This window comes from Acinetobacter endophylla, from assembly GCF_053543775.1.
Genome location: NZ_JBLVOM010000245.1, coordinates 57672 through 153597 on the forward strand (window position 1 = coordinate 57672; position 95926 = coordinate 153597).

At 43.3% G+C, this 95926-nt stretch carries 86 protein-coding genes, 3 tRNA genes, 1 other RNA gene and 1 pseudogene (1 of these 91 running past the window's edge); 56 read left to right on the forward strand and 35 right to left on the reverse strand.

Features of this window, described 5'->3' with window-relative positions; translation table 11 throughout:
- Together ACNPNW_RS11740 and ACNPNW_RS11745 are read left to right on the forward strand one after the other, a co-directional pair.
- Window positions 1–1481: the 3' portion of a cation:proton antiporter gene (locus tag ACNPNW_RS11740; protein WP_004279423.1), read on the forward strand. The gene continues 19 nt to the left of window position 1, outside the view; 1481 of the gene's 1500 nt are visible here — the last part of the coding sequence; its start codon lies beyond the left edge, outside the window; its stop codon occupies window positions 1479–1481.
- A gap of 159 nt (window positions 1482–1640) precedes the next feature.
- On the forward strand, window positions 1641–1982 hold the full coding sequence (locus tag ACNPNW_RS11745) for an MGMT family protein (protein ID WP_180086571.1): 342 nt from the start codon (window positions 1641–1643) through the stop codon (window positions 1980–1982).
- A gap of 40 nt (window positions 1983–2022) precedes the next feature.
- On the opposite strand, the gene ACNPNW_RS11750 is transcribed toward ACNPNW_RS11745, so the two are convergent.
- Together ACNPNW_RS11750 and ACNPNW_RS11755 are read right to left on the reverse strand one after the other, a co-directional pair.
- Window positions 2023–2463, reverse strand: coding sequence for a universal stress protein (locus ACNPNW_RS11750; RefSeq protein ID WP_004279425.1), 441 nt, complete (start codon window positions 2461–2463; stop codon window positions 2023–2025).
- Window positions 2464–2703: 240 nt separating this feature from the next.
- On the reverse strand, window positions 2704–3108 hold the full coding sequence (locus ACNPNW_RS11755) for a hypothetical protein (protein ID WP_420937219.1): 405 nt from the start codon (window positions 3106–3108) through the stop codon (window positions 2704–2706).
- A 175-nt stretch (window positions 3109–3283) separates the two neighbouring features.
- Here ACNPNW_RS11755 and ACNPNW_RS11760 point away from each other — a divergent pair.
- Window positions 3284–3360 (forward strand) — tRNA-Met (locus ACNPNW_RS11760).
- A 219-nt stretch (window positions 3361–3579) separates the two neighbouring features.
- Here the strand turns inward: ACNPNW_RS11760 and ACNPNW_RS11765 are convergent.
- The 3 genes from ACNPNW_RS11765 to gltA all read right to left on the reverse strand — a co-directional run bounded on the left by ACNPNW_RS11765 (window position 3580) and on the right by gltA (window position 7512).
- On the reverse strand, window positions 3580–5205 hold the full coding sequence (locus ACNPNW_RS11765) for an NAD+ synthase (protein WP_420937218.1): 1626 nt from the start codon (window positions 5203–5205) through the stop codon (window positions 3580–3582).
- Window positions 5206–5577: 372 nt separating this feature from the next.
- The gene (locus ACNPNW_RS11770) at window positions 5578–6081 is read right to left on the reverse strand and encodes a hypothetical protein (RefSeq protein WP_420937217.1); all 504 of its coding nucleotides are present in this window, start codon (window positions 6079–6081) and stop codon (window positions 5578–5580) included.
- A gap of 156 nt (window positions 6082–6237) precedes the next feature.
- A complete protein-coding gene (gene gltA, locus ACNPNW_RS11775) occupies window positions 6238–7512 on the reverse strand; it encodes a citrate synthase (RefSeq protein ID WP_004279429.1) in 1275 nt (424 codons plus the stop codon).
- 1005 nt (window positions 7513–8517) lie between these two features.
- Between gltA and sdhC the strand changes: the two genes are divergently transcribed.
- The 9 genes from sdhC (at window position 8518) to sucD (ending at window position 20564) form a co-directional block, all read left to right on the forward strand.
- A complete protein-coding gene (gene sdhC / locus ACNPNW_RS11780; RefSeq protein ID WP_085064488.1) occupies window positions 8518–8916 on the forward strand; it encodes a succinate dehydrogenase, cytochrome b556 subunit in 399 nt (132 codons plus the stop codon).
- Complete coding sequence (gene sdhD, locus ACNPNW_RS11785) at window positions 8916–9281, forward strand: succinate dehydrogenase, hydrophobic membrane anchor protein (protein ID WP_004279431.1); 366 nt, start codon at window positions 8916–8918, stop codon at window positions 9279–9281. Before sdhC ends, sdhD begins: the two co-directional genes overlap by 1 nt.
- Before the next feature lie 12 nt (window positions 9282–9293).
- On the forward strand, window positions 9294–11192 hold the full coding sequence (locus ACNPNW_RS11790; RefSeq protein ID WP_278357727.1) for an FAD-binding protein: 1899 nt from the start codon (window positions 9294–9296) through the stop codon (window positions 11190–11192).
- A 14-nt stretch (window positions 11193–11206) separates the two neighbouring features.
- A complete protein-coding gene (locus ACNPNW_RS11795; RefSeq protein WP_004279433.1) occupies window positions 11207–11917 on the forward strand; it encodes a succinate dehydrogenase iron-sulfur subunit in 711 nt (236 codons plus the stop codon).
- 822 nt (window positions 11918–12739) lie between these two features.
- Window positions 12740–15562, forward strand: coding sequence for a 2-oxoglutarate dehydrogenase E1 component (locus ACNPNW_RS11800; RefSeq protein ID WP_448766986.1), 2823 nt, complete (start codon window positions 12740–12742; stop codon window positions 15560–15562).
- An 18-nt stretch (window positions 15563–15580) separates the two neighbouring features.
- Entirely contained in the window at window positions 15581–16795 is a 1215-nt protein-coding gene (gene odhB / locus ACNPNW_RS11805) for a 2-oxoglutarate dehydrogenase complex dihydrolipoyllysine-residue succinyltransferase (RefSeq protein ID WP_004279435.1), read from the forward strand.
- Window positions 16796–16892: 97 nt separating this feature from the next.
- Entirely contained in the window at window positions 16893–18323 is a 1431-nt protein-coding gene (lpdA, locus tag ACNPNW_RS11810) for a dihydrolipoyl dehydrogenase (RefSeq protein ID WP_121980221.1), read from the forward strand.
- Window positions 18324–18493: 170 nt separating this feature from the next.
- A complete protein-coding gene (sucC, locus tag ACNPNW_RS11815) occupies window positions 18494–19660 on the forward strand; it encodes an ADP-forming succinate--CoA ligase subunit beta (RefSeq protein WP_253159194.1) in 1167 nt (388 codons plus the stop codon).
- A 13-nt stretch (window positions 19661–19673) separates the two neighbouring features.
- On the forward strand, window positions 19674–20564 hold the full coding sequence (gene sucD / locus ACNPNW_RS11820) for a succinate--CoA ligase subunit alpha (protein ID WP_278357723.1): 891 nt from the start codon (window positions 19674–19676) through the stop codon (window positions 20562–20564).
- Window positions 20565–20629: 65 nt separating this feature from the next.
- On the opposite strand, the gene ACNPNW_RS11825 is transcribed toward sucD, so the two are convergent.
- The 3 genes from ACNPNW_RS11825 to ACNPNW_RS11835 all read right to left on the reverse strand — a co-directional run bounded on the left by ACNPNW_RS11825 (window position 20630) and on the right by ACNPNW_RS11835 (window position 23853).
- Window positions 20630–22336, reverse strand: a complete 1707-nt coding sequence (locus tag ACNPNW_RS11825) for a flotillin family protein (protein WP_278357722.1) — start codon at window positions 22334–22336, stop codon at window positions 20630–20632.
- 37 nt (window positions 22337–22373) lie between these two features.
- Entirely contained in the window at window positions 22374–23006 is a 633-nt protein-coding gene (locus ACNPNW_RS11830; RefSeq protein WP_420937216.1) for a YqiJ family protein, read from the reverse strand.
- 304 nt (window positions 23007–23310) lie between these two features.
- The gene (locus ACNPNW_RS11835; protein ID WP_086044008.1) at window positions 23311–23853 is read right to left on the reverse strand and encodes a hypothetical protein; all 543 of its coding nucleotides are present in this window, start codon (window positions 23851–23853) and stop codon (window positions 23311–23313) included.
- A 323-nt stretch (window positions 23854–24176) separates the two neighbouring features.
- Between ACNPNW_RS11835 and cysD the strand changes: the two genes are divergently transcribed.
- The 3 genes from cysD to ACNPNW_RS11850 all read left to right on the forward strand — a co-directional run bounded on the left by cysD (window position 24177) and on the right by ACNPNW_RS11850 (window position 27292).
- Window positions 24177–25091 carry a sulfate adenylyltransferase subunit CysD gene (gene cysD / locus ACNPNW_RS11840; RefSeq protein ID WP_004730252.1) on the forward strand — a complete coding sequence of 305 codons (915 nt, stop codon included), beginning with the start codon at window positions 24177–24179 and terminating at the stop codon, window positions 25089–25091.
- 166 nt (window positions 25092–25257) lie between these two features.
- Window positions 25258–26874, forward strand: coding sequence for a sulfate adenylyltransferase subunit CysN (gene cysN, locus ACNPNW_RS11845; protein WP_004279461.1), 1617 nt, complete (start codon window positions 25258–25260; stop codon window positions 26872–26874).
- Between the two features lie 145 nt (window positions 26875–27019).
- The gene (locus tag ACNPNW_RS11850; RefSeq protein WP_004279462.1) at window positions 27020–27292 is read left to right on the forward strand and encodes a hypothetical protein; all 273 of its coding nucleotides are present in this window, start codon (window positions 27020–27022) and stop codon (window positions 27290–27292) included.
- A 69-nt stretch (window positions 27293–27361) separates the two neighbouring features.
- On the opposite strand, the gene ACNPNW_RS11855 is transcribed toward ACNPNW_RS11850, so the two are convergent.
- Window positions 27362–27706, reverse strand: coding sequence for a thioredoxin family protein (locus ACNPNW_RS11855; RefSeq protein WP_005107508.1), 345 nt, complete (start codon window positions 27704–27706; stop codon window positions 27362–27364).
- Window positions 27707–27836: 130 nt separating this feature from the next.
- Here ACNPNW_RS11855 and ACNPNW_RS11860 point away from each other — a divergent pair, with 130 nt between their 5' ends.
- The 3 genes from ACNPNW_RS11860 (at window position 27837) to ACNPNW_RS11870 (ending at window position 30305) form a co-directional block, all read left to right on the forward strand.
- Window positions 27837–28829, forward strand: a complete 993-nt coding sequence (locus ACNPNW_RS11860; protein WP_420937215.1) for an NAD(P)H-quinone oxidoreductase — start codon at window positions 27837–27839, stop codon at window positions 28827–28829.
- A gap of 215 nt (window positions 28830–29044) precedes the next feature.
- A complete protein-coding gene (locus ACNPNW_RS11865; protein ID WP_004646307.1) occupies window positions 29045–29248 on the forward strand; it encodes a hypothetical protein in 204 nt (67 codons plus the stop codon).
- A 154-nt stretch (window positions 29249–29402) separates the two neighbouring features.
- Window positions 29403–30305: a helix-turn-helix transcriptional regulator gene (locus ACNPNW_RS11870; RefSeq protein WP_420937214.1), complete on the forward strand. Its 903-nt coding sequence runs from the start codon at window positions 29403–29405 to the stop codon at window positions 30303–30305.
- Between the two features lie 151 nt (window positions 30306–30456).
- On the opposite strand, the gene ACNPNW_RS11875 is transcribed toward ACNPNW_RS11870, so the two are convergent.
- Together ACNPNW_RS11875 and ACNPNW_RS11880 are read right to left on the reverse strand one after the other, a co-directional pair.
- Window positions 30457–30542 (reverse strand) — tRNA-Leu (locus tag ACNPNW_RS11875).
- A 10-nt stretch (window positions 30543–30552) separates the two neighbouring features.
- Window positions 30553–30626, reverse strand: a tRNA-Cys gene (locus ACNPNW_RS11880).
- 153 nt (window positions 30627–30779) lie between these two features.
- Here ACNPNW_RS11880 and folD point away from each other — a divergent pair.
- Both folD and ACNPNW_RS11890 read left to right on the forward strand, forming a co-directional pair.
- Window positions 30780–31628 carry a bifunctional methylenetetrahydrofolate dehydrogenase/methenyltetrahydrofolate cyclohydrolase FolD gene (gene folD / locus ACNPNW_RS11885; RefSeq protein ID WP_420937213.1) on the forward strand — a complete coding sequence of 283 codons (849 nt, stop codon included), beginning with the start codon at window positions 30780–30782 and terminating at the stop codon, window positions 31626–31628.
- Window positions 31629–31782: 154 nt separating this feature from the next.
- Window positions 31783–32451, forward strand: coding sequence for a class I SAM-dependent methyltransferase (locus ACNPNW_RS11890; protein ID WP_278356797.1), 669 nt, complete (start codon window positions 31783–31785; stop codon window positions 32449–32451).
- 73 nt (window positions 32452–32524) lie between these two features.
- Here ACNPNW_RS11890 and ACNPNW_RS11895 read toward each other — a convergent pair whose 3' ends face one another.
- Both ACNPNW_RS11895 and ACNPNW_RS11900 read right to left on the reverse strand, forming a co-directional pair.
- On the reverse strand, window positions 32525–32947 hold the full coding sequence (locus ACNPNW_RS11895) for a hypothetical protein (protein WP_420937212.1): 423 nt from the start codon (window positions 32945–32947) through the stop codon (window positions 32525–32527).
- 135 nt (window positions 32948–33082) lie between these two features.
- Window positions 33083–34912 carry a phosphoenolpyruvate carboxykinase (GTP) gene (locus tag ACNPNW_RS11900; protein WP_004279470.1) on the reverse strand — a complete coding sequence of 610 codons (1830 nt, stop codon included), beginning with the start codon at window positions 34910–34912 and terminating at the stop codon, window positions 33083–33085.
- Between the two features lie 417 nt (window positions 34913–35329).
- On the opposite strand from ACNPNW_RS11900, the gene ACNPNW_RS11905 reads away from it, so the two are divergent.
- From ACNPNW_RS11905 to groL, 4 genes are all read left to right on the forward strand, one after another.
- Window positions 35330–36268 carry a diacylglycerol/lipid kinase family protein gene (locus tag ACNPNW_RS11905; protein ID WP_420937211.1) on the forward strand — a complete coding sequence of 313 codons (939 nt, stop codon included), beginning with the start codon at window positions 35330–35332 and terminating at the stop codon, window positions 36266–36268.
- On the forward strand, window positions 36249–37025 hold the full coding sequence (locus tag ACNPNW_RS11910) for a metallophosphoesterase family protein (protein ID WP_420937210.1): 777 nt from the start codon (window positions 36249–36251) through the stop codon (window positions 37023–37025). Before ACNPNW_RS11905 ends, ACNPNW_RS11910 begins: the two co-directional genes overlap by 20 nt.
- 168 nt (window positions 37026–37193) lie before the next feature.
- A complete protein-coding gene (locus ACNPNW_RS11915; protein ID WP_004646315.1) occupies window positions 37194–37484 on the forward strand; it encodes a co-chaperone GroES in 291 nt (96 codons plus the stop codon).
- Between the two features lie 70 nt (window positions 37485–37554).
- Window positions 37555–39189: a chaperonin GroEL gene (gene groL, locus ACNPNW_RS11920; protein WP_004279474.1), complete on the forward strand. Its 1635-nt coding sequence runs from the start codon at window positions 37555–37557 to the stop codon at window positions 39187–39189.
- 66 nt (window positions 39190–39255) lie between these two features.
- Here groL and ACNPNW_RS11925 read toward each other — a convergent pair whose 3' ends face one another.
- A complete protein-coding gene (locus tag ACNPNW_RS11925) occupies window positions 39256–39750 on the reverse strand; it encodes a copper resistance protein NlpE (RefSeq protein ID WP_004279475.1) in 495 nt (164 codons plus the stop codon).
- A 227-nt stretch (window positions 39751–39977) separates the two neighbouring features.
- Here ACNPNW_RS11925 and ACNPNW_RS11930 point away from each other — a divergent pair, with 227 nt between their 5' ends.
- A complete protein-coding gene (locus ACNPNW_RS11930) occupies window positions 39978–41132 on the forward strand; it encodes a LuxR C-terminal-related transcriptional regulator (protein ID WP_420937209.1) in 1155 nt (384 codons plus the stop codon).
- A 427-nt stretch (window positions 41133–41559) separates the two neighbouring features.
- Window positions 41560–42108 (forward strand): 1-acyl-sn-glycerol-3-phosphate acyltransferase, encoded by a 549-nt coding sequence (locus ACNPNW_RS11935; RefSeq protein WP_004730226.1) that lies wholly within the window; start codon window positions 41560–41562, stop codon window positions 42106–42108.
- A 71-nt stretch (window positions 42109–42179) separates the two neighbouring features.
- Here ACNPNW_RS11935 and ACNPNW_RS11940 read toward each other — a convergent pair whose 3' ends face one another.
- The 3 genes from ACNPNW_RS11940 to ACNPNW_RS11950 form a co-directional block, all read right to left on the reverse strand.
- Window positions 42180–42506, reverse strand: a complete 327-nt coding sequence (locus ACNPNW_RS11940; protein WP_420937208.1) for a hypothetical protein — start codon at window positions 42504–42506, stop codon at window positions 42180–42182.
- A 134-nt stretch (window positions 42507–42640) separates the two neighbouring features.
- Complete coding sequence (locus ACNPNW_RS11945) at window positions 42641–43402, reverse strand: 3-oxoacyl-ACP reductase (protein ID WP_278357768.1); 762 nt, start codon at window positions 43400–43402, stop codon at window positions 42641–42643.
- Between the two features lie 98 nt (window positions 43403–43500).
- Complete coding sequence (locus ACNPNW_RS11950) at window positions 43501–44235, reverse strand: sulfite exporter TauE/SafE family protein (protein WP_004730222.1); 735 nt, start codon at window positions 44233–44235, stop codon at window positions 43501–43503.
- A 246-nt stretch (window positions 44236–44481) separates the two neighbouring features.
- On the opposite strand from ACNPNW_RS11950, the gene ACNPNW_RS11955 reads away from it, so the two are divergent.
- A complete protein-coding gene (locus ACNPNW_RS11955) occupies window positions 44482–44694 on the forward strand; it encodes a hypothetical protein (RefSeq protein WP_004646324.1) in 213 nt (70 codons plus the stop codon).
- An 87-nt stretch (window positions 44695–44781) separates the two neighbouring features.
- Here the strand turns inward: ACNPNW_RS11955 and rsmD are convergent, their stop codons facing one another.
- Window positions 44782–45339 (reverse strand): 16S rRNA (guanine(966)-N(2))-methyltransferase RsmD, encoded by a 558-nt coding sequence (rsmD, locus tag ACNPNW_RS11960; protein WP_004279484.1) that lies wholly within the window; start codon window positions 45337–45339, stop codon window positions 44782–44784.
- A gap of 2 nt (window positions 45340–45341) precedes the next feature.
- Window positions 45342–47393: a penicillin-binding protein 2 gene (mrdA, locus tag ACNPNW_RS11965; protein WP_420937207.1), complete on the reverse strand. Its 2052-nt coding sequence runs from the start codon at window positions 47391–47393 to the stop codon at window positions 45342–45344.
- A 238-nt stretch (window positions 47394–47631) separates the two neighbouring features.
- Between mrdA and ACNPNW_RS11970 the strand changes: the two genes are divergently transcribed.
- The 4 genes from ACNPNW_RS11970 to ACNPNW_RS11985 all read left to right on the forward strand — a co-directional run bounded on the left by ACNPNW_RS11970 (window position 47632) and on the right by ACNPNW_RS11985 (window position 50568).
- Window positions 47632–48150, forward strand: a complete 519-nt coding sequence (locus ACNPNW_RS11970; protein WP_420937206.1) for a hypothetical protein — start codon at window positions 47632–47634, stop codon at window positions 48148–48150.
- Between the two features lie 65 nt (window positions 48151–48215).
- The gene (locus tag ACNPNW_RS11975; protein ID WP_420937205.1) at window positions 48216–49532 is read left to right on the forward strand and encodes a DUF445 domain-containing protein; all 1317 of its coding nucleotides are present in this window, start codon (window positions 48216–48218) and stop codon (window positions 49530–49532) included.
- Between the two features lie 75 nt (window positions 49533–49607).
- Window positions 49608–50267 carry an adenylate kinase gene (gene adk / locus ACNPNW_RS11980; RefSeq protein WP_005262314.1) on the forward strand — a complete coding sequence of 220 codons (660 nt, stop codon included), beginning with the start codon at window positions 49608–49610 and terminating at the stop codon, window positions 50265–50267.
- Window positions 50268–50355: 88 nt separating this feature from the next.
- Window positions 50356–50568: a hypothetical protein gene (locus ACNPNW_RS11985; RefSeq protein ID WP_138742672.1), complete on the forward strand. Its 213-nt coding sequence runs from the start codon at window positions 50356–50358 to the stop codon at window positions 50566–50568.
- Between the two features lie 117 nt (window positions 50569–50685).
- On the opposite strand, the gene nth is transcribed toward ACNPNW_RS11985, so the two are convergent.
- Together nth and ACNPNW_RS11995 are read right to left on the reverse strand one after the other, a co-directional pair.
- Window positions 50686–51399: an endonuclease III gene (nth, locus tag ACNPNW_RS11990; RefSeq protein WP_222110442.1), complete on the reverse strand. Its 714-nt coding sequence runs from the start codon at window positions 51397–51399 to the stop codon at window positions 50686–50688.
- Between the two features lie 3 nt (window positions 51400–51402).
- A complete protein-coding gene (locus ACNPNW_RS11995) occupies window positions 51403–52194 on the reverse strand; it encodes an RnfABCDGE type electron transport complex subunit B (protein ID WP_155861867.1) in 792 nt (263 codons plus the stop codon).
- Between the two features lie 349 nt (window positions 52195–52543).
- On the opposite strand from ACNPNW_RS11995, the gene gdhA reads away from it, so the two are divergent.
- Window positions 52544–53887, forward strand: a complete 1344-nt coding sequence (gdhA, locus tag ACNPNW_RS12000; RefSeq protein ID WP_224216588.1) for an NADP-specific glutamate dehydrogenase — start codon at window positions 52544–52546, stop codon at window positions 53885–53887.
- Window positions 53888–53958: 71 nt separating this feature from the next.
- Here the strand turns inward: gdhA and ACNPNW_RS12005 are convergent, their stop codons facing one another.
- The 3 genes from ACNPNW_RS12005 to rlmH form a co-directional block, all read right to left on the reverse strand.
- A complete protein-coding gene (locus ACNPNW_RS12005) occupies window positions 53959–54732 on the reverse strand; it encodes a DUF4377 domain-containing protein (RefSeq protein WP_448766987.1) in 774 nt (257 codons plus the stop codon).
- Window positions 54733–54859: 127 nt separating this feature from the next.
- Complete coding sequence (locus ACNPNW_RS12010; RefSeq protein WP_448766988.1) at window positions 54860–55636, reverse strand: DODA-type extradiol aromatic ring-opening family dioxygenase; 777 nt, start codon at window positions 55634–55636, stop codon at window positions 54860–54862.
- A gap of 110 nt (window positions 55637–55746) precedes the next feature.
- Entirely contained in the window at window positions 55747–56229 is a 483-nt protein-coding gene (gene rlmH / locus ACNPNW_RS12015) for a 23S rRNA (pseudouridine(1915)-N(3))-methyltransferase RlmH (RefSeq protein WP_004646335.1), read from the reverse strand.
- A 167-nt stretch (window positions 56230–56396) separates the two neighbouring features.
- On the opposite strand from rlmH, the gene ACNPNW_RS12020 reads away from it, so the two are divergent.
- Window positions 56397–57329, forward strand: a complete 933-nt coding sequence (locus tag ACNPNW_RS12020; protein ID WP_448766989.1) for a M28 family peptidase — start codon at window positions 56397–56399, stop codon at window positions 57327–57329.
- Between the two features lie 72 nt (window positions 57330–57401).
- Here the strand turns inward: ACNPNW_RS12020 and lon are convergent, their stop codons facing one another.
- Both lon and ACNPNW_RS12030 read right to left on the reverse strand, forming a co-directional pair.
- Window positions 57402–59828, reverse strand: coding sequence for an endopeptidase La (gene lon, locus ACNPNW_RS12025; protein WP_448766990.1), 2427 nt, complete (start codon window positions 59826–59828; stop codon window positions 57402–57404).
- A gap of 147 nt (window positions 59829–59975) precedes the next feature.
- A complete protein-coding gene (locus ACNPNW_RS12030; protein WP_448766991.1) occupies window positions 59976–60557 on the reverse strand; it encodes a 5-formyltetrahydrofolate cyclo-ligase in 582 nt (193 codons plus the stop codon).
- Window positions 60558–60998: 441 nt separating this feature from the next.
- Here ACNPNW_RS12030 and ACNPNW_RS12035 point away from each other — a divergent pair, with 441 nt between their 5' ends.
- From ACNPNW_RS12035 to ACNPNW_RS12055, 5 genes and pseudogenes are all read left to right on the forward strand, one after another.
- Window positions 60999–61481, forward strand: a complete 483-nt coding sequence (locus tag ACNPNW_RS12035) for a VOC family protein (RefSeq protein WP_448766998.1) — start codon at window positions 60999–61001, stop codon at window positions 61479–61481.
- A gap of 480 nt (window positions 61482–61961) precedes the next feature.
- A pseudogene (uca, locus tag ACNPNW_RS12040) lies at window positions 61962–65561 on the forward strand (urea carboxylase).
- A 12-nt stretch (window positions 65562–65573) separates the two neighbouring features.
- Window positions 65574–66281 carry a GntR family transcriptional regulator gene (locus ACNPNW_RS12045; protein WP_448766992.1) on the forward strand — a complete coding sequence of 236 codons (708 nt, stop codon included), beginning with the start codon at window positions 65574–65576 and terminating at the stop codon, window positions 66279–66281.
- Window positions 66282–66496: 215 nt separating this feature from the next.
- Window positions 66497–67783 (forward strand): PQQ-dependent sugar dehydrogenase, encoded by a 1287-nt coding sequence (locus tag ACNPNW_RS12050; protein ID WP_448766999.1) that lies wholly within the window; start codon window positions 66497–66499, stop codon window positions 67781–67783.
- A 304-nt stretch (window positions 67784–68087) separates the two neighbouring features.
- Entirely contained in the window at window positions 68088–68249 is a 162-nt protein-coding gene (locus tag ACNPNW_RS12055; RefSeq protein WP_448766993.1) for a YqaE/Pmp3 family membrane protein, read from the forward strand.
- A gap of 208 nt (window positions 68250–68457) precedes the next feature.
- Here ACNPNW_RS12055 and ssrS read toward each other — a convergent pair.
- The 3 genes from ssrS to ACNPNW_RS12070 form a co-directional block, all read right to left on the reverse strand.
- Window positions 68458–68641, reverse strand: a non-coding RNA gene (ssrS, locus tag ACNPNW_RS12060) — 6S RNA.
- Between the two features lie 97 nt (window positions 68642–68738).
- Window positions 68739–69026 carry a cell division protein ZapA gene (locus ACNPNW_RS12065; RefSeq protein WP_004279505.1) on the reverse strand — a complete coding sequence of 96 codons (288 nt, stop codon included), beginning with the start codon at window positions 69024–69026 and terminating at the stop codon, window positions 68739–68741.
- Window positions 69023–69580: a hypothetical protein gene (locus ACNPNW_RS12070; protein WP_184412545.1), complete on the reverse strand. Its 558-nt coding sequence runs from the start codon at window positions 69578–69580 to the stop codon at window positions 69023–69025. Before ACNPNW_RS12070 ends, ACNPNW_RS12065 begins: the two co-directional genes overlap by 4 nt.
- Window positions 69581–69644: 64 nt before the next feature.
- On the opposite strand from ACNPNW_RS12070, the gene ACNPNW_RS12075 reads away from it, so the two are divergent.
- From ACNPNW_RS12075 to ACNPNW_RS12090, 4 genes are all read left to right on the forward strand, one after another.
- Window positions 69645–70277 (forward strand): UPF0149 family protein, encoded by a 633-nt coding sequence (locus tag ACNPNW_RS12075; protein WP_448766994.1) that lies wholly within the window; start codon window positions 69645–69647, stop codon window positions 70275–70277.
- A gap of 129 nt (window positions 70278–70406) precedes the next feature.
- Window positions 70407–71741, forward strand: a complete 1335-nt coding sequence (gene pepP, locus ACNPNW_RS12080; protein WP_423089791.1) for a Xaa-Pro aminopeptidase — start codon at window positions 70407–70409, stop codon at window positions 71739–71741.
- Window positions 71742–72033: 292 nt separating this feature from the next.
- Window positions 72034–72273: a DUF378 domain-containing protein gene (locus tag ACNPNW_RS12085; protein WP_005107468.1), complete on the forward strand. Its 240-nt coding sequence runs from the start codon at window positions 72034–72036 to the stop codon at window positions 72271–72273.
- Window positions 72274–72930: 657 nt separating this feature from the next.
- Window positions 72931–73368 (forward strand): GNAT family N-acetyltransferase, encoded by a 438-nt coding sequence (locus ACNPNW_RS12090; RefSeq protein ID WP_423089790.1) that lies wholly within the window; start codon window positions 72931–72933, stop codon window positions 73366–73368.
- A 303-nt stretch (window positions 73369–73671) separates the two neighbouring features.
- Here ACNPNW_RS12090 and ACNPNW_RS12095 read toward each other — a convergent pair.
- Together ACNPNW_RS12095 and ACNPNW_RS12100 are read right to left on the reverse strand one after the other, a co-directional pair.
- Window positions 73672–74494 (reverse strand): IS5 family transposase gene (locus ACNPNW_RS12095; RefSeq protein WP_085064288.1). Its coding sequence is split into 2 segments (ribosomal slippage): window positions 73672–74112 and window positions 74114–74494, totalling 822 coding nucleotides; the frame shifts between segments, so codons are not numbered across the junction.
- Window positions 74495–74584: 90 nt separating this feature from the next.
- The gene (locus tag ACNPNW_RS12100) at window positions 74585–74749 is read right to left on the reverse strand and encodes a hypothetical protein (protein ID WP_448766995.1); all 165 of its coding nucleotides are present in this window, start codon (window positions 74747–74749) and stop codon (window positions 74585–74587) included.
- Between the two features lie 115 nt (window positions 74750–74864).
- Here ACNPNW_RS12100 and ACNPNW_RS12105 point away from each other — a divergent pair, with 115 nt between their 5' ends.
- The 4 genes from ACNPNW_RS12105 to ACNPNW_RS12120 all read left to right on the forward strand — a co-directional run bounded on the left by ACNPNW_RS12105 (window position 74865) and on the right by ACNPNW_RS12120 (window position 78671).
- Window positions 74865–75476 (forward strand): glycosyltransferase, encoded by a 612-nt coding sequence (locus tag ACNPNW_RS12105; RefSeq protein WP_423090302.1) that lies wholly within the window; start codon window positions 74865–74867, stop codon window positions 75474–75476.
- 313 nt (window positions 75477–75789) lie between these two features.
- On the forward strand, window positions 75790–76998 hold the full coding sequence (gene ubiH / locus ACNPNW_RS12110) for a 2-octaprenyl-6-methoxyphenyl hydroxylase (protein WP_423089788.1): 1209 nt from the start codon (window positions 75790–75792) through the stop codon (window positions 76996–76998).
- The gene (locus ACNPNW_RS12115) at window positions 76995–78242 is read left to right on the forward strand and encodes an FAD-dependent monooxygenase (RefSeq protein WP_423089787.1); all 1248 of its coding nucleotides are present in this window, start codon (window positions 76995–76997) and stop codon (window positions 78240–78242) included. Before ubiH ends, ACNPNW_RS12115 begins: the two co-directional genes overlap by 4 nt.
- A 174-nt stretch (window positions 78243–78416) precedes the next feature.
- On the forward strand, window positions 78417–78671 hold the full coding sequence (locus ACNPNW_RS12120; RefSeq protein WP_005246889.1) for a hypothetical protein: 255 nt from the start codon (window positions 78417–78419) through the stop codon (window positions 78669–78671).
- Window positions 78672–78763: 92 nt separating this feature from the next.
- Here the strand turns inward: ACNPNW_RS12120 and rsmI are convergent, their stop codons facing one another.
- Window positions 78764–79606, reverse strand: coding sequence for a 16S rRNA (cytidine(1402)-2'-O)-methyltransferase (gene rsmI / locus ACNPNW_RS12125; protein WP_423089786.1), 843 nt, complete (start codon window positions 79604–79606; stop codon window positions 78764–78766).
- A 10-nt stretch (window positions 79607–79616) separates the two neighbouring features.
- On the opposite strand from rsmI, the gene ACNPNW_RS12130 reads away from it, so the two are divergent.
- From ACNPNW_RS12130 to ACNPNW_RS12145, 4 genes are all read left to right on the forward strand, one after another.
- Entirely contained in the window at window positions 79617–80576 is a 960-nt protein-coding gene (locus ACNPNW_RS12130; protein ID WP_448766996.1) for a penicillin-binding protein activator, read from the forward strand.
- Window positions 80577–80590: 14 nt separating this feature from the next.
- Window positions 80591–81004 (forward strand): YraN family protein, encoded by a 414-nt coding sequence (locus ACNPNW_RS12135; protein WP_423089784.1) that lies wholly within the window; start codon window positions 80591–80593, stop codon window positions 81002–81004.
- Between the two features lie 133 nt (window positions 81005–81137).
- A complete protein-coding gene (locus tag ACNPNW_RS12140; protein WP_423089783.1) occupies window positions 81138–81824 on the forward strand; it encodes a BON domain-containing protein in 687 nt (228 codons plus the stop codon).
- Window positions 81814–82695, forward strand: a complete 882-nt coding sequence (locus ACNPNW_RS12145; protein WP_423089782.1) for an alpha/beta hydrolase — start codon at window positions 81814–81816, stop codon at window positions 82693–82695. Before ACNPNW_RS12140 ends, ACNPNW_RS12145 begins: the two co-directional genes overlap by 11 nt.
- 104 nt (window positions 82696–82799) lie before the next feature.
- On the opposite strand, the gene nudC is transcribed toward ACNPNW_RS12145, so the two are convergent.
- The 3 genes from nudC to dnaQ form a co-directional block, all read right to left on the reverse strand.
- Window positions 82800–83576: an NAD(+) diphosphatase gene (gene nudC / locus ACNPNW_RS12150; RefSeq protein ID WP_423089781.1), complete on the reverse strand. Its 777-nt coding sequence runs from the start codon at window positions 83574–83576 to the stop codon at window positions 82800–82802.
- Complete coding sequence (locus ACNPNW_RS12155; protein ID WP_262458150.1) at window positions 83576–85219, reverse strand: chemotaxis protein; 1644 nt, start codon at window positions 85217–85219, stop codon at window positions 83576–83578. Before ACNPNW_RS12155 ends, nudC begins: the two co-directional genes overlap by 1 nt.
- A 126-nt stretch (window positions 85220–85345) precedes the next feature.
- Entirely contained in the window at window positions 85346–86722 is a 1377-nt protein-coding gene (gene dnaQ / locus ACNPNW_RS12160) for a DNA polymerase III subunit epsilon (RefSeq protein WP_423089780.1), read from the reverse strand.
- A 207-nt stretch (window positions 86723–86929) separates the two neighbouring features.
- Here dnaQ and ACNPNW_RS12165 point away from each other — a divergent pair, with 207 nt between their 5' ends.
- From ACNPNW_RS12165 to ACNPNW_RS12190, 6 genes are all read left to right on the forward strand, one after another.
- On the forward strand, window positions 86930–90223 hold the full coding sequence (locus ACNPNW_RS12165) for a LysM peptidoglycan-binding domain-containing protein (RefSeq protein WP_423089779.1): 3294 nt from the start codon (window positions 86930–86932) through the stop codon (window positions 90221–90223).
- A gap of 10 nt (window positions 90224–90233) precedes the next feature.
- Window positions 90234–92075, forward strand: coding sequence for an extracellular solute-binding protein (locus tag ACNPNW_RS12170; RefSeq protein WP_448766997.1), 1842 nt, complete (start codon window positions 90234–90236; stop codon window positions 92073–92075).
- A 24-nt stretch (window positions 92076–92099) separates the two neighbouring features.
- Entirely contained in the window at window positions 92100–93146 is a 1047-nt protein-coding gene (gene yejB / locus ACNPNW_RS12175; protein WP_423089777.1) for a microcin C ABC transporter permease YejB, read from the forward strand.
- Window positions 93146–94156: an ABC transporter permease gene (locus ACNPNW_RS12180; RefSeq protein WP_423089776.1), complete on the forward strand. Its 1011-nt coding sequence runs from the start codon at window positions 93146–93148 to the stop codon at window positions 94154–94156. The genes yejB and ACNPNW_RS12180 overlap by 1 nt, the downstream gene beginning before the upstream one ends.
- Window positions 94157–94286: 130 nt before the next feature.
- Window positions 94287–95531 (forward strand): NADH:flavin oxidoreductase/NADH oxidase family protein, encoded by a 1245-nt coding sequence (locus ACNPNW_RS12185; RefSeq protein ID WP_144724467.1) that lies wholly within the window; start codon window positions 94287–94289, stop codon window positions 95529–95531.
- A 111-nt stretch (window positions 95532–95642) separates the two neighbouring features.
- The coding region (locus tag ACNPNW_RS12190; protein WP_448766646.1) for a helix-turn-helix domain-containing protein at window positions 95643–95926 on the forward strand (284 nt) is incomplete at its 3' end.

The window sequence follows — 95926 nt, forward strand, 5'->3', positions numbered from 1 at the left end:
TTCAGCTACTCACGGTGGTCTTTGCTCTGTCTATTGCCACGACCATGTTTAATAAGCGCGTTTTAGGCTTTCCGCAAGCGATCGGTGTCCCTATTGTCTCTGCAATCTTTGTTTTTATTTTGCAGTGGGGCGCCAGTTTACTGCATGGTAATCCATTCTTTAGCATCAATATTGACAATATCGAGCAGGCTGTTCGTCACGTCGATTTCTATGATTTTCTGATCAATGGTGTGATCTGTTTTATCCTGACTTCATCTGCGCTGAAGTTTAAGGTCTCAGATTTGCGTAACCACTGGCGGCCGATCAGTATTCTGGCCGGTCTGGCTTTAGTATTCTGTGCCGTGTTCTTTGGCGTGGTGTTATATGGTTATCAGTTCCTGATTGGTAAGCATGTTGACTTGCTGGTTTTGCTGTTACTTGGGGCGGCCTTGGGCGCCACAGATCCGATCGGCATCAAAGGTGTATTGAGTTCGGTTCGCGCACCGCATCATTTGATCGTCAAGCTTGAAGGCGAATCACTGTTTAATGATGCAATGTGTATTGCCTTATTTATGACCTTGCTCAATGTCCTGCAAGGTGAAAACTTTACGGTACTGGCAGTGCTGCAAACCTTGCTTTATGAAATTGTCGTGGCGGTGCTGATTGGTCTCGGATTCGGTTTTGCGATCTTGCGGATTTTGCGCGGCAAACATGAAATGGAATCTCTGATTCTGACCACGGCCTTGCTGGCTTGTGGTTCCTATCTGGTGGCTTTGCTGGCACATGCTTCCGCGCCAATTGCCTGTGTGATTGGTGGCTTGATTGTTGGCAATAAATGGAAAGAAATTCTGGCAGATGCCGAAATTGGTGACGTTAATCATTTCTGGCATACGGTTGAGGGAATTATCAATTCATTCCTGTTTACCCTGATCGGTCTGGAGTTGTTTATTCTAGACTTGAGCACCAGTCTGGTTCTGGGCGGGATGGTGGCCTTTGTGATTCTGCATTTGGCTCGTTTTGCAGCCAACTATCTGGCCTTTGCCATGTTCCCAAAAGTCAGCAAGAAAAGCTATAACGGTAGTTTGACCATCCTGTCTTGGGGCGGAGTACGTGGCGGGATTTCTTTGGCCTTAATTCTGGCGGTCGCCAATATTCCTCAGCTGGAAGCCTATAGCAGTATTCTGGTGGGCTATACCTTTATTGTGGTGCTATTATCCGGTGTGGTATGTGGCTTGGGTCTGCCTGCGGTGATGAATGCATTTTATTATAATCCCAATGAAGAAACGCAGGGCTTTAAAGGCTGGTATCAACGTATGTGCCACAAGTTGAACCGTAAGGGCTTTCGCTATATTGTCGGGGAAGATGCCAAAGGAAATGAGACCATCACTATCTTTCAGCCAGAGATTCTGATTGATCAGAAAGATGCAGATGGCGTCGCCACGGTGCATCATCCAGATAAGGTTCAGGAAGTAAAACGCTTAGAAAATCCGGATAATTTCTAAAGTTAAAACTTAGAATCTCAATATGCTATGGATTTGTTGTTAGTGAGCTGAGATCGCTTGGGTTAGCGTATTTCATCAGGCTTGATTATTTTCATCTAGCTTTTTGTGGATAGGTTGAGGTGTGATCTTTTATTTAAATGAGCTATTAATGAGATGAAAATGACCCAGACAAGTTCAGCCAATCAGGAAATGACAGAAATGATTTTGGTTGTGGTCAATCAGATTCCATATGCCAAAGTCGCCACCTACGGACAGATTGCCAGACTGGCAGGTTTACCCAAACATGCGCGATTGGTCGGGCGAGTATTAAGTCATCTAGATTCGGACACTAATATTCCCTGGTATCGGGTGATCAATGCCCAAGCGAAAATCAGTCTGAAGCAACTGGACGAACATGGCCAGAATATTCAGCAGCAAAAACTCATGCAGGAAGGAATTTGTTTTAGAGGTGATCGAGTGGATTTAAAACGCTATCAATGGGATGGTCGAGTAGAGATATAAAAATCCCCACTTGGTGAAAAGTGGGGATTTTAAAGATGATTTAGTTGCGAATCACCATTACTGGAATATCCGCTTGGCCGAGAATGCTTTGCGCTACGCTGCCAAGGAACAGTTTTTTGAAGCCAGTACGGCCATGAGAACCAATCACGATCAGGTCAGAATTTAAATCTTTAGCTGCTTTGACAATCTCGCTATAAATTACCTGACCCTCAAGGAGCTGTGTATCCACTTCAACACCGGCACCGGAGAATTTTGCTTTGGCTTCATCCAGCGTTTTCAGGATAGAAGTGCGGGCACGTTCAATCAGGTCATTGGTTTGTGCCGCAGAGATATATTCCGCAGCGATATAAGGGTCCAGCGCCAGCACCTGAACCACTGTGACTTTACTGTTAAATGCTTTGGCAATTTCTACAGCTTTATCCACTGCAGCATACGATGTTTCTGAACCGTCAACAGGTACTAAAATATGTTCAAAAGGCATTAGAATTCTCCTAAGGGGAATTTAGAGTTATAAAATTATGACGCGTTAAACCGGGTACGAATAGTTGTTTATACTTTGATCATAGCCTGTATTGTATAAAAATAAAACCAAGTAAATACATAGGTATAATATCTAATAGATTAAAGAATCAAGCACCTGTTTAGAGCTATTGAACCGAGTTGTTTATTTAGACTAAGTTAATCATTTATATGTAATTAATAAGTTTATTCAAAATGCCAGTTAATCACATCGAATAGAGGTGGAGTCTAATTTTATTTGCGGTGACGGCTGTTCATAGCGATTTAAAATTGTTTGAGTTTCACCTGCATAAATTTTTTGCTGTAGCTGCTGGATTTTATGTTCTGTCACATGCAAGCGCGCACAATGTAATGCAATCTGATTTTCCCAGGTTACCGCCAGTCGTTGAGGCTGCTCATATTCCGGATAGCGCTCGATTTTCTGCTGTGCTCTGCTGAGTTGTGCCAAAGACCTTTTCTGCTGCATGCTCATCAGTTGCTGCTGATTAATCCACTGTGCCACATCACGTCTGACGCCATTATAATCTACGAAAATAGGCGAGATGGTCTGGCAGGCACTCAGACTTGAAAGGCCAATGAGTAAAATAAATATTTTGATTTTATACATCTAATGATTCCTCGAAGAATTAAATGGTGCTATGAATGCGTGAATTACATACTAAAAAAATCTTTTTTGTTTAAAATTTAAAAGTTTATTCGGTATTTGCATAAAGACTGAACATTTGTGTTTTAAAATGCTTGACGATAGAAGCTGAAATTACGATAATGCGCACACAGTTTACGGCTATGTAGCTCAGTTGGTTAGAGCACCGCACTCATAATGCGGGGGTCACAAGTTCAAGTCTCGTCATAGCCACCATTTTAAAAGACCAAGCTCTCAGCTTGGTCTCTTTTTTTGTCTTTTAAAAAGCACTGCAAACCACAAAAAAATATTTGAAGCATCCACTAATTTTTAGTTTCCACAAAACATTATTTTTCCTTCTTGATGTTGGGGCTATTCTTTATTTTACTGCCGCATAAAAAAAATCGTCCAAGCATTCACTTGGACGATTCGAATCTAAATGGTAAAGAAGAAGTCTTAGCTACCTGCTTTCCAGCCATTCACGATTGGATAACGACGCTCACGGCCATAAGAACGTGAACTGATTCGTGGCCCAATGGCACCTTGACGGCGCTTGTACTCATTGATATCGACCAGACGAATCACTTTTTTCACGACTTCAGCATCAAAGCCTTTGGCAATGATATCGTCTTGACTCATATCTTCTTCAATATAAGAGTACAAGATCGCATCTAGAATGTCATAGGCAGGTAAAGAGTCTTGATCGACCTGATCTGGACGCAGTTCTGCTGAAGGTGGACGGGTAATCACACGTTCCGGAATCACTGGAGTTTCTGAAATGCTGTTACGATATTTCGCCAGTTCAAACACAATGGTTTTATACACATCTTTCAGAACTGCATAACCACCGACCATATCGCCATACAGGGTGCAATAACCGACAGCTAGTTCAGATTTATTACCGGTTGCCAGCACCAGATTACCGAATTTGTTAGACAGAGCCATCAACAAGGTGCCACGTGAACGTGCTTGCAGGTTTTCCTCGGTGGCATCGACTGGAGCATTACCAAAGAATGGGAATAGCACCTGCATAAAGCCGCTTACCACAGGGTTAATTTCAGCAATACCGAAAGTCACGCCCATATTTTTGGCTTGAGCTGCTGCATCTTCTACACTGATTTGTGCAGTATAGGTATAAGGCATCATCACAGCCTGAACTTTGTCTGCGCCAAGCGCATCTACAGCAATCGCTAGGGTCAGGGCAGAGTCAATGCCGCCAGACAGTCCCAGAATCACACCTGGGAAGCCAGAACGCTGTACATAATCACGTGTAGCCATGACCAGGCTTTGATAAATCTCAGCCATGGTGTCTAAAGCAGGTGCAATTGCACCTTTACTGAATTGCAGTTGTTCAGCATTAAATTCTGCAATTGCCAGATTTTCCTGGAAAGTTGGTGCCTGTAAAGCCACCTCGCCAGATTTGTTGAGCACAAAACTGGTACCGTCAAAGATCAGATCATCCTGGCCACCGACCTGGTTGCAGTACACCAGATTGATATTTAGCTGTTTGACCAAGGCCGCCATGGTTTCAATGCGATGTTGTGGTTTACCCACTTCATATGGCGATGCATTCAGCACCAAAGCTGTGTCGATATTCAATTTTGCCAGTTGCTGAACAGTGGCTAAAGACCAGACATCTTCACAGATCAGTACGCCAAATTTATGTCCAAGATACTCAAATACCAAGTGCTGATGACCTTCGCCAAAATAACGCTTTTCATCAAATACGCCATAGTTTGGCAATACTTGCTTGTTATAAACACCCAGTACTTCGCCATCTTTCATGACAGCAGCCGAGTTATAACGCTGACCATCTTCAGTCTGATTAACAAAACCAAAGACCATGACAATATCTTTTACTTCAGTCAGTTTTTCAAAAGTAGCTTTGGTGCGTTTCACCAGACTTGGGCGAATTAATAAGTCTTCTGCAGGATAGCCCAATGTTGAAAGTTCAGGAAAGATAATCAGATCTGCTTTATCTTTTTTAGCCTGATTGGCCAGATCAATCATTTTTTGCGTATTTGCATCCAGATTGCCCACATGTGGAGAGAATTGAGCAATCGCAATTTTAAAACTTTTCATTCCAAGTAAATCCTATTCCTATAGGTTGATACACTAAATTACTGATTTTTATAATTATAATTATTCAGTTGAGTGCACTTCGATATTCATAAAATGCCAAATGGCTTAAATAAAAAACTTTTTATCGCATGATCATTGAATCTTAATCTGCGATGCAAAATAATCATACCGGCTTATTTTATCGAAATTTTATCGATAAGCTAGAGCTGATTTAGCAGAACAGGCATTGAGTGAAAAAAGTTATTATATAAACTTAGAAAATATGCTGATTTTTTATGCATCTAGGCGTATATAAATTTAAAGGCTGAAGTCGAAATTTGGGCTTTTAAAATATGCCTTAGCTATATTGCTTAGAATTAAACTGATTAAATATCATCTGTTTATTTGGGGATTTAAAATAATATTCGGGATTTTTTTTAGAAAAATATCCCGGGCAATATCGCCTTGTTGTTCAATATTATAGGTTGAAAATGATTTGTTGGGATTAAATTGATATTTGTACGGATTATATTTTCCCAAGCTGAGAAAATAGGCACTTTGTAAAAATGCCCCTTTTAAAAGCACATTGATCCGGCATTGATGTTGATAAATATGCGCCATCTCATGAATAAATAGCGCCTGATAAGATAAACTCTCGCGCGAATAATCTTCCCGATAATTTAAATTGCGCACATGTATGTAGCCACTGGGCGCCATAATGACATGTTTGGATTGCCAGGGCAGGTAGGGATGATTCATGATTTTAACGCGGGAATAATCGATCAGGTTGCCAAATACTTGTTGGGAAATTTTGATTTCACCAAGCGTTAAACTGCGGCACTTAAACTGTTCAAAATGAACCAATCTCAAAATAAAGGGCAGAAAATACAACAGCATTCAATATACGTCCTGTTTTTAGGTGACTTAATCCGTGAATATGATTTTGATATATTCATTTTAAAACGTTTCAGGTCAATTTTTTGTAGGCTTTTGTCAGCACTAAAAAAACCACCCAAGAGGGTGGTTTTTTTAAGTCTTTCGACGCGGTTCGAATTAACGAACGATATCGCGTTGAACTTCGCCAGTGTAAAGCTGACGAGGACGACCGATCTTGTAAGGACCGCTGTGCATTTCTAACCAGTGGCTGATCCAGCCAACAGTACGTGCAAGCGCGAAGATTACAGTAAACATTTCAGTCGGGATACCAATCGCTTTAAGGATGATACCTGAGTAGAAGTCTACGTTCGGGTAAAGGTTACGCTTGATGAAGTATTCGTCAGAAAGGGCGATACGTTCAAGTTCCATAGCCAATGCAAGCTGTGGATCATTGATGCCAAGTGCACCAAGAACTTCGTCACAAGTTTCTTTCATTACTTTCGCACGTGGATCGAAGTTTTTATAAACTCGGTGACCGAAGCCCATCAGTTTAACTTCTTTAGTTTTCACTTTTTCCATGAAGCCAGCAACGTTTTCTACAGTGCCGATTTCGTCAAGCATCTTAAGAACAGCTTCGTTCGCGCCGCCGTGAGCAGGGCCCCAAAGTGCAGAGATACCAGCAGCGATACATGCATACGGATTCGCACCGGTAGAACCAGCTAAACGTACTGTAGAAGTAGACGCGTTTTGTTCGTGGTCAGCATGAAGCGTGAAGATACGGTCCATTGCTTTTGCAAGGATTGGATCAACTTTGTAATCACGGTCTGCAGGCGTAGCAAACATCATGTGCAGGAAGTTTTCTGCATAACCAAGGTCGTTACGTGGGTAAACGAATGGTTGACCGATGGTGTACTTGTAGCTCCAAGCTGCCAGCGTAGGAATCTTCGCGATTAAACGAATCGCAGTGATTTCACGGTGGTTCACATCTTCGATGTCAAGGTTGTTGTGATAGAACGCAGACAACGCACCAACCACACCTACCATGATCGCCATAGGATGCGCATCACGACGGAAACCATTGTAGAAACGGCTAACTTGATCGTGAACCATTGTATGGTTACGTACTTTAGCGTCAAATTCTTCTTTTTGCTCAGCAGTTGGAAGTTCGCCATTTAACAATAAATAGCAAGTTTCCAGGTAATCAGCTTTAGTCGCCAATTGATCGATTGGGTAGCCACGGTGTAAAAGTACACCTTTGTTACCATCGATGAACGTGATTTTAGACTCGCACGCAGCTGTCGCCATAAAACCAGGATCAAAAGTAAAGTGACCTGCAGCCAACACATCTTTAACGTCGATTACATCTGGGCCCAATGTGCCGCTGTAAATTGGTAGTTCAATTTCTTTGCCATCAAGCTGTAAAACGGCTTTCTTGCCAGTTGCTTCAGACATTCAATAGATCTCCTGTCCTGGTGAATGTATATCCGCTTTGTCTATCAATCTTTTAATGCACAAAACGGACGGATCAAAAATTTGCTATAAGATTAGTGAGTACTGAAATTTTGTCAATTATACTTATGGATGAAAAAATGAAGGCCGCACAGCGGTTAGTCACATTCGCTCAGTATAAAAAGTTCAGTAAAATCACAGCATCAAACCTCTATAATAAGTCAAATTGATGCAGAGGTGCAGAAAAAAATAGACTGCCTGGGGCATTTGTAAGCGTTTTTTCGTAGTAAGAAATGCGGGCGGAAATGGTGAGAGATTAAGGTGAATATGCTTAAAACTATATAAATCTCATAACTTACATCGTTTTTACCAAGCTGAATTTCACAGGTGGAATTATAAATAAAAGCAATTAATTGAATTTTGAATCCGGTTTAATTGATTAAAAAATAGCTTAATAAATGCCCAACTTTGCAGCAAAGGTAGTCAGTATAAAAATAAATGAATGATTTTTTGAATCTAAATGCTTCAAATCGATTGAAAAACCCATCGTCTGATGCACTAAGTCACTATTTAACATCAGGTTATTTGAATCACTGTGCTGCTGATGAATTGGGGTGATTGGTCTGTTAAATATAGGCGCTTGATTTAAATCTGAATTAAAAAGAGATTTAAATAATATTTGTGATGGAACTGTGCGTCTTTAGTCTAAAACTCAAACATGAACTTGCAGGCTGAAAACCGAGTGAATTGATCATCTTAATTATTTAAAAACAATCATATAGATAGGAATTGAAAGGGCGGAATAATATATTAAGCCTGACTTATTTTTGTTAATGATTCTTATTTAATGGTTTTTTCTCCAAAAAGCCAAATTCAGCCGTTTGTATTTTAATAGTTCACGTTTTATAATTCAGTGTCGTTTTGATTTTAGGCATGTATTTGCCTGAGAATGCCAGCTTTCCTTCGAATTAATTCCAACAAACTCCGGATGGAGTTTTTACTTACAGGATGCCCGCTGTGAAAAGCAACAGACCTGTCAATTTGTCCATGGGTCAAGTTTTAGAAGTAAACTTAAAATCACCCGTGGCTATTGCATCAATTCTACACCGTCTTTCAGGTGTTATCGTATTCTTACTCGTACCGGTCCTTCTATGGATTTTAGACAAGTCATTGTCTTCGCCTGAAGGTTTTGCGCAAGTTCAAGAAATCTTTAACGGTTTCATTGTTCGTTTCATTGTATGGGTATTTGTCGCCGGCTTGATTTTTCACTTTATTGCGGGTGTTAAGCATTTACTTGCTGACATTGGCGTTGCTGAAGAACTAGAAAGTGGCCGTGTTGCATCTACTATCGCATTAATCTTGTCTGCAATCGGTATTGTTGCAGCATTTGTATGGATCGTACTCTAATGAAAAGCGCTACTGGTTTAACAGGTTCAGGTTCTCGCGATTGGTTTCTCCAACGTGTCAGTGCTGTAGTTCTAGCTGTTTATACCGTTGTTGTATTGGGTTGGATTCTACTGAATGGTGGTTTCAACTTTGAACAGTGGTACGGCTTTATGATGACAGTTCCAATGAAGATCATGTCTTTGTTGGCGGTCTTATCTCTTGTTGCACACGCATGGATCGGCATGTGGCAGGTATTCACGGATTATGTGACTACTCGTCAAATGGGTCCTTCAGCTTCAGGTTTACGCCTTGTACTGACTTCAGCAGTGATCATTGCTGTACTTGCATATGCAATCTGGGCGATCCAGATTTTTTGGGCGAATTGATAGGAAACAATCATGGGCGCTATAAACCCTAAAGAAGATTACACAAATATTCCGCATGAAACTTTCGATGCTGTCATCGTTGGTGGTGGTGGTTCAGGTATGCGTGCATCTTACCAACTTGCTCAAGCTGGTTTGAAAGTTGCGGTTCTGACTAAAGTATTCCCAACTCGTTCGCACACTGTTGCAGCGCAGGGTGGTATTGGTGCATCTCTTGGTAACATGCAAGAAGATAACTGGCACTACCACTTCTACGACACAGTAAAAGGTTCGGACTGGTTAGGTGACCAAGACGCAATCGAGTTCATGACTCGTGAAGCGCCTCAAGTGGTTTATGAGCTTGAACACCTAGGTATGCCATTCGACCGTAACGCTGATGGTACAATTTACCAACGTCCATTCGGTGGTCACTCAGCAAACTACGGTGAAAAAGCTGTGCCACGTGCATGTGCTGCTGCCGACCGTACCGGTCACGCACTTCTTCACACGCTTTATCAAAGCAACGTGAAAATGGGTACTCAGTTCTTCGTTGAATGGATTGCGCTTGACCTGATCCGTAACGAAAAAGGCGACGTTTTAGGTGTTACAGCAATTGACCAGGAAACTGGTAAAATTGCGGTATTCCAAGCAAAAGCTACATTGTTTGCTACTGGTGGTGCTGGTCGTGTTTACCGTGCATCTACAAACGCTTATATCAACACTGGTGACGGTCTTGGTATGGCAGCTCGTGCAGGTATTCCATTACAAGATATGGAATTCTGGCAATTCCACCCAACGGGTGTTGCGGGCGCAGGCGTATTGTTGACTGAAGGTTGTCGTGGTGAAGGTGCAATCCTTCGTAACAAAGACGGCGAACCGTTCATGGAACGTTATGCTCCAACTTTGAAAGACTTGGCACCACGTGACTTCGTATCACGTTCTATGGACCAAGAGATCAAAGAAGGTCGTGGTTGTGGGCCTAAGGGCGATTACATCCTGCTTGATATGACGCACCTGGGTGCTGACACAATCATGAAACGTCTTCCATCTGTATTCGAGATTGGTAAGAAATTCGCGAACGTTGACATCACTAAAGAGCCAATTCCTGTAGTACCAACAATCCATTACCAAATGGGTGGTATTCCAACGAATATTCATGGTCAGGTGGTTGTTCCTGAGTCTCCTGAAACTGAAACGCTGGTTACTCACTACGACAAAGAAAATGATGTTTATTCAACCAATCAAGAAGGTCGTGACTTCACTAAACCAGTGAAAGGCTTCTATGCAATCGGTGAGTGTTCATGTGTATCTGTACACGGTGCAAACCGTCTAGGTACCAACTCACTGCTTGACTTGGTGGTATTTGGTAAGGCTGCTGGTCAGCACATCATCGATTATGTGACTAAACATCACGGTGATGAATACGAACCGCTTCCAACAACCGTGCTTCAAGAAACTGTTGAACGTATTCGTAAACTTGACGAATCAACTACAGGTGAGAATGCGCAAGACGTTGCTGATGCAATCCGTGACATCGTTCAAGACCACGCTGGTGTATTCCGTACATCTGCGCTTCTAGACGAAGGTGTGAAACAGATTCTTGCAATTGAACCGCGCGTACGCAATATTCACTTGAAAGACAAATCTAAAGTATTCAACACTGCACGTATTGAAGCACTTGAAGTTGAAAACTTGTATGAAGTTGCGAAAGCAACGCTTATTTCAGCTGCTGCTCGTAAAGAATGCCGTGGTGCACATACGGTTGTAGACTTTGAGGAGTCTCCAGACCATGCTGAATACCCATATGGTCGTCGTGATGATGAGTGGATGAAGCACACTTTATGGTTCTCTGCGGACAACCGTTTAGAGTACAAGCCAGTTCGTTACCGTCCATTGTCGGTTGACGCGATTCCACCTAAACCACGTACATTCTAATCAGGAGAATTCAGATGAGTAGAGGTACTCGTACATTTCATATCTACCGCTACGATCCTGACAAGGATAAAGCACCGTACATGCAAACTTTCAAACTTGAACTGACTGATAAGCACCGTATGTTGCTTGATGCACTTCTTGCATTGAAAGTACAGGACGAAACTTTAACGTTCCGTCGTTCATGTCGTGAAGGTATTTGTGGTTCTGATGGCGTGAACATCAATGGTAAAAATGGTTTGGCGTGTCTTTGGAACCTGAACGATTTACCAAATGAAATTACTGTTCGTCCATTGCCTGGTCTTCCTGTAGTGAAAGATCTGGTGGTTGATATGAACCAGTTCTATGATCAGTACAACAAGATCCATCCATTCTTGATCAACAACCAGCCTGCGCCTCCTAAGGAACGTTTACAGTCTCCTGAAGAGCGTGAGCATCTTGATGGTCTATATGAATGTATTCTATGTGCATGCTGTTCAACTTCATGCCCGTCATTCTGGTGGAACCCGGACAAGTTCTTGGGTCCTTCAGCATTGTTGAATGCTTACCGCTTCATCATTGACTCGCGTGATACTGGAACACAAGAGCGTTTGGCTCGTCTAGACGACCCGTTCTCGCTCTTCCGTTGTAAAGGCATCATGAACTGTGTATCTGTATGTCCTAAAGGCTTGAACCCAACGAAAGCAATCGGTCACATCCGTAATATGCTTTTAGATATGGCAGGCTAATAGGCTGCTCTTGGCAGTTTAGAAAAAAGCACACCTTCAGGTGTGCTTTTTTTATGCAAGCTATTGGAAAAATTAAAAAATCATAAGATAAAAATAAAGATACTATACTTAAAATGTATAAAGTTGAGTGAAATAGTGGGGAAGTGGATATTGGCTTTGAGCGCCATATAAGAAGAACATGTGATTATTTTGGGTATTTATGATTTTTAGATGTAAAACTGACCTGAAAAATAGCAAGAACGATGTTATTATATAACGGAAATTTAGGGAGGGAGTGGATTGAAAGGTTTGCTCTCTTTTTATTTATCGGAAATGCTTAGGACTTAAGTCTACATTGAATCTATTTTTGAGATAAAGCACCATATATTAGAGTAAAATATCAGAACTGTATTTAGCCAATTTATGGAAGGTATGTGTCAAAAAAATCAATTGAAAAGTTGAGATCATGTTAGCATTTAGCCCATGACTATGTTTAAAAAATGCCACGTCAGGTACATTTTTTAAACACTGCATAATCAGGGACTGGTATATAAAGGTAGACCCGAGTCGCTTTAGAAAAAATCTTTGTTAATGCTTGCTTTTTTCTAAGTCGATTTGCAAAAAAATTGCCCGGTTTCGATCGGGTATTCAATGAGTGATGATGCCGCTGAGGGGCGTTATTGTTCATTAAACATATCAAGATTTTCTTGGTGTGGTGATAACGCCTCATGGCTTATGCCTTATGGGGGACTAGTATCATATTACCAATTTGATGCTAATAATCCTGGGTTTTGCTTAAAAAGCATCCTGAAAATGTTTTTGCAATAGGAAATGGGTCCACAAATGCAAGAAGTTGCTGACGCTCTGCGTCTTGACACTGAACTTTCCGCTGATAGTGCAGCGTATATTGAAGAACTTTATGAGCAGTATCTGACTGCTCCAGACTCAGTGGGTGCTGACTGGAGAGCGTACTTCGATAAATTCCCAAAAGGTGATCAACCACACAGTAATGTACGTGAGCAATTCCTACTTTTAGGTCGCAATTCAAGCCGTATTCAGCCTATTGTTCAGTCGACAGTCAGCTCAGAGCATGAACGTCGTCAAATTGGCGTGCTACAGCTGATTGCTGCGTACCGTAACCGTGGCCACCAGAAAGCAAAACTGGATCCATTAGGTTTGGCGAAGCGTGAAGTTGTGCCTGATCTAGATCTTGCTGCGCATGGTTTGACTCAGTCTGACCTGGATACAGTATTCAATACTGGCAACCTGGCGATCGGTAAAGAAGAGGCGACTTTGGCTGAAATGGTTCAGTCAATGGAAGCCACTTACTGTGGTTCAATCGGTGCTGAATACATGCACATCGTGGACACCAAAGAAAAACGTTGGATTCAACAACGTCTAGAAAGTGCACGCGGTCAATATGGCTTCAATGCTGATCAAAAGAAACATGTCCTTGAGCGTTTAACTGCAGCTGAAGGCCTAGAAAAATATCTTGGTAATAAATTCGTTGGTGCCAAACGTTTCGGCGTTGAAGGTGGTGAAGCATTCATCCCAATGGTCAACGAAATTATTCAGCGTGCAGGTTCTGTAGGCTGTAAAGAAGTTGTGATCGGTATGCCTCACCGCGGCCGTGTAAACCTTGTTGTTAACATCATGGGTAAAAACCCGGCTGACCTGTTTGGTGAGTTCGAAGGTAAATCTATTCACAAGAAAGGTTCCGGTGACGTTAAGTATCACCAAGGCTTCTCTTCAAACGTCATGACTCCGGGTGGCGAAGTTCACTTGGCATTGGCGTTTAACCCGTCACACCTGGAAATCGTTGGCCCTGTGGTTGAAGGTTCGGTACGTGCACGTCAAGTACGTCGTAAAGACATTGGCGGCGATGACGTATTGCCACTAATCGTACACGGTGATGCTGCATTTGCAGGTCAGGGCGTCAATCAGGAAACTTTCCAGATGTCACAAACTCGCGGTTATACCGTGGGTGGTACAGTGCACATTGTGATTAACAACCAGGTTGGTTTCACGACGTCTGATCCACGTGACGCGCGTTCTACAGAATACTGTACTGACATCGCTAAAATGATTCAGGCCCCGATCTTCCATGTCAATGGTGATGATCCTGAAGCTGTGGTGTTCATTTCACAACTGGCACATGACTTCCGTCATACATTCCGTAAAGACGTTGTGATTGACATGTTCTGCTACCGTCGTCGTGGTCATAACGAAGCAGATGAGCCGGCTGCAACTCAACCAATGATGTATCAAGTGATTAACAAGAAAGCGACCACGCGTACGCTTTATGCGGATCAGCTGGTACAACAGGGTGTTCTTGATCGTGCAAGTGCAGATCAGATGGTTGAAAACTACCGTGCAGACCTGGAAGCGGGTAATCATGTTGCCAATGCACTGGTACTTGAACCAAACAAAAAAATGTTTGTGGACTGGACGCCTTACTTAGGTCATGAGTACACAGATGAGTGGGATACAACTTTCCCAATCGAACGTCTAAAAGAGCTTGGCACGAAAATGCGTGAGCTTCCTGAAGGCTTCGTGATGCAGCGTCAAGTTGCGAAAGTGATCGATGATCGTCTGAAAATGCAAACGGGTGAAATGCCACTGAACTGGGGTGCTGCTGAAACTCTGGCGTATGCAACTGTACTAGATGATGGTTACTTGCTTCGTTTAACGGGTGAAGACGTAGGTCGTGGTACTTTCTCACACCGTCATGCAAAACTGCATAACCAAGTAGATGGTTCAACTTATCTTCCCCTATGTAACCTGAAAGAAAACCAGCCGCGTACTGCAATCTATGACTCTTTATTGTCAGAGATGGCTGTATTGGCATTTGAATATGGTTATGCGACGACTCTTCCTAAGAGTTTGATCATCTGGGAAGCGCAATTCGGTGACTTCGCAAACTGTGCACAGGTTGTAATTGATCAGTTTATCTCATCTGGTGAAACCAAATGGGAACGTGTATGTGGCTTAACCATGCTTCTTCCACACGGTTTTGAAGGTCAAGGTCCAGAGCATTCATCTGCACGTTTGGAACGTTTCTTGCAGCTATGTGCTGAAGACAACATGCAAGTCATCACACCGACCACGCCTGCACAGATTTATCATGCACTTCGTCGTCAAGCACTTCGTCCAATCCGTAAACCATTGATCGTGACTTCACCGAAGTCGCTTCTTCGTCATAAACTTGCAACGTCTACACTTGAAGAACTTGCAACTGGTTCATTCCAAACTGTGATTGATGAAGTCGATAACATCAACAAGTCAGACGTGACTCGTCTTGTACTTTGTGGTGGTAAGGTCTACTACGATTTAGTTGAAAAACGTCGTGAAAAAGAATTGAACAACACTGCAATTGTACGTATTGAACAACTATATCCATACCCAGAAAAACGCCTGGCAGAAGTGCTTGCGCAATATCCAAACGTTAAAGAACTTGTTTGGGCGCAAGAAGAACCGAAGAACCAAGGCGCTTGGTTGTTCATCGCACCGCGTCTATATGACGACGTGATGAAAGCGGGTAAACAAGTACGTATTAGCTATGCAGGCCGTGAAGCTTCTGCTGCACCGGCATGTGGTTCACCATATTTGCATGCAAAACAACAAGCTCAGCTCATCAACGACGCGCTTGCGATCGACGCTGAATAATCCAGGAGATTCTAAGTAATGGCAACCGAAATTAAAGCACCGGTATTCCCAGAGTCAGTTGCGGACGGTACGATCGCAACTTGGCACAAACAACCAGGTGAAGCAGTGTCACGTGATGAAGTGATCTGCGATATTGAGACTGATAAAGTTGTTTTAGAAGTTGTTGCTCCTGCAGACGGTACACTTGCATCTATTATTAAAGGTGAAGGCGATACTGTTCTTTCAGCTGAAGTCATTGCACAGTTTGAAGAAGGTGCTGTTTCTGGCGCTACGCAAACTCAAGCAGTTCAGTCTGAAGAGAAAGTTGAACAAGCTGCTGCGCAAACTGAAGCAGGTAATGCACCGATCGTTGAACGTCAACAAGTACAGGACCAGGCTCCAGCAGTGCGTAAAGCATTGACTGAATCTGGTGTTGCAGCTGCTGATGTTGCAGGTACTGGCCGTGGCGGTCGCATCACGAAAGAAGATGTGGCAAATCATCAAGCGAAACCAGCAGCACCTGCAGCGCAACCATTAAGCGTTGCAGTGGGCGAGCGTATCGAAAAACGTGTTCCTATGACTCGTCTTCGTAAGCGTGTTGCTGAACGTTTACTTGCAGCGACTCAAGAAACTGCAATGTTGACCACGTTCAACGAAGTGAACATGAAACCAATCATGGAAATGCGTGCTCAATACAAAGATGCATTCGAGAAGCGTCATGGTGCGCGTCTTGGCTTCATGTCATTCTTCGTTAAAGCAGCGACTGAAGCACTTAAACGTTACCCAGCGGTAAATGCTTCAATTGATGGTGATGACATTGTTTATCACGGTTACTATGACATCGGTGTTGCAGTTTCATCTGAGCGTGGTTTAGTGGTTCCTGTACTTCGTGATACAGACCGCATGAACTATGCTGAAGTTGAAAACGGCATCCGTGCATATGCTGGCAAGGCACGTGACGGTAAACTGGGTATTGAAGATATGACTGGCGGTACATTCACTATTACTAATGGTGGTACTTTCGGTTCATTGCTTTCTACACCAATTCTAAATACGCCACAAACTGCGATTCTGGGTATGCACAAAATCCAGGAACGTCCGATGGCGGTGAATGGTCAAGTAGAAATCTTGCCAATGATGTACCTTGCACTGTCTTATGACCACCGTTTAATCGATGGTAAAGAAGCAGTCGGTTTCCTTGTAACAATCAAAGAATTGTTAGAAGAGCCAGCGCGTCTTATCCTTGATCTGTAATTTATTCATTAAAAATCTCCCCTAACCCCTCTTTAAAAAGAGGGGAAGGTCCCTCTTTGGAAAAGGGGGATTAAAGGGGGATTAATTGGAGATAAACATGTCTCAATTCGATTTAGTCGTAATTGGTGGTGGCCCGGGCGGCTACGAAGCAGCAATTCGTGCAGCTCAACTTGGTTACAAAGTTGCGTGTATTGAAAAACGTATTCATAAAGGTAAACCATCTTTAGGCGGTACTTGTTTAAACGTGGGTTGTATCCCGTCTAAAGCTTTACTTGATTCTTCACATCGTTATGAAGATACCGTTCAGCATCTAGATGACCATGGTATTACGACCGGTGAAGTGAAGTTTGATCTTGCTAAAATGCTGGCTCGTAAAGACAAAGTTGTAGATCAATTGACTGGCGGTATCGATCAATTACTTAAAGGTAATGGCATCGAGTGGTTAAAAGGTACGGGTAAACTGCTTGCAGGTAAAAAAGTAGAATTTGTTTCTCACGAAGGTGAAACTCAAGTTTTAGAGCCTAAATACGTGATTCTTGCGACGGGTTCTGTGCCTGTAAATATTCCAGTGGCTCCTGTAGATCAAGACTTAATCGTTGATTCTACTGGCGCACTTGAATTCCCAGAAGTACCTAAGCGTTTAGGTGTGATTGGTGCTGGTGTAATCGGCCTTGAGCTTGGTTCAGTATGGCGTCGTTTAGGTGCAGAAGTTGTTGTATTTGAAGCAATGGATGCATTCTTGCCAATGGCTGATAAAGCTTTGGCAAAAGACTTCCAAAAACTATTAACTAAGCAAGGTATGGATATCCGTATCGGTGCGAAAGTTGCAGGTACTGAAATCAATGGTCGTGAAGTAACGGTTAAATATAACCAAGCTGGCGAAGACAAAACTGAAACTTTCGATAAATTAATCGTTTGTGTTGGTCGCCGCGCATATGCTGAAGGTTTATTGGCTGAAGATTCAGGCATTAAGTTGACTGAACGTGGTTTGGTTGAAGTAAATGATTGGTGTGCAACTTCTGTTGAAGGTGTATACGCGATTGGTGACTTGGTACGTGGTCCAATGCTTGCGCATAAAGCAATGGAAGAAGGCGTAATGGCAGTGGAGCGTATTCACGGTCATGCTGCACAAGTGAACTATGACACGATTATTTCTGTAATTTACACACACCCGGAAGCGGCGTGGGTAGGTTTAACAGAACAGCAAGCGGCTGAAAAAGGTCATGAAGTTAAAACCGGCCAATTCGGTTTTGCTGTGAACGGTCGTGCTTTAGCTGCGGGTGAAGGTGCTGGTTTCGTAAAGTTTGTTGCTGATGCGAAAACAGATCGTTTACTTGGTATGCACGTGATTGGACCTGCTGCGTCTGATATCGTACACCAAGGTATGATTGCACTTGAGTTCGTATCTTCAGTAGAAGATCTTCAGTTGATGACTTTCGGTCACCCGACATTCTCTGAAGTGGTACATGAAGCTGCACTTGCGGTTGATGGTCGTGCGATTCACGCGATCCAACGTAAGCGTAAGTAATTCGAAAAAAGAGCGACTTAGGTCGCTCTTTTTACATTTCATGGTTGTTTTTATTGGAACAATCATCTAAAAATAAAGATAACGATTTTAAGAAATGCTGGTACTGCTTTGACGGACGTCTGGGTGCTGGTGGGTTATAACAAGGCAAAGAAGTAATAAAAGGTTATTCAATGAATTTACATGAGTATCAAGCAAAAGCGCTATTAAAAAAATATGGTATGCCTGTACAGGAAGGGATACTTGCCACCAATGCCGATGAAACGGTGCATGCTTTTGAGCAGCTTGGTGGAAAGTTCGCAGTATTGAAAGCACAGGTGCATGCGGGCGGCCGGGGTAAGGCTGGTGGGGTAAAAGTGGTAAAATCGGCTGCCGAGGCTGCTGAATATGCCAACCAGATTATTGGTTCACGCTTGGTGACTTATCAGACTGATGCCAATGGTCAGCCGGTAAATAGCATTTTAGTCTCTGAGGACGTTTATCCGGTTGAGCGCGAGCTGTACTTGGGCGCTGTCGTAGATCGCTCGACTCGCCGCATCACTTTTATGGCGTCGACTGAGGGAGGTGTTGAAATTGAGAAAGTGGCCGAAGAAACCCCTGAAAAAATTATTAAAGTTGAAGTTGATCCTTTAGTCGGTCTAATGCCATTTCAGGCGCGTGAAGTTGCTTTTGCACTTAAACTCAAAGATGGACAAATCAATCAGTTTGTTAAAGTCATGACGGCTGCCTATCAGGCATTTGTAGACAATGATTTTGCACTTTTCGAAATCAATCCGCTGTCTGTGCGTGAAAATGGCGACATTCTGTGTGTTGATGCCAAAATCGGAATTGATTCAAATGCGCTGTACCGCTTGCCTGAAGTGGCGGCACTACGTGATAAGTCTCAAGAAAATGAACGTGAGTTAAAAGCGTCTGAGTTCGATCTGAACTATGTCGCGCTGGAAGGTAACATTGGTTGTATGGTCAATGGTGCTGGTCTTGCCATGGCAACCATGGATATTATCAAACTTTATGGCGGTCAACCAGCCAACTTCCTGGATGTGGGTGGTGGTGCAACCAAAGAGCGTGTAATTGAAGCTTTTAAAATTATCCTTGCCGATACTTCTGTGCAGGGTGTATTGATTAATATTTTTGGTGGAATTGTACGTTGTGACATGATTGCTGAAGCAATTATTGCAGCGGTTCAGGAAGTAAATGTGACCGTTCCTGTGGTTGTTCGCCTCGAAGGCAACAATGCGGAACTGGGTGCAAAATTACTAGATGAATCAGGTTTGAAATTGATTTCTGCACACGGTCTTGCTGATGCTGCAGAAAAAATCGTTGCTGCTGTAAAAGCTTAAAGGGGTATTGATCATGAGCGTATTAGTTAATAAAGACACTAAAGTATTGGTACAGGGCTTTACAGGCAAAAACGGTACATTCCATTCTGAACAGGCTCTGGCCTACGGTACTAAAGTCGTGGGTGGTGTAACCCCGGGTAAAGGTGGTCAAACTCATCTGGAACTGCCTGTATTTAATACCATGCGTGAAGCGGTAAAAGAAACAGGTGCAGATGCTTCGGTGATTTATGTTCCGGCACCCTTTGTACTGGATTCTATTGTTGAAGCGGTTGATTCTGGCATTGAGTTAATTGTGGTGATCACTGAAGGTGTACCGACCATCGACATGCTCAAAGCCAAACGTTATCTGGAAACCAATGGTAATGGCACACGTCTGATCGGGCCGAACTGTCCGGGTATTATTACGCCAGGTGAATGTAAGATCGGGATTATGCCGGGTCATATCCATCAACTAGGTAAAATCGGGATTATCTCGCGTTCAGGCACACTGACTTATGAGGCTGTGGCACAAACCACGAAACTGGGTCTGGGTCAGTCGACCTGTATTGGTATTGGTGGGGATCCAATTCCAGGTATGAACCAGATTGACTGCTTGAAACTGTTCCAGGAAGATCCGAAAACTGAAGCCATCATCATGATTGGTGAGATTGGTGGTACGGCGGAAGAAGAAGCAGCTGAATATATTCAATCGAATGTGACTAAGCCAGTTGTTGGTTATATTGCGGGTGTAACTGCACCTAAAGGCAAACGTATGGGTCACGCAGGTGCGATTATTTCAGGCGGTAAGGGTACAGCAGAAGAAAAGTTTGCTGCCTTTGAGCGTGCGGGTATGGCCTATACGCGTAGTCCTGCCGAACTTGGTTCAACCATGCTGCAAGTACTAAAAGATAAAGGTTTGGTTTGATATCCACATTAGACCTTCAATAAAAAAGCTCCCATCTGGGAGCTTTTTTATATCTCATTCTATTTTCAGGTTTTAGCTTTAAGGCTCTGAGTCATACCGTTGATGTCACCACCCTGAATACCAAGCTCACTCATCAGACTGTCAATAAGCGGTGCCTGGCTACGATAACGCAGGGCACTATTGACTACCTGATCTGACAGGGCAACATTGCTACCTTCATGATGGGCATCCGCCTGACAGGCACCGGGATGACCGCCATGTAGTCCATTAACCTGGAGAATCTTGATATCATCAATATTTTCCATTGGCTTGACACTTTCCCGGATAATTTCAGGCAAGTATTTCAGCATAGCCAGACGAATCTGCATTTCGACCTGTTCAGGTGACAGGACGTTATTGGCTTCATTGACCGCACGGGTACCTTCAGCATCGACTTGATACTGTTTCTCCATTGCCTGAGCCAGTAGAATTTTCGCATCCGCTTCGCCCTTGGCCTTCAGGCGGACTTTTTCTGCTTCGGCCTCAGCCGCAATTCGCACTGCTTCTGCGTCATCTGCTGCCGCCTGTTTGCCAGCTTCAGCGGCAACTGTAATGGCAATCGCATCTTTTTCAGCATGTTCTTTGGCTGCGACTAGTTCAACTGCCTTTTGACGCTCTGCTTGCTGGATTTGACGTACGGTGATGACTTCTTCTTCTGCTTTTACCGCTTGTGCACGTGCCTGATCGGCTTGGGCTTTGGCTTCAGATTCAGCACGTGATTTTTCCGCAATGGCAATGGCGCGATCCTGTTCAGCCAGTTCAATGGTTTTCTTTTGCTCGACCTGTGCTTTTTGAATCAGCTGGGCCTTTTGAATATTTTCATTTTCGACATCACGGGCGGCCAAAATACGCTTGAGTTCGACTTCTCGTTCAGCGGCAATTTGTGCTTCTTCTGCTTCACGTTTTTTGCCGGCTTCCTGAGCGGCAATTTCAGCCAGTTGTTCAGCTCGGCGAATGGCAATTTCACGTTCTTGCTGCAGTTTGGCATATTCTTCTTCACGAATAATTTGCAGGCGCGCCTGTTCAGCTTCCAGATTTTTAGTTTTGATCGCCAGATCGGTATCCTGTTCGATGTGGTTACGCTTGCGACGGCGGTCTTCAATGGTTTCAGTGAGCTTGGTCAGACCTTCGGCATCAAACGCATTTTGTGGATTAAAGTATTTAAATCCGGTCTGATCCAGTCCGGTTAGGGAAACCGTTTCAAGCTCCAGACCGTTTTTGTGCAAATCTTCTGAAACCACTTGTTGGACTTTTTGTACAAAATCGACCCGTTTTTCATGCAATTCTTCCATGGCCATTTCTGCAGCCACTGCGCGCAGTGAATCAACAAATTTACCTTCCACCAGATTTTTTAATTCATTGGGTGACATGGTTTTTTGACCAAGGGTTTGTGCTGCGGTGGCAATTGAATCTGCTGTAGGTTTGACTCGGACATAGAATTCGGCCATGACATCGACCCGCATCCGGTCACGGGTAATCAGTGCCTGATCATCAGCACGGCGGACTTCAAGGCGTAGGGTGTTCATATTTACTGGAATAATTTCATGTAACACCGGAAGCACGATTGCGCCTCCACCTAAAATCACTTTTTCTCCACCCCAACCGGTACGCACAAAGGAAATTTCTTTGCTTGAACGACGGTATAAGCGTGCAATGATGAGACCGAAAGTCACCAGTGCCACAAAAATAATTCCCGCAATAATTAAAATATTATATAAATCAAATGTTAACATTGTTATAAAGTCTCAATTGAGTGCTAGCTAAATAAAATTAAAGTGCAATGGCTTGAAAGCCGTTCTTGGTTTTGTGGGTTAGAACTACATTCTGACCTTGATTTAAAATTTGATTGTTTTCTGGTTCAACTAGAACATAATGAGTCTGGCCATGTTGATCCCGGACTTTGGCTTGTGCGGGAGAATTCACTTTGGCATCTCCGAGAATAATGGTCGCGGTACGTCCGATGAGTTCATCACTATGAATCGCAGAGGTTTCATCTTGAGGCAGGAGCTTGCTGGCGGCCATGGCAAGAAAGCGCACCACAGGCATACACAGAAATAGGCAGGCTGGAGAAATCAGCCAGACGTTAAATAGTTGGCTGGTCAGGCGCTCAAATATTCCCTGAATCAATAAACCGCTTAACCCATAACTGGTCAGGAAAATAATCAGCCAGATAAATAAAGGCAGACGCCCCAGATATAACCAGTCAAATACTTTGCTAAAAACACCGGGAGACTGATCCGGGCTTATTTCCGGTTGCAGGGGATCTTCAGGTAAAAACTGTTCGAAGATATGCTGAGAGCCGCCGAGCAGCAATAGAATACATTCTAGAGCAGCAAACATCAGCATTAGGCTAAGGCTAATACTAAATACGATATTTGATGGATGCGTAAACAGTTCCCACATTTTTTTTATCTCTATAATTATGTTTTTAGGAAAAGTGTCTGAAAGTTTTTATTGATATAACGATAACAGTAATTGTTGATTTTGTATGCAAAAAAATAACAAAAAACCTTATAAACAAGGATTGAATATATTGATTATTTAATAATTATTGAACTATTAAAATTAATAATAAACTATAAGTTAACTGGATGTTTGAGCAAGTAATGTCATAACGGCAATAGGAATTTGGCATTCTGTCTAAGCTTGTCTGAGAGTTTGATAGAGATACATCGAACTGAGTATCTCTAAATTTTTTTGTTCAAGCCTAAAGCAGGGCAGTCTGAATCCGGACTTTCATATCTAAAGTCTGTTGCAGAATATAGTGTTGCATCCATTTAACCTGTTCACCCATAGGATTGACCTTGACTGCAGTATTCAGGAAATCGAGATCAGGCTGCTTAAAAAGCTGCTGTTGCAAGGTTTGCTCCAAAATCTGGCTGTTGGTCGTCAAAGGTAATGCCACCAGATAGAACGCTTTAGGATAATTATAAAAGGCATATAATAAGTTAAAGGCTTTTTGATCACCTTTGAGGTTGCCAGCACCGATTTCGTAAGCTGCGTTCTGGTTGCTATAAGTAACGCCGACTAGAAATTCCCAATGACCTTCTTGCAAACGCAGACCAAACTGTAATCCGATTTGATCCGCGGTCAGCTCGTGTTGCAGATAAATATTTAGAGGCTTGCCATCATCACTGAAGGGTTCTTGCAAGACTAAAATATGTTGCTGATGCTGATAAATATAACCGGCAAGCTGAGCCTGTTCCAGACGGGTTTTTACAGTGATGAGATCAAAAGCGCTATAGGGCATAAACGAAGTATATATAAAGGGGAGAATTGAACTTACTCTAGTAATTTTTCAACTATTTGAGAACCACTACTTTAGATTATTTTTCTAGGATTTTATTGGCTTAGCGACAGGTTAATATATACCTCTACCATACAATATCCTCGCTTGAATTGTGCAAATCATTGATTCATAAAAACTGATATTCATTATTGATGAATTTTTATATGAGCTTTTGATATATCAATATCATAAAACAAGCAATGGATAGGATAAGTAAATCATTATAATGAATATAAATTTTCAAAAGTGTCATAAGTACACGTTTTTCTAAGCTGGTGTTGTCCATGTCGTTAAATGAGGAAAGACTTACTCATCTCAAACAGCTTGAAGCTGAGAGTATTCATATCATCCGCGAAGTTGCTGCCGAGTTTGAAAATCCGGTCATGCTGTATTCGATTGGTAAAGATTCAGCGGTCATGCTGCATCTTGCGCTAAAAGCGTTTTACCCAGCAAAACTTCCATTTCCATTATTACATGTCGATACAGGCTGGAAGTTTAAAGACATGATCACTTTCCGGGACAATATGGCGAAAACCCATGGTTTCGATTTGATCGTGCATCAGAATAAAGAAGGGGTTGAGGCAGGTATTAACCCGTTCGACCACGGTAGTTCTAAATATACCGACATCATGAAAACTCAGGGCTTAAAACAGGCCCTGGATAAATACGGTTTTGATGCTGCTTTTGGTGGCGCGCGCCGTGATGAAGAAAAATCACGTGCCAAGGAACGTGTTTATTCATTCCGTGATTCGAAACATCGTTGGGATCCGAAAAACCAACGTCCAGAACTTTGGAATCTTTATAACGGTAAAGTGAACAAGGGCGAAAGTATTCGTGTATTCCCATTATCTAACTGGACTGAGCTGGATATCTGGCAATACATCTATTTAGAAAGTATTCCATTAGTACCACTTTATTTGGCTGCAGAACGTCCTGTGGTTGAACGTAGTGGCACACTTATTATGGTTGATGATGAACGTATGCCTTTAAAAGAAGGTGAAGTTCCACAAATGAAATCGGTACGTTTCCGTACGTTGGGTTGTTATCCATTAACAGGTGCTGTGGAATCTACAGCCAATACCTTGCCGGAAATTATTCAGGAAATGTTGCTGGCAACCAGTTCTGAGCGTCAAGGTCGTATGATTGACCATGATGAAGCAGGCTCGATGGAGAAGAAGAAGCAGGAAGGCTACTTCTAATTTAATCTCCCCCCCTTGCGCAGCAATGCTGCTCACCTCTTTAAAAAGAGGGGGAACTCCTAAATCAGAACGGAGATAAAGTCCCTCTTTATTAAAGAGGGATTTAGGGAGATTAAAAAAAGATTCAAAACAACCGATTTCTAAAGAATATGTGGAGCTTTGAGCGATGTCTCATCAATCTGATTTAATCAGCCAAGATATCTTGGGCTATCTGAAACAACATGAAAATAAAGACCTGTTGCGTTTCCTGACTTGCGGTAACGTGGACGATGGTAAATCGACGTTAATCGGTCGTCTGCTGTACGATTCAAAATTGATTTATGAAGATCAATTACAGGCTGTGACCCGTGACTCGAAAAAAGTCGGTACGACAGGTGATGCACCTGACTTGGCACTTCTGGTTGATGGTTTACAAGCGGAGCGTGAGCAAGGCATTACCATTGATGTGGCATATCGTTATTTCTCGACAGAAAAACGTAAATTCATCATCGCGGACACGCCGGGACACGAACAGTACACCCGTAACATGGCAACCGGTGCGTCGACGTGTGACCTTGCGATCATTTTGATTGATGCGCGTTATGGCGTGCAAACCCAGACGCGTCGTCATACCTTTATTGCGAGTTTGCTCGGGATCAAGAACATCATTGTTGCAATCAATAAGATGGACTTGGTGGAATTCTCTGAAACGCGTTTCAATGAAATCCAGGCTGAATATGCGGCATTCGTTGCACAATTGGGCGACCGTAAACCAAGCAATATCATCTTTACGCCTATTTCTGCATTGAATGGCGATAACGTGGTGAACAAGTCAGCCAATACGCCATGGTACACTGGTGAAACGCTGATGGGTACACTTGAATCGGTGGAAATTAACCGTAGTTCAGCGAAGCAGGATTTCCGTTTCCCTGTGCAATACGTGAACCGTCCAAACCTCGACTTCCGTGGTTTCTGCGGTACGATCGCACTTGGCGATATCAATGTTGGCGATACCGTAACAGCATTACCTTCTGGTAAATCATCGACTGTCAAAGAAATTGTCACTTTTGATGGCAATCTTGAGCATGCAGTTGCAGGTCAGGCAGTGACTTTAACGCTTAACGATGAAATTGATATTTCACGTGGTAACGTGTTAATTCGTGCGGATCAAGCTGTTCCAAATATTTCCCGTTCAGTTCAAGCGACTGTTGTGTGGATGGCAGATCAACCACTTGTACTGGGTAAGCTGTACAACATCAAGATTGGTACGCAAACCGTTCCGGCAAAAGTAACGGCAATTCATTACCGTACCAACGTTAACACATTGGAAAAAGTTCAGGTGGATAAACTTGAGCTAAATGCAATCGCCAATGTGACTGTTGAATTTGATGCACCAGTGGTCTTTGACCGTTATCAAGACAGCCGTTTCACCGGTTCGTTTATCTTCATCGATCGTTTGAATAACGTGACGATTGGTGCTGGTATGGTGGAAGAATCAGTTGAATGGTCTGCACACGATGAGCCTGTCACTGCAGAAGCACGTGCGGCACGTTTGGGTCAAAAACCTGCTGCGGTGACTGTATCTGGTAAAGCTTTGGAAAATGCTCAGGCGCTAGAAAGCTTGCTGATTCAGCAAGGGATCGTTGCTATTGCTAAAGCAGGTTTGAATGCGGAGCAGGTTGCACTGGTTCGTGAAACTGGTGTGGTTGTGATTACTGATGCTGCTGAAGGTACAGACACGACTTTAACCGTAGATACAGTTGAAGAACTTGCTGAGAAGATTGTGGAATTGGTTCGTCTATAAGACTGGACTGATTTGAAGAAACCCGCTGAAAAGCGGGTTTTTTATTGCCTAAATTTTGATTGCATGAAAATCATTCGATTAGTCAAAATGTGATCTTTCAATTTACTAGTCAATTAATACAATACTCCCTAGATTTGGGGAATATATGAAAAAATTAATATTGCTGGCTGGCTTGTGTGTGGCTTTTGGAGCTGAAGCCAAACAGAGCAGCCAAAGCGTTGAAGCAATCAAGCAAAAAATAATCCAGCAGTCGATTGAGAATTATCCGGGAAATTGTCCGTGTCCTTACAATACTGCAAGTAATGGTAGTCGTTGTGGTAAGCGTAGTGCTTATAATCGTGCAGGCGGATATGCGCCGCTGTGTTATCCGGAAGATGTGAGTGATCGAATGGTAAAGGAATATAAAGGGCGTAGTTAATTAAAGGCTCCGTATTTAGATAGTGAACTAAAAGAAATATTTTTGTTAGATTTGGCTTCACATGGGTAATTATTCATAAGAATCATTGAGGACTAAGGCCAGAATTGCTTTCATTTCGGTTAAACTTTTCACGCCTGCAATCCTTTTAATAATTTCTCCATTTCTAAAAATAAGCGTAGAAGGCAAACCATAGGCATTATAGCGCAAGGTTAAAATCGGAGACTGATCCACATTGATCTTGCCAAATTTAACTTCAGGATTTACCTCAGCATAGTATGTCGCCAGTTCGGCAAAGATCGGAAAATTCTGAACACAGGGCTTGCACCAGTCTGCATAAAAGCGAATCACGGCAAAACCTTCAAACCACTCAAAATCACTGTAATTGTTTTCGTTATATTCGATCACTTGGGTCATGGTTGGCCTATTATCAATTTCCTGAATAGTCCCCCGATTATACATAAGTCCGATGTAGCTTCATTCCTCATGCTAACTATGTTCAAATAAGTCCAAGATATATAAAATGCATAGATTAGGGAAAGAAATCATGTCGCAACAAACCATGCAGCAAGTCATTATTACAGAACCAGGTGGTGTCGATAAACTCGCTTATGAAACGGTGACTGTACCTGAACCTAAAGCAGATGAAGTTCTGGTGAAAGTTCATGCCTTTGGTATTAACCGTCCAGATATCCTGCAGCGTCAAGGCTTATATCCGATGCCGAAAGGGGTAACGCCAGTTCCTGGCCTGGAAGTGGCAGGTGAGGTGGTTGCGGTTGGTAGCGATGTGAGTCAGTTTAAAATCGGTGACAAGGTTTGTGGCCTGACCAATGGTGGCGGTTATGCTGAATATTGCGTCGTACCTGAAAGCCAGACCTTGAATATTCCTGAAGGTGTAAGTTTTGTACAGGCAGCGGCCATTCCTGAAACTTTCTTTACTGTATGGGCGAACGTGTTCCAGATGGGTAAGGCCAAAGCAGGAGAAACTGTACTGGTACATGGTGGAACGAGCGGGATTGGTACGACTGCTTTAATGTTGTGTAAACCACTCGGAATCAAAACTTTTGCAACTGTCGGTTCAGATGAAAAAGTTGCGGCTATTTCTGATTTAACCACGGCTATTAATTATAAAACTCAGGACTTTGAGCAAGTTATTAATGAAGCCACTGACAATGGTGGTGTCGATGTCATTTTAGATATGGTCGGTGCACCATATTTAGAGCGTAATTTGAATTTGTTGCGCCGTGATGGACGTCTGGTCTATATCGCTTTCTTGGGTGGTGCCAAGGCCAAAGAAGTCAAACTGGGTCAAATCATGATGAAACGTCTGACCATTACCGGTTCGACCATGCGTGCACGCAGCACGGCTGAAAAAGCGGAAATTGCACAAGGCCTGAAAGAGCAGATTGCACCATTGTGGGCAAAAGGCGAATGTCTCCCGATGATCTATAAAACGTTTAAGTTCGATCAGATTCAGGATGCTCATGCCACAATGGATACTGGAGAGCATGTGGGTAAAGTTGTAGTTGAAATTATTTAATACGAGATAAGTGATTCAAAAAAAGCCAGTAATTTTACTGGCTTTTTTTAATTTTAAGTAAAATATTATTACAAATAAATATATAAAATCTTGAATAAAAATTAAAAAATGTTAACCGTTCGACACAACCTGTCAATTATGACACGTAAATTGCATGTATAGATAATTCCGACCAAATGGTTAAACATTCACATGAATGTGAGAGGGAAAATAAGATGAAAATTATTTCAACAGCATATAGTTCAAAACATAGTTTAAGAGCATTACGACGTATTCATAAAATGATTATTCGCGGAACCATCAGTTGGGTAGAGTTACATAAAATGTATCGGGCGATGCTGCATCTGGAGCGTTATATAGAAAGATTAACAATACAAAATCGTCATTCAAGCAAGAAAGCATCCAGAAAATCCAAATAAGATCTTGTATTTTTAGGGTGAATAAAGGATCAAGATCTGATGCAAAAAAAATATCTTAGACTTTGTCCTAATATTATTCATTGATCGGCATTCAGTATAATCATTCAACATCTAGCGATAAATAAGTACATGAGAATGTATTAAGTGGGGATTTATGAAGCGCCCAGCTTCAACACATGAGCGTCTTGCAGAGCGTTTAGCCAGAATTTTGACCAAATTAAACGTCGGATATCAACTCCGGGCTGCAGAGCTAGCTGCAGAATTTCAGGTCAGCACCCGCACCATTGAGCGCGATTTTGATCGTCTAGGCTCTTACTTACCCTTACTTCAAGATGAACAGAAACGATATTATCTGGAACCCTCTTATTTAGGGCGGTTTAAATTGCAGGATATCCAGACTTTTGCCCAGCTTTCGGGGATCAGTGAGTTGTATCCGGCGTTGGATATGTCTTTTATGCGTGAACTGCTGGATGAGCGGGCAAATCAGGTATTTTCGGCAAAAGGCTATTATTTTGAAGATGCCAAACAGTTTGCCGAGCATTTCAAGCTGCTTGCAGGTGCAATCTATAAACGTCAGCAGGTTGAGTTGCAATATTCAGATCAATTGCGAATCATTAAGCCTTATCGCTTGATTCACCATCATGGTATCTGGTATCTGGTGGGCGTAGATCAGGACAAGTTGCGCACTTATCGCTTAAGTCAGGTGCAACAGCTCAAGCTGGTTTCTAAGGCGGAGAGCTTTGCGCATGATCCTGAAATACTGAAAATGCTGGCAGATGAAGACAGCATCTGGTTTGGGCAGCAAAAGCAGCAAGTCTTAATCAGGGTACAACCTGAAGTCACGGTCTTTTTTAAAGAGCGCCGTTTATTTCCAGAACAGCAGATCGAGCAGGAAGCCGAGACTGGAGAGTTAGTGATCAGTTGCCAGATTCGTCACGAAATGCAGTTGTTGCCTTTGGTGCGTTACTGGTTGCCCTATGTGAAAATTATTGAGCCGATTCATTTTCAGCAGAAACTGGAACAGGATTTGCAAGGATATTTACGTTCTGCTGGATGATATTGAGAAAGCAGAGCAGGAGGGCCTGATTAATGATGACACTTTAAATGGGAATTTAATTTACTTATTTTTTGACTAACTAAATTACAGACATAAAAAAACCAGCTTTCGCTGGGTTCTTTATTTGCACCATCTTTCTATAGTAGAAGAATGGTGCCCGAGGCCAGACTCGAACTGGCACGCTTTGTGGGCGGGGGATTTTAAATCCCCTGTGTCTACCGATTTCACCACTCGGGCTTTAACAAGATGGAGGCGGAGGTCGGAATCGAACCGGCGTCCACGGAGTTGCAGTCCGCTGCATGACCACTCTGCCACCCCGCCGCGTCTTGTTGATGCGTATATTAGCAAGCTCAGAAAAAAAAACAATAGTGTATTCATCTGTATGCGCATAAAAACATCATCTGGCGGAAAATATTTAAATTATTCATGTAGAATGTGCAAAATTGATTCATATCAACACTTGGGAGAAGTGCCGTGGCATTAGTTCTAGACGGTCGTGCATTGGCGAAGCAAATTGAAGCTGACTTGTTTACTCGCGTAGAAGCGCTGAAAGCAAAATCAGGTCGTACTCCAATTCTTGCGACGATTTTGGTAGGTGACGATGGTGCATCTGCAACTTATGTTCGCATGAAAGGCAATGCCTGCCGCCGTGTTGGTATGGATTCATTCAAAGTGGAACTTCCTAAAGAAACCACAACTGAAGAATTATTGGCTGAAATTGAAAAATTAAATGCAAATCCTGATGTGCACGGTATTCTGCTTCAGCACCCGGTTCCTGCGCAAATTGATGAGCGTGCCTGTTTCGATGCAATCTCGCTTGAAAAAGACGTAGATGGTGTCACTTGCCTGGGCTATGGTCGTATGGCAATGGGTGAGGCAGCCTATGGTTCAGCGACGCCTGCGGGTATTATGACTATCCTGAAAGAGAACAACATTGAAATCGCTGGTAAACATGCGGTAGTTGTAGGTCGTTCTGCAATTTTGGGTAAACCAATGGCTGCGATGCTGCTAGAAGCGAATGCAACCGTAACCATTTGCCATTCACGTACTCAAGATCTTGCAAGCTTTGTTAAGCAAGCAGATATCATTGTCGGTGCGGTAGGTAAAGCAGAATTAATTCAAAAAGACTGGATCAAACAAGGTGCAGTGGTTGTTGATGCTGGTTTCCATCCACGTGATGGCGGTGGTGTTGGTGATATCCAACTTGTTGGCATTGAAGAAATTGCTTCTGCTTACACACCAGTTCCGGGTGGTGTAGGTCCAATGACGATTACCACTTTAATCCGTCAAACGGTTGAAGCTGCTGAGAAAGCGCTAGGTTAATAAACAGACCTCTCCCTGACCCTCTCCTGAAAGGAGAGGGGGAAGTTCATTGTGAAAATAATGGATGCTCCTTCTCCCTGTGGGAGAAGGTTGGGATGAGGGTAATATCTAAAATATAAGAGTTCTTCTGACACATATAACGAATAAAAATCCAATGAGCTGTACTTTCCAATTCTCCAAAGCCCCAGAACATCTACTAGAAGCCTTGCATGATGTGATTCCATGCTGTGAGCTGCATGCACAGCAATTGCCGGATACACCAATTTCCCTGTGGCTGATTCCGCCAGTATTCCCAACAGATAAGCTGGATGATGAAGTCATCCGTCGCATCTGGAACGATACACCGTATTGGATCTTTTGCTGGGCCTCAGGCTTGGCGATGGCTCAATGGCTATTGGCAGAGCCGCATCATGTCAAAGATAAAGTTGTACTGGATTTTGGCGCAGGTTCAGGTGTAGTGGCGATTGCAGCGAAAATGGCAGGTGCAAAACGCGTTATTTGCTGTGACATCGATCAAGTGAGCTTAGATGCTTGTCGTGCCAATGCAGAGCTAAATGATGTCGAGCTTGAATATCTGGATGATCTGTATAAGGCAGAGCAGGTGGATATTCTGTTAGCCGCAGATGTGCTTTATGATCAGTGCAACCGTTTCTTCCTGGATGAGTTTTTAAAATTTGCACCTGAAGTCTGGGTTGCAGATAGTCGAGTAAAAAACTTTAGTCATCCTCAATATGAAAAACTGGATGAGCGTAGTGCTACGACCTGGCCGGATCTGGATGAATCACCAGAATTTCGTAATGTCAGTTTCTATAAAACACGTTAAAGTTGAAAAATCAAAAAGGGTGGTTAGCCCTTTTTGATTGTCTTGCTCTGATTAAGTAACTAAGTATCAGATATTAAGAACAAGTATAACGAATAACGCGCATGGTCGTTGGGCGGGCTTCTAAGGCTTCGCGTGCACCCGGGTTCTCGCTATTATGTAAATCAGGCGTATTGCTCAAGCTGATTTGCGTGCGGCTATTACCCAGTTGACGGCCATAGTTTTCCTGTTCCACAGTTGGATTAAAAATTTCATTGGTGCTTAAAATCTGGATATTGTAAGTTTTGGAATTTCCTAATACGTGTCTGCAGGCAGCTTGCAAGCGGTTTTCATCCTGGCTTGGTCGTCCTGAAAGGGTGTAGCTCAGGGTTGCTGTATTGCCTGAACGTTCCAGAATTTCATAGCCACTTTGTCCATTGAATTGATGGGGTGTGGTCTGACATGCACTCAGTACAAAACTGCTTGCAACCACAGCCAAAATTACTGTTGTTCTTTTCATATTTATAGTTCCTGAAGTCTTGGTTTAAGTATGCCATATTTTGCTTAAGCAGCTGCTCTAGTCAATTGTGATCAATTGTTTAAACAGTCAATAAAAAAGGCCGCTTACGCGACCTTTTTTAAATTAAATCAGCAATTAAGCAGATTTAACCGCAGCAATAAGTTCTGCTTGACGAGTTTTTAACGCTTCTGGTAAACGCTCACCTAGCTTGTCGAACAATTCAGTATGGCTTTCAAGCTCTTTGATCCATTGATCTTTGTCTTGAGAAGTTACTAGGTCAAACTGTTCTTTAGTGAAGTCAGAACCAGTCCAGTTCAGCTGTTCGTAAGTAGGAACTAGGCCGATTGGTGTTTCAACAGCATCAGCACGACCTTCACAACGGTCAATGATCCACTCAAGAACACGCATATTTTGACCGAAACCAGGCCATACGAAGTTGCCTTCAGCATCACGACGGAACCAGTTCACGTTGTAGATACCTGGAAGTTTGTTGCCAGCAGCAGCAGCTTTCGCACCCACTTGCTCACCCATTTCTAACCAGTGCGTGAAGTAATCTGCCATGTTGTAGCCCGCGAATGGAAGCATCGCGAACGGGTCACGACGAACAACACCTTGTTGACCAACAGCAGCAGCAGTTGTTTCAGAGCCCATCGTTGCAGCTTTGTAAACACCGTCAACCCAGTCAAATGCTTCTGAAATTAGAGGCACAGTGTCTGCACGGCGACCACCGAAGATGAACGCAGAAATTGGCACGCCAGCTGGATTTTCCCAGTCAGCGTCAATAGAAGGGCATTGACCAGCTGCAACTGTGAAACGAGCATTTGGATGCGCTGCTTTTTCTTCGCCAGTGTGTGGTTGACCTTTCCAGTTAGTCAGGTTGGCAGGCGCTTCTTTAGTCAGACCTTCCCACCATACTTCACCGTTGTCAGTCACAGCGACGTTTGTATAAATCACGTCTTTGTGCATGGTTGCCATACAGTTCGGGTTGGTCTTGGTGTTGGTACCAGGCGCTACACCGAAGAAGCCAGCTTCAGGGTTGATTGCATATAAGCGACCGTCTTCACCTGGTTTGATCCAGGCAATATCATCACCTACAGTTTCAATCTTCCAGCCTTCATAGCCTGCTGGTGGAATCAACATAGCGAAGTTTGTTTTACCACATGCAGATGGGAATGCAGCTGCGATGTAGTGTTTTTCGCCTTGTGGATTGGTCACGCCAAGGATCAGCATGTGTTCAGCTAACCAGCCTTGTTGACGACCCATAAATGATGCAATACGTAATGCCAGGCATTTTTTACCCAACAATGCGTTACCGCCATAACCAGAACCATAAGACCAGATCTCACGAGTTTCTGGGTAATGCACGATGTATTTTTCTTTGTTGCAAGGCCATGCAACATCTTTTTCGCCGTTCGCAAGCGGAGCACCTACAGTGTGTACGCAAGGAACGTATTCACCGTCAGTACCAAGAACGTCATAAACAGCTTTACCCATACGAGCCATTTTAGACATGCTTACTGCAACGTAAGGAGAGTCAGTTAACTCGATACCGATATGAGCGATATGAGAACCCAATGGACCCATTGAGAATGGAACCACATAAAGTGTACGACCTGCCATTGAACCGTCAAATAAACCGTTCAATTTTTCGCGCATGACAGCAGGTGCTTCCCAGTTGTTGGTCGCGCCAGCATCGTCTTTGTTTTCAGAACAGATGTAAGTACGATCTTCAACACGTGCTACGTCAGAAGGATCAGAATTTGCAAGATAAGAACCAGGATGAGTTTCTTGATTCAGCGCTTGCATTGTGCCGTTAGCGATCATCAAGTCGATATAACGTTGATATTCTTCTGCGCTACCGTCACACCATTCAATTTTTGCTGGTTTTGTTAATTTAGCAATCTCTTCCACCCAAGCAATAAGCTTAGGGTGACGAACGAATTCTGGTGCGTTCACTTGGGTCATGGTGAGGCCTATCTCAAATGTGTACAAATTAGATGTACAAAGTACAATCCGAGCAATAAAAAATATCGCCCAGATGAAATATGAAAAAAAGTGGCTGTATTAAAGCATAAAATGATAAAAAAAATAAGACCAAAGAAGTGCTAGATTTCTTTTGGAATATAATGCTATTTTATTTATAAATACAAGTAAAACAACAAGATAAAATTAAATATTTGAATTATTGATTCTATTTATTTAAATGATGAATGGTATTTATTTTAAAAATTAATATTAAAATCATTATCTTAATTTTATAAGATCTCTAATATTCATTATTGATTAAATAAATGGTTGCCATTTGAATTTTACATAAAGCCACTGTTAATTGTCTATGAATTGGACAAAATGCCAATAGGCTTCAATGAAATTGCGCGAAAAATGTCTAATCAATCTAAACCCTTATCGCTGATTTTTAATCACAAAGCTGGTTTTCGCATACAGGGGCCAGAAGGCATTTATGAACAGCTGATCGATATATTTTCAGCGCAGGGTTATCAAACTAAAGCTTATGAAATCAATGATTCACAGCAATTTGATAAAATTATGGTTGAGGTGCTTGAACAGCATTTGGCATCTAGCGAGTCAGGAATCATCGTTGCGGCAGGCGGAGATGGCACTTTAAATACAGTCGCCAAACATGTGTTGAATACGCAAATTCCTGTCGGTATTTTGCCTTTAGGGACTTTTAACTATGTGGCCAGATTATTGGGGATTCCGCTGGATTTGCTTGAAGCGGCAAAAGTGATTGCGACAGGACAGCCACAACGTATGAATGTTGCTCGTATCAATCAGGAAATTTATCTGAATAATGCCAGTTTAGGTCTATATCCTTTATTTATTAAAAAACGTGAAGACTATAATCGTATTTTTGGTCGCTTACCGCTACATGCCTATACTTCTGCACTGGATGTTTTAATTCGCGACCGTAAAGAATTAAAACTAAAAATCTGGGTGGATCAAAAGAAATATCCGGTAAAAACACCACTGATTTTTTTTGGCAATAATCCCTTGCAACTGGCGGATATGAAAATGCGCATTGCAGAAGCGGCTGAAAAAGGCAAAGTGGCGGGAGTTGTAGTTTCTAAAAGTGATAAGCTTACTTTATTTAAGCTAGTGTATCAGCTGATTCGTGGCAAGATTGACCAGGCATCGGATGTTTATAGTTTTGCAGCCGATCAAGTTCGAATCGAATCCCGAGCCAAGAAACTGATGGTAGCGATTGATGGGGAAATTGTGGAAATGGCCCCGCCACTCAATATTTCTGTATTAAAAGATAGCCTAAACGTAATGGTGCCACATGATCCTGCATCTATCTGATCTGCATTTTGGAACAGAGAAGCCGGAGTGTTTAGAAGCGATTCGGCATTTCTGTCAGACCCATCCACTTGAAGCCGTCGTCATCAGTGGTGACCTGACTCAGCGCGCACGTTTGGGTCAATTCTTTGCCTGCAAAAAATTTTTAGATCAGCTCAATACGCCTTATATGGTGATCCCGGGGAATCATGATATTCCGCTCTATCATTTGTGGAATCGGCTTTTCAATCCATTTACCCGTTACCAGATTTTTTTTGGTGAATTGGAGCCAATATTTGAAACTGAAAATTTTTATCTGATTGGGGTGAATTCGATCCGACGTCGATATCATACCAAAGGGCATTTATCCCTTGAGCAGATTCAGCGTATTGACCTGACGCTGGCGCAGGCGCCTGCTTCCAAATTAAAAATCATTGTCAGCCATCAGCCTTTTTATGTGCCTTTTCAAAATAAGCGCGGTTTCAAGGACAGCCCATTGATGGCCAAAATTGCTTTAGAGGCCTGGGCAGAGCATGGTCTGTTTGGGGTGTTGCATGGGCATCTGCATCAACCGGCGATTTATGATTTGAATCAGATGTTCGGATTGGGGATGGATCATCCTGTATATGATGTACATGCAGGGACTTCTGCGTCAAATCGTCTACATAAAGATGAACCGAACAGCTTTAATCTGATTGATGCCACAGGAAAAATTTCTCAATATTTATTCGATGAAGTGGCACAAGCCTTTATGTTGAAGGCTGATCTGCCGAATAAATAGACGAAAACCTATGATTCGTTAAAAAAAACCAATTTTTTTTCATTTTTGCCCTTGAAGCGTTTTATTCCATCTCCATAAAAGTGACATCAAAAATTTTTGATGATGACCCATGGAATAATTAAGTCGTCATCAGTGACCTAAAAAAGACTTAGTCTGATGGAGTTATTTATGAGCAACATTCGTCCATTACATGACCGCGTTGTTATTCGTCGTGTTGAAGAAGAAACTAAAACAGCTGGGGGCATTTTACTTCCAGGTTCGGCTGCTGAAAAACCTGCTCAAGGTGAAATCATTGCAGTTGGTAATGGTCAAATCACTGACAATGGCGTACGCGCGTTAGACGTAAAAGTTGGCGACAAAGTATTGTTCGGTACTTATGCAGGCACTACTGTAAAAGTAAACGGCGAAGAGCTTTTAATCATGAAAGAATCTGACATTTTAGCGGTATTAGAAGCTTAATCTGCGCTAAAAAAGTTTTATTCATTCCAAATCAGATTTTGTAAAGATACAACAATATTCGGAGTCAAATATGTCAGCTAAAGACGTAAAATTTGGTGATTCAGCTCGTTCAAAAATGATTGCTGGTGTAAACACCCTTGCAGATGCAGTAAAGGTTACTTTGGGTCCTAAGGGCCGTAACGTTGTTATCGACCGTTCTTTTGGTGCACCGCACATCACTAAAGATGGTGTCACTGTTGCCAAAGAAATTACGCTGAAAGACAAGTTCGAGAACATGGGTGCTCAACTGGTTCGTGAAGTTTCTTCAAAAACCAATGACATCGCAGGTGATGGTACAACGACTGCAACTGTATTGGCACAAGCAATTTTGAATGAAGGCATCAAGTCAGTAACAGCGGGTATGAACCCAATGGACTTGAAACGCGGTATCGATATTGCGGTACGTTCTGTTGTTGAGAATATCAAGGCAACTGCAAAACCAGCATCAGACTCTAAAGCGATTGAGCAAGTAGGTTCGATTTCTGCTAACTCTGACACGACTGTAGGTCAGCTGATTGCGCAAGCAATGGAAAAAGTGGGCAAAGAAGGCGTAATCACGGTTGAAGAAGGTTCAGGCTTCGAAGATTCGCTTGACGTAGTTGAAGGTATGCAGTTTGACCGCGGTTATATTTCTCCGTACTTCGCGAACAAGCAAGATACTTTAACAGCTGAACTTGAAAATCCATTCATTCTTCTTGTTGATAAAAAAATCAGCAATATTCGTGAGTTGATTACAGTACTTGAAGCTGTTGCTAAAACTGGCAAACCGCTTTTAATCATTTCTGAAGATGTTGAAGGCGAAGCGCTTGCGACACTTGTTGTCAACAACATGCGCGGTATTATCAAAGTATGTGCGGTGAAAGCACCTGGTTTTGGTGATCGTCGTAAAGCTATGCTTCAAGACATCGCGATCTTGACTGGCGGTACTGTGATTTCTGAAGAAATCGGCATGCAGCTGGATCAAACGACGCTTGATCACTTGGGTACAGCACATAAAGTAACTGTATCTAAAGAAAATACTGTAATTGTAGATGGTGCTGGTAATGCTGGCCAAATCGCTGACCGTGTACAGCAAATCCGTGCACAGATCGAAGAATCTACTTCAGAATATGACAAAGAAAAACTTCAAGAGCGTGTAGCGAAACTTGCTGGCGGTGTTGCTGTCATCAAAATCGGTGCTGCAACTGAAGTTGCAATGAAAGAGAAAAAAGACCGTGTAGATGACGCGCTTCATGCGACTCGCGCTGCGGTTGAAGAAGGTGTCGTTGCGGGTGGTGGTGTTGCACTAGTACGTGCTGCATCTGCACTTGAAGGCGTAACAGGCGCGAATGATGACCAAAACGTAGGTATCAACATTCTTCGTCGTGCGATTGAAGCACCGCTTCGTCAAATCGTATCTAACGCAGGTGATGAGCCTTCTGTAGTGATCAACGCTGTGAAGAATGGCGAAGGTAACTTCGGTTATAACGCTGCAACTGGCGAATATGGCGATATGCTGGAAATGGGTATTCTTGACCCTGCTAAAGTAACGCGTTCTGCACTTGAGCACGCCGCTTCTGTTGCTGGCTTGATGCTGACCACTGAATGCATGATCACTGAAATCCCAGAAGACAAACCTGCAATGCCTGATATGGGTGGCATGGGTGGTATGGGCGGCATGATGTAATTCATCATCCGAGCATTTCATAAAAAATCCCCGCAATAGCGGGGATTTTTTTATGCGTTTACAAAATTATGATGCGGACTTTTTAACTAATTTATAATTTAAATTACTGTCGATTTTTTTACCTGATTTCATCTCGCGTGCTTCAACAAAATTTTCACCAACAAAGAATTTACGGTTTTCAGCTTTGTTATCTAATGTGATGATTGAAGGATCTTGAGGGTCAAAACTGAAACTACCTTTAGTTTCCGTCTCATTATTTCCAGCTTTACCTAAATATTCCTCATTTAGCTCATAGGTTTTATCCGGATTGAGATCTAACTCGACCTTAATCCCTTCACAGTCAGCACAAGGAAAAACACCTTCGTATTCACCTGCCCAATCTAGCGAAGTTTCTGCGCTATCAGCACGGTTCACACTAGTATCCGCGTTATTTTGCTCCATCATGGCTGGGCTGGGTTGAGCATTATTACTCATCGGCTCATTATCATTGGGCTTTGAACAGGCGGTTAAAGCTCCTGCAAGAACGACTGCTATCGCAGCAGTAAGCGTTAATTTTTTCATTGTTTTAACCCTATTAAATTATTTGTTATGAATTACATTAAAAGTAGTCAGTACAGATAAATAGGGCAATCTTGTTAAAGTTTGATTCATTAGGTGAATGAGGCCAGAGTTATTGATAAGTGAGCAGGATTTAAGAATTTTTAGCCAAGTTTAAAGTCACTTTATGCTGTTTCGTTAACCAATTCTGAACGCTATGATTAGAAAATAATGATAATGCGGAGGGGATAATGAAATTAGAACAAGAAAATAATCTGATTGCAAAAATTTATGATGCTGCTGTATTGCCATCTTTGTGGCTGGACGTGATCAAAGATATCGTGAGCTATACTAAAAGTAAGAGTGCAATTTTTACCGGTCTGGATCAGCTTAATCCAGGCTATGATTTTGTCTATACGCACAATATCCCGAATGAAAGTTTGGCCGCTTATCAAGATGAGCGTATCAGAGTGATTGATATGAAACTGCATATGCCATTATGGAATGCGATCGAGATGGGCGATGCATTGAGTCATAACTGTCAGCACTATGCAGAACAGCCGGGTACGGATCATTATGTTTTCTATGAGAAGTGTTTAAAGCCTGGTGGTGTATCTTATCTGGCGGGCGTATTGCTGGATCGGGGAAATTATCGTTGGGCAGTACTGGGTATTCATCGTGCACCTGAAGTACAGCCTTTTGAACAGCCTGAGCTGGATTTTCTAAGACGTATCAGTATCCATTTACGCCGGGCTTTGCAAATTCACCGGCAAATCAACTTGATTCAACAAGATAATTTAAGCTTGTATACCGTATTGGATAGTTTAAAAACCGGGATTGTACTGCTCGATCAAAACCTGTGTTTAAGTTATTCCAATCCTGTTGCGCAAAAGATGCTTGATCAAAGTTCATGTCTGGATCTGGATATACATAACCGTCTAAAAACCAATTATAGTCAGCAGATACGTTTTGATCAGCTTCTGGAAAGTGCTTTGCTGGAAGATACGACCATTCAAACTGAAGTGGGTGGAGTCCTGGCGTTGAGTGATGGGGCAGGCTCGCAATTCATGCTGACGGTAGTGCCCTTTAAGAAATTAAGAAATATGCAACATTTACAGTCTGCTCAGCATCAGATTGCATTATTTATGACGGATAAAAACCAGCATTATTCCCTGTCAAGAACTTACCTACAACAGTGTTACCAACTTTCCAAACGAGAGTTTGATTTATGTGAGTTGTTAATTAATGGTTATAAAATAGAAGATATTGCAGAACAGTGTGGCATTACGCTGAGTTCGGTACGGACGTATTTTAAAAATATTTATGAAAAAACCCAATGTTGTTCGCAAATCGAACTGATGCATTTATTGATGGGCTGTACCATTCAATTTGAACATATTGATTAAAATGATCCGGTTTAAAGTGAAAATTTAAGATAGTTTCTCCAAATCAATTGACCCGTTCTCAGTTAGACGGGGTTTTGGAGTTTAAGCTAAAGGCAAGAAGGTTATGAGAATATTAATGTCCGTAATCAATTTTCGGCAAGTCTATATTGGGCACATTTAGAGTCCGAATATTCTCATCTTTTGCTTCACCTCAAATAATTAAGACAATAAAGCCATTTGATGGTTTATTTATCAGTGTAATTAAAATATGGGAACTGAAAATTAACTTTTCATTTGAAAAATATAATTATACAAATATAGATTAATTGTTTATTTATTGATCGCTGGCCACTATCTATATTTGTCGAGGTTGCTAAAATTCGCGCAATTTTGAATAGAATTGGTGCGTGACGTGTTTGAGAAGTTGGCAGAACAAAGCCTGAACCTGATGGGTTGGGAAATTGATAACCATTGGCCCCTAGATTTAGACCAATGTGTCATGATTGCTGCTCCTCATACCAGTAATTGGGATGCACTGTATGCGCGATTGGCCTTAAAAGCATTAGGCGTGAATGTTCGCTTAACCATTAAAGACAGTTACATGAAATTGCCATTTGGGCCTTTTGTGCGTGCTATGGGCGGTATCGGGATTGATCGCCGTCCTAAACAGCCGGGTGAGCCTCGTCCGAGTATGGTTCAGGTGATGACGGAATTATTCAAGACCCATCCTAAACTGGTCATGCTAGTCACGCCAGAAGCGACTCGTGCCAAACAGGAACAGTGGAAGACAGGTTTTTACCATGTGGCGATCAATGCAGGTGTGCCGATTGCATTGGCTTATATGGACTATGAAAAGAAGAAAACTGGCGTAGGTAAAATTGTTTATCCGACAGGGGATTATGAAAAAGACATGGCAGAAATCATGGCATTTTATGCAGAGATTCAGCCAAAATTCCCTGAATGCTTCAGCGTAGATCAGCGCTATTATCAGAATTAAAATTGAGTTGAAAAAAAGCAGGAAAATTCTCCTGCTTTTTTATTGCCTAATCATCATGAAGATTGACAGACTTAAGATGCATTTTCAGAAGCGGGTAAAATTCCACCCAGATTTTGGCAGGCATCTTTATAAAGATCATATTGTTGCTCCACCACTTCATGCAGTGGCAGGTCAAACAGCTCTTCACTTTGATGATACTGTTTGATATAAGACTCGACTTTGGATTTGCTGCTATACAACATCTGCTGATAATAGTCGGTCATACTGCTATGTGGCATTTGGGCGGTATCTACCTTGGCACAATGGAAATTTTGCAGTAATTGTTCTGATTTTTTCAAATCGCTGGACATACAACCTGCCAGTAGCAAGGTACTGAGCAATGTCGTGATAAATTTCATGGAAAGTAGACTAAAGGCTTTATGGGAGCGCACTATTGTAGAAGTAAAACCCGGTCACAAAACCTTTTTAATCTACCAAATGGTTAAAAAATAGAACAACAGAATTTGAAAATTCAAGTCCATTCTCTAAACATTTAACCTTTGACCAAGCCACCATCTACAATCAGGTTTTGTCCTGTGACGGCACGTGAATAAGGTGACAAAAACATCAGGATTGCAGCAGCAAATTCTTCTGGTGTAATTACGCGGCGTAAAGGCGTCGATTGAGCAATCAGGTCAAAGACAATGTCAGGTGTGGCCTTACTGGCATCCGTGGTTTGTAACAGGCCACCAGAGAGCATATTCACATTGATGCCATATTGTCCCAAGTCCTGCGCCGTGGTGCGGGTAAAGGCCAATAATGCAGCTTTGGCGGTGGTATAGTCATGATAAGGAACCACCGGATTTTGCACCAGGTTTGTACCAATATTCACGATCCGGCCAAACCCTGCCTGTTTCATATCATCCAGTGCGGCTTGTGTAGTATTTAAGGCAGCCTGTACTGCACCGCTAAATTGCCGTTGCAACATATCCCAAGTCAGCGTTTCTACTTTAGGGCGTGCATCACCATTAAATTCAAATTGAATCAGTGCGTTATTGATTACAGCATGAATCGCTTCCCCGAAATGGGTTTTAGCTGCGGCAAATAAAGCGCGGACCTGATCAGTTTGAGTGACATCTGCCTGATAAATAAATACCTGTTCAGGATACTGCTGGGCCAGCTGTTCAGCTTGCTGCTGACTGCTATGATAATTGACGACCGCGCGCGCGCCCTCAGCCAGTAAAGCCTGAGTAATGGCTAAACCCAAACCACGTGCACCACCAGTAACAAGAACAATCTGATCACGAATCTGCATAATGATGATCTATATTTACAAAGATTGGCCTTAACATAGCAGTTATTTCACCGGATTCAAGCTTTAGCGGGGAAGACAGACTCGGCTTGATCTTGTGTTTAAATGAATTGGGACGCTAATAGAAAACAGCCTGCACTAAAGAGTAAACTTAAGATCATGCGTTTGAACAGTAATTCCGAAATTTTATAAAATAGTTTTGCGCCTAAAATTGCCGGAATACTCACAAAAACAATCAGCAAGGCCATATAGGGTAAATGGCTTTGATTGATCAGGCCTTGCCATACATAAGTACCCAGCGTGAAAAGCTGAATTGCAAAATTAAAGTGCCGTAAAATATAGCGCTGCTGGGTTTTGGGTAATTGTTTTAACATCACCCAGGCCGAAGGAATGGCACCGCAAAAACCGCCCAGTCCTCCTAAAATTCCGCCAATAAAACCGATGCAGCTATCAGTCAATTTTCCTGAATGCTGAATTGTTTTGAATTGCGGATTGAATAGCATCACCGGACACCACAGTACCAGAAAAAATCCCAAGATCATCTTAAAGGTATCTGCTTGAATGATCTGCAACAGATAAGTACCCAGCGGCACGCCAATCAGACCAGCAATCAGATAAGGCAGCACCAACTGCCTGGATAAAACTAGCTGCTTTTTTTCCTGACTGAGTGAAATCACATGACTCCAGATCGAGGCAAATACCAGCAAGGGCGCGGCCAGTTGCGGAGGCAGCACCCAGACCCAGAAAGACATGGCGATCAGGGCAAAGGCAAAGCCGGTCAGCCCCTGGACAAAACCTGCGACCATTGCACCAAGAATAAATAACAGCCAAGTCATAAGGATCAGGTCATAAGCAAAGGCAGCAGTATTCTCAAGATTTAAACAAAAGCCAAGCTTCCATTTAGCTGGATTTATGCAAATGAAAGTTCAAATTCTCATAAAAGCATGAATGCTAAGTAAGAAAAAAGAGGTTTACGGCCATGCATAAAACATGCATAAATCTCTACAAGAGTGCAACAATGGCTCCGTTCACTCTCCATGAACTCGCCTGATACTGACAGAGTGCAGTAAGAGGTGATGGACATGATGAAAAAAGTGATATTACTTTCTGTATTGGCTGTGTCATTGACCGGTTGTGTGGTTGATCCTTGGGATGATGATTATCGTGGCAACAGAGATCGTAATGGACATTATGATCGAGACCACAGAAATCATGACTGGAAAAATAAGGACCATAAAGATCATCGGGATTGGAAACGTGACCGAGATAACCGCGACTGGCGCCGTGATCGTTAATCACAGTCTTTAAATTTGACTGACTACAATGACAAAAAGGATTCCACTGAGGAATCCTTTTTTAATGGCTCTTCAAAACAATTTAAATCAAGAAATACTTTTTTGATAAAGCCCCGCACGAACTGTACCGGCTTTGGTATTTTTAATTAAACGCCATGAGGACGGTAATTTAAGTAATTGTAAATCACGATCTGCTTCTACATAAATATAGGCATTGTCCTTGATCAGAGGATCTGCCTTTAGCGCTAGTTCTTCCCATAAATCCAGGCTATATGGCGGATCTAGAAAAACCAGATCAAACTGTGCCTGAAGGGTAGACAAAGCTTGCTGCGCCGTAGCCACTTTTAATTGTGCACGTGCTTTGGTGACTTTTAAAAGTTCCAGATTTTGGGTCAGAAATTGTGCCTGAGTACGATCCGGCTCAATCATCACCACTGATGCAGCACCACGCGATAATGCCTCAAACGCCAATGCCCCAGAACCGGCACAAATATCCAACACCTGGGCATTTTGTACATCCCACATCAGCCAATTAAACAGTGTTTCCCGAACACGGTCAGGCGTCGGGCGCAAACCCTCAATGCTGGCAAAAGGCAGTTGGCGGCGTTTCCAGTCACCACCAATAATTCGAAGCTGGTTTTTCATCTTTAATCTCGCTCTACCGGTGTCGGAGCAGGTGTTGCTGCGGGAGATGCAGCCGTATTTGCAGAAGTCGGAGCAGCATTGTCGGGCTGGTCACTGGCTGGAACGGCACTAGATGCTGCATCCTGACTCAACATGCCTGCACCACTTGGTAATTCAGCTGGCTTGATTCCGGCCGTCATCAGACCACCACTTAATTGGTGACCTTGTGGGCGGATCGGATTTTTATCTTTATGCAGTAGCCAATAATCAAAAATTGGACGGGCCAAAGCTGTTGCAGCACTACCACCGCGACCATTTTCCAGAATAACTGCAATCGCGATTTCAGGATGTTCAGCAGGTGCAAAACCGACAAACAGACCATGATCCAGCTGACGATCGGTCAATAAGGATTCATTATAGCGCTTGCCCTGAGCAATACTTTTCACCTGTGCCGTACCGGTTTTTCCGGCAATAGAATATTGTAAGCCGCTTTTGATGCTTCGACCTGTACCGGATTGAATCACGTCCACCATCGCATCACGCATCTTGATCCAGTCTTCTTCCTGACCGTTAAAATCGATCTTGCCATGCGTGCCATTATGCACCTTGAACGGTTTGGCACCGCGACTTTCACGCAAAACATGAGGAATGACTTTATTGCCATGATTGGCAGTAATTGCAGTGGCCATAGCCAGCTGTAATGGGGTTGAAGTAAAAGCACCCTGACCAATACTGACGGAAATGGTTTCACCGCGTGACCATTTGGCCTTACGGGTACGCATCTTCCATTCGGGGTTTGGATACAGTCCTGAGCTTTCACTTGGTAAATCCACCCCGGTTTTTTCACCAAAGCCGAACTGACGCATCCAGGTGTTCATTTTTTCAATGCCCATCCGGTAAGACATCACATAGAAATAGGTGTCACAGGAGACGACTTGGGCCTTATGCATATTCACTGCACCATGCCCGGATTTTTTATGGTCACGGAAACGGTGACTGTCTCCCGGCAGGCTAAAATAACCCGGATCGGAAATCGTGGTATCCCAGTCGACCAAACCATGATGCAGACCACCAAGCGCAAACATTGGTTTAATAGTAGAGCCAGGTGGATAAACCCCTTGCACGGCACGATTATATAAAGGTTGATCCAGATTATCACGCAGGAATGAATAATCTTTGGTGCTGATCCCGGTCACAAACAGGTTCGGGTTAAAACTTGGACTGGAGACCAGCGCCAGAATTTCCCCAGTTTTGGGATTCATCGCCACAATCGCGCCACGACGCCCGGCCAGTTGCTCCGAAGCGACTACCTGTAAACCGTAATCCAGTGACAGGAATAGGTCATTACCACGCACCGGGTCTTTACGGCCCAAATGACGCAGCACATTACCAAAGGCATCTGCTTCTACCGATTCATTACCCGGCACACCATGTAAAAGTTCTTCATAGGATTTTTCCACCCCGATTTTTCCGATCAGGTTGGTTCCAGCATAGAGATCCTTATCAATGGCTTTCAGTTCTTTGTCATTAATCCGACCGACATAACCAATCACATGTGCGAACAGGTCACCATGCGGGTAATAGCGGGTCATCTGGGTTTCAATATTCACGCCCGGAAATTGATATTTCACTTCACTGAAACGGGCAATATCATTTTCATTCAGGTTGAGCTTGATTGAAACCCGTTCGGTTTTACGCGCTGTTTTAATCCGGGTTTGAAAGCGTTCTAGGTCTTCTTCGGTCAGTTCCAGAATCGGTTTCAGACGTTCGAGCGTTTGATCGATATCCTGTACGTCGGCACGACTTAAAGTGGCAGTAAATACTGGGTAATTATCGGCCAGTAAGACGCCGTTACGGTCATAAATATAACCGCGCGCTGGCGGTAGGGGTTGCAGACGAATCCGGTTCTCATCAGAAGCTGTAGTAAAGCTTTCAAAGTTGAACAGTTGCAAATAGGCATAGCGGCTGACCAGCAGCAGCATAAAGAAAATGACAATACCCATGGAAATCAAGACTCGACTGCGATAGATGCGCTTTTCTTGTTGTGCATTTTTTAAAGGAAAGTGCTGCTTCATACGCGATCGACTTAAGACCTGAGAGTGGTAGAAAAGAATCAAAGTGGAGTATTCTAACGCAACTACACTTGATTTGATAATGAAAAACTGACCTTGCAATCAGTTCCTTTAAGCTTTGACTTTGCAGACATTAAAATTGTAAAGTGCTGTATATAAGAGTTGTGATAATTTTGCTAGAGTAAAATCTAATAAAAATAGGACTATACCAAAAACTATAATTAAGGAAGATGGTGAAGGAATGAACAAGGTTTACCCTTTGTTAGCGTTTGCATTGTGGGCGAACGGGGCTTATGCACATGATCAAATGAGTACTACTACAACTAAAATAGAGCCTGATCAGGCAAAAGCCTTTAATGTGGGTGTTGGTTTTACCCAGAAATTACTGCATTTAAATACCGAATGGGTGAACCCTTATGGGATTGCTTATGTGAAAGGTGGCGTTTTTCTCGATGATGATCGTACGATTGGCGGTCAGGCGGGCTTTCGTTATCCTGCACATCTCACCGGTAAAGATAAAAATGGTTATTATGTCGGGGTTTATGCCGGTCATATCGATAGCAAACAGGTTGATGGCGAGTATGAAGGCCGTTTAGGTGCTGGCGTTGATTTGGCCTATGTTTTGCTTAGTTCAGAACGGATCAGCAGTTTTAGTATCGGGATCGGTGCCGGAGAGAAACTCGAAGACCAAAATGGTCGTGCTGTGGCTGAAACAGAACCTCGGCTACAATTTTCCTATACTTTAAGTATCGGTTTATAGACAAAATATTCGACCTTATTAATATGTGTATTCTGTGAACAAAAAATTAAATATGGAAGTTATGCATGCTTGAGTACGTCAACGAGTTGTGGCAAACCTTTGTAAACCGCCCGGATTTTTGGGCTGTGCTCAGCATTATTCCAGTGACTGCATTTGTAACCTGGGCTCACGTCTGGATGGCGCTGAAAATGGTCTTTTATCCGATCAATTTTTGGGGTTTTCATCTCGGGCCTTTACCTGTGGGCTGGCAGGGGATTGTGCCACGCAAAGCTGGACGTATTTCAGGCATTATTACCGATAACACGCTGTCAAAATTAGGCTCTATCCGCGAATTTTTACAGGCGATGGATCCGGATGATATGGCACGGATCATTGGCGAGCAGGTCGGTTTCGAGCTGGAACATCTGATTGATGAAGTCATGATGGATCGCAATGCGGTGCTTTGGGAAAACCTACCTTTTGCCATCAAACGCAGGATTTATGCACAAGCGCAAAAACAAATGCCGGCAATTTTGCGTGAATTAGTGACTGAACTGACCATGAACGTCGAGTCACTTGTAGATATGCGTGAAATGGTGGTCAGTCAGATGGAAGGTGACCGCCGGTTAATGGTGCGGATGTTCCTGAAAGTGGGTCAAAAAGAGATCAACTTTATCTGGCATATCAGTGCACTCATCGGGATGTTCTTTGGTATTTTTCAGATGATTGTCTGGTTTGTGGTGCCGTGGCACTGGACTGTACCGTTTTGGGCTGCGATCTGGGGCTTTTTGACCAACTGGATCGCGATCTGGATGGTATTCAACCCGCTCTATCCACATCCGGTGAAGTACCCGCAATTCTTTGCCCGTACCACAAATCGCAAGTTTCCATGGATCAAACCGGTCATTCCGCGTATTGGCACCTATAACATACAAGGTGCATTTATGAAACGTCAGGATGAAGTCTCTGACGTCTTCGCAAGTGTAGTCACAGAAGATCTGATTACGTTAAAATCGATCATGACCGAGATGATGTATGGTGGTAAAAAAGACAAAACCCGCCGCATTGTCAAACGTCATATTAATGAAATTATGGAAACACCCCTGGTTCGGACCTCTTTACAGCTGTCTTTAGGACCAAAAGAGTATGCAAAACTCAAGACGGACTTGATCGATCGCTCGATTGAAATTACGATGGTACCTGTATGCGACCCAGCATTTAATGCGAGCCGTGCACAGAAAATCTATCAAATGTTTAGAGACCGCATACGTGAGTTGACTCCGAAGGAGTTTCAGAATCTTTTACGTCCTGCATTTCAGGAAGATGAATGGATTCTGATTTTATTGGGTGGGGTAACCGGTTTTGTCGCGGGTTTAATCCATTTGTTTGTGGCTTTCTTATAATGAGATGTCGGGGGACACAATCGGGTGATTGTGGTCGTGGCGTCATACATATTGTTTAAATGAGGATGTTTATATATGCGCATTATCTTACTCGGACCACCTGGAGCAGGTAAAGGTACACAAGCTCAGTTGATCTGTAAGCGCTACAATATCCCACAAATTTCAACCGGTGATATGCTCCGTGCTGCAATTCGTGAAGGAACTGAATTAGGTCTACAAGCTAAAAGTGTCATGGACAATGGCGGTTTGGTTTCTGATGAGTTGATCATTGGTCTGGTAAAAGAGCGTATTGCGCAACCTGACTGTGTAAATGGCTGCATTTTTGATGGTTTCCCGCGTACTATTCCTCAAGCAGAAGCTTTGGAAAATGAAGGCATCACTATTGATCACGTGATTGAAATTGATGTACCGGATGAAGAGATCGTACAACGTCTTTCTGGCCGTCGTCAGCACCCGGCATCTGGCCGTGTGTATCACATCGTTTACAATCCGCCAAAAGTGGAAGGTAAGGATGACGAAACGGGTGAAGATCTGGTTCAGCGTCCTGATGACCAGGAAGCAACCATTCGTAAGCGTCTAGGTTCTTACCATACTGAAACCGAGCAACTGGTTGGTTTCTACCAAGGCCGTGCAGCGTCTGGTGAAAATGCACCAACTTATGACAAGCTAAATGGTTTACGTCCAATCGATGAAGTTCAAACTGATCTTTTCGCGATTCTGGATCAGGCAAAATAATCGGCTGACGATGATTTTGACAATCGGAGAGCCCTAAGTCATATTAGGGCTCTTTTTTATTGCGTATTTGAACAGGGTACTTGTTGCTATGAAATTTGGCGTATTGGTGTTGATGGTAGTCTTTCTGGCAGTATTGGTAGGTCTGTTCTATTTCAGTTTTAAAATGCTCAACAAAGTACGTCAGGAAGAACGTGCGGAAAATGCAGCAAAGCGACCTGAGCGCCAGCTCCATCCAAAATTACAAGCTGAACTTGAACAGCGCAAGCAGCAGGAACAGGCTGAACAAGATCAAGATAAATAATCCATAATGCTTCAGCTCAACTAAGAATTTGGTTTAAACGAAAAGCAGAATTCTCAAAGTCGATAAAAAGGTGACACATTGGTCACCTATTTTTTATTCCAGCTTGATCGCGCCGTTCTATTCCGCAAGCTCAATATTTTTCACTGCAATCGGGCGGGCTGCGCCAAACTCGAATCGGTCCGGCCAGTTACACACATCGGATACCACACATTCATGACATTTTGGTTTACGCGCAATACAGGTATAACGACCGTGTAAAATCAGCCAGTGATGTGAATCAATGATAAATTCCTTGGGAATGACTTTGACCAGACGGTGTTCAACTTCCAGCACATTTTTACCTACCGCTAGTCCGGTACGGTTACCGACCCGGAAAATATGCGTATCAACTGCCATGGTCGGCTGACCAAAGGCCGTATTTAGCACCACATTCGCCGTTTTACGACCTACACCCGGCAGGGCTTCTAAGTCTGCACGATTGTCCGGTACCACGCTGTTGTGCTTCTGAATCAGTATCTCGCAGGCTTTAATCACGTTGACCGCTTTCGAGTTATATAAACCAATGGTCTTGATATATTCCTTCAAACCGTCCACACCTAGCGCATAAATTGATTCCGGCGTATTGGCGACTGGAAAGAGTCTGTCCGTGGCTTTGTTAACGCTGACATCGGTGGCTTGAGCAGAGAGCGTGACCGCGACCAGCAATTCAAAAGGACTAGAATAATTTAGTTCGGTTTTCGGATTGGGACGCTGTTCACGCAGGCGTTCAAAAAAGGTCTGAATCTGCTTTTTGGTCATGTTTTTAACAGGCTTGGCCTTTGCTGTGGTCATGTTCTATCCCTGTAAAGCCTGTAATTGCTGTGTCAGTTCTTCCAGTTGGGTACGCTTTCGGACATCTTCACGAACCGAAAGCTGTTTTTCCAGTTTTTTAATTTGGGTACGTAGTTTTGCCAGTTCAATCGTGGTTTTGGAGTCGAGGGCTACAGGTACATGCTCTGGCTTGCTCGCGACTTCAATCACGGGAAGTTGCTCATTTAAAGCTGAGAAACGGGCAAACAGGGCAGTATCGATTTCTGCACGGACCACAGGTCCCTTACGATCGGTACGCCGTTTTTCTTCACGCTGGATGTGTGCATAGTAGCGTTGACGTAAATCCTCCTGTTCCGCAATGCGCTGTGCTTCAGTTGGTAAAGGCTGATCATCTTCAACCAGATCAATGCAGTCTACCGGACAAGGGGGAATACACAGCTCACAGCCAGTACAGAGGTCGGTCAGAATGGTATGCATTAGTTTACCAGAACCAATAATCGCATCGACTGGGCAGGCGCTAATACATTTGGTACAGCCAATACATTCATCTTCACGAATTACGGCTTTGATGCGCTGAGGTCGACCATCGGCTTGAACTGGCCAGACACTTTCTTCAGCCATAAGTTTAGGGCGATTTAATAATGCAGCCAAAGCATCGGCAACAGGCTGTCCGCCCGGCACACATTTATTGGCATTTTCCCCCTCAGCAATCGACTGGGCATAAGGTAAACATCCGTCACGATGACCGCAGAGTCCACATTGGGTTTGAGGGAGTAAAGCATCAATTGATTGGACCAGAGAAATGGGCGAATTCATGTATAACCAGCGTTACTCATGGCAAGCATGAGAGAGTAAGTGAAACAAAATATGTCGATATATCAATTTTAACATATTTTTAAACTCCTAAGTCGTGCGCAATTAAGGGTCAACTTGTGCCTTATTATTAGGCATAAATCTGAATCTAAGCCTTGATTCGATTGGCATTTCCTGACATAGAAAAAAATTTCATAATCAATATAAATATTTGTTATCAAATTAATTTTAAAGTATTTTCAAAAAAAGTATTGTAGATTAGTTACAAAAGATATTTAATATTTTGCGCCAAAATTTAACATTGATTGTAAATTTGACCAATTTTGATCCATTTTCTGCTGAGGATTAAGCGTTGAAATACAACACACTTAATGAGTTCCTAGATTACGTAAAATCACGTGATGCACATCAACCAGAATTTCTTCAAGCTGTAGAAGAAGTGATGACCAGTTTGTGGCCGTTCATTGAAAAGAATCCACAATACGCAGCACATGGTTTACTAGAACGTCTAGTTGAGCCAGAACGTGCGATCCAGTTCCGAGTTTCTTGGGTAGATGACCAAGGTCAGACTCAAGTAAACCGTGCGTTCCGCGTACAGTACAACTCAGCGATCGGTCCATTTAAAGGTGGTATGCGTTTCCACCCTTCAGTGAATCTTTCAATCCTAAAATTCTTAGGCTTTGAGCAAACATTTAAAAATGCTTTAACCACACTTCCTATGGGGGGTGGTAAAGGCGGTTCTGATTTTGACCCTAAAGGCAAATCAGAAGGCGAAATCATGCGTTTCTGTCAGGCTTTAATGATCGAGCTGTATCGTCACCTGGGTGCGAACACAGATATCCCTGCAGGTGATATTGGTGTAGGCGGTCGTGAAGTGGGCTACATGGCCGGCATGATGAAAAAATTAAGTAACGACACGGCATGTGTATTCACTGGTAAAGGTTTAACTTTCGGTGGTTCATTGGCACGTCCGGAAGCAACGGGTTACGGTACTGTGTATTTCGCTGAGGAAATGCTCAAGTCTCGTGGCGAAAGCTTCAAAGATAAGGTCGTTGCGATTTCAGGTTCTGGTAACGTTGCGCAATATGCTGCTGAAAAAGCAATGTACCTCGGTGCGAAAGTGGTTTCACTTTCTGACTCTGCCGGTACAGTTCACGTTAAAGACGGTTTCACTGAGGCGCTTCTCGCTGAAGTCATGGAACTTAAAAATGTAAAACGTGGCCGTATTTCAGAATTCGCATCTAAACATGGTTTCGAATATCTTGAAGGACAACGTCCTTGGGGTATCCAGTGCGATATCGCATTGCCATGTGCGACTCAAAACGAACTGGATGCAGACGACGCTGCTCAGCTTCTTGCAAACGGTGTAATCTGTGTGGCTGAAGGTGCGAACATGCCTTCTACACTTGAAGCGGTTGAGAAATTCGTTGAAGCGAAAATTCTTTATGCACCAGGTAAAGCATCAAATGCAGGTGGTGTGGCAACTTCTGGTCTGGAAATGTCGCAAAATGCATTGCGTTTAGGCTGGACTTTCGAAGAAGTTGATGAGCGCTTACACGCAATCATGAAAGAAATTCACCGCAACTGCGTAAAATTCGGTACTAAGGAAGACGGTACTGTGAACTATGTTGACGGTGCAAACATTGCTGGCTTCGTAAAAGTTGCTGATGCAATGCTTGCTCAAGGCGTATTCTAAGTTTGACTTAGTTTAAGCTGAAAAAAACCGGGGCTGCTGTCCCGGTTTTTTTATATCTGGTATTTTTAGTTTTAGAGAGCACCCTTAACTATTTCACGCTCAACCGCCATATCAAAAATATAGGCATATTTCGATTGATCGGCTGCCGGATGCTTAATTTCAAAACGTTTGACCCGAATAATCTGCCGTTCATTCGGTGAATGCTGAAAACCTTCAATCTGATCATAGAATAAAGTCCAGTCCTTATCCACCTGAGTTTTCAGGCCATTCTGATCATATTTCACTTCTTTGACTTGCAAGCAGCTTTGTTGGGTTACGCCGGTACATTGTTTGGTATCAGGGGAAATTTCCAGAAAAATTGTTTCAGCCTGTCCTTGGTATTTGGTTTCCGGAGTCATTTTCCCGATAAATTCATAGGTTTGACCATTTGCGGCCATCAACGTCAGGGTCGGCTTGTCAGGATCTGTGGTATTGAGCGTAAAAGGAATGTCACGCTTCTGTAAAAGTTGGCTGACAAAACGTTCCTGCTCCATCAATGCTGCATCACAGGCCATTTCAGTGCCTATAACTTCGCTGGTGGTGATGATATTGTTTTTGACTGACCAGGTCGTCCCGAGTCCATTACAGCCCGTCACGGCGCTCAGCCGGCCTTGAGCGTTGAAACTCAATACAACGGGTCGTTCTAGTCCACGATTCAGTTCCCAGTAATAGGCTGGAAGAATCTGATCTGCATTTTTTTGTTGGATGGTGGCCACCGCAAGATCTCCAGCTCGTTGAATATCACTGGACTGACAGCCTGCAAAAGTTAAAGGCAATAATGCCAGCACAATAAATTTTAATTTCATGGACTTATAATGAAGTATATAAAGTTCAAACAATAATAATGGATGTATTGCAAAAAAATATGGATACATTTCGCAGCTTTGAGTTGCAAAATGTATCCATCATTAAGATTTTAGCGCTGAAGCAAGATTAATCGAAGCGGTAAATATCCATACCGAGTGAACCCATGGTGAAACTGCTATGTACCAGACTAAAACGCTGACCTGTGCCCATCGCAAAGAAAATCGGAGCAAAATGTTCCAGCGTTGGATGATTCCGTGCCATATGCGGAATATTGGACCAGTCCAGTACAGCATCATAATCATTGTGCGTCAGTTTATGCACCACAAAATTACGGAAGTCTGAGGCCCATTCGGGTACATCAGCAGCCGATCCATCCCAAGACAGTTCACGTAAATTATGGGTAATACTGCCCGAACCAATCAGCAGGATTTGCTGTTCACGTAAAGGTGCGAGACTTTGACCAATCTGATAAATCTCATCCGCACTCATCGACATGGGTAAGGAAATTTCTACCACGGGAATGTTGGCATCTGGATACATATGTAGCAGCGGCATCCATACACCATGATCACGCGGACGAGTACTGTTGGCATGTGCAGAAAAGCCGGCATTGGCCAGCAAGCCTAAGACTTTCTCGGCCAATTCAGGATTTCCCGGTGCAGGGTAGCGTAATTGATAAAGTTCAGGCGGGAAACCACGAAAATCATGCCAAGTTTCTGGGCGAATTGCGCTACTGACTTCCAACGCATCACTTTCCCAATGCGCAGACATCACAATAATCGCTTCCGGGCGTGGCAGATTTTCACTCAAACGATGCAAGGCAGGACCCACTTGCTCAGGATTCAGCGCCAGCATAGGAGAGCCATGAGAAATAAATAAGCCGGGCAACGTTTGTAAGTTCATAAGTCAAACCACATCTGGAAGATGCCTCAATAATGCATGAAAAATAGAAATAAGAGCAGAAGAGATTATTCAACAAAACGTTGCATATAAAGAACGCTTCAGCAAAATCATTAGCCTGCTCGGTGATAAGGATGGTTGTTATTGATGCTCATGGCACGATAAAGCTGCTCGATCAGCATCACACGTACCAGAGGATGCGGCAGAGTTAACTTGGAAAGTGACCAGTGCCATGCAGCAGCTTTACGCACGGCTTCTGAGTGACCATCCGGTCCACCAATTGCAAGTGCTACATCATTGCCTTCCAGCATCCAGCCTTTCATGGTTTCAGCCAGTTTCTCGGTACTGAATTCGCGTCCGCCCACTTCTAGTGCAATCAGGGTTTCATTCTGCTTGAGCGCATTTAAAATGCTGTCGCCCTCAATATTGCGGTATTTCAGAATATCGGCTTCAGAATCGTTTTTGCCCCGTTTCGCCATCGGCAGCTCAATAATCTGGGTCTGTACAAAAGGTTGAATACGCTTGAAATAATCTTCAAAACCAGTCAGCACCCACGCTGGCATTTTTTGACCAATGGTCAGGATACGGATTTTCATACAGACAGATCAATAATTGGATACCTCATTATAACGATCAAACAACACGAAGTTGAGCTGGGAAACAAATTGAAATTGAAATGAGAGATTTAGTGTTGCTTTAATGTCCGTAGTTCAAGTATCCGCTTGATAAAGGAATGGAATAATAATAAATGCGGAACAGTGTCATGATAAAAGGATGTTGTACTGTGCTGCTGTTACTGATAGGCCTCATGGGGCCTAGTCTCTGTGCAGCCAATTCGAGCAAAAATGCTCAGGTCTCTCATCTGGAATTATTTTTTAGCCAGATCATGAGTGTCGATGAATACCGAAATTATAAAAATCTGAAAGAGCTGAATCAGGTATCTGCCTGGATTAAAGGGCAGATGCAGCGCTTTGGTATTCCATGCCAGTTTCAGGTTTATGTGGTCAATAACCTGAGTTACCGAAATGTCATCTGTAATTTGGATACTCAAGCAAAGACCAAAATGGTGATGGGAGCGCATTATGATGTCTTTAGTACCCAAAAAGGTGCCGATAATAATGCCTCAGGGGTAGCGGGTTTACTGGAAACGGCAAGACTACTCGCTTTGCAAAAATCCAAGCTCCAACATGATGTCGAATTTGCTTTCTATACGCTAGAAGAGCCACCTTTTTTCAAGACAGAACATATGGGCAGTTATATGCATGCCAAGTCTTTAAAAAAGCAGAAGCAGAAAATTAAGGGCGTGGTGATTCTGGATTCGATTGGTTATTTTGATGAACATCAGGTGCAGAGCTATCCGGTGGGATTAAAGTGGATTTATCCACGACATGGTAACTTTATTGCCGCGATTGGGCATTTAGCCTCAACTGGCCTGACTGGAGATTATTGTGATGCCATGCAGCGTTTTAACCGTCTGGAGTGTCAACGCTTTGTTAGCCCAAGTTTTGCTCAGGATATGAATTTCTCTGGCTATCTGAATTATGCCAAATTCAACTATTCGACCATGTTGATTACCGATACTGCGAATTATCGTAATCCTTATTACAATACCGAATTGGATACTTTAGACAAGCTTGATCTGAACAAGATGACCCATGTGGTGGATGGGCTAGTTGCTATGGCACTACAGCCATAACTCAATTGCTTTATTTAATAACTCAATAAAAAACCCTGCCGAAGCAGGGTTTTTTATACGAAGCATCAGGTCTTAATGACGCGCTGCTTTAGCTTCTTCTTTGGTTTTTACAATGGGTGCTTTAACCAGAGCTTTTGGCAGAGAGGTCAGTGCCAGCGGTAAAATCTCGTCAATCGATTTTACGGCTTTAATTTCTAGACCTTCTTTGACATTTTCTGGAATTTCCGCCAGGTCACGTACGTTTTCCTGTGGAATGAATACCAGCTTGATGCCACCACGATGGGCTGCCAAAAGTTTCTCTTTCAAGCCACCGATACGCAGCGCACGACCGCCCAGACTGGTTTCACCTGTCATCGCGATATCCGGACGAATCGGGATACCCGTGAAAGCAGATACCAGTGCTGTAGTCAAAGCCAAACCTGCCGATGGACCATCTTTCGGTGTTGCGCCTTCAGGTAAATGCACATGCACGTCGGTTTCTTCAAAGCGCGAGGCTTCGATGCCGAGTTCATCCGCACGGGTACGCACTACAGTCATTGCAGCAGTAATCGATTCTTTCATGACATCGCCAAGAGAACCGGTGGTAATGAACTTGCCTTTACCTGGTACTGCTGCAACTTCAATGGTCAGTAATTCACCACCAACAGAAGTCCAAGCCAGACCATTTACACGGCCGATTTGCGCTTCTTCTTCCGCCATACCGTAGTCAAATTTATGTGGACCTAAGTATTCTGGAAGATTCGCTGCGGTCACTTCAACCTGAAGGTTTTTAGATTTCTTGCTAACAGCCTCTTTCACCACTTTACGTGCAATTTTTGACACTTCACGTTCAAGGTTACGAACACCGGCTTCACGCGTATAACGACGCACGATGTCACGAATTGCTTCTTCATGCACGGTCAACTCTTTGGCACGTAGACCATTGTTCTTGATGGCTTTAGGAACAAGGTAGCGGTCCGCAATATTGACTTTCTCTTCTTCGGTATAACCCGGAAGACGAATCACTTCCATACGGTCTAGCAGGGCCTCAGGAATGTTCATGCTGTTTGCGGTACAGATAAACATTACTTCAGACAGGTCCAGATCAAGATCCAGATAGTGATCGCTGAACTTGTTGTTCTGTGATGGATCAAGTACCTCAAGCATCGCAGAAGCCGGATCGCCACGGTAGTCTTGCGCCATCTTGTCGATTTCATCGAGCAAGAATAACGGGTTTTTTACGCCCACTTTAGTCAACGACTGCACAATTTTACCTGGCATCGCACCGATATAGGTACGACGGTGACCGCGAATTTCTGCTTCATCACGTACGCCACCCAGCGCCATACGCACGAACTCACGACCAGTTGCTTTAGCAATTGATTCACCGAGTGAAGTTTTACCCACACCTGGAGGACCAACCAAGCATAGAATCGGACCACGCAATTTTTTCACACGTGACTGAACGGCCAGATATTCCACAATACGATCTTTGACATCGTGCAGACCATAGTGGTCTGCATCCAGAATTTCCTGTGCCTTGTTCAGGTTAATGCTGACTTTGCTGGCTTTATTCCACGGTGTATCCAGAATGACTTCCAGATAGTTGCGTACAACGGCTGCTTCACTTGAAGCGGGCTGCATCGCTTTTAATTTACGGAATTCAGCTTCTGCTTTTTTGCGTACATGCTCAGGCAAATCTGCTTCAGCAAGACGTTTTTCAATTTCAGCGACATCATCTTCCGCGCCGCCATTCATATCAGAAAGCTCGCGCTGAATGACTTTCATTTTTTCATTCAGGAAATATTCGCGCTGGTTTTTTTCCATCTGACGTTTAACAGAATCATGCAGGGTTTGCTCAATCTGCTGTTCTTCAGACTGTTGCAATAGATAAGTCATCAGCTCAGTCAAATGCGCTTCGAATTCGTCATGTTCCAGGAATTTCTGTTTGACATCAATATTCAATGGAACACGAGTTGCGACGAAGAACAATAACTGTAATAGATCTTCAATCTTGTTGGCTGCGGTGATCAGTTCACGCGCATTACGAAGTTTCGCTTCTGCATATTGAGCGAAAAGCGCACGTAATTCTTGCAAGCGCACAGCTTGGGTGTCTGCATCGACGCTCACCGTCATTGGGCTGAGTTCATGCTCTGCTGTCAGATACTCAGTTTCGTCAATGATTGTTTTCAGTTTGGCACGGTGCAGGCCTTCGATCAGGACTTTAATACAGTTTTCATCATTTTCGTGATTCACAACTTGCACAATCTTCGCGACAGTACCGTATTGATATAAATTGTCGTGATCAATTTCTTCTGTAAGCGAATCTTTTTGCGCAACTACAAATACTAGATTGTCACTGTTACGAGCCACATCAACTGCATTGATCGATTTTTCACGACCGACAAACAGCGCAATTTGCATATGCGGATAAACCACCACATCACGCAGCGCCAAAAGGGGTAGTACACTTGGAACCTGAGGCTCTAAGGTTTCTTGATTCATAATAATTTCAGACATGAGCACTCCTAATGAGTGACAACGGTGTTGCCATGCTTTTAATAGTGATGGGTAATTTTAAAAATACAAGGGCAGTTAAGATTAAATTGTATGAAAAATGACTAATTATGTGATTTTAAAGTAGTTAGCAAGGGTAAAATTACAAAATTATCGTTTGAACTTTATAAAAATTGTCGGGGTGATTAAAGCATCAAGGGGCTGATCCCATGTTTCACGTTTTAACGGCTGTGCCAGCAGTTGAAAGTCATGTGCCAGCCCCAGACGGAACGGACGCCCGGGCGCAGAAGCCAAGGTACGATCATAAAAACCGCCGCCCATTCCAATCCGTGTGCCCGAAGTATCACAGGCCAATAGCGGCATGAGCAATAGATCCAGTTTGGACACATGCATGCCACGGGTCGCCATTGGCTCTCGCATACCCAGACGATGATGGGCAAAGCGCTTGTTACGATATTGCTGCTGGCTGATCCGGATCCAGACCAGATGCTGATTCATGTCGCAAATCGCAGGCAGATAAACCTGTTTGCCCAGTTGAAAGCAGCGTTCAATGATGGCTTGGGTCTTAATCTCACCAAAGGCATGCAAATACAGGCCAATACGTTGCGCATGGATGAACTGTGGATTGCGGATCAGCTGGTTTAAAACTTTTTGTGCGGACTGCCTTTGCTCAAATTTGGAGAGATGACGACGCGTTTTACGAAGGTATCTTCTTAATTCCTGAATGGTCATAGGGCAAAAAGCATATGCAACAAAATTGTGCTCTAGTCTAAGTGGGAATTCTGGAAAAGTAAAAAATAATTGTGAGCTGTAATTGCATATGATTGCTTATCTCATTATTTAATTTCGACTAGCGTTATAACCAATCTACAAGCTCAAAAACTAAAAAATCAGTTGGATGACTCGTTGTTAAAAAGTTATGAAACGGTTAATGGATGTTTTTTGATTGACTATTTTCTAGGTCATCCATGGTTCCGTGACAAAGGCTGAAAGCGAATGGCTTTAAGCACGTTTAAACAGTCCAGATCAATAAAAATACAATTCTAAAGTAGGTTTATTCTGTCTTTGGGTGAAAGATAGACAGTGGATCATATGATGATTCTCAACTGATAGATAAAACACGTTGTGCTTAGGCAGAGTGCGTAAGACCTAAAACGATGGAGATTGAACATGATGAATATTGCAAAGAATACCATCTGCCTTTGGTATGCTGACGATGCTGAAGCTGCAGCGCGATTTTATGCAGAAACCTTTCCAGACTCCTCCATTGACGCGATCAACCTTGCACCCGGAGATTATCCTGCCGGTCAAGAAGGTGATATGATTACCGTCGAATTTACCGTGATGGGCATTCCCTGTATAGGGCTGAACGGTGGCGCAGAATTCCGACACAATGAAGCATTTTCATTTCAGGTAGCCACTGAAACTCAAGAGGAAACCGACCGCTACTGGAATGCCATTGTGAGTAAGGGTGGTCAGGAAAGTGAATGTGGCTGGTGCAAAGACAGGTGGGGCATTTCCTGGCAGATTACGCCAGCGATCCTCATCAACGCCTGTAACAGTCCTGACCGTGCTGCGGCCAAGCGTGCATTCAATGCGATGATGAGCATGAAAAAAATTGACATTTCCGTGATTGAAGCAGCATTTCGTGGTTGAACGCTACAGCGATTTTTTTCACTTCAAGGCTCATCAACAGATGGGCTTTTTTATGGGTACTGCGAAATTTGAATAATGCTGATGATCCATGATGTGGCTCAACCTAAAGCCACATCTTTAGTGAGTTTTATTTTGCACTGAATTGAAAACCGTCTGAACCAAAAACATCCATTTAATGAAACTCTCTGCATTTTATATCTAATAATTTTTATTAAAACATTGAAAATAATATGAAAAATAAACTGGCATAAGTTCTGCATACCTGTATTCAAACTTGGATACAAGATTGGATACAGAATGCATCATCACAACATGATCGGCTGGACAGTTCTAATAAAGGCGTCTTTGCAGACCGTAGATATCAAAGGCAGCGGCAGAGATCAACGAATAAGTAGATTGACATACCAGTAGCTGAATCAGAACAAAACCAAACAGATTCATTCAGCAGACTCAGAAAATAGAGAATAAAAGGGGATTCAGATGTTTAAAACGGTACTGATTGCAAACCGGGGCGAAATTGCGGTGCGTGCGATTCGCACATTAAAAAAATTGGGTGTGACCAGTATCGCGGTCTATTCAGAACCGGACCGTTATGCGCAGCATGTGCTGGATGCCGATATTGCCGTGTCTTTAGAGGGTACCAAACCCAGCGATACCTATTTAAGTATTGAAAAACTGATTGCGGCAGCCAAACAGAATGGCGCAGAAGCGATTTTTCCCGGTTATGGTTTCCTGTCAGAAAGTGCCGATTTTGCTCGTGCGTGCGAAGAAAACAAGATTGCCTTCATGGGACCTACACCTGAGCAGATTCTGGAATTCGGATTAAAACACAGGGCGCGTGAGCTTGCTGCTGCCGCGAATGTACCGATGACTCCCGGTACAGGTTTGCTGGACAGTCTGGATGAAGCTCTGGCTGCAGCTGAAAAAATTGGTTATCCGATTATGCTGAAAAGCACTGCCGGTGGTGGCGGGATTGGTTTGACCCGCTGTGATCATGCCGATGCGCTGCGGGAAGCTTATGAGAGTGTAAAACGTCTGGGTGAGCAGTTCTTTAAAGATGCTGGTGTATTTCTGGAACGTTTTGTCGATAAAGCCCGACATGTGGAAGTGCAGATTTTCGGTGATGGTGAGGGGCAGGTCGTAGCTTTGGGTGAACGTGACTGTTCGCTACAGCGCCGTAATCAGAAAGTGGTTGAGGAAACTCCAGCGGCACACTTGCCGGATGCGACGCGTCAAAAACTGCATCAGGCAGCAGTCAAGTTAGGGTAATCGGTGAAATATCGCAGTGCCGGTACGGTCGAGTTTATTTATGATGCGGCGCGGGATGAATTTTATTTCCTTGAAGTGAATACCCGCTTACAGGTCGAGCATCCGGTGACCGAAATGGTGACTGGTCTGGACCTGATTGAATGCATGCTCAAAGTCGCCGCCGGTGATGCCTTGGATTGGGAATATTTGAGCAATATTCATCCACAAGGTGCAGCGATTGAAGTACGGATCTATGCAGAAGATCCGATCAAGAACTTCCAGCCTAGCCCAGGTATTTTGACTGATGTATTTTTCCCGGAAAATGTCCGGGTCGATACCTGGGTCAGTACCGGAACCGAAATTTCCCAATATTTTGACCCGATGATTGCCAAAATCATTGTGTATGCTGAAGATCGAGACACAGCCATTGCAGCCCTAAAAAACGCTCTGGCTGAAACCCGTCTGAATGGGATTAGTACCAATCTGGATTATGTGCATACTGTTATTTCAGATCCACGTTTTGAACAGATGCAGATCTGGACACGTATGCTGGATGATTTCAAATATGTGCCGAATGTGATTGAGGTGATTCAGCCGGGTACACAAAGTTCGATTCAGGATTATCCGGGTCGTGTCGGGTATTGGGATATTGGTGTACCACCTTCAGGTCCAATGGATGATTATGCCTTCCGGCTGGCCAATAAAATTGTCGGGAATGCCGAGGCAGCCCCCGGGTTCGAATTTACCCTGCAAGGTCCAACCCTCAAATTTCATGCAGACAATATCATTGCTTTAACTGGCGCACCTTGTCAGGTAAATCTGGATGATGAAGCAGTAAATTTCTGGCAGCCTATTCAGGTAAAAGCAGGCCAAACCTTAAAAATTGGACAGGTTGAATCTGGATGCCGGACTTATCTGGCCGTACGAAATGGTCTGAATGTGCCGGAATATCTGGGTAGCCGTTCTACCTTTGTGTTAGGTAATTTCGGTGGACATGCCGGCCGAGTATTACGTGCTGGCGACATGATTAAGATGGTGAATCCTGAGCTGCCGGCCGATGGTCTACCTTTGGCGATTGCAGAGCCTGAAGCTTTGGCAACAGCTCTGATTCCAGGTTATGGCAAGGAATGGAAAATTGGTGTGCTCTATGGTCCGCATGGCGCACCTGATTTCTTTAAAGCTGAATATATTGAGGAGTTTTTTACATCAAGCTGGAAAGTGCATTTTAACTCGAACCGGTTGGGTATCCGTTTAACCGGACCGACGCCAAGCTGGGCGCGTGAAAATGGTGGTGAAGCAGGATTACATCCATCCAATGTGCATGACTGTGAATATGCCATTGGTGCAATTAACTTTACCGGTGACTTCCCCGTAATCCTTGCCAAAGATGGTCCGAGCCTAGGTGGCTTTGTATGTCCGGTGACCATTGCCAAAGCTGAACTCTGGAAAATTGGTCAACTGAAAGCTGATGACACGATTAGCTTCTATCCAATCTCGGTAGAACAGGCCAATGCGCTGGAGCGGCAGCAAATTCAAACCCTCCAAAACTTTGCCAAGGCAAAGATGCCCCAGGAGGCTGAAGTCGTGGCAGTTCAGGCAGAAAGTATCCTGGCATTGCGTGAAGCTAGGCCAGATGCACCAAAAGCTGTATATCGTCAGGCAGGAGACAGTTATATCTTGCTGGAATATGGCGATAACGTACTGGATTTGGCCCTGCGCCTGCGCGTACACCGCTTGATGCAACTGATCCGTGAAGCTGATCTTGACGGTATCTTGGAATTGTCACCTGGTGTGCGGTCATTGCAAATTAAATATGATGGTCTGCGTTTGAGCCAGCAGCAACTGATTCACTTCCTGCTTGGTCTTGAAGAACAGATGGGCGATTTACGTGACATTAAAATACCTTCAAGAATTATCCATTTACCCATGGCCTTTGAGGACTCAGCGACTTTGGGTGCGGTGGAACGCTATCAGGAAAGCGTTTGTGCCAAAGCGCCATGGTTACCGAATAATGTTGATTTTATTCAGCGTATTAATGGTTTAAGTCACCGCCAGCAGGTCAAGGACATCATTTTTGATGCCAATTATCTGGTTTTGGGGCTAGGTGATGTATATCTGACTGCGCCTTGTGCAGTGCCCATTGATCCGCGCCACCGTTTACTGAGTTCCAAATATAATCCTGCCCGTACTTTTACTGCTGAAGGGACAGTCGGGATTGGTGGTATGTATATGTGTATTTATGGCATGGACTCACCGGGTGGCTATCAGTTGATTGGCCGTACCGTGCCGATCTGGAACAAGTTCAAAAAGAACAAGCAGTTTGGCGATCAGCAATGGTTCTTACGCTTTTTTGACCAGATTAAATATTATGAGGTCACTGAGGCCGAACTGGATCAGTTCCGTGCTGATTTCGCCCATGGTCTGGCAGAAATCAAAATTGAGGAATGCGAGTTTGACTTTGCAGCGTATCAGGATTTCCTTGCTGCAGAACAGGACAGCATTGCCGAATTTAAAGCACAGCAACAGGCCGCTTTTAGTGCGGAGGTGGAGCGCTGGAAAGACGAGTTTGATGCACCTGTAGAAATAGAAGTGCTGCAGGATGATACCGATTACAGCCAGTATGTCCCTCTCAACGCCTCTATGACGGGCAATATCTGGAAGATTTTTGTAGAAGCCGGGCAGATTGTGAAAAAAGGCGACACGGTGGCCATCATTGAAGCCATGAAAATGGAACTGCCAGTGTATGCTGATGATGATGGTATCGTTAAAGCGATTATCTGCCGTTCAGGTCAGACCGTACATAGCGGTGAGCCACTGGTCTATATGGAGTAATGGATTCAACCTATGACACTTGCCCGCAATCCAGCCACTAAAGCGACAGGAAAAAGCTCAGACAATCTGTCTGAGCTGGTTTTCCAGAAAATTAAAAATGACATTTTTGACTTTAAGCTGATGCCGGGAGAGCGGTTTACCGAATCGGAAATTGCTGAAAGCTATGCCGTCAGTCGTACACCTATTCGGCAAGCTTTGTATCGTTTGCAGCAGGAAGGTTATGTCGAGGTGCAGTTTAGAAGTGGCTGGCAGGTCCGGCCGTTGAATTTTAAAGCCTATGAAGAGTTATATGATCTGCGAATTTTGCTGGAATGTTATGCAGTCGAACAACTGTGTCAGATGCCTGAAGATCAGTTGAAAGCTGCTGTGGAAATTTTGATTCAAACCTGGTGTATCAAACCAGAACAGTATGTCTATGATCTCAGAAAGTTATCCGCACAAGATGAAGCATTTCATTGTCATTTGGTATTTGCAGCCGGCAATGCAGAAATGGCGAAAATTCACAGTGAGATCAGCGAGAAAATTCGCATCATACGCCGTCTGGATTTTTCCAAGGATTATCGGGTTACAGCGACCTATGCCGAGCATCAACAAATTTTAAGGGGATTACTTGAACAAGATGCAGCGTTCTGTCTCTCTATATTAGATGCTCATATCCGGCATAGTCGTAATGAGGTGAAAAAAATCACACTAGAAATGTTGTCCTCTAGTCCTGCGTAAGTTAGTCAGGATAAATTTATTTTTACAACAAGAAAAACATCAGATCTAACTCAAAACTGATAACCAATTCATAACCAGAAAAAACAAGAACTCGCTAGTGGCATCTCAAATTGTTTTTTAAAGTAAGTTGAGGATGATAATAACAAGAGATAAAAATGCTTCATCAGCCTATTCAATTTTTACTTACGGGTGCCAGCTGTGCACTTCTCCTAACCATGACTGGATGTACCATGCCTTCCAAGTCACCTATCAATGACAGTTATGGTTCCCAGCCACATTTGCCTAAACCAAAATCACGCTTGCTGCCTACAGTCAATATTGCGCCCGCCAAAGGTTGGCCTGAAGGTAAAATGCCGACACCAGCGACAGGTTTAAAAGTTCAGGCATTTGCCAAAGGGTTGCAGCATCCGCGCTGGCTATATGTATTGCCGAATGGTGATGTACTGGTGGCCGAAACCGATGCACCGCCTAAGCCCGATGACAGCAAAGGGATCAAAGGCAAAATCATGAAATGGGTGATGCAACGTGCCGGCTCATCGCACCCCAGTGCTAACCACATCAGTCTGCTTCGCGATAGCAATGGAGATGGGGTAGCTGAACAAAAAACCGTATTTTTACAGAATCTCAATTCTCCATTTGGTATGGCGCTGATTGGTAATAGATTGTATGTAGCCAATACTGATGCCTTGATGCGCTTTCCTTATCAGAACGGGATGACTCAAATCACAGCAGCCGGCACCAAGGTGCTGGATTTACCGGCAGGCCGTTTAAACCATCACTGGACCAAAAATGTCATTGCCAATCCTGCAGGCAATAAACTTTATATCACAGTGGGTTCCAACAGTAATGTGGCTGAAAATGGCTTAGAGCAAGAGCAGGGTCGGGCACTGATCATGGAATTTGACATAGCCAGTGCTCAAACGCGACCTTTTGCCACCGGACTGCGTAATCCAAATGGGATGGACTGGCAACCCCAGAGCGGTGCACTCTGGACGGTGGTAAATGAACGTGATGAACTCGGCAATGATCTGGTTCCTGATTACCTGACCTCTGTCAAAGAGGGCGCTTTTTATGGCTGGCCTTATAGTTATTATGGCCAGCATGTTGATACACGGGTCAAACCGCAAAACCCTGCCTTAGTTGCGCGAGCAATTCCACCGGATTATGCATTGGGTAATCATACTGCATCATTGGGCTTGGCCTTCTATAGGGCCGATCTGATGCCTCAATATCGAAACGGTGCGCTGATTGGCCAGCATGGTTCATGGAACCGCAAACCGCACAGTGGCTATAAAGTGATTTTTATTCCCTTTCAAAATGGACAACCGATGGGCCCACCTCAAGATATCTTGACTGGATTCTTAAGCGATCAGGGCGATGCATATGGGCGACCGGTCGGTGTGGCGGTAGATTCTTCAGGTGCCATTTTGGTTGCTGATGATGTCGGTGATGTGATTTGGCGAGTATCACCCTTGTGTACACCAGCTGCAGTAAGTAAATAAAGGTTTAGGGATTCAGGATTTTATTCAGATCTGAATCTGTGGAAAGTAAAAGTTAAAGCAAAGACTGTTTCATTCAAACGTCAATATTTTGATTGAAAATATGCAAAGGCTAGCGGATTTAAAATAATTTTTAAGCTTCATTTAAGCTGGCTGAATTAGGCTTTCAGGATATTTTTAAGCGTAATACAGCATGTACAGAGATTATGCTGATCCCATTAAAAATATCTAAATCTTAGTGCCAGTTTTAAGTGCCAATAAAAACTGGATATAAGAATTTAAAACATGGCAAAAGAGGGTTTTAAGAATGAAATCAATTATTGCATTTATTTTCCCTTGGTCATTATTTATGACCCTTCATCGGCCAGTCGAAGCCACAGTATGCTTAATGCTTCAGATTTCGATTTTAGGCTGGATTCCTGCTGCAATCTGGGCCATGCATACTTTATATCGGGATAAAATAGCCTGAAAATAGGAAAATAAGTTACTGAAAGATTGTTTGATTTTGACGGAAGTAATTAAAGCCCTATCTTTTTTATAGCTAAAGATTTTTTTTCATTCCAGATGATGAATACATCAATAAAATGAATCTAGAGGAATGTTCGAGAGAAATACTACAAAATTAAAATAAGAGGAAATTCAGGAAAAATTATAATTATATTTTGAAAACAAAATTGAAGTACTCCGAAGATGCCGCTGCATGTGTCGTTACCCTGAACCCGATGAGTTCAAGGAGGATGCGACGTATACTTGCTGGGTTTCCCATACGGAGATGGGCATACACTCTAAATATACAGAACACACCCATAAGTGTTAGTATCGGCAGGGGAATAGACCCGCTGGCGAACACCTCAGAGTTAAGTTAATTATAAACAATAATCCCGGTGTGGCAACTCTATGCTGTTCATGAACTGTAAACAATTCGGTCGAATGTCCGAAGTTTAAACAGAATTCGAGATTATTCAGTCAGTTCTTCAACTTCTTCTAAAATAGTTTGTAACAAACGCTCGCAATGCGCATATTGTTGCAGTGATCTGTTCATATTCAAAACTTCCTGCATCAGCTCAAGTGCTACCATAATAATCAGCTTGCTAGGTTCCATACGTGGTGCTTTACGACGAAATTCATCGTATTTGTCATTCAATAACTGTGCCGCGCGCTCTAATTCTTCCTGCTTGTCAGGAGTAGAGGCCAAACGAAAACTATGCCCCAATACTCTGAGATCGATTGCAATTTGTTCACTCATGATGAGGCTTCCTCAGTCGCTTCAGTCGGATGGGCCAGTTGTTGAATTTCCTGTGCGTGATGATCCTGCGCAGTACCGAGAATCGCCAGACGTTGAATAATCGCTTCAACCTTGGCTTTGGCATTTTCATTTTTCTGGGTTAAACGTTCAGATTCCTGAGTCAGACGCTGAATTTCCTGCTGGGCATGACGCTGTTCAATGATCATCTTTTCCTTAACCACGCGCAGTTCATTTCGTTCAGCCAGAATTTCCTGAAAACGGTTTTTTAGGTCGGTACAGCTTTTTTCCAGACGGCCATAACGGTCTGCCAGTGCAGTTGCATCATTATTGAGCAGTTGAAATTGGGCACGAGAATCCGTCAATTGTTCTGTCAGATTTTCATTTTCTTGTTGTTTTTGCGCAATCACGCTATTTTTTTGTTCAATTTGCTGTTGATGTTGCATCATTGAAGAGTCTTGCTCTTCGCGCAAACTGGAATTTTCACTTTCAAGCCGTGCAAGTCGCGTTTTTAACACGCCGATCTGCACTTGTAGACGCTGTAATTCTTCTAACATATCGAGGTCGCACAGTGTTGCAAACAAAGGTAATATATAAGCAGTATAAAGATTGGATAAACGAATGCAAGACGATATTTCAGGTTGGACCGAATGGCACCGCAATTTTTCTTCAATTGAGGAAATTTCTAGCCCTAGCGAACTACATGGTTTGCTGACTGGCATTGTTTGTGTCACCCAGGCGCCAAGCAGTGAAGAGTGGTTACAGATTTTAGAAACACTGGATGTACCTGAACTGGATGCCGAAGCATTAGAGTTGTTGGCGGGCGAAGCTGAAGATGTGTTCCATGCATTGTCTGAAGATGAGCTGGATTATTTACCTTTGCTGCCTGATGATGAGCATGTGCTTTCAGAACGCGTACAGGCTCTGGCGGACTGGTGTGCAGGCGTGGTCTTAGGTTTCGGACTGGCTTCAGGACATATCCGTCAGGATGAAGTTGAGCTGATTGAACATTTACAAGATGTAGCCGCAGTTGAATTTGAAGACTCGGACGATGATGCCGAAGGTGAAGAAAGCTATCAGGAATTATACGAATTTGTGCGTCTGATTCCTGTCAGCCTGTCTTTAGGGCGTAAAAAGGTCGAAGTTGAAGAAACGCCACTCTTACAGCAATTTAGTCAAAAAAATCAGCCTAAAGCCGCTGCTACAGAAGCGCAAAGTGTGGTCGAGATTTTCTCGCCTAAACGTCCAAGCTGATGAAATGCTGAGGTGAACCATCAGCTGCTTGAAATCAGGCATATATTTTGCTGTTTACAGTAAAATCTATAGTCTGGTTTCAAGGCTATATTCTAAATACAAGTATTGATCGATAAGAAGTAAGGTGTAATGAAGAAATTGACACAGGCAGTTTTTGAGGAACGTCGCGCAATCCTCGCAGGGGAAATCGGTTTACGCAGTATCGCCATTATCGCGACCAGTCCGGTAGCCATGCGTAACCGTGATGCAGATTATAAATACCGTGCAGACAGTAGTTTCTTCTATTTAACCGGATTTGCAGAACCTGAAGCTGTGGCTGTGATTGAAACCTTTGACACTGAAGAAGAAGGCTATAGCTACAGTTTGTTCTGTCGGGAATGTAACCGTGAAATGGAAATATGGAATGGCTACCGTGCAGGTATTGATGGGGCTATTCAGGATTATGATGCAGATGAAGCCTATGCAATTGATCTGCTAGATGAAGAAATTCTAGAAAAGTTACAAAATAAGGATCAGTTATTTTATCGCATTGGACAGCATGCAGAGTTTGATGCGCGTGTCGCCAAATGGATTGCGACTGCAAGCGGTGAAAGCCGTCGTGGGACTTCTGCGCCAGCGCAAGTAATTCAGCTGGATCGTATTGTCGATGAAATGCGTCTACATAAAGATGCAAATGAAATTGAATTGATGCAGATTGCTTCGGATATTTCTGCTGATGCACATACTCAAGCGATGCTAGCAGTACGTCCGGGCATGATGGAATATGCGCTGGAAGCCGAGCTGAATTATATCTTTGGCAAAAATGGCGGTGTTCCGGCCTACAACAGTATTGTCGGTGGTGGTGAGAATGCCTGCATCCTGCACTATGTAGAAAATGACAAAGAACTGAAAGATGGCGATTTAGTCCTGATTGATGCTGCAGCTGAATATCAGCTTTATGCTTCAGACATTACCCGTACCTTTCCGGTAAATGGTAAATTCAGTCCGGAACAGAAAGCCTTATATAACGTAGTACTGGATGCTCAAATCGCTGCGATCAATGCCGTGCAAATTGGTAACTCGTATAAAGAACCTCACAATGTTGCAGTGCGTATTTTGGTGCAGGGTTTGCTCGATCTTGGCTTGATGCAGGGTAATATCGACGAGATTATAGAAAAAGAAGCTTTTCGTCAGTTCTACATGCATGGTACGGGACATTGGCTCGGTATGGATGTGCATGATGTCGGTGCTTATAAGGTGGACGGTGAATGGCGCTCGTATGAAGAGGGTATGGTCGTGACCGTTGAGCCGGGTCTTTATATCGCGCCTGATGATGAAACAGTAGATGCTAAATGGCGTGGAATTGGCATTAGGATTGAAGATGATGTGGTGGCCACTGCAAATGGCCCGCTAGTTTTAACCGCGAAAGTCGTCAAAACGGTAGAAGAGATTGAGGCATTAATGGCGAAAGCCCGCGCTGCCTAATCCAAGAAAAATACAGAAAGCCGGTCGCGAAATCGGCTTTTTTTATGACATTTCTATGCCGTTTTAAACAAGAATTCCTAGCTATATCGAATCGATCAAAAAGTGACTTAGCTTACGTTTATATCGAACAAGTCAAATAAAACTCACCTAAGTAAAATTTACAGCTTAAAAATTGACAGGAAGTCAACACAGAAAATCCGTTTTTAGCATCAAAGCTACATATTAAATGGGCTGAGATTCTCATACTTTCTCTGATCCTTAAATAAACTTAAATAAGAGCAGGAGAACACTTATGAGATTAAATACGATTGACTGGATTGCTTATGCTTTAACAATCATTGGTGGCATCAATTGGGGCTTAATTGGTGCATTCGATTTTAATTTGGTCGCTGCGATCTTTGGTGATATGAGCGCCTTATCTCGAATTATTTATGTATTGGTTGGTTTGTCGGCATTGTACCTAATTTATACAGGAACAAAGTTGGGTAAAACAGTACACCACACAGATCATCATACTAATATTGTCCGTTAAGCTAATCCTCCTTTGTGAGTTTCTCGCAAGATAGGATAATGTCTTCGAGTAACTTGCCGAAAGGATAAAATAGTGTGGAAGATAAAGAAACCTCGGTAGATTTCCGGGGTTTTTTATATAGGTGTTTATACGTTATTGATAGAATAATCCTCAGATCTACAACAATACCTAGCTAAAGATTAATGATCACTATCATACAAATAAGACTAGGTTGTGCATGGTTGGATAATTTTTTTAAAATATCTGTTAGTTCAAAGATCGAGTTATATTTATACAATTATCTTAAAATAAGAAAATAATAGTGATTGTAAATGGGCCTCCTGCTGCTGAAAGTGAATATCCGCTCATATATAAATGGCTTGATTCATAATTTTATCATTCAGGATTTACCAGCATCAGTATGTATTAAAAATTGTGCTAAGCGAGTAGATCGAGTTATACCAATTTGACTAGGTTTGCGATCGAATCGTATAAGTGCCAAATGAAATCACAACATTCCTTTTTTTAAGGCCGAGCTGATACGTGAGTATAAATATTTTAGTTGCTGAATAAAACACAACTCGGTTGGAGTTAAGAGCATATAAAGTTGGAGATGAATTTTCATTATTCTAAGAGTATTGTGGCGACGTTGAAGCATCAAAATATTTACAACGACAGATGCATACAACAGTCGGTCAAACTCAGCAGATGTTACAGAAATGGGCGTTAAGCTATTGGCAGCAACCGAGTGACGGATTTTCATGGGTGATTGCTGAGCGAAAAAGTCATCTGGCAATCGGGTTACTAACGATCATTCAACAGCAAAATAACAGCCTTGAAGTTCATTTCGGACTTGGTCCTCGATTTCAGGGTCAGGGCTATATGCTTGAGGCGATGAAAGCGGTGATTCAGTATTTTAAACAATATCTTACACTTAAATCACTGGATACTTTCTGCGATGCAGAACATATACAGGCACACCAAGTGCTGTTAAAGACAGGGTTTGAAATCGTTGAACGGATCAATGCTTATACTCTATTGCCGAAGTTAGGTAATGAAAAGCGTGATTGTTTAATATTTAGATATGTTTTACATGAAGTTAGTTTGGAGAATTAAATAATTTACTTTCATGTCAGATTATTTATTTTAAAAATCTGTTATTCATTAATATCGAGATTTCTCATACGTAATTTATACTTGAGGAGAGTTTAGATTCTTGTGTGGAAATATATTCAATGTATTTAGGATATTATAGAGTTTTAGAAATTTTAATTTTTTAGTCTGATGAAAACATTATTTTATATTTTTATTTGGAATCTTTAAATAATAAATTTATTGAAACTTCTATTATCTTAATTAGGTGATATAAAAATTTATAGATAATAAATGCAAAATACAATAGATCTCTTGCGAAAGTCGTTATTGCAAGTTCATCCGGTTTACCAGTGCAGCGATTAAGTTAATGCGTAAACCGAATCTTTTCCGTCTATTTCGATAGCGTTCACTTAGTATTCTAAATCTTTTCAATTGACTGTTAATATGTTCGATTACAACTCGTATTTTTCCAATCATTTTATTGTAATTTTTCTCAGCATCAAATAAGGGTAAATTCTTCTTTTTCTTTATTGGCATCAATAATTTAAAGCCATCTTGCTCTAACCCATAGTACCCTAAATCGGTCATAACATAGTCACAATGTTTGAATTTCTTAACTGTTTTTCTTGCCAATTTAATATCATGCTGACTGCCAGACGATATATCTACTCCTATGATTTGTTTGCTCTTCGGATGATAGATCACTTGGGCTTTTAACGTATGTTTCTTCTTTTTACCACTGTAGAACTTACTCTGATTTTTTTTTCGGGCGTTCTATTAAACATTCTGTCGCATCAATAATTACCCAGTTAAATTGTTCGTCTGCTGTGGTAATGCTTCGTTTTGGCAGGGTAAAACGTCTTGATTTCATTAATGCATCTTCAACCTTTTTAATAGTTCGATTCACATTACTTTCAGCGATATGGTAATTTGCCGCCAATTCCAATTGGGTGTTGTAGCTCCGTAAGTAATTGAGTGTTAATAATAATTGATCCTCTATAGCTAAAGTATGAGGACGCCCTAATTTCTTTTTAAGTGATTCTGCTTCTTTTAAAACTTCGACCATTTCACTAAAAACTGCTCGAGGTACACCAACCAAGCGCTGGAATTCAGAATCTGAAAAACGATTTAATTTCTGATATTTCATGAAATCTATATTGAGGCAGTTTTTACTTTCGCAAGAGGTCTAATAATATTAAAATTTATAAAAATAAGAGTGTACCTAAAATGAAAATACCTAAAATAATTCATCAAATTCATCAAATTCATCAAATTCATCAAATTCATCAAATTCATCAAATTCATCAAATTCATCAAATTCATCAAATTCATCAAATTCATCAAATTCATCAAATTCATACAAAAGGAATAAATTTTCTATCAGAAGAAGATAGAACTGCAAGGACAGTTCTCCTGAGAAATAATCCTGATTGGGAATACCGTTTTTATGATTATAATGCCATGGTGGATTTTATTAAAATCATTATTCTTCCAGATATTTAAATGCATTTCTTAAAATTGATCCATTATATGGCGCTGTACAAACTGATTATTTTCGATATTTGTTACTTTATAAATTAGGTGGAGCATATTTTGATTTAAAAAGTTTTACCATCTGTAGTTTAAATGACATTCTTTTAGAAGATGATGGACTGCTGGTCTTTGAATGGCAAGGAGGAGCAGTTGAATACGAAGAGTTCGGAAAGCATAAACAGATTAAAAGAGGTAAAGAATACCAACAATGGAACATTATATCTTCGCCGGGAAATAAATATTTGGCTAATGTAGTTGAAAAAATTACAGAAAATTTAGAAAACTATTCCTATATTAAATTTGGATATGGCTGGAGTGGTGTACTGAAAACTACTGGTCCTATTCCCTATACCAATGCCATAGATGAAGTTACTGATAAGCATGGACTGCGTTGTCTAGGAAGCAGTTGTCAAAATGGAATTATTTATAGAGATCACACTTCACCTAGAAGATTGGACCGTAGTCACTATTCAAGACAAACTAAACCAATTATTAGCTCAGAGAGCTTGTTGGAAAAAATGGAAGCTGAAATTTTATTAATCCTTTTTAAAATCTTCAATTTTATAAAAAGATATCTTAGAAAAATGATCTATTAATTACTAAGATTAAAACCATAATATTATTTTGGGTAGATTTTATTCAATATATTTGTTTTAATTTTTTCTACAGATTTTAAAAGGATCCTAGTTTTTTCTTTTAAATAAGAACTAACCTGATTGATCAGGTATTTTTAGTAGTGATGCATTTCAGCCTTTGTCTGGTCTGTCAGATAGCAGGACATTGAGGTCAAAACAAGCTACAACAACAGCATGCATCACAATGTCAAAATCTCGAGTCATGATGTAATATAAAATCCATCATGATTATAAGTATCTATCTGCATAGATACGACATTGAAAGGATTACAGCATGCAACAAGAAGTCATCATTGTCGGTGGTGGGATGGTGGGCTTAAGCCTCGCATTAATGTTGGCGAAAACTAATATTGCAGTCAAACTTTTGGAAGCCATCAAATATCCAGATTATGATGATGAAAATCTTGCGCCATATCATTCCAGCTTTGATGCACGTAATAGCGCCTTGTCACGTCGTAGCGTACAAATCTATCAGGAGCTTGGACTTTGGAATGCCTTGCAAGAACATGCTACCCCAATTCTGGAAGTGAATATTACCGAACAGGGCAGTTTTGGTAAGGCCCGACTGAAAGCCGAGCAGGAAAAAGTCGAAAGCTTTGGTCAGGTCATTGAGAATGCCTGGCTTGGTCGTGTACTCCTGACCCAAGTCAAAAAAGAGTCATTGATTGAACTGATTGATGGTGTGCAGGTGACATCCCTTATCCAAGATACAGACTTTGCTTATATCGAAGCTCAACGTGGCGAATCTCTACTGAAATTACAGTCCAAACTGGTTATTGCCGCCGATGGACGCGATTCTTTCTGTCGTAAGGCTTTGGGTATTGGTGCGTCAGAACATGATTATGATCAGGTTGCGATTGTAACCACAGTGCAAACGTCGAAGCCACATGGTCATGTTGGTTTTGAGCGTTTCAGTCATTTAGGACCTTTGGCACTTTTGCCCTTACCGGGTGAGTATCGCCGTTCAGTGGTCTGGCCTGTGAAAAAAGGTACTGAAGGAGAATGGATGGGAGATGAAAATGACCAGCATTTTCTGGATGCCTTGCAGGAAACGTATGGCGATCGTGCCGGAAAGTTCCAGAAAACCGGTAAGCGGTTCAGTTTTCCATTGTCTCAAGTGTTAGCCGAAAAACAGGCTGTTGGCCGTGTCGTGTTGATGGGCAATGCTGCGCATACGATTCATCCGGTCGCTGGTCAGGGTTTTAACCTGTGTATGCGTGATGCGCATGTATTAGTGCGTTACCTGAAAGAGCAGCAGGCACAAGGCGCAGACTTGGGCGATGCTGCAATATTGCTAGACTATGAGAAATCCCGTCTCAGTGACCAGCAGCGAGTGATCAAATTCTGTGATTCAGTGGTGCGTGGCTTTAGTAACCAGAATCCATTTTTAAAGCTGATGCGTAATACGGGTTTAATCGCTTTTGATACGATTCCAGGCATCAAGCCACTCGTTGCAAATTATGCCATGGGGTTAAAAGCATGAGCTTAAATCAAACTAACGAAATATTAGACGTTGTCATTATTGGCGGTGGGTTGGTTGGTGGACTTACAGCGCTTCTGTTAGCTCAAGGTGGTGTGCAGCCTACAGTTCTGGATGCAGCGCCAATTCTGGATGCAGATAAAACTTTGCGTGTAGCCAATCCGCGTGTTTTGGCTTTAAGTCAGGCAACCATTCACCTGTTAAAAACGGTGGGTGTCTGGGAAAATTTAGTACGCCAGCAGCCTTATACTGGTATGCAGGTGTGGAATAAAAATGGCTATGGTGAAATTAATTTTGGCCAGCCTTCAGAAAAAACACCATCGGTAGAGCAGGCTTTAGGCTCGATGGTGGAGCCCAGCATTCTGAATTTGGCCATTCAGCAAAAGATGCTGGAAAATGTTCAAGATTATAGAACACAAGTCAAAGTCAGCCGTGTTGAACGTGGCGTCGGTGTGTGGATCATCCATCTGGCCGATGGTAGTCAGCTGAAAACCAAGCTGGTCATTGGCGCAGATGGTGCAAACTCCTTTGTACGTGAGCAAGCTTTCATCGATATTGATGTACTGGACTATAAACAGGCCGGAATCAGTTGTGCGATTAAAACGGCTCAGCCACATCAGCACATGGCGCGTCAGATTTTTCTTGAAACCGGTCCCTTGGCTTTTTTACCTATGGCCAGCCTTAATCCAGAAGAGCAGGGACATTGGCAATCGATTGTCTGGACCTTGCCAGAGGATTATGCCGAAGAATATGCTGCACTTTCAGATGTTGAATTTACTCAACTCTTGACTCGTGAAAGCCAGCATATGCTGGGTGAAGTCTTAGAGGCGACACCACGTGCTACTTTCCCCTTAAAAGCCCGTGCCGCCCAGCAATATGTTCAAGACGGTTTAGCCCTGATTGGAGATGCCGCACATGTGATTCATCCGCTGGCAGGTCAAGGTGTGAATATTGGCTGTCTGGATGCTGCGGTGCTCTGTGATGTTTTGCTACATGATCAGGCGCGTGGCGTATGGGCACATGAGCAGACCCTCAAGCGCTATGAACATCGCCGTAAAGGTCAGAACGATGCCATGATGCACAGCATGTCTGCGATTGGCTGGATGGAAACCACATTATTCTTTCCGATGGTTTGGGCACGCAATTTCGGCCTGAAACAGGTAGAAAATCAGCCCATGTTGAAAGATGCATTTATGGCGCAGGCGAACGGTTTGGGTTTACTTAAAGACACACGCTACGCAGCTTAAGACAGAAATGTAAATTTTTTAAACAAACACCAATAAAGAGTAACGATTTTGTTTAAAAAAGATACGATTTTTTGATGTTTGGTACTAGGCGAAGCCCAAAGAGATTGCTAAATTTCACTTAATTCGACACCTGGCTTGGAATACCAAGCAAGCGCCATTTTTGGGGAGATGCAAATGACAGACATGAATGATTATGATGACGACGTTGAAGATTCAATCGTTGACGATGATGAAGCAAAAGCAGCTGAAAAAGGCGCAGCAGATAGCACAGAGGTCGTGAATGATACCGATCTTGCAGAAGCTGAAACCTTGACCGTCACTGCAAAGCTAAAGAAACGTCAGGCACTTGAAGATGAAATTGCGGCTTTCCTTGCCAATGGTGGTCGTATTGTTGAAGTCCCAGCAGATGAATCAGTAGCCAAAGAATAAGTTATTGATTGACTTGCCTCTTATAAAAAAACACCACATCAATTGTGGTGTTTTTTTTGTAAATCAAAACGTGATAGAAATATCTAGAGCAATTAGTCGTTTGCCGAAGTCAGTTCTAAAGCACGTTGATAAGCGACTTTCTTTTTGATACCTGTTAAATCTGCTGCCAACTGTGATGCTGCTTTAACGGATAGATCCTGTAATAAGCGATTTAATAATTTATCCAGTTTTTCCTGATCCAGATCTTTTTCTTCGATGGCACCGCCAATCACCAAAACAATTTCGCCTTTTTGCTGATTGTGATCATTGACAATGAATTCGACCAGCTCACCCAAGGTCATTTTCTTGATAGTTTCAAAAGTCTTGGTAATCTCACGCGCAAAACCGACCGGGCGATCTGCACCGAATACGCTGGCCATATCTTTAACGGACTCCAGAATCCGGTGCGGTGCTTCATAGAAAATTAAAGTCTGGGTTTCATTTTTCAGTTTTTCTAGATTCAGCAGACGCTGACTTTGTCTGGATGGCAGAAAACCTTCAAAACTGAAACGGTCACTCGGCAAGCCGACTGCACTTAAAGCTGCAATCGCAGCACAAGCACCAGGTACAGGAATCACGCGAATATTATGCGCTTGTGCAGCACGGACAAATTTAAAACCAGGGTCGCTGATCAGGGGAGTACCAGCATCACTGATCAGGGCCATATCTTCGCCATTGAGTAGGCGCTGGATCAGCTGATCAATCTTGTTGCTTTCATTATGTTCATGGCAAGCGGTCAGAGGTGTTTGAATATTAAAGTGTTTAAGCAACTGTGCTGAAGTTCGTGTATCCTCAGCAGCAATAAGACTCACCGACTTCAACACCTGAATTGCACGATAACTAATATCATCTAAGTGCCCGATTGGAGTCGCAACAACAAATAACTGAGCACTCATAGGTTTCTCCATGTGGAATAAATTGAATAATAAAAAATGGAAGATTAAAAATAAAATATTGGGCTTGTGTTTAGTCAGCTACATCAGCAGCGTACAAGCAGAAGTGTTGATTATTCTACCCGAATCCGGACCTTTGGCGCGAGCTGCATCGAGTATCAAACAGGGATTTCTCAGCGCCTATGCTACTTCCGGGCAGAAAGTTCCATTGAAATGGGTCAATTCCAATCAGAAAAATATCTCCCAGCTGCTGAAACAGCATGTCAATAAAAAGACCAAAATGGTGGTGGGTCCATTGGCACGTAGCGATGTGGAACAACTACTCAAGAGCAAACCTAAAGTACGTACCCTCAGCCTGAATGATGTAGCAGGGTCATCACCCCAAGTCTGGCAATTCAGCCTGTCCAAAAAAGAAGATGCTGCTGCCTTGAAAACACTCTTGTTTAAAGATGGGATTCAGCAATTGCTGATTTTGCGCCAGCCTGGCAGTGAAGCCGAGCATGAACTGTTGCTGATGTCTTTGTTCAGCCAGAGTGATCTAAATTTTAAAATCGTGAACAAAGCGCCCATTTTTTTAATGCCAAAACAGGGGCTTTTATTCCTCGGCAATGCAGAAGGGCTGGCTGCCATACCTGAATTAAGCCATAAACGGATGTATACCGTGGCCAATGCGATCAGCGAGCAGCATACACCCCCGAAAGGGATCAAGTTCTGTGATGTTCCAGTACTTTATCTGGCTGACTGGCCGGATGTTCTACAGGCTTATGCCCAGGAACCGGTCAATATGTCCTATCAGCGGCTGATTGCCTTCGGTGGCGATGCCTGGCAGATCACCCAGCAATACTTGTCGCAACCGCGTTCGCAGCATATTGAATTTCAGGGCAGAACCGGCCGGATACAGATCACTGAACACAGCATTCAGCGCAGTCCACAATGTTTCCAGTACAGTGGCACAGGTGTCAAGCTACTTTGAACGGGGGATGAGTGATGCGACAGCAATTAGGTACATGGGCAGAGCAGCAAGCGGCCCAACTGATGCAAAACCATGGATTTCAATTCCTGGCAGCTAATTATCACAGTCGCTATGGCGAGCTGGATCTGATTCTGGTGCGTGATCAGGAACTGGTCTTTGTGGAAGTCAAAGCGCGTGCACAAACCCGATATGCACAAGCCATTGAATCGGTTTCCAAAGCGAAACAGGGAAAGATGCTCAAGACGGCGATGTGCTTTATTCAGAAAAATCCACAATTTGCACACTATTACTATCGTTTTGACGTGATTTGTTTTGATTTTAAACAGCAATTTGCAAAAACCATACAGCATGACTTTTCGCAATACCCTTATGATCTGGAATGGATTGAAAATGCTTTTACTTTTGATCAAGAGTTTATTAACCTTTGAACAAAATAAGGTCTAAAGATGCTTATATTTGCTTCACGATCATTGTAAAGTTCAAGCAGAATTGACATGATCTGAGCTTGAAAACAGATTATTAGATTGAAAAAGACGTAATAAAATGAAGGAGTCTTGCTGAGTGGTTAAGCGTATTGCAATAACAATGCTGTGTGTCGCAAGTTTATCAGGTTGTGCCAGTTTTATTTCCAGCGGCACAGGTACGGCTCCTGTCGGAACTGAAAGTGGGGCGCGTACCTTAGGGCAGGTATTTATTGATTCCTCAATTGTCCGTACTGCAAAAATTAATCTTTATAAACTGGATTCGCGCTTTAAGCAGGCCCGGGTCAATATTGAAAGTTTTCATGGCAATGTCTTGCTGACCGGTCAGGTGCCGGATGCCCATTTAAAGCAATTGGCTGAAGACAATGTCAAATCCATGAGTGATGTCAAAGCGGTACATAATTTTATTACTGTCGGTAATCAGATCAGCTATAGCACCATTATGCAGGATACTGCAGTGACTGCAAATACTCGTGGCTTGATCATGAAGGCGACTGTGGTTGCGGATAGTAAAGTACATGTGCATACTGAAGATGGCGTTCTGTATGTAATGGGGCGTTTAAATGGTGCCGAGATTGCTGACCTGAATCAGGTGCTACAACAAGTGGGTAATGTCACCAAAATTGTGACTTTGATCGATAACGTGGAGCAATATTCAAGTCTGGCTAATCAAAACTTTGCTGCACCGGCATATGCGCAGCAGGGTATTGAACAGACGCCGGTTGCCATTGATCCTGATACGGTTGAACCGACCTATGAACCATAAGGTCGGCCAGTTTAAAACCCAACTCTCACAGCGTATTCTGCAGTTTCAGCAACATTATCAAGATTTCCGGTTATACGATTTTGGCAGTTATGCCCTAAATCGTTTAACCCCGAAACAAGGTTACACGGTCGAAACCCAATTGGCCTATGGCCTGAAATCCCGGCAACGCTTTGACTTGTTTCGGAGTCAGCAGCCTTTGCTACATCGCCCACTCATTGTTTTTGTGCATGGCGGCGCCTGGTTGCATGGCGATAAAAAGGATTACCAGTTTATTGGCGAGTCCTTTGCTAGAGAAGGCTATGATGTGGTGGTGATGAATTACCATCTGGCGCCACAGCATATTTTCCCGACCTATATTCATGATCTGCATCTGTTGCTGAATCATTTGCAGCAGTCAGCTGGACAGTTGCAGATCTGTGCAGAAAATCTGGTCCTGATGGGACATTCTGCCGGGGCATTCAATGTGATGTCTGCCTTATATCATCCGCAATCTGCCAGTATTGATCATAGTCAAGTTCGGGCGATTATTGGTCTGGCAGGTCCTTATCATTTTGATTATAAAGATGATCCGATCTGTGCAGGTGCATTTGATCAGGCGGTGCCTTATCAGCAGGTGATGCCTTATTATTTTGTTAGAAATAGCTCAACCCGGCATTATCTGTTTATTGCCGAAAAAGACAAGATTGTCGGGCATTTCAATAGCCAGGATTTGGACCGTGTACTGAAAGAGAAGGGCAATCATAGCCATCTGATTCAAATTCCGAAACTTGGTCATATTACGATTGTGGGTTCACTCTCCAGTTTGTTTAGCCGGTTTTTCCAGACCAAGGCACAGGTGCTTTGGGCGCTCGAGGATGCATTTAAATCCTGATACTAATATTTGGTTTAACTAAGCAATAGATAAAAAAGAATCCAGTGGATGATCTCCCCTGGATTCTTTTTTAAGCCGTTGAGCTAAATCTTTCGAGTGCAGATTTATAGCCAGGTCTTGGTGTCGTCTGAGACTGCCGTACCTTGAGTCACATGCATGATCATGGCATGGGCAATACTACCTTTGAATGGAATTTCCGGCAGCTGATCGAATTTAAAGAATTGCGCATCGCTAATTTCTTCTTCCTGCAGCTGTAGCTCACCGCCAGCATATTCTGCCTTGAAAGCAATCATCAGGTTACTTGGGAAAGGCCAGGGCTGGCTGGCCAGATACTGAATATTCTTGAGCTTTAAACCGACTTCTTCCAGCGTTTCACGACGTACTGCATCTTCCAGCGTTTCACCCACTTCAACGAAACCGGCAATCAGTCCATACATCTGGCTTTTAGTATTACGTGCATTTTTGGCCAGCAGAATCTCGTCTTTGCCTCGGGTAATGACGGTAATAACGCAAGGCTGTACCCGTGGATATTGCCGGTAGTTGCAGGATGGGCAGAGCATGGCATATTCAACAGCATGCGCTTCAGTCACTGTACCGCAATGACTACAGAACTTATGGTTACGACGCCATTCTAAAAGTTGTACTGCGCGGCTGGCCTGTTCGAATTGCTGGGTATTCCAGAACTGTAACAGCTGACGGATGGGAACCAGTTGCAAGCCTGCAGGAATCGGCTCATCGGGAAGAAGATCACGGGCAATCACCTGATCACCCGTGTGGAGTAGCAAATCACTTGCTAAGGCTTCAACCCGTGGAAGTTGAAAGTGTTGATCGACCAGCAGTTGCTGTTGTTGAAAAATATAAGCAAGTGATAATTTGGACATTAGGCAACTATTTTGAGTTTCTCACTACTGTCCAATGCTACCTGAAACATCGCCTGTAATACAGGCTGTTTGTTCTTTAAGTTATCAATCATCATGTCGGCACTGGCCAGGGTGTCTAAAGCACGATGAATTTCTTCCGGACTTAATGCAATCGACAGATCAATACGGTTCTTGATGAATTCTGCAGTGGTGGTGAATGCAGTACGAACATGTTCTGCATTCAGGAACAGCATCGCGCCGCCAATCTCGCAAAACTGTACAGGAACAGGTTCGAGGGCAGTCAAGTCATGATCTTGCAGGTAATTGCTGAGAATCTGGCTAGAAAGCTCGATCAGGGCCTTGGTTTCTGTGAGTAAAGCAGCGTGTGCTTCATCCAGACGGTCCAGAGAAATATTCATGTTGTTGACGCGCAGCTGCAAGCGGCTCGAAGTGTGATGACGTTCCAGTACGCCAATCGAGTTCATGGCAGACAGAATGACATTCATCAACTGCTGGGCAAAGCTGGCATCCTGCATAATCTCGGGCTGGCTCAGTGAAGCAGCCTGACGGGTCAGGTCATGATAGGCTTCATTCAGGTTCAACACCTTGAAGATATTGGCCAAACTATTCAGTTGAGCCTGTAATTCCTGAGTCTTTTCAGGCGTCATATTCTGATAGTTGAACTCGATGTCATTACGAATCTGTGCCATTTCCGTGGTCACCAACTCGCTGATGGTATGCATGGTTTCAAAGTCAGGACCATACAGGTGGCGACTGAAGACCTGTAATTGCATATCGGTCAGTAGGTCATCGCCAACATTGAGCTGGCTACGGATAGATTGCGCAGTTTCATCTTCCTGACTGATACATAGGCTGAGCACATTGGCCAGATCAGCCAGCGAAGCCTTGAAGCTGTCTGCCGAGCTAAAATACTGTGCCATGTTGCGCTCAATGCTCACCAAGGTGCGTAGACGTGGCTCATTAATCAGCAGGTGCTCAATATTGTTTAACGCGACATATACCAGATTCCAGTACTGCTTGCTGTCATGTTGTTCTGCAAGTCCGGCCAGATAAGCCCCCACCAGTTTGATGGCTTGCAAATCCAGTTCACTTTCTTCCTGATTGATCAGCTTGTTGAGTGACAGCTTATACAGACGGTGTACATATTGGGATTTTTCCAGACTTGGTGCCTGTGGCAGCGCAAAATCAGGAGTGACGCAATCTAATAGCGATTCTACATGCTGGCCTTCAGTCGTCAGTGGTTTACCCAAAGCCAGTTCCAAGCGGTTCAGGGTATCCAGCAAAAACTGTGGAATTTTTACTTCACGCAAACAGATAAATTCGATATAGCGTTTCAGCATAGTGGTGCCTTCACTCAAGGCGATCACTTCTTGAGTATTGACCTGCGCCGGATTCCCCATAATCTTGCGCATTAATTCTGCTGAATATTGAGCGACTTTTGCCAGACTGGACATGTCGATGAGTGCCAGAACCTGGGCGCATTGTTCGAACTGATTTAATGCATCATCAATACCAAAAGGTAAAGTCTGGTCTTCTACCAAGGTGCTTACTGCTGATTCGACTAACTTGATCGAGTTATCAACCTCATTTTTTATTATCAGTAAAGCTGTTGGATCAAAATGTATAGAGGTTTGGTAAGACATGATCTGCACCTTTCCTGGAGTATTATCTATATATGAGCCCCCGCTTTAAACTACGGGGCCTCTTTGTATTTACTATAACTGAAGAACGATAGTTTTAAACCTAAAGTATCCCCGGAAATGTAGATTTTATTTCGCGAAAAGGCAAGCAGTTCCATGTTTTTCTTCGAATTGTTTGACCCAATTCTCATGTTCCTGTAATTCCTGTTCTGACGGAAGAATCACCGGCAATTCAATTTCAACTCTGGCCATTCCTGAGCGGCTGTTCTGGTCTTCAGACTGAGACAGGGCATCGATATCAAAAGACACCTGTCCACCGGTCATCGCCAGATAAACATCGGACAGGATTTCCGCATCGAGCAAGGCACCGTGGAAGGTACGGTCGCGTTGTGGAATCTCGTAACGGCGCACTAAGGCATCCAGCGAGTTTTTCTGCCCGGGATGCTTGGACTTGGCCAGTGCCAAGGTATCGGTGACGTCACAAACCTCGGAGAGCGCCTTAAAACCTGCACGTTTGAATTCCATATCCAGGAAGTTCATATCGAAGGTCGCGTTATGCGCAATAATTTCCGCGCCGTGTAAATAGTCAAACAGCACTTGAGAAATTTCTTCAAACAGCGGTTTGTCTTGCAGGAATTCATCGGTGATCCCGTGGACATTCACAGAATCGCCAACCGGTGTTTTTGGGTTGATATAGATATGAATCGAGCTGCCGGTCAGTTTGCGGTTGATCATTTCCAGCGCGCCGACTTCAATAATCCGGTCACCATCCTGATAATAAAAACCGGTGGTTTCAGTATCCAGAATCAGTTGTCGTGGGCCATGCAGCTGTAGCTTTGCTGGTGTAATGACAATTTGCGGATGTAGCTCAGTCGAGGCAGATGCGTCTAAAGATGAAGCATCTTCATTGCTGTCTGTTGCTAAAACTTCAGTCTGTACAATTTCTTCAACAGTCACTTCGATGATTTCTTCCAGCTCTTCTTCTTCGCTCTCGGCCAGATCAAGACCGAAAGGATCGTCTAGCAACCAGTCGGGTTCAGATTTTTTTTTATCTTCAGACATTGAAGGGCTTTGCTTGGATTTTTTCAGGGTTTCATCAGCCCCCAGATTGGCCAGCTGATCGGCCATTTCATTGCCCGGATGTCCAGCATGACCTTTGACCCAGTGCCATTCGATGTCACGTCCCTGACAGACTTCATCAAGTTTTTGCCACAGATCCGGATTTTTGACGTCTTTCCAGTTTTTCTTTTTCCAGCCGTGAATCCATTCGGTAATGCCTTGTTTGACATACTTGGAATCGGTATAGATCACCAGTTTGTCTTGCTTGTCACAAAACAGAATCCCTTCAATGGCAGCCGTCAGCTCCATACGGTTGTTAGTAGTATGATCTTCACCACCACAGATTTTGTGTTCTTGTTGGCCATTAACAATGTACGCACCCCAACCGCCTAAACCCGGGTTGCCGCGACAGGCGCCATCAACATAAAGTGTGATAGTGTGTGACATAGATTAAATCCGATCAAAATAGAACAAGCTGGAAGGCTTATTGTATAGTGCAAATGCAGTCGATCAATCTATATGTCCAGGATTTTTTAATTTCTTGTAACATTTAACGTGAAATCGCGGTAAATTATTGGCTTGAGTCTTCGACATGCTTCACTACAATGGCATATCTAAAAAATAAATTTATATACGAGTTGTTTGGATTTCTTTATGTATAAACCAACCGCAATTTTGTGGCAGCCGACATTACCTACATTTTTAAAATATTCTGTACTGGGAACTGCGCTTGCTTCTCTAGGACTGACGGGCTGTTCATCTACACAAAGTGCGACCCAAACAGCATCAAGCAAGCAGGTTGGATCACAATATCTGGATGCCAGCAGTCTGGATGGACTCGAAGATTTACTTTCTGCAACGGATATGCGTGCAGTCGAAGGTGACCGTTTACAGATTCTGAAACATGGTGATGTCTGGAAACGCATGACCGTGGGTTTCAAGATGGACTTAAGTGTCTGGAATCCGCGGATTGATGCTCAGCGTGGCTGGTTTATTTCACGTCAGCCTTATCTGGATCGCTTAAGTGCGCGTGCATCACGTTATTTATATTACACGGTAAAAGAAGCAGAACGCCGTGGTATGCCGACCGAGTTGGCGCTGTTACCGATTATCGAAAGTTCTTATGATCCGGCTGCGACCAGTAGTGCGGCGGCGGCAGGTTTATGGCAATTTATTCCAAGTACCGGCCGTATTTATGGTTTAAAGCAGACCTCATTATACGATGGTCGCCGTGATGTGGTGGAATCGACCCGTGCAGCCTATGAGTTTTTGGGCAGTCTGTATAACCAGTTTGGTTCCTGGGAATTGGCGCTTGCTTCTTATAATGCAGGCCCAGGACGTATCCAGCAGGCAATTAACCGTAATAAAGCCGCAGGTCTGCCTACCGATTATTGGTCATTGAAACTGCCACAAGAAACCATGAGTTACGTGCCACGTTTCTTGGCGGTTGCACAAATTATTAAAAATCCCGGCAGCTATGGGGTGAGCTTGCCACCGATTGCCAACCGTCCGCATTTCCGTGAAGTGCCAGTGGGTGTTGCCAGTTTAAATGAAATTGCAGCGATTACCGGTTTGAGCCGTGCAGAACTGTATCAATTGAACCCGGGTCATCGTGGTGATCATATTGACCCTGCAAGTCCGCGCCGTATTCTGATTCCTGCTGACTTAAGTCCTTCAGTGGATGAGAAGCTGAAAAAATTATCCGGTTCAGGTGGTTTATGGGCGAGTAACACGAGCAGCCTGCCGCGAAATACCACAACAGTGGTGCCAACCAGAGCTACACCGCCAGAATTAAATACGAAAACGATTACGCCTTCTAAACAGACTCCGCCAGCGGTTGTTAGTAATCAGCCTGTAACGACCGTTGCTAAAACAACGACTCCGGCGAAAGCTGTAAGTACGCCATCTGTCGTCACAGCAGCGGTAAGTACGGCGACAACGGCCAATACTGTAACGAAGACTACGAAAAAGATTTCGACGCCTAAAGGCTCATCTGCCTTGGCCAGTTTTGCGGCACAAAGTGATTTGCCAATTCCAAGTGCGCCGCGTATTCCGGTAGCTGTGACACCTGCGGCGCCAGCGAAACAGATTCAGGTCGAACCACCGATTTCGGCAGCTGAGCGTCAGCAAGTTGAGCAGGCGGTCATCGCACAAGATATTCAGAAAACAGTGGATGAAATTCTGCAGCCTGTCGCCACACCGGCAGAACAGGCCCAGGTGGTTGAAGAACTAAAAGCATTGGCGCCGGCAGGCACAGAAATTGTTGATCCTTATGACGGCAAAATCAAGCTGACTGCCATTCAAACCAGCCTGTCTGTGGCTGAGCAGCAAGGCAAGGAACTCACCAAAGGCTTCTCTTATCCAAAAGAAGTTGCTGACAATACCACTGCGAACTCGGTTGAAGCCAAGCTAAATCAGGGCAAAAATTACGTCAAGACGGATTCTGAAGTGGTGGTGGTCGCTCCAAAAGGCAAACGCAGTACCTATAAGGTATTACCAGGTGATAATCTGGCAATGATTGCGGCCAAAAATGGCGTGAATTGGCGTGATGTAGCGAAATGGAACCAGATTGATCCAAATTCTCCGCTGTATGTGGGCACCACCATTTATCTGTATGATGCCAAACCGGTACAGGAAGCCAGCAAAGCCAAAGAAAAGCCGGAAACTTATGTCGTTCAGGCCAATGACTCTCTGACCAGTGTAGCGAATCAGTTTGGTTTCAGTGTGAAACAACTGGCTGATTTCAATGGCTTGAGTACCAATAGCGGTCTATTCGTTGGGCAAAAGCTGTCATTGAAAGATACAGGGCTGTCCAAAGCAAAAGCTGAAGAGATTAAAAAAGCTGAAACTGCCAAGGTTCAGACTAAATCCTATACAGTGAAACGCGGTGAGTATCTGAAACTGATTGCCGATCGTTACGGGCTTTCAAATGCTGAACTGGCATCTTTGACGTCAGGTCTTACTGCCGGTAGCAGTTTGATGGTGGGACAAAAAATCAATGTGCCACTTCAGGAAGTTGAAGAGCTAACAACATCTAACCAGAAAACTGAACAGAAGTTTGAAAATGTTAAAGTCGATCAGACTGCAACTGAAAACTATCAAGTCAAACGCGGTGAAACACTGTATAGCATTGCCAGTCAAAGCAAGCTGAGTGTCTCTGAATTGGCTGCACTGAATGGGTTGTCTGCCAATAGTGGTTTACGTATAGGTCAGACCATCAAGATTCCAGCCGGCAGTCAGATCCCTGAAACCTATACGGTTCAATCGGGTGATACGCTGACCGGCATTGCCGCAAGATACAATCTGTCAATGGACCAAGTGGCGAGCCTGAATGGCATGTCACGTAATGCAGGTTTACGAGTGGGGCAGCGTCTGAAACTGAGTGGTGAAGTCACAGAACCGGTACGTGAAGTGGTCGCGGAAACTGCGACGAAGAATGCAAAATCGGATTCGCATGTGGTGAAATCAGGTGAAACCTTAAGCTCTATTGCGCGTCAGTATCATTTACAACTGAAATATCTGGCAGATTTAAACGGCCTGAATACTAATAGCACAGTGCGTATTGGTCAGCGTTTAAAAATTGAGGGTGACTTTCCGGTAGATAAAAAAGTTGAAGATGTGAAAGTGGCAGCTAAGCCTGTAGCTTCTAAGGCAACTGAATCCTATACAGTAAAATCAGGCGAATCCCTGAATGCAATCGCCAGCCGTTTAGGCATAAGCGTGACCGACTTGGCTCAATTAAATAATCTAAGTCCACGCGCAGGATTAAGGGTCAGTCAAACCATTCAGATTCCAAAACTGGTGACTGATTATAAAGTCAAACGCGGTGATACCTTAATCGGTCTGGCTTCACGCTATGGTATGAACAGCAATGAACTGGCGGAAATGAATGATCTCAAACCGAATACGCAATTGCGTATTGGCGATGTGATTAAAGTACCGAATTAATGAATGGATCATGAGATTCGCTCATTTATTTAAAACTTTCAGGTTGATCTGGCTAGCCCCGCTGCTCGTGAGTAGCAGTTGGGCAGCCCTTATTACCACCCCATATATCGCGCTATATAACCAGCCGAAATATGCCCAGGCCAAATCCCTGCCTTATGCCAATCCGCAAGCACCGAAAGGCGGTACGCTGATTCTGGCAGCTGATGGCAGTTTCGATAATTTGAACAGCATGAATGGCAAGGGCAATGTCACTGAAGGGGGCAACTATATTTTTGACAGTTTGCTGTCCAAGTCACTAGATGAGCCCGGTGTGTACTATCCCTTGCTGGCGGAAAAAGTCAGTTTTGACCCCAAGAAAACCGCCTTTATTATTTTTCATTTAAATCCCAAAGCACGGTTTAGCAATGGCCAGCCGGTGACTGCACAAGATGTCAAATACAGTTTTGAGTTGTTTCAGACCCAGTCCAATTTTGGCCTGCAGATGTATCTGGCTGATTTAAACCGGCTGGAAGTCCTGTCACCTTTACAGGTCAAAATGCATTTCAAATCCGGACATAATCCGGAAATGGCGATGATTGTCGCACAGATGCCCATTTATTCTAAACAGGAATGGCAAAAGCGTAATTTTAAAGAATTGACGCTGAAACCGATGCTGGGTTCAGGGCCCTATGTCATTGAACACATAGATGCTGGACGTAGTATTAGCTACAAACGCAATCCCCGATATTGGGGTAAAGACTTGATGGTCAACCGCGGGCGTTATAATTTTGACCGGATCAAGTATCGTTATTATCGTAGCCCTGAAATCAAGTTCGAAGCTTTCAAGTCGGGCCAATTTACCTTGCATGAGGAAAAACAGGTCAACCGTTGGGTGAAAGACTACCAGTTTCCTGCCGTTCAGCAAGGACAGGTGCAGCGTTACCGCTTTCAGCATCACAACCCGATTCCGACCCAGAGTCTGATATTCAATACCCGCCGTCAGCCTTTTGCCGATATCCGTTTCCGGCAAGCCTTGAGTTTTGCCTATGACTTTGAATGGCTGAATAAAGCCATGTTCTATGGTGAATATCAGCGCCTGAACAGCTTTTTTTCCAATAGCGAGCTTGCATCTTATGGACGGCCAGGCATTCAAGAACTGCACATTTTAAAACCCCATTTAAAGCAGCTTGATCCGGTTCAACGTCAGGCTGTACTGCAGGACTGGAAATATCCTCAGTCAGATGCCTCCGGTTTTAACCGGAACAATCTGTTAAAAGCCCGTCAATTGCTATTAAAGGCAGGCTATCGTTATCAACAGGGGAAGTTGATTAATGCTTCGGGTCAACCGGTACAAGTTGAGTTCCTGTTGCATCAGGCGGAGCAACAGCGTGATCTGATGCCATATCTGCGTCATTTAAAACGCTTGGGCATTCAGGCCAGCATTCGTATGGTAGAAACCGCGCAATATTATGAACGGCTGCGGAATTATCAGTTTGATATGATTGTTGATACCATGCCGCAATCCCTGACACCGGGGCAGGAGCAGAAACAGTTCTGGGGCAGTCAGGCCGCCACGCAGCCAGGTAATTATAATTCTGCCGGCATTCGAAATCCGGCCATTGATGCTGTCATTCAGCAGGTGACTCAGGCTCAAAACCGTGAACAGCTGGTGAATAGTACCCGAGCATTAGACCGTTTACTGCGTGCAGGCTATTATCATATTCTGACTTATGGTACGGGCGAATACTGGTATGCTTACTGGAATATGTATCAGCAGCCGCAACGAAAACCTAAACTCTCCGCCGGGATTGATTACTGGTGGGTCGATGCGGCAAAGGCCAGACATGTGGCTGATTATTTCAAACAGCATTAAGCTCCAAGCCTATCAGGGAGTGCCATGAGCACTTATATTCTCAAACGTCTGTTGCTGATGATTCCAACCTTGCTGATCATTTTGCTGATCAATTTCATGGTGATCCAGCTGGCACCCGGTGGTCCGGTGGAGCAGGCGATTTATCAGGCGCAACAGGTTAATAGTTTGGCGCATACCGGATTGCAGTATCAGGGAAAGCAAGGCCTCACACCGGAGATGCTTGAGAAGATCAATATCCAGTACGGCTTTGACCAGCCGCTGCATATCCGCTTTTGGGAAATGGTAACGCGTTATGCGCAGTTTGATCTGGGACAGAGTTTTTTCAAAGACAAGCCTGTGACTGAACTCATCTGGGAAAAATTGCCCGTATCGCTTTCTTTAGGCCTATGGAGTACCTTGCTGATTTATCTGGTCTCCATTCCTTTAGGAATCAGAAAAGCCCGAAAACATGGCAGTCTATTTGATCAGACCACCTCTCTAGTTTTGGCCGTGGGCTATGCCATTCCAGCCTTTATTTTTGCCATTTTACTCATCGTCTTTTTTGCTGGCGGGTCTTATCTGCAATGGTTTCCCTTGCAGGGAATTCGCTCTGAAAATTTTGCTGAACTCTCATTCTTTGCGAAAATTCAGGATTATTTCTGGCATATGGCCTTGCCGCTGTTGGCCATGGTGCTCGGCGGATTTGCCAGTTTGACCTATCTGGTCAAATTTTCCTTTGTTGAAGAGCTGAGCAAGCAATATGTCCTGGCTGCACGGGCAAAAGGTTTAACTGAATATGCAGTGCTATATCGGCATGTATTCCGGAATGCCATTTTAGTGCTCATCGCAGGTTTGCCCGAAGTTCTGATCGGGGTGTTTTTCGTGGGCAACCTGTTTATCGAGATTATTTTTAATCTGGATGGGTTAGGTGTTTTAGGGTTTGAGGCAATTATCCAGCGTGACTATCCGGTGATTTTTGGTACTTTGTTTATTTTCACCTTGCTCGGTCTGATACTGCGTTTACTCAGCGATTTGCTCTATCAACTGATTGATCCAAGAATTCATTTCAGTTCACGTCGAGGATCACAATAATGTCTTCCTTGATGCAAGTACGCTGGCAACGTTTTAAGCAGCATACGCTGGGCTTTAGCTGCTTCATTATTTTCAGTGCTATTTTCATCATTTCCTTGGGTGCAGAACTGATTGCTAACGATAAACCCTTGCTGGTGAAATATGATCATGCTTTTTATCTGCCCATCCTGAAATCCTATCCGGAAACCACTTTTGGTGGGGTATTTGAGACAGAAGCAGAATATAAAGATCCTGCCGTACAGCAACTGATTGCAGAAAAAGGCTGGGCGATCTGGCCCATCATTCCGTTTTCCTATCAAACGCCAAATTTTGAACTGGCTGAACCGGTGCCATCGCCCCCGAGTGCGCAAAACTGGCTGGGAACAGATGATCAGGGCCGTGATGTTCTGGCACGGATTCTATATGGTTTAAGGATTTCATTACTGTTTGGTTTTGCTCTGACTTTATTGTCTGCGGTGCTGGGAATTTTAGCAGGGGCAATTCAGGGTTATTATGGTGGATGGATTGACCTGATCGGGCAACGCATACTCGAAGTCTGGAGCGGTTTGCCGATGCTGTTTATGGTGATGGTACTGGTCAGTCTGTTTACCCCGAGTATTTACTGGCTATTTCTGATCATGCTGTTATTTGGCTGGACCACACTGGTGAGTATGGTGCGCGCTGAGTTTTTGCGCGCCAGAAATCTGGAATACGTCTGGGCAGCAAGAAGTATTGGGGCCGGGGATGGACGGATCATGTTCAAACATATTCTCCCCAATGTGATAGGTTCTAGCCTGTCACAGTTACCTTTTATGCTAACCGCCAATATTACTGCACTGACAGCGCTGGATTTTTTAGGGTATGGTTTGCCACCCGAGTCGGCATCCCTAGGGGAACTCTTGCTTCAGGTCAAAAACAACTTAAATGCACCGTGGCTGGCATTGTCGGGATTCTTTAGTTTGGCAATTGTACTGAGTTTGCTAATCTATATGGGAGAAGCGGTACGGGATGTTTTTGATCCAAGAAACTAAATCACAAAAATCTTTAATCATGAAAAAATAAGCAGATAAAAATTGTGTAAATTTGACAAGACTGATTGTCAATTGTTCTGGCTTACGTTATAAACGAGTACAAAATAAAAGTAACGTATCAGGACAGATCATGACTCAATTGGCCGATTCCATTCAAATTCGTAATACCACTTTTAAAAATCGCATCATTAAAGGTGCCATGAGTGAAGCACTGGCCAATGATGCCGGCCAGCCCAATCAGGCGCATTTCAAGTTGTATGAAGCATGGGCCGAAGGTGGCTTGGGTTGTGCTATTACGGGTAATGTCATGGTGGATTATCGTGCCAAGAATGAACCGGGCGTCGTAGTGGTAGAAACAGAACGCGATCTGGCGCAGCTCAAAGTCTGGGCCGACGTAGGCAAACAACATGGTATGGTACAACTGGTCCAGTTGTCGCATCCGGGCCGCCAGTGTCCCAAGGGCCTGAATAAAGAAACAGTTGCACCGTCCGCAGTACCCTTTAGTCCGGCTTTGGCAATGAGCTTCGGAACCCCACGGGAACTGCGTGAAGATGAAATCCTGGATATTATCCAGCGCTTTGCCACTTCGGCTGCCATCTGTGAAAAAGCAGGATTTGAGGGGGTGCAGTTACATGGTGCACATGGTTATCTGATCAGTCAGTTTCTGTCACCGCTGACCAATAAGCGGCAGGATCAATGGGGTGGTAGTATTGAGAATCGTACCCGTTTCTTGCTGCAAACCTATCAGGCCGTACGTGCTGCGACTTCGGAAAATTTTATTATTTCAGTCAAGCTGAATTCAGCTGATTTCCAGCGCGGTGGTATTAGCGAAGAAGATGTCATCTATGTCTTTAAGGCGATGGACGCTGCAGGCATTGATATCATTGAAGTGTCAGGTGGTAGCTATGAAGCACCTGCGATGGCCGGCGTGAAAGCAGACAAGCGCAAGGCCTCGACCATTGCCCGTGAAGCCTATTTCCTCGATTTTGCCGAAAAAATCCGGCAGGAAGTGAAGTGTCATATCATGGTCACTGGTGGATTCCGAACTGTTGAAGGCATGAATGCTGCGCTCGACAGTGGTGCTTGTGATTTTGTCGGGATTGCACGTCCCTTTGCAGTAGAACCTGACTTGGGCAATCGTCTGGTTGCAGGGCAGGATGTACGTTATGCGGTTGAGAAAATTAAAACCGGTATTCCAATGGTCGACAAGATGGCGATTATGGAAATCATCTGGTATGCCGCGCAGTTTAAGGAAATTGCCAAAGGCAAGCAGCCTAATCCGAAACTCTCACCACTAAAAGTCTTTTTGCAGTATCTGAAAGGCAATGTCAAAGCGGTGATCAAGGGACAATTAAACTCGCGAAAATCGGCTTAATTTTGATCGCAGATTCAAATCTCAAGTGCGACACATTTGTAGTTAGTTGAAAAAGTTAGGTGTATTCGTAGAATCATTGGACTTTTTCAACTCGCAATTGGAAAGCACACAATGAAGAAATACACCCAACTTTCTCAAGATGAAAGATACGAAATTTATGCTACTTTGAAAAGTAAAAGTTCAATCGCTAGCCTTGCTCGGGAGTTAGGGCGTTCACGATCAACCATCTACCGTGAATTAAAAAGAAATACTGGGCAACGTGGATATAGAGCTCAACAGGCAGCGAAATTTGCAAGTCAAAGACGGTACCGTCCTTCATCACCCATGACAGCATTTGCCTTCGCTTATATTGATTACTTGATTGGCTTGGACTGGTCACCAGAACAAATTTTAGG

Bases quoted from the DNA above. Each gene is read 5' to 3' on its own strand.
- ACNPNW_RS11745 (WP_180086571.1), top strand. From the start codon at position 1,641: ATGACCCAGACAAGTTCAGCCAATCAGGAAATGACAGAAATGATTTTG.
- ACNPNW_RS11750 (WP_004279425.1), bottom strand. From the start codon at position 2,463: ATGCCTTTTGAACATATTTTAGTACCTGTTGACGGTTCAGAAACATCG.
- ACNPNW_RS11755 (WP_420937219.1), bottom strand. From the start codon at position 3,108: ATGTATAAAATCAAAATATTTATTTTACTCATTGGCCTTTCAAGTCTG.
- ACNPNW_RS11765 (WP_420937218.1), bottom strand. From the start codon at position 5,205: ATGAAAAGTTTTAAAATTGCGATTGCTCAATTCTCTCCACATGTGGGC.
- ACNPNW_RS11770 (WP_420937217.1), bottom strand. From the start codon at position 6,081: ATGCTGTTGTATTTTCTGCCCTTTATTTTGAGATTGGTTCATTTTGAA.
- gltA (WP_004279429.1), bottom strand. From the start codon at position 7,512: ATGTCTGAAGCAACTGGCAAGAAAGCCGTTTTACAGCTTGATGGCAAA.
- sdhC (WP_085064488.1), top strand. From the start codon at position 8,518: ATGCCCGCTGTGAAAAGCAACAGACCTGTCAATTTGTCCATGGGTCAA.
- sdhD (WP_004279431.1), top strand. From the start codon at position 8,916: ATGAAAAGCGCTACTGGTTTAACAGGTTCAGGTTCTCGCGATTGGTTT.
- ACNPNW_RS11790 (WP_278357727.1), top strand. From the start codon at position 9,294: ATGGGCGCTATAAACCCTAAAGAAGATTACACAAATATTCCGCATGAA.
- ACNPNW_RS11795 (WP_004279433.1), top strand. From the start codon at position 11,207: ATGAGTAGAGGTACTCGTACATTTCATATCTACCGCTACGATCCTGAC.
- ACNPNW_RS11800 (WP_448766986.1), top strand. From the start codon at position 12,740: ATGCAAGAAGTTGCTGACGCTCTGCGTCTTGACACTGAACTTTCCGCT.
- odhB (WP_004279435.1), top strand. From the start codon at position 15,581: ATGGCAACCGAAATTAAAGCACCGGTATTCCCAGAGTCAGTTGCGGAC.
- lpdA (WP_121980221.1), top strand. From the start codon at position 16,893: ATGTCTCAATTCGATTTAGTCGTAATTGGTGGTGGCCCGGGCGGCTAC.
- sucC (WP_253159194.1), top strand. From the start codon at position 18,494: ATGAATTTACATGAGTATCAAGCAAAAGCGCTATTAAAAAAATATGGT.
- sucD (WP_278357723.1), top strand. From the start codon at position 19,674: ATGAGCGTATTAGTTAATAAAGACACTAAAGTATTGGTACAGGGCTTT.
- ACNPNW_RS11825 (WP_278357722.1), bottom strand. From the start codon at position 22,336: ATGTTAACATTTGATTTATATAATATTTTAATTATTGCGGGAATTATT.
- ACNPNW_RS11830 (WP_420937216.1), bottom strand. From the start codon at position 23,006: ATGTGGGAACTGTTTACGCATCCATCAAATATCGTATTTAGTATTAGC.
- ACNPNW_RS11835 (WP_086044008.1), bottom strand. From the start codon at position 23,853: ATGCCCTATAGCGCTTTTGATCTCATCACTGTAAAAACCCGTCTGGAA.
- cysD (WP_004730252.1), top strand. From the start codon at position 24,177: ATGTCGTTAAATGAGGAAAGACTTACTCATCTCAAACAGCTTGAAGCT.
- cysN (WP_004279461.1), top strand. From the start codon at position 25,258: ATGTCTCATCAATCTGATTTAATCAGCCAAGATATCTTGGGCTATCTG.
- ACNPNW_RS11850 (WP_004279462.1), top strand. From the start codon at position 27,020: ATGAAAAAATTAATATTGCTGGCTGGCTTGTGTGTGGCTTTTGGAGCT.
- ACNPNW_RS11855 (WP_005107508.1), bottom strand. From the start codon at position 27,706: ATGACCCAAGTGATCGAATATAACGAAAACAATTACAGTGATTTTGAG.
- ACNPNW_RS11860 (WP_420937215.1), top strand. From the start codon at position 27,837: ATGTCGCAACAAACCATGCAGCAAGTCATTATTACAGAACCAGGTGGT.
- ACNPNW_RS11865 (WP_004646307.1), top strand. From the start codon at position 29,045: ATGAAAATTATTTCAACAGCATATAGTTCAAAACATAGTTTAAGAGCA.
- ACNPNW_RS11870 (WP_420937214.1), top strand. From the start codon at position 29,403: ATGAAGCGCCCAGCTTCAACACATGAGCGTCTTGCAGAGCGTTTAGCC.
- ACNPNW_RS11890 (WP_278356797.1), top strand. From the start codon at position 31,783: ATGAGCTGTACTTTCCAATTCTCCAAAGCCCCAGAACATCTACTAGAA.
- ACNPNW_RS11895 (WP_420937212.1), bottom strand. From the start codon at position 32,947: ATGAAAAGAACAACAGTAATTTTGGCTGTGGTTGCAAGCAGTTTTGTA.
- ACNPNW_RS11900 (WP_004279470.1), bottom strand. From the start codon at position 34,912: ATGACCCAAGTGAACGCACCAGAATTCGTTCGTCACCCTAAGCTTATT.
- ACNPNW_RS11905 (WP_420937211.1), top strand. From the start codon at position 35,330: ATGTCTAATCAATCTAAACCCTTATCGCTGATTTTTAATCACAAAGCT.
- ACNPNW_RS11910 (WP_420937210.1), top strand. From the start codon at position 36,249: ATGATCCTGCATCTATCTGATCTGCATTTTGGAACAGAGAAGCCGGAG.
- ACNPNW_RS11915 (WP_004646315.1), top strand. From the start codon at position 37,194: ATGAGCAACATTCGTCCATTACATGACCGCGTTGTTATTCGTCGTGTT.
- groL (WP_004279474.1), top strand. From the start codon at position 37,555: ATGTCAGCTAAAGACGTAAAATTTGGTGATTCAGCTCGTTCAAAAATG.
- ACNPNW_RS11925 (WP_004279475.1), bottom strand. From the start codon at position 39,750: ATGAAAAAATTAACGCTTACTGCTGCGATAGCAGTCGTTCTTGCAGGA.
- ACNPNW_RS11930 (WP_420937209.1), top strand. From the start codon at position 39,978: ATGAAATTAGAACAAGAAAATAATCTGATTGCAAAAATTTATGATGCT.
- ACNPNW_RS11935 (WP_004730226.1), top strand. From the start codon at position 41,560: ATGGGTTGGGAAATTGATAACCATTGGCCCCTAGATTTAGACCAATGT.
- ACNPNW_RS11940 (WP_420937208.1), bottom strand. From the start codon at position 42,506: ATGAAATTTATCACGACATTGCTCAGTACCTTGCTACTGGCAGGTTGT.
- ACNPNW_RS11945 (WP_278357768.1), bottom strand. From the start codon at position 43,402: ATGCAGATTCGTGATCAGATTGTTCTTGTTACTGGTGGTGCACGTGGT.
- ACNPNW_RS11950 (WP_004730222.1), bottom strand. From the start codon at position 44,235: ATGACTTGGCTGTTATTTATTCTTGGTGCAATGGTCGCAGGTTTTGTC.
- ACNPNW_RS11955 (WP_004646324.1), top strand. From the start codon at position 44,482: ATGATGAAAAAAGTGATATTACTTTCTGTATTGGCTGTGTCATTGACC.
- rsmD (WP_004279484.1), bottom strand. From the start codon at position 45,339: ATGAAAAACCAGCTTCGAATTATTGGTGGTGACTGGAAACGCCGCCAA.
- mrdA (WP_420937207.1), bottom strand. From the start codon at position 47,393: ATGAAGCAGCACTTTCCTTTAAAAAATGCACAACAAGAAAAGCGCATC.
- ACNPNW_RS11970 (WP_420937206.1), top strand. From the start codon at position 47,632: ATGAACAAGGTTTACCCTTTGTTAGCGTTTGCATTGTGGGCGAACGGG.
- ACNPNW_RS11975 (WP_420937205.1), top strand. From the start codon at position 48,216: ATGCTTGAGTACGTCAACGAGTTGTGGCAAACCTTTGTAAACCGCCCG.
- adk (WP_005262314.1), top strand. From the start codon at position 49,608: ATGCGCATTATCTTACTCGGACCACCTGGAGCAGGTAAAGGTACACAA.
- ACNPNW_RS11985 (WP_138742672.1), top strand. From the start codon at position 50,356: ATGAAATTTGGCGTATTGGTGTTGATGGTAGTCTTTCTGGCAGTATTG.
- nth (WP_222110442.1), bottom strand. From the start codon at position 51,399: ATGACCACAGCAAAGGCCAAGCCTGTTAAAAACATGACCAAAAAGCAG.
- ACNPNW_RS11995 (WP_155861867.1), bottom strand. From the start codon at position 52,194: ATGAATTCGCCCATTTCTCTGGTCCAATCAATTGATGCTTTACTCCCT.
- ACNPNW_RS12005 (WP_448766987.1), bottom strand. From the start codon at position 54,732: ATGAAATTAAAATTTATTGTGCTGGCATTATTGCCTTTAACTTTTGCA.
- ACNPNW_RS12010 (WP_448766988.1), bottom strand. From the start codon at position 55,636: ATGAACTTACAAACGTTGCCCGGCTTATTTATTTCTCATGGCTCTCCT.
- rlmH (WP_004646335.1), bottom strand. From the start codon at position 56,229: ATGAAAATCCGTATCCTGACCATTGGTCAAAAAATGCCAGCGTGGGTG.
- ACNPNW_RS12020 (WP_448766989.1), top strand. From the start codon at position 56,397: ATGATAAAAGGATGTTGTACTGTGCTGCTGTTACTGATAGGCCTCATG.
- lon (WP_448766990.1), bottom strand. From the start codon at position 59,828: ATGTCTGAAATTATTATGAATCAAGAAACCTTAGAGCCTCAGGTTCCA.
- ACNPNW_RS12030 (WP_448766991.1), bottom strand. From the start codon at position 60,557: ATGACCATTCAGGAATTAAGAAGATACCTTCGTAAAACGCGTCGTCAT.
- ACNPNW_RS12035 (WP_448766998.1), top strand. From the start codon at position 60,999: ATGAATATTGCAAAGAATACCATCTGCCTTTGGTATGCTGACGATGCT.
- ACNPNW_RS12045 (WP_448766992.1), top strand. From the start codon at position 65,574: ATGACACTTGCCCGCAATCCAGCCACTAAAGCGACAGGAAAAAGCTCA.
- ACNPNW_RS12050 (WP_448766999.1), top strand. From the start codon at position 66,497: ATGACTGGATGTACCATGCCTTCCAAGTCACCTATCAATGACAGTTAT.
- ACNPNW_RS12055 (WP_448766993.1), top strand. From the start codon at position 68,088: ATGAAATCAATTATTGCATTTATTTTCCCTTGGTCATTATTTATGACC.
- ACNPNW_RS12065 (WP_004279505.1), bottom strand. From the start codon at position 69,026: ATGAGTGAACAAATTGCAATCGATCTCAGAGTATTGGGGCATAGTTTT.
- ACNPNW_RS12070 (WP_184412545.1), bottom strand. From the start codon at position 69,580: ATGTTAGAAGAATTACAGCGTCTACAAGTGCAGATCGGCGTGTTAAAA.
- ACNPNW_RS12075 (WP_448766994.1), top strand. From the start codon at position 69,645: ATGCAAGACGATATTTCAGGTTGGACCGAATGGCACCGCAATTTTTCT.
- pepP (WP_423089791.1), top strand. From the start codon at position 70,407: ATGAAGAAATTGACACAGGCAGTTTTTGAGGAACGTCGCGCAATCCTC.
- ACNPNW_RS12085 (WP_005107468.1), top strand. From the start codon at position 72,034: ATGAGATTAAATACGATTGACTGGATTGCTTATGCTTTAACAATCATT.
- ACNPNW_RS12090 (WP_423089790.1), top strand. From the start codon at position 72,931: ATGCATACAACAGTCGGTCAAACTCAGCAGATGTTACAGAAATGGGCG.
- ubiH (WP_423089788.1), top strand. From the start codon at position 75,790: ATGCAACAAGAAGTCATCATTGTCGGTGGTGGGATGGTGGGCTTAAGC.
- ACNPNW_RS12115 (WP_423089787.1), top strand. From the start codon at position 76,995: ATGAGCTTAAATCAAACTAACGAAATATTAGACGTTGTCATTATTGGC.
- ACNPNW_RS12120 (WP_005246889.1), top strand. From the start codon at position 78,417: ATGACAGACATGAATGATTATGATGACGACGTTGAAGATTCAATCGTT.
- rsmI (WP_423089786.1), bottom strand. From the start codon at position 79,606: ATGAGTGCTCAGTTATTTGTTGTTGCGACTCCAATCGGGCACTTAGAT.
- ACNPNW_RS12130 (WP_448766996.1), top strand. From the start codon at position 79,617: ATGTGGAATAAATTGAATAATAAAAAATGGAAGATTAAAAATAAAATA.
- ACNPNW_RS12135 (WP_423089784.1), top strand. From the start codon at position 80,591: ATGCGACAGCAATTAGGTACATGGGCAGAGCAGCAAGCGGCCCAACTG.
- ACNPNW_RS12145 (WP_423089782.1), top strand. From the start codon at position 81,814: ATGAACCATAAGGTCGGCCAGTTTAAAACCCAACTCTCACAGCGTATT.
- nudC (WP_423089781.1), bottom strand. From the start codon at position 83,576: ATGTCCAAATTATCACTTGCTTATATTTTTCAACAACAGCAACTGCTG.
- ACNPNW_RS12155 (WP_262458150.1), bottom strand. From the start codon at position 85,219: ATGTCTTACCAAACCTCTATACATTTTGATCCAACAGCTTTACTGATA.
- dnaQ (WP_423089780.1), bottom strand. From the start codon at position 86,722: ATGTCACACACTATCACACTTTATGTTGATGGCGCCTGTCGCGGCAAC.
- ACNPNW_RS12165 (WP_423089779.1), top strand. From the start codon at position 86,930: ATGTATAAACCAACCGCAATTTTGTGGCAGCCGACATTACCTACATTT.
- ACNPNW_RS12170 (WP_448766997.1), top strand. From the start codon at position 90,234: ATGAGATTCGCTCATTTATTTAAAACTTTCAGGTTGATCTGGCTAGCC.
- yejB (WP_423089777.1), top strand. From the start codon at position 92,100: ATGAGCACTTATATTCTCAAACGTCTGTTGCTGATGATTCCAACCTTG.
- ACNPNW_RS12180 (WP_423089776.1), top strand. From the start codon at position 93,146: ATGTCTTCCTTGATGCAAGTACGCTGGCAACGTTTTAAGCAGCATACG.
- ACNPNW_RS12185 (WP_144724467.1), top strand. From the start codon at position 94,287: ATGACTCAATTGGCCGATTCCATTCAAATTCGTAATACCACTTTTAAA.